Source organism: Paractinoplanes bogorensis (assembly GCF_018829635.1).
GTDB lineage: Bacteria > Actinomycetota > Actinomycetes > Mycobacteriales > Micromonosporaceae > Actinoplanes > Actinoplanes bogorensis.
In genome coordinates this window covers 227,386-337,493 of the sequence record NZ_JAHKKG010000013.1, presented here as the reverse complement: position 1 = coordinate 337,493, position 110,108 = coordinate 227,386, and the positions used below count along the sequence as shown (strand labels likewise).

Here is a 110,108-nt window from a genome sequence, read left to right as displayed (position 1 = left end):
ACCGGTCCGGTGGCAGCAAGCACCGCCCGCAACCCAGGACCGACAGATCACCGGCAAGACACCACGGTCAGTTGGATGGCGGGTCAAACCCCGAACCGCGGGCGGCACCCCACCATCCTCACAGTTGTATGTGGCCGTTCTGCGGCTGCCGTCAGGCGCCGCCTGGGCCTCGCCGCAGGCCCGCGTGCTCCGCCAGACGCACCCTGGGCCCATCCGTGCGCGTGGATGGACGTCACCGTCGGGCCGGGGGCGTGGAAGGCGTTGCGCGGCAAGGGTGGAGTCCGCTGCACGCCCCTCGACGACGGCGTGCTCCGCGTAGGCCCAGTGACCGCCTACTAACTGCCCTGTCGGATCGAGGGCAGCCGGGAATTCCGGGACGGCCCCGCGCGCATACTCGACGCGAAATGACGATTGTCGACAGGAGGGGCCATGTCGGCCGATTACTTCACAGTCGGTTCCTACGACCTGACGATCCAGCAGGACGAAGTGGGCACCGTGCCCGACGGGGTGACCTACAACGGCGCCTCCCGGGGTCTGGTGCTGCGCAGCGCCGGCGATGCACCGTCGCGGATGAGCGCGCACATCGCCTTCACGGCGAACCACGTTCCCGGACCGGGCGCTCTGGGCTTCGCGGTCGGGATCGGCACCGATCGGATCGACGTCTTCACCAGCGTTCCGATCGGCACCTACGACCAGTGGCTCGAGGTGCTCCGAGGCGAGCGGCGAGCCTCGTTCCTGTTCATCTACGACGACGGCGGCGAGGGGAGCTCGCGCGAACTGGCCGTCGTCAAGCTGACGACCGAGTCGAACCCGTTCGACATGTTCGGCACCTCGGAACTGCAGATGGACAAGCTGACCCCGCAGCAGAGCTTCCTGCTCAAGGGGCGGGTCGAGCCCGCTCAGTGATCCCTTCCGTGGTCAGCGCGCAGCCTCGTTGGGCGGCTCTAACAGGCGACTCTTGTGGGGGCTCCCGTGGGCGCTCTCGTGGGCGGCGATCACCCGCAGTGTCGGGTCTTCGCCGTCCGGGGTGCGCAGGCGGTCGGTCAGCAGGAACCCGGGCCGGCGGAAGCGGGCGGCGTGGTCCCGTTCAGACAGAACGAAGGTTCCGCCACGCTGATCCGGCCGCCAGCTGTGACCGAGGGCGTATTCGATGATCGCCCGCACATCATCCGACGTGGGATAGGCGCCGTCCGTCGCGCAGGCACCCCAGGGCGCCGGCCATGCGAGCGACAGCAGATCAGCTTGCAATGCCCGGCTCGTGCGGCCATCGCCCCAGATACGCACGCGGATGCAGCGGTGACAGTCGCCGCTGCCCCGCACATGACTGATCTCGGCCCGCCACGCGAAAACACGCGCGCCGATCCGCAGATGCCTCAGCCGTATCCGCACATCCTCACCCCCGGCCACCGATGATCCCGGATCACCCGACGGCCCGCGACGCCATTTCCCGGGCGGGGCCGGGGCGTGCCAGGCCGAGGCGTGCGGGCCGGACCAGGCCAGACCGGGCGTGCGAGCCAGGCCGAGACGTGCGAGCCAGACCAGGCCGGGCCGGGCGGGCCGGGCGGGCCGGGCGGGCCGGGCGGGCCGGGCGGGCCGGGCGGGCCGGGCGGGCCGGGCGGGCCGGGCGGGCCGGGCGGGCCGGGCGGGCCGGGCGGGCCGGGCGGGCCGGGCGGGCCGAGGCGTGCGAGCCGGACCGAGGCGTGCGAGCCAGGCCAGGCCAGGCCGGGCATGCGGGCCGGGCCGGGGCGTGCAGGCTGGGCCGAGGCGTGCGAGCCGGGCCGGGCCGGGCGAGCCGGGCCTGGGCGTGCGAGCCGGGGCGAGGCGGGCGGTCAGGGCAGTCGCAGGCGGGCCTGGACGGGCAGGTGGTCGCTCGGGAACTGGGTGTCGCGCCGGTAGGTGTTGATCAGCACGGCCGAGACGGTGATTGCCGGGGAGGTCAGGATCCAGTCGATGCGAGGGCCGTCGGGCTGGAGCGGCTGGTAGCCGTGGAACGTGCCGTAGGCCGGGCCACGCACGGGGGCCGTGGTCCAGGTGTCGCGGTAGCCGGCCTGCTCGACGAAGTCGCCGTAGACCTCACTGCTGGCCCCGGCCGGAGTGTTGAAATCGCCGGTCAGGATCGTGGGCAGGCGGGGCTCGAAGGCGGCCACGCGGGTGCGGATCAACTCGGCCGACCGGCGGCGGGCCAGCTCGCTCAGGTTGTCCAGGTGGGTGTTGACGGCGTAGAAGCGTTTGCCGGTGGCCCGGTCGAGGAAGCGCACCCAGGTGACCATGCGGACGGCGAAGCCGTTCCAGGTGTCGGAGCCGGGAACCTCGGGGGTGTCGGAGAGCCAGAAGTTCCCGTACGCCTGCGGGGTCAGCCTCTCCCGCCGGTAGAAGACGGCCATGAACTCGCTGCGGTCGCCGCCGAGACGGCCCTTGCCGAGGAAGTCGTAGCCCGGTCCGAGGTCCGTCTCCAGGTCGTGCAACTGGCCGGCCAGACCTTCCTGGGTGCCGATCAGGTCGGGCTTCTCGGTCGTCAGCAGGCTGCGCATCACCGGGCGGCGCTGGGCCCACGAGTTCGGCTCGGCCGGGCTGCCGAAGCGCAGGTTGAACGTCATCACGTGCAGATCGGCGGGTGCGGCCGGGCCGGCCAGCGCGTCCATCTCCGAGGTGGCGGCACCCCCGGGCGCGGCGGTGACGGAGAGCGCGCTCACAACAGCCAGCACCGCGGAGACCAGCGACCGCAGGGCCGACCGCCGATCAGTGCCGACCCGGCCGACACGCATCGCCATGCGTGAATGATAGTTCGCCGCCCTGTCCGGACGGCGACGTCAGCCGGCCAGCATCTCGGCGAACTCGGCCGGGTCGATGATCGGGATGCCCAGCTTGGCGGCCTTGGTGGCCTTGGCCGTGGTGGTCTCGGAGGTGATCAGGGCCGTGGTGGTGGCCGACACGCTGCCGCTGGCCCGGCCGCCCAGTTCTTCGATGCGCTCGCTGACCGTGGTGCGGGTGTAGCCGGGCACGCTGCCGCTGACCACGTAGGTGCGGCCCTCGAACGGCTTCTCGCCATCGGTCTCGGGGACGCTCATGGTGACGCCGGCCGCGGCCAGCCGGTCGATCACGCCGGACATGGCGACCAGGCCGTCGACCACGTGCTGGGCCTTGATCAGGCCCATCTTGTCGATCTCGGCGATCTCTTCGACCGTGGCCGCGCGCAACGCCTCCATGGTCTTGAACCGGGCGGCCAGCCAGCGGCCGACACTGCGGCCGGTCATCCGGATGCCGAGGCCGGTGATCACGCGGTTGAACGGCTGGCTCTTGCTGCCCTCGAGCGAGGCGACCACCTTGGCCGCGTTGAGCTTGCCGAGCAGCACCACGCCGCCGGCCTTGGTGTTGCCGACCGGCAGCTCGGCCAGCTGCTCCTCGGTGAGGGAGTAGAGGTCGGCCACGTCGTTGGCCAGGCCGGTGTTGACCAGCACGACGCAGAGCGCCTCGCCCGCGCCCTCGACGTCCATCGCCTCGCGGCTGCACCAGTATTCGAGCGCGTTGACGGCGCTGCACGACGCGGTGTGGCAGCGCCAGAGCAGGCTCGACTTGTCCCACGGTTCGCCGCACTGCGGGCACGTCTCGGGCGGGGCCCACGGGGTGAGCCCGTGCGGCTGCTCGCCGATCGGGGCGGTGACCCGCGGGATGACGTCGCCGGCCCGCCACACGGCGACGGTCTGGCCGATGGCGAGGCCCTGTTCCTCGACGAACTTCGGGTTGTGCAGGGTCGCGTAGGTGATCGTGGTGCCGTCGACGAACACCGGGTCGAGCACGGCGCGCAGCGAGATGCGGCCGGTGCGCCCGACCCGAACCTCGATGTCGCGCAGCACGGTCGAGCCGGTGTCGGCCGGATATTTGAAGGCGGCGGCCCAGTAGGGCGTGCGGCTGCCGGAACCGAGCCGGCGCCGGGTCGACTCGAGGTCGGCGGTGAGCACGGCGCCGTCGATCGGGAACTCGAGACTGCGGCGCAGCTCGCCGATGCGCGCGATGGCGGCCAGCGCCTCGTCGCCGTCGGCCGCGACCTGGAACTCGCCGGTCGCCAGCCGCCCGGCCACCGGGAAGCCCAGCTCGACGGCGTGGGTCATCCGGGCGCGGTGGGAGTCGAAGGAGCCGGAGACGTCGTACGCGGAGAAGGTCATCGGGGTTTCGTAGGTGCGGTCGATGCTGCGGATCGAGCCGGCGACCGCGCCGCGCGAGTTGATGAACGCCTTGGCCCCGGCGGCGACCCGGTTGGCGCTGGCCGTCTCGAAGTCGCCGACGGTCATGTAGACCTCGCCGCGGACCTCCCCCGTCCACGGCGTGGCCAGCCGCTCGGGCAGCCCGGCGATGCCCCGGAGCACCTGGGCGGTCACGTTCTCGCCGGTGCTGCCGTCACCGCGGAGCGCGGCCAGGGTCAGCCGGCCCGACTCGTATTCGACCCGGATCGCCAGCCCGTCGAGCTTCACCTCGACCAGGAGCGGTTCGCCGCCGAGTCCGGCCACGAAATCCCGTACGGAATCCTCGTCGTTGATCTTGTCGAGAGACATCATCGGCACCGGATGCCGGACGTCTCCCCCGCTGGACACGCCGGCCGCGACCCGGGTCGTGACGCCGCGGTCGTCCCACTCGGGGTGGGCGCGCTTGGCCTCGGCGATGCGGTCGAGCAGGGCGTCGTAGTCGGCGTCGGTCATCAGCACGTCGCCGGTGTCGTAATACGACTTGGCGGCGGCCTGGACCTGACCGACCGCGGCGGCGAAGTCGGACTCGGTGAGGGCGGTCTCCGTCATGCCGACAACCTAGTTCCCCGGTACGACATTTTCCGGGACCCCGGCTATCCGACGCGGGCGACGGCTCCGTAACCGGTGGCCTCGGCGTCGGTCGGGCGGGACTCGGACTCGGGGCGCCACTCCTGCACCGAGACCAGACCCGGGTCGAGCAGCTCGAGCCCGTCGAAGAACGGCAGCACCCCGGCCCGGGGGCGCGGGCTGAAGCGCGGCTTGATCTTCTCGTTGACCGCGTTCATGGCCGCGATCGTCTCGCCGTCGAGCGGGTCGAACGTGGCGTGCGACAGCACCAGATAGCTGCCCGCCGGCAGGGCGTCGACCAGCGTCTTCACGATGCCGCGGGGGTCCTCGTGGTCCTCGACGAAGTGCAGGATGGCCACCAGCAGCAACGCGATCGGCTGCGACCAGTCGAGCGTGCCGGTGACCGCCGGGTCGGCCAGGATCTTGCCCGGCTCGCGCACGTCGGCGTCGATGTAGGCCGTGGCGCCCTCGTCCGAGCTGGTCAGCAACGCGCGGGCGTGGCTGAGCACGAGCGGGTCGTTGTCGACGTAGACCACACGCGACTCCGGGGCGATGCCCTGCGCCACGTCGTGCACGTTGTTCGCTGTCGGCAGACCGGTGCCGATGTCGAGGAACTGGCGGATCCCGGCCTCACCGGCCAGGTGACGGACGGCGCGCTGCATGAACGCGCGGTTCTCCCTCGCGGCCGTCCGGATCGACGGGAACACGTTGGCGATCGCGTCACCGGCGTCACGGTCGGCCTGGAAGTTGTCCTTGCCACCGAGCCAGTAGTTGTACCGCCGCGCCGGATGCGGCCGCGTCGGGTCGAGTTGCGCGTCGATGCCCATCAGAAGTGCCCGCCATCCGTCGATCGGTTCCGGCCATGATAATGCCAAGACCGACCCTTCCCCCGTACGCGTCCAGCCACCGCCCCTACCCTGGGCGAATGGTCGACGCACCGCCGTGGGACGAGTACAGCCGGGACCGCCCGCGGCCCGGCATGTCCTACCCGATCGGCCGGGACCGGCTCGAGCGGGCGCTGCACGAGACGGGCGCCGCCGTCCGGAGCCTGAGCTACGTCAGCTCCGAACCCGTCCACCCGCTGCCGCCCGAGCACGACCTCATCCAGGTCTTCTGGTTCGGCCGGTCCCGGGGCCGCCGGTTGGCGAACGCGACCCTGCCCCCGGTCGACGCCCTGTGGATGCGGGTGTGGGCCGTCCCGTCCGAGCGGCGCCGCGAGATCGCCGAAGCCCTGCCGGACGTCCTGCCCACCGTGGGCGAGTGGATCGCCGCGGCCCTCAGGCGCGACCCCGGCACGGTCTGGTCCACCGCCGACCATCGGCTGACGGTGCGCCACGGCCCCGGCGGCCTCCGCGTCGACGAGGACTAGGGTTTGTCGTCCGCGGACGGCCGAGGGAGCAGCCAGGCTACGTCAGCCGCGCGTGCGACCGGCCCAGCAGTTCGGCGAGGTCATCGGTCGCGCCGGGCCGGGACGACCGGCCCGCCTCGTAGCGGGCGCGCAGATCGGGGTGGCGGGACAGGTAGCGGTCGACGTAGGCGTCGACCAGGTCCGGGCGGTCGCGGCTGGCCAGCCACTCGATCACCAGCGACGGGTCGGTGTAGTCGGCGGCCCGGGACGTGACGATCCGGTCGGGGTCACTCGCCTCGTCGAACCACGGCAGGACCGCCTCGCGCATCATGGCGGCGAATGCGTCCAGCTTCGCCTCGCGGGTCGCCGGGTCGGTGAGGTCGATCTGGCCGTCCTCGTACGAGCCGTAGAGGTAACCACCGGAACGACCGGAGGCGTAGCCCAGCGGGTGCCCGCAGACGGAGTCGCCGGCCTCGACCCGGGTGCGGCCGGGGTGGGCGCGGCGCCACCTTCGCAGGGCCGGCTCGCGAATGTTCAGCATCGTGCTCACCAGGATCGACTGCCCGGCCCGGTTGTACCGGCTCGACTGGAAATGCACCTGGTGAATGAGCGGGCCGACGCGGCGTTCCAGCCGGGCCGGCCGTAACGACCAGGCGAAGCCGGACGGCTCCAGCGCCGCCCCCAGCCAGGCGCCCGCGGCGGCCACGACATCCTTGGGCGCGGTGCTCTCGATCAGCGCGTCCACAACGATCAACCTACGCGCGCCCGGCCTCGGCCGGGGTCAGGCGGATGAAGTCATCGTCGCGGCGGCCGAACTGGACCTCGGACAGCAGGTGCGAGGGCGACCAGGTGCCGTCGGGGTTTCGGCGCTCGTCGCGCGGGTGGCCCTCCGGAGTGGCGGACCGGCGGATCACCGCCCACGGGCCGGGGCCGTGCAGCGAGTCCACGATCCCGTAGTAGTGGTAGTAGCGCGGCTCCCCCGGGTCCAGCAGCCGGCGCACCGAAATCACGTCGGCTGCGGCGAGCTCGCGCACCGTCTTCCACGGCAGCCGGACGGTGCCGGCCTCGATGGCGGGCCGCAGCGTCATCGCCGGATGCTCCATGAGCGTGTCGTAGACGAACGACTGCTCCGCGAACGCCGCGTCCGCCGACGTGAGGGCCAGCGGCAGAACCATCCGCATCCGGGGCAGGTTGTCCGCGGTCAGCGGCCCGCCGGCGCCCCGCGAAGCCGGCACCGGGTCGTTCCCGGCCAGCAGCGGGCCACCGGGGTCGACCGCCAGCATCGTCGTATCGGTCCAGGTCGCGGCCACCGCGGGATCACACGGCCACTCCGCGCACATCACGTCGCCCTCGAGGACCAGAACATAAAGGCCGGCCCGGGTCCGGTACGCCGCGCGCACGGGACCCGCCGGGGTGTGCCGGCGCAACACGTCGAGACGGTGCAACGGCGGCAGACCCGGCAGTGGGATCAGCGTCTCCAGCCACTGCGACACCACCGGGCCGGCCCAGCTCGCGACCGCGGGCACCAGGCGAGCGGCCTGGATCCGATCGTGATGCGGAGCCACCGGCCGCCCGGCGATGATGTCGGACGACACGTCCCGGCGGATCAGCTGGGACAATGCCGTGGCGGCCGCGGTCCAGGCCGGGACCCGCGGGTCGTCGCGCTCCATGTCGGCCGCCGCTGCACGGAGCGCGATCACCTCGTCGGCCGCCGCCACACCCCGCTCGGGCGGCGGGACCACACCGGTCAGGCGCAGCGACGACGGCGGTTGCGGCGGGCGGGGCCGGGCCACCAGATACCAGCCCGGGCCGCGGTCGGGCAGGCGCGCGTGCCCGGCCACGACCTGGTTGAGCACGATCGCGTGGTCGGCGGCCAGTGCGGCCCAGGCCAGCGGACAGTCCTCGGGCAGGCCCGCCCGCACCGCGGCCAGCAGCGTCGCCTCGCACCGCGGCCAGCCCGTGTCATCCGGCAGCGGGACGGGACCGTCGTGGGCCGACAGCAGTCGGGCCGTCGCCACGGTGTTGGTGCCACGGATCCAGACCGGCAGGTCGGCGCCGAGCGTCCGGCCGATCCGCTCGGCCAGGTGCCGGCCGGCCCGGCTTCCGTCCGGCCCGTAGATGATGATGTGCGGGCCGGCGTGGAGCTGCTCGGCCAGGGTGTCGAGCTGGACGAGCTCCGGTTCGAGCACCACCGCCGAGTCCCGCTGCGCCGGGGGCAGGAGCTCACGCACGAGCGCAGCGGCGTCCACGAACGACCGGCTCTCCAGCCGTACGGCATAGATCACCGGCCCGTGCGCGGTCTCCCAGACGATGACGTAGACCGCCTCGACGATCCCGCGCCGCACCTCACGCGGCGGCCCCGGCGAGCGGGTGAGGCGGATCAGCCACGACTTCGACACAGGCCAATGTTAGGCGGGTCGCCAAAAGACGAGCGCCTAAGTCAGGCGGGCCACCAAAGCGGTCAGCCCGTCCGCGACCGCGCCGAGACCCTCGTCGGGCGGTCCACCGGGCTCGGACATGTATGTGTCCCGGCGAATCTCGATCATCAATGCGCTCACCGCATCCTCGACGCCGTAGTAGTCGAGCGGCACATAGGCACCGGCGAACGGCGTATCAACGGCCGTCGAGTATGCGCCGAACGCATCAATTGCCGCGGCCGACACGGCGGGCGGCGTGTGGAACGCGTCCACGCCCAGGCAGATCTGCGGCCGTGGACCGTCGCCGTGCAGCTCGTACGGCAGCGGCACGGTCGAGTACGAGTGCACGTCGATGATCACGGCCCGGCCGGCCGCGGCCAGGCGGGCGGCGACCAGGTCGGTCATGCGTTGCGCGTACGGATCGAAGTACGTGCGGATCAGTTCGGCGTCGCGGGCCGGATCGTCGTCGCGCAGGCGCCGCCGCGCGTAGCCGTGGGTGTAGACCGCGCCCATCCCCACGGCGCGCATCTCCTCGCGCTCGTCGGGGAACCGCTCGGGGTCGACGACCAGGCGCGACAGCTCGTTGGCGAAGATCCACGGCCGTACGGGGGAAGCAACGGCCGCCCGCAGGGCGATCAGGTCGGTGTGCGCGTCGGTCAGGTGGTCCAGCTCGTCGGCCAGGGCGGCATCGTCCAGGCGCAGTGCGTCCCGGGCCCCCGGCGTGAGCTCCCGTGACGCGTGCGGCACGTGGAGGATCACCGGGGAGCCCGGGTCGCCGGGCAGGATGCTTACCCGGCCAGCGCTGAGCACACCGTGTTCACGATCAGGCGGGTGACCACGTACGGGTCGCAGTTGGCGTTGGGCCGGCGGTCCTCGATGTAGCCCTTGCCGTCCTTCTCGACCTGCCACGGGATGCGCACCGAGGCGCCGCGGTCGGAGACGCCGTAGCTGTACTTGCTCCACGGCGCGGTCTCGTGCATGCCGGTGAGGCGCTCGTCGATGCCGGCGCCGTACCCGGCGACGTGCTCCTCGAGCTTGCCCGGGGCGCCCATCGACTCGCAGGCCGTGATGATCGCCTTGTAGTCCTCGCGCATCGCGTTGGTCGAGAAGTTGGTGTGCGCGCCGGCGCCGTTCCAGTCGCCCTTGACCGGCTTGGGGTCGAGCGTGGCCGACACGTTGTAGTCCTCGGCGATGCGGTAGAGCAGCCAGCGGGCGATCCACAGCTCGTCGGCGACCTGGGGCGCGGCCACCGGGCCGACCTGGAACTCCCACTGGCCGGGCATGACCTCGGCGTTGATGCCGGACAGGTGCAGGCCGGCCTCGAGGCACAGGTCCATGTGGGCCTCGACGATCGCGCGGCCGAAGACCTCGTCGGAGCCGACGCCGCAGTAGTAGCCGCCCTGCGGGGCCGGGTAGCCGCCGCCGATCGGGAAGCCGAGCGGGCGGCCGTCCTTGAAGAAGGTGTACTCCTGCTCGATGCCGAAGATCGGCTCCTGGTCGGCGAACTTCGCCGCGACCTCGGCGCACGCGGCGCGGGTGTTGGTCGGGTGCGGGGTGCCGTCGATCAGCAGGACCTCGCACATGACCAGCACGTTCTTGCCGCCGCGGATCGGGTCGGGACAGACGAAGACCGGCTTGAGCACGCAGTCGGACTTGTCGCCGGGCGCCTGGTTGGTGCTGGAGCCGTCGAAGCCCCAGATGGGCAGCTCGGCGCCGTCCTCGACGATCTTGGTCTTGGACCGCAGCTTGGCGGTCGGCTGCGTGCCGTCGACCCAGATGTATTCAGCCTTGAACGGCAAAACGATCTCCCCACGAAAGCAGAAACGGATCCGGGGATGCTACCGACGGATGATCATGCGTCACTGCACCGTGCGGTGAGAGCATCGACACGCTCCGCGTTAACCGGGACGAAACAGAGGGCGTTTCGCGAATTTTCATCCAGATTGACCACCGAGCGCCTAGCGTCGGGAAGTGCGCTTCCTCAGCAACATCGGCATCGGCGCCCGCCTGGCGGGAGCGTTCACGGGTGTGTGTCTCTGCATGGTGATCGCGCTGGGTCTCGGCCTGTGGGGACAGCACCGGGCCTCGGCCGCCACCGACGACCTGGCCGCATCGGCCGCGCTGCGACGGCAGGCGCTGATGGCCAAGTACGACGCGGCCGACCTCAACGGCTGGCAGAACGGCTACGCCTTCGACATCCTGCGCGGGGTGGCCGGCGCCACCTCGGACTCGGTCGGGCAGCGCAAGAGTTTCCTCACCTCCAGCGCCGCCCTCGAGGAGACGCTGACCGGGTTGCGCAACGCTGACCTCACCGCGGCCGAGGACACCTCACTGGCCGCCGCCGAGGGCTACTACCAGCAGTACATGGCCTCGGACAGCGAGGTGATCCGGCTGTTCCGGGCCGGCACACCGAGGGCCACCGCCCAGGCGGCCGCCCTGGTCGCGGGCCGGACGACCGATCAGATGAAGGCGATCGTCGGCGCGATCGACCAGATCGTGGAGGCCACCACCGCCGAGGCGGCCCGGGCCCGGGTGAACGCCCAGTCGTCGGCGGACACCGCCCGCAACTTCATGATCGTGGCCGGGCTGCTGGCCCTGGCCCTGGCCGCACTGCTGGCCCTGCTGGTCACCCGCAGCATCACCGGGCCGCTGAACGCCACCGTGGACACCCTGCGCGCGGTGGCCGACAAGAACCTGACCGTGCGGGCGCCCGATCAGAGCCGCGACGAGCTGGGCGTGATGGGCCGGGCCCTGAACAGCACGATCGAGGTGCTGCTGCAGGCGTTCAACCGGATCAGCGACCACAGCCGGACCCTCTCCGGCGCGTCCAGCGAGCTGAGCACCGCCTCGAACCGGATCGCCGAGGCCGCGGCCGGCGCCTCCGGCCAGTCGGACCGGGTGGCGTCGTCGGCCGAGGAGGTCTCGCGCAGCGTGCAGACCGTCGCCGCGGGCACCGAGGAGATGAACGCGGCCATCCGCGAGATCTCGGGCAGCGCCAGCCAGGCGGCCGGGGTGGCGGCCAGCGGCGTGGACAGCGCCCGCGAGGCCGGCGAGACCATCAACCAGCTCGGCCGGTCCAGCGCCGAGATCGGCGAGGTGGTCAAGCTGATCACCGCGATCGCCGAGCAGACCAACCTGCTCGCCCTGAACGCGACCATCGAGGCGGCCCGGGCCGGCGAGTCGGGCAAGGGCTTCGCCGTGGTCGCCAGCGAGGTCAAGGATCTGGCCCAGGAGACGGCCAAGGCCACCGAGGACATCGCCGGCCGGGTGCAGGCGATCCAACAGGACACCACCGCCGCGATCGCCGCCATCGACCGCATCAGCCTGATCATCGGCCAGGTCAACGAGCACTCGACGACGATCGCCGCGGCCGTGGAGGAGCAGACCGCGACGACCGCCGAGATGAGCCGCAACATCGTCGAGGCGGCCACCGGCTCGGGCGAGATCGCCGAGAACGTCTCCGGGGTGGCCACGGCGGCCCAGGTGACCGCGGCCGGGGTGGCCGAGGCCCAGGAGACGGCGGAACGCCTCGAGGTGATGTCGCACGAGCTGCAGCAGATCGTCGACCAGTTCCAGCTCAGGCGCTGACCGGGCGGCTCGCCAGCACCAGCGCGACGATCAGCAGCCCGGCGCCGGTCCAGCCCACGACGCCCAGCCGCTCGCCCAGGACGACGACGGCCAGGGCGGTGCCGACCAGCGGTTCGAGCAGCGCCATCAGGGCCGCGGTGCCGGCCGCGGCGGTGCGCAGACCGCGGAAGTAGAACGCGTACGCGATCGCCGTCGGACCCGCCCCGAGCACGAGGAGCAGCCCGAACGCGGCCGGGGTGGCGGTGAAGGTGAGACCGCCGGCCAGCGCGAGCGGGGCCAAAAGCAGCGAGCCGAACGTGAAGCCGAGCCCGGTCGACGCCAGTTCGTCCAGGCCCTCGACCGGGCGGGCGCCGACCAGCGTCATGGTGGCGAACCCGGCCGCCGCGAGCAGCGCGAACGTGCCTCCGGGGACGACCCGATCAAGATCAAGCCCGTTTTCCGGTACGCCCACCAGCAGCGCGAGCCCGAGCAGAGCGAGCCCGGCCGTCGCCGCCACCCGCGGCCCGACCCGCCGCCGCCCGGTCACCGCTTCGAACAGCAGCACCAGCACCGGCGACGCACCGATGGTCAGCAGCGTGGCCAGGCTGACCGTGGTGTGCGCGACGGCCGCGAAGTAGCAGGCCTGGAACTCGGCCGCGAGCAGGCCGAGCACGGCGATCCGGGTCCACGCGGCCCGCCCGCGCGGCCAGGACTGCCGGGTGAACAGCAGGAACGCGACCAGCAGCAGGCCGCCGAGACCGAGCCGGGCCGCGGCCACGCCCAGCGCGGACAGGCCGGACTCACGGGCCAGCAGGGTGCCGATGAGGCCGCCGGTGCCCCACAGGACGCCGGCGATGACAAGCAGAGGAAGCCCGGTGCGGGCACGGGTGATCGAGGTGTCCGGGACAAGCATGGGAAATCGCTCCTGCGACGGGAGAAGGAATCAGGTCGCGGAAGCGGGACGCGCGCCGACGCACGCAGTCGTGAGGGGCGTCCCGCTCAGGCGCGGGGCGGCGAGAAAGCGATGAGGTGCCGGCGCATGAGCCCATGGTAGGCGAGCGCGCTCACGGCGTACGGGAAGGGGGTCTTGATCGGGGGAATCAGGCGGCCGACCTGATCAGTGGCGGACGGCTGCAGCTGGGCGTGAGCCGCGGATCGCCGGAGACGGTGCTGCGCGGGTCCGAGGTGCTCGGTTACCAGCCACCCGAGGGCGTCACCGCGGCCGACCTGGCCCGGTCCAAGACCGGGATCTTCCTGGACGCGATCTCGGGCCAGGTCGTGGCCCGCACCGACCCGGCCCGCACCGGGGTGAGCGGCGGGCTGGCGATCCAGCCCCAGTCCCCCGGCCTGCGCGACCGCGTCTGGTGGGGCGCGGGCACCCGGGCCACCGCGCAGTGGGCGGCCGGGATCGGCGTCAACCTGCAGAGCTCGACGCTGCTCAGCGAGGACACCGGGGTGCCGTTCGACCAGTTGCAGGCCGAGCAGATCGCGCTCTACCGCGAGGCGTGGCAGGCGGCCGGGCACACCCGCGAGCCCCGGGTGTCGGTGTCGCGCAGCGTCCTGCCGATCACCGAGGAGATCGATCGGATCTACTTCGGCGGTCAGGGTTCCGACGACCAGATCGGGTTGCTCGAGGGGGTCCGGTCACGCTTCGGTCGCACGTACGCCGGTGCGCCCGACACGATCGCCGAGGAGCTGGCGGCCGACGCGGCGGTGCAGGCGGCTGACACGGTGCTGTTCACCGTGCCGAATCAGCTGGGTGTCGCCTACAACGCCCGCATCCTGGAAACGATCACGAAGCACATCGCACCGGCCATCGGGTGGAGCGCGTAGCGTTGCCCGCATGACGGCGCCCGACGCCTTCCCGGTGGTGGCGTTCGTCGCCTCCGCGGGTGGGGTCGACGCGTTTCAGCGCGTGCTCGGCGCGCTCCCCCGCTCGTTGCCGGCGACCGTGCTGGTGGCCATGCACCAGGACCCGCACCGCGAGAGCTTCCTGACGCAGATCCTGAGCCGCAGCAGCCGGCTGCCGGTGCGCACGGCCGAGGACGGCGCCGCCCTCACCCCCGGTCAGGTGCTGGTCGTGCCGCCCGGCCGGCACCTGCTGGTCACCGCCGAGGCACGGACGGGCCTGATCGAGGCCGGGGCGCTGCCGCCGGCCCGGCCGTCGGCCGACCTGTTGCTGGCCACGCTCGCGGTCACCTGCGGGGCACGGGCGCTGGCGGTCGTCCTCACCGGGATGGGCCACGACGGGCAGGCCGGCGTGCGGGCGGTGGCGCACTGCGGGGGCACGATCATCGCCCAGGACGAGGCGTCGTCGGCGTTCCCGTCGATGCCGGCCGCGGCCGTGCTGACCGGCAGCGTCCACCAGGTGCTGCCGCTGGACGCGATCGCCGACGCCGTGATCAAACACGTCGAGGCACAGGGTCTGGCCTGATGGCTCTCCGCAGCCGGGTGATCACGTGGCACTATGCCAGGCATGGCGGTGTCGGCGCGGGGCTGGCGGGTCGGGATCAGCATCGGATCCTCCTCCACGGTGGCGATGCTGCGCGCGCCGGGAACCCGGCCGCGGCCGATCCTGCTGGGCGGTTCACCACGTCTGCCGTCGTCGGCGGATCCGGTCTATCCGGGGCACCGCGACCCCCTGCACGCGGGCTCGCTGCTGCCGCACAATCTGGCCCGGATCGCGGGCGAGGTGCACCGGGCGGCCGGCGACGACTACGTCGAGACGACCGTGGGCTGCCCGCCCGAGTGGGACGGTACCCGGCGGGCGGCGCTGGCCGAGGCGGTGACCCGGGCCGGGCTGGGCGGGGTCGAGGTGGTCGCCGAGCACGTGGCGGCCGCGGCCGGGCTTTCGTCGGCGCCGGAGGGTGGCTCGCTGCTGGTGGTGGACGCGGGGGCCAGTAGCTGCGATGTGGGGCTGCTCCGGCGTACGGGGAACGGGTTTGACTCTCTGTCCTTCGAGACCTTCGCCGACACGGGCGGGATGCGGCTCGAGTCCGACCTGGTCGAGCTGATCGGCGGGCGGATCGCGGAGTCGGACCGGGCGCTGTGGCACCGGCTCGACGACCCGCTGACCCCGGTCGACCGCGCGGCGCGGCTTCAGCTGTGGCGCGAGGTGCGCGAGCTCAAGGAACAGCTGTCGGCCGGGGAGTCGGCGACGATCATCGTGCCGATCGGCGGGTACGGACTGACGGTGACCCGAGACGAGTTCGAGGTGCTGGCCCGGCGGGTGTTCGAGCGGGTGGTCCGGGGGTTCCCGGCGGTCGACGAGGTGCTGCTGGTCGGCGGGTCGAGCCGGATCCCGCTGCTGGGCGAGCTGGTCAGCGAGGCGACCGGACGCGAACCGGTCACCGTCAAGGATCCCGGCCTGGTCGTGGCCGAGGGATGCGCGCTGCTGGAGCGGGCGCCGCTCGGTCCGGACGTGCAGTTCACCGTGAATCGGCCGCTGCGGCTGCCACCCAACCGGTGGGAGACGATGGTCGTGTCGTGTGCGCCGTTCCGGCCGGCGTCGGTGCGGATCGTGCCGGAACTGCCGGGCGTCGAGGTTTCCCCGGCCGAGATCGTGCTGGACGAGCCGGAGGCGGAGTTCCGGCTGAAGGTGTCGCCGACCGCGCCCGAGGTGGTTCGCGGATGTGTGCGCGTGTGGTGCGGGCCGGTGGTGATCGCCGAGGTGCCCCTCGTCCTGCCGGTGACGGTGAGCGACTCGGTCCAGGTCGAGCACGGGCCGACACCGATCCCCCGGTTCCGCCGGATCTTCCCGTCCTTCCCGGCGGAGGACCACACGCTGGCCGAGGAGATCGGGGCAGCGGGGCGGGCGCTCGGCGACGGTTTTCTGCAGGAGGTGCTGACCCTGCGCGCCGATCCGTCGGCCGGGGCGCGGTTGCTGACGCTCGTCGGTGAGGCGGACGTGTTCCAGCTGTTCTGGTCGCGGGCGGCCATGGGGTCCGAGCAGTGCCGCGCGGAGTGGGAGTGTGCGGCGGGGCTGGGGCGGCCGGCCTTCCTGCGTCCGTTGGCCTGGGAAGATCCGGCTCCCGTACGCCCCGAGGTGCTGAGTCGGCTGGCCCTGGTTCCGATGCCCGGGGTCGCATCGCCGCCGCCCGTCGTGTCAGCCCCGCCGGTTGCCCCGCGGTCGCCGGCGCCGAGCCCCGGGGTGGCGCCGGTCGCCTGTCTGGAGGTCGACGGCGGGCCGGCGATCCGGCTGGCCGAGCACCGGCCGACGGTGATCGGGACCGCGCCGCAATCGGATCTGCGCCTGGACGATGCCTTCGCGAGCCGCCGGCACGCCGAGATCAGTGCGGCCGGGGGCCGGTTCCTGATCGGCGATCTGGGCAGCACCAACGGCACGGCCGTGAACGGTCGCCGGATCGCCGGGCCGGAGCGGCTGACCCCGGGCGACGTGATCGTGATCGGCAAGACGCGGATGGAATTCGTCGAACGCGCGGTGCCGCCGCCTCCCCCGCCACCGCCTCCCCCTGTTCCGGGGGCTCGCACCTACACCGGCGCACCGTCGCCGTCGGGCTCGCCGGCTCAGTCCGCTGTTCCCGTGCAGCCGGGCGCGCCCATGCCTCCGGAGACCCCGTCGTCGCCACCCGCGCCGTCGGCCGGGAGTGTCTCGGTGGCCATGCTCACCTCGGGGGCCGGTTTGGCGGTGGGTGGGGTCGGATGGTGGCTGCTGTCCCCGTACGCGGAAACGGTTGTCGGTCTGAGTGCCCTGGTGGCCGGGCTCGGCGTCCTCGGGGTGGGACTGCTGCGCCGACGCTGAGGCAGGATGGGGACATGGATGTGCGCCCCGCTTCCGGCCCCGACGACGCCGCGCACGTCGGCGACCTGGTCGACCGCGCGTTCACCCTCTACATCCCGAGGATCGGCCGCAAGCCGATGCCGATGGAGTCGGACTGGACCGCCCTGGTCGGCTCGGGCCGGTGCTGGGTGGCCGTGGACGACCGCGAGATCGTCGGCGTGGTCCATCTGATCCCGGCCGGCGACCACCTCGAGGTCGAGACCCTGGCCGTCTCGCCGCAGGCGCAGGGGCGCGGCGTGGGTGGGCGGCTGCTCGCCTTCGCCGAGGAGCAGGCCCGCGGCCGGGGTCTGCCCGAGGTCAGGCTGTGCACGAACGCGGCCATGACCGAGAACATCGCCTACTACCCGAGGCGCGGCTACGCCGAGACGCACCGCGAGACGCAGCAGGGCTTCAGCCGCGTCTTCTTCACCAAGACCCTGTGACCGGCCGGCTGTTCTGAAAGGCGAGCCGCTCGTCGGCGCCGTCGGCCAGCATCGTCAGCTGATCGTCGAGACCGAGGAAGACCTCCCACGGCTCGCGGCCCGAGAAGGCGGCCAGCCGTTCGACGACCAGCGTCTCGAGGCTCTCCTCGCGCTTGGCCTTCCACACCTTGTCGGCCAGGCTGACCAGCAGATCCTCCAGTTCGACGCCGTCGGCCGTCCACGAACCGTGCGTTCCGGCGAACCGGGCCCGGCGCGGCTCGACCCCACGCTCGAGCAGCAGCCGGTGGCCGGCCGGCTCGTGCCGGGTGCCCGGTCCGGACAGTTCCTCGACGTGGATCGTCTTGCCGATGTCGTGCGTGGCCGCCCCGAACAGCACGGCCTCGCGATCCACGACCAGCCCTGGGTAGGCCAAGGCCAGCCAGTCCACGAGCGACACGGCCACGTCGTGCACCGCCGTCAGGTGGGCCACCAGGCGGGGCGGCGCCGCGAGCTCGGTCAGCAGGGCGGAGGCATCAGGCGGCAAAGGTCGCACCGGGCCAGACTATCGTCGGCTGTCATGGTGGATCTTGGCTCGGTGACCTGTCCGTCCGGTCAGCTGGTGATCATGGACGGCGGCTATCTGGAGATGTGGTCCGGCGATCAGGTGCCGGACGACGAGGAGCGCCCGGCCGTCGACTTCGAAGTGGTGGGGCTGGACGCCGAGGCCGCGGCCGGGTCGTTCGGCCGGCAGACCGGCACCCGGCTCTACGACATCCCGGCGCATGCGGTCGACGAGTTCACCGCCACGTTCGACGCGCACTGCCGGGAGCAGGGGCACAGCGCGCGGATGCGGGCGTTCGAGCAGCCGGTCCCGCACCGGGAACGGGTGCGGCACGCGATCGCCGACCGGGAGCCGGGGTTCATCGTGATGGGTGTGCCCGTTCTGGCCATCGAGGTGCCGAACGACCGGCCGCTGCCGGTCACCGCGGTGCCCGGCGAGAACGGCTGGTGGCAGTCGATGCGGATCGAGCTGACCGACCGGCCGGTCGCCGACTCGTGGACGTTCTTCGAGATCGGGGTCGACTGGGCCCGGTTCGTCTTCGCCGACGCCGACGCGCTGACCGCGTGGGAGCACCACAAGCCCCTGGACGGCCGGGCCGACCTGGTGTTCTGGGGCCGCGACGCGGAGTCGGTGGCGGCCGGGTTCGACGCGCCCCGGATCGACGACTCCACGTACGGCTGGGTCGATCTGCCGGTGCGGGACGCGTACGAGCGGGGGCTGGCCGTCGAGGAGCGGCACAACCAGCCGGGCGGGCCGAAGTTCGCCTACGACTTCCGGCCGCACTCGCACCACTGGGAGGTGATGGCCCTGGTGCGCGCGTCGGAACACGAGGCGGGCGTGATCACCGTGGCCGGGGCCGACGTGCTGATGGCGATGACCTCGGTCGGCGACGGCTTCTTCCCGGTTCAGCTCGACATCGACGCCGACGGGCGGCCGGTGTCACTCCGGATCGACATCAGCGGCGGCCCACTCCCCGAGAGCGACGATCAACGGCAACAGTGAGGCGTCGGCGGGATCCGGGCCGGGACGCTGCCGTCCGGCGCCGGTACGTGTTCACCACCCGCTCCTCGTCGACAGCGGCATGCACAGGCAACTTCAAGAGCCTTGGCGTACGCTCGTGGGCCGTGCCGCCGCACTGCTGGGCGAGACTCCCGGCACCGCGGCGGACCGCCTGGTCACGTTGCTCGACGGCCCGCTGCCGGCTGGGCTCAGCGCGTTCCGGCGGGGCCGGTGGACGGGCCCGGGTTCGACCCGAGTGACGCCGCCCGGCTCGCCGAGCGGTTAGATGGACTCGCACGACGGCAGGACAGACGACCCTAGGGGGCAGAAGCGTGCCGACGCCGTTCACCGTGGCCCGGGCCGAGGCCGGGAGCCTGGCGCATTTTCCCGACATCGTGCGGCTGCTCGACGGCCGTCTGCTGGCGACCTATCGCGAGGGGGCCGGCCACGTACGGTCGGACGGCCGGATCGCCCTGGTCGAGAGCGGCGACGGCGGCCGGACGTGGTCGGAGCCGTGGGTGGCGGTCGACGGCGAGTTCGACGACCGCGATCCGAAACTGTGCCGGCTGGCCGACGGCACCGTGCTGCTCAGCTACTTCGTGATCGACTGGAGCACGCCGGCGCTGCACACCACGCACGGCACCTACGTGCATCGCAGCACCGACGGCGGCCATACCTGGAGCGAGCCGATTCCGGTGGGCACCGCCATGATCGACGAGGGTGGCCGGTTGACGCCCGCGGTGCCGACGTGGGCCGCCTCGCACGGTGGCGCCGCCGAGCTGCCGGGCGGCGACATCCTTCTTCCCCTGTACGGTCGTCTGCCCGGCCGCACCTGGCAGCGCGCGACGGTGGTGCGCAGCACGGACGGCGGGCGCACCTGGCCCGCCGGGAGCGAGGTGCTGCTGGCCGAGGGCGACGGCGTCCACTTCCAGGAGCCGACGCTGACCGTGCTGGCCGGCGGCGAGGTCATCGCGCTGATCCGCACCACGGCCGACCAGGCCTGGCTGTGCCGCTCGACCGACGGCGGCCACACCTGGACCGACCCGCAGCCGACCGACATGCCCGCCTCGTCGCACCACGCGTTGCCGTTGAGCACCGGTGAGGTCCTGGTGACGTACGGGGACCTCTCGAAACGCTTCTCCGAGCACCGCGACACCGTCGGACGTCTGGTGCGCGACCCGGCCAAGACCTGGGACGGATACCCGGACGTGCCGCTCTACGACTCCGGGCATCCCGACCAGGCCAACCCGTCGAGCGTCGAGGTCGAGCCGGGGCGGTTCCTGACGCTGAGCTTCGACGTACGCGAGGCGACCGTCGTCGGGGTGTTCACCACACCCGCCGACTATCCGGAGGTCTAAACCGGGGCGGTGGCCGACCGATGGTGGCTGCCGTGACAGTGCTCTGGGTTCTGGCCGTCGTGGCGGCCGCCGTGGTCGCGTACGCGCTGGGAAGCCGCCGGCGTCCGCCCGTCGCGGTCGAGCCGGAGCCTGCGGGCGCCGACTGGCAGGCCGAGCTGGACGAGCTGCGGGCCGAGCGCGAGCACCACCTGGCCGACGCCCAGCAGACGCAGCGCAAGGTCAACCACCAGTTGCGCCGCCGGGCCCGCGAGGCCATCGACGACACCGGCACCCTGATCCGCGAGCGCCTGACCGAGGTGGTCGAGCAGGTCGGCGCGGCCCGCGAGGCGGCCACCGCCACCCGGGGCCGGGTCACCGTCACCAGTGCGGCCGCGGCCGAGATGGTGCGCCGGGCCCGCAGCGCCGACGAGGCCGCGACCACCCTGAACACCAGCCTGCACCAGGTGGCCGGGGTCGCCGGGGTGATCCGCGAGATCGCCGCCCAGACCCGGATGCTGGCCCTCAACGCCACCATCGAGGCGGCCCGGGCCGGGGCGGCCGGCAAGGGCTTCGCGGTCGTCGCCAACGAGGTGAAGAACCTGGCCAACACCACCGCCGAGTCGACCGAGCAGATCGCCGCGACGATCGCCGCGCTCGAGGCCGACGTCGCCGCGATGGGTGCCACGCTGAACGCCATCGCGGGCGGGGTCGGCGAGATCGAGCACGAGATGGACCTGCTCGGCGGCATCGCCGACGACCAGCACCGCACCGTCGAGCGGCTGAACACCACGGTCGACGCGACGATGGCCCGGATCCAGGACCTGTCCGAGGTGGCCGAACGCCTGGAACGCCGCCGCAACGAGCGGATGGCCGCGGCCGGGCCGGTCACCGTCCGCGTCGCGGGCCGCGCGGCGGCCGAGGGGCGCCTGGTCGACCTCAGCTCGGACGGGCTCGGCTGTCTGCTGCCGGCCGATGCGGCCGTCGGTGTCGGCGACCGGGCGACGGTCGAGGTCGTGATGGGCGGTGCGACGTTCGGGGTGAGCGGCGACGTGGTGCGCCGGGCCGACCGCGAGGACGGGCGCGAGCTGGGCCTGCGGCTGACCACGGTGGACGCGGCGGCGCGGCGGCAGATCGAGGCGTACGTGACCTCGGCCCTGGCCGCCTCCTAGCGTCCGGCCTTGTAGTCGAGGCTGAGGCTGCGCGCGTGGTCGTTCACCGTCTGCAGCTGGTCGCCGGTGAGCCGGCGCGCGTCCCAGATCAGCTCGGCCACCACGCGCGCCTCCCGGTGGACCTTGACCTGGGCCGCCGACACGTCGACGCCGGTGAGCGCCATCAGGTCGGCCGGGGTGAGGTCGAGCATGACGCCGAGGCCGGCCAGCAGATCGGGTTCGAGCGGCAGCCGGTCCGCGGCGATGGCCCGGACCGTCGCCGGCGACAGCATCGGGCCGTGGCCCACGCCGTACAGGAAGCGGACGATCCCGTTCCAGTCGAGATTACGGTTGTGCAGGAGGCGGATCACCAGGGCGGCGGCGGTGTCCGGATAGGACTCCCACGGCCGGGGCTCGACGGGCTCGCCCGGGTGCGGCTGCGTGGGCAGCGACCGGACGAGTTCGCGCAGCTCGGGAACGGCGCCCGGCACATAGGTGAGCGTCCACGGCAGACTCCCGATCCGGGCTGTCCTGGTCGTGTGGTGCGGCGCCAGGTCGTCGGGCACGGGCCGGCCCGCGATCACGAACAGGTCGCTGACGTGCAGCCCGAGGATCGGAGCCAGCGAGCGCAGCCGGGCGGAACCCGGCTCGGCGTCGGTCCGGGCCGGCAGATCGAGTCCGCGCACCTCGGCCAGGCGCGTCAGCAGTTCGGGGAACGGCGCGAGATCAGGCATGGCCGCAAGGTACAACGCCGGTCACTGCATGGCGTTGGCCGCCGGATGGTCGAAGGACGCAGATCTCAGGGCCCGCTTCCGCCCAGACAGACGAATCCGGTGCCCGCCGCGGCGCCCGCGAGCGCCGACGCCGGGTTGTGTCCCGATGCGAGTGCGCGGTGGAACCGGACCATCGTCTCCTGCGCCGCCTCGTCGGCGACCCGGGCCACACTGGCCACGACGGTCGCCGTCCCGGACGCGAGCAGCGCCGACGCCATCCCGAACGTCTCGTCCCCCGGCCGCACCTCACTCAGTCCCAGCTCACAACTCGACAGCACGACCAGCCGGGGCGGGCGGGCCAGGCGCTGCAGGTCGTAGCCGAGCACCGAGCCACCGGCCAGTTCCAGCTCGGAGAAAAGCGCGTTCTCGGCCACGTGCCGCCCGTGCGCCGCGACGTGCGCGATCCCGGCCCCGTCGAGCGCGGCCAGCGTCTCGGCCGGGGCGGCCCGCTCCCCCGTGAGCACGGTCGCCCCCGGATGCAGGGCAGCGATCCCGGTGATCTCCTCCGCCCCGCGCTGGTTTCCCGGCCCCGCCACGAGAACAACCCGCCCGTCGGCGGCCGACGTCAGCGGCGCAACCGAACGGCCGCGGTCCAATGAACGCGAGCGGCTGAGCCATGCGGTGGCGGACGGCGCGACAGTGACGGGCCGTCCCGCGCAGCAGGGCAGCAGTGCCCACGGGGCCGTCATGAGCAGGCCGGTCGGCACGACGACCAGGTCCCGATCGCCGATCAACGCGGCGATCGGGTCGAGTACGGCGCGCTGGAGGGCCTCGGCATCCGTCCGGGTGGCCTCGGCGATGGCGATCTCGAGGCGTTTCGGCAGCGCCCGCCCGGCCGCGGTGTCGAGGTCGGCCCGCAACCGCAGCACCGCCTCCTCGACCACCGCCCACTCCCCCAGCCGCACCACAGCCGAGCGCTTCCCCGTGATGACCAGAGCTTCCAGCCAGGACCGATTTCGCACGTACGCCACCAGCGCCGCCCCGCCGAGCCCCGCGCGCACCGCCCCGAGCGAGGCAATCGCACTCCCACCCCGCCCGGCCGCGCCCCGGTTCACGGCCGCTTCGCCGGCGCGCGGTCCGCGCTCGCCACACACCGCCGCCGCAGCTGTCTCGTGAGCCGCGAGCCGACCGGCTCCTCGCACGGACCAGGCGTTCTCGCGGATCCGCCGTTCCAACGCCTCGGCTCGTCCTCGCAGGGCAATCGGCGGCCGACCCGCCACTTCGGCTTCCCGCAGCGCGAACCGTGTCTGCCGCAGGTCCTCGAGATCGGCCGCGACGGCGGGATCGTCCGGCGGCCGCACCGGAGGTAGCAGCAACGCCTGTGCCCGGGCCCGCTCGGACCAGCGATGAACGGCCGCCGGCGAGCCGCTCTCCAGAGCCGCCGCCAGCCCGGCCGCCGCCAGGTCATGCCCGTGCGCCGAGGCACCCGTCTGCAGATCCAGGCACCCGAACCTGGCCCGGTGCCGGTGCAGCGCATTCATGCCCGCAACCAGATGCCGCTCGGCTTCGGCGGCACGCCCGGCCGCCCGCGCGATCTCGGCTCGCGTGAGCCACCGCAACAGCCGCGTGTCGAGCCGCTCATGCCGCCCGCCCCCGCCGTACCGCAAGAGCAGCCGCTCAGCATCCCGGCCGGCGACCGGCGCTCCCGCCGGGGCACCCGGCGACCCGCCCACGATCATCGCGCGAGCCGCGGTCAGCGCGGCCACCGCCGAGTCCTCGTGCAGGCCCAGCCGCCGCAGCTCGGCGGCCGAGCGCCGCGCCCGGGCCGCCACGGTCGCCGAGAGCGGCGCGGCCCGCAACGACAGCAGGGCGGCCAGCGCGGCCCGCCGCGGATTGCGGCGACGGAGAAAAGCAGCGCGTGCCTCGTCGGCCCACCCGGCGGCCGCTTCGAGCCGTCCGGATAGGAGCGCGGCCTCGGCCCGTACGTGCAAAGCCTCGGCCACCGTGTTGTCCTGCCCCTGCTCGCGGGCCCGGTCGACGGCGAAGGCCAGCTCCCGGTCGGCGGCCTGGAAGAGACCGGCCGCGACCAGCGCGCGGGCCTGCTCGACGGCCAGGGTCGGCAGGCGGCCGGGGACGACCGAGGCATAGGTGGTGCGCGAGGTGGTGAACGCGCCCAGCGCGGCCGGCAGGTCGCCGCGGACGACGTCCAGGCAGGCCAGGTTCACCTCGAGCAGCGCCGAGCCGAGGGCGAACTCGTGGCGGCGGCACAGGCGCAGGGCCCGGGTCATGTCGTCGCGGGCGGGACCGGCCCGGCCCGCCTCCAGGTGCAGCATGCTGCGGTTGTTCAGCACCTTGGCCAGGTCGAGCGGGTCGGTCAGGCCGGCCACCGCGCGGTCGAACTCTCCCGTCGCGCGGTCGGCCCGGCCGTTGCGGCTGAACAGCGCGGCCCGCTGGGCGTGCACCAGCGGACGGCCGCCGGGCGGGGTGAGCGGCTCGGCCTCGTCGAGCAGGCGCAGGCCCAGGTCGACCCGGCCGCGTTCGGCCTCGGCCCAGGCCAGGGTCACCAGCACCCGGGCCCGGGCCGGCTCGTCATCGGCGGGGACCAGGCGCAGTGCGGCCCGCAGCCGGCGCACGGCCAGGGCGGGCCGTCCGTCGTCGCTGGCCGCCAGCCCGGCGTCGAACAGTGCGGCGGCCCGCCCGGTCAGAGCACCAGCGATGGCGTCACCACCCGGCCGTCGGACGCGTGCACCAGCAGCTGGGCCAGGCCGTGCGGCACCTCGTCGAAGACGAACCGCCCGGCCCCGTCGGCGACGACGGTGCGGGAGGCCGCGGGCAGCCGCAGCTCGACCTCGAGCGGGGCTCCGGGGGCCAGCCACCCGTCGATCCGGACCAGGTCGTCGGCCCGGTCGACCACGGTGATCATCACCGTCCGCCGGGACGCCTCGAACGTGATCGTGCGGGTGCGTTCGGCCGCGCGAGCACCCGATCCGGCGTACGCGGGCCCGGCCAGACGGGCCACCTCGGCGTCGATGTGGTCGAGCTCGATCGCGAACAGCACCCGCTCGTCCAGGTCGGCCGGCGGCCGGTCCAACCGGGCGATCGCCGCCAGCAGTTCGTCATCAGAAGGGGAAGTCACGACGCACCACCCCACGACGAGTCGGCCAGAAGCATCTCGCGCAGCTTGGCCAGGCACCGCCCGCGCGTCGGCCCGATGCTGCCGTGCGGCATCCCGAGCGACGACGCGATGGCCGCGTAGTCGGGCCGGTGCACCTCGGCCACGATGCTCAGCAGTTCGCGGCAGCGGTCGGAGAGCCGCGCGAAGTGCCGCCACAGCACCTCGTCGCGCTCGTCGGTGAGCAGCCGCTGCTCAGGCGGCGGACCGGGGTCGACCGCCGCCTCCAGCACGCCGTCGGAGTCGGGCCGGTCCCGCCGCCCGCGCTGCTGGCGGTGCCACGACTCGCGCCGGGTCGCGGTGATCAGCCAGGCCGTCACCGCCCGCGGCGACCGGATCTCGTGCAGCCGCCGCAGCAGTTCGAGCCAGGTCGTCTGCACCACGTCGGCCGCGTCCTCGGCCGACAGCCCCTGTCCACGGGCGACCCGCCACAGCACCGGGTTCAGTTCGTGCACCAGTTCGCGCAGTGATTCCCGGTCGCCGTCGCGGGCCCGTTCCAGCAGATCGCCGAGGTGGACGTCAGCGGACATGCGGTCGCGCCAGGTCGCCGGCGAAGCTGGCCGCCGAGAACGAGGTTCCGCTCCACTTGGCCCACTTGCCGCCCGGCATCGGCCCGAGCACGTCCACCCCGTCGCGGTAGCGGTCGACCCAGGGCCCGTAGTTGCTGAACTCGGCGTGGTAGCGCCCGAACCCGGCGCCGACCGCGGTGACCACGTCGAACGCGGCCGGGTAGATCTCGGCGCTCTGGTGGTCGTTGCCGGCCGACGCGACCAGCGGGATGCCCTTCTCGGCCAGCGGCATGATCGCCTTCAGCAACGGATCGACCGGGTCGGTGTCGCTCGGCGCCCGGCCGAACGCCATGCAGACCACGTCGACCGGCCGTTCCCGCGGGTCGTGATAGCCGGCCAGCCACTCCAGGGCGCCGATCACGGTGGACTCGTTGACCTTGCCCTCGTCGTTCATCACGCGCAGCGACAGCACCTGGGCGCTCGGCGCGGCCAGCCGGATCAGTCCGGCCAGGAAGGTGCCGTGCCCGGCGGCGGCCACCTCGCCCGCGTGGATCTCGAGGACCTGCCCGCCGAACGGGGAGTCCAGCTGCTCGGCGTGGATCAGGAACGGGTCGTCCGGGGTGGACTCCAGCCACGAGTGTTCCTGCACGCCGGTGTCGAGCAGGGCCACGACCGGCCGGCGCAGTCCCTCGGGCGGGGCGGTCTCGGAGAACTTGGGCGGTTCGACCGGCGGCGCCGCGGTCAGCTCGGCCCAGCTGAACCCGTGCCCCCAGTAGCGCCCGGCCAGCTGGAACGTGCCGCCGAGATATTGCGGGTCGGCCCGCGCCTCGGCCCCGGCCGCCCGCAGCACGTCGACCGCCTGGACGGCGTCGTAGTCGCGGACGGCGATCACCTGCCGTCCGCCGGCCGTCCGTCCGGTGTGCACGAGCGGGCGGCCCGCGTCGTTCAGCAGGTCGTTGAGCCGATCGAGGGAGGCCGCGGGGTAGTCGCCGCCGAGGGTGAGGGTGTCCGGGCTGTACCGTTCCGAATCCATGTCTGACTCCGCCGTACGCAAGGTGATCGGTCACCGGTGAGGGGTCCGCGTGAAGCGCGCAGATACCCTCATCGTGGTCAGACCGGGGCCGGAGGACAGCCCCCCGAACGGACAGCAGCGACGCGCTAAGCGTCCGGGAAAACCTGCTCCACCATGGTCAGCAGCGAGGCGGAGAGCAGCTTGTGCACCTGGGCGCGGGTCAGCACCCCGCGCTCGAGCCACTCGCGGGCGGTGGCGACGGCCAGTCCCACGTACGCCCGGGCCATGGCCTGAAGCGCAGGTGGCGACGCCGGCCGCCACACGGCGGCGAGCACAGCCTCGGCCGCCGCGTCGATGGCCTGGGCGATCACCCGGTCGACGTCGGGGTCGCCGGACATGCCGCCGGCCGTGATCGCGGCCAGCCACGACCGGCTGTGCCGGGACACGACGTCGAGGAACCAGGTCGTGATGGCATCGACCCGGCTCGGCAGGTCGTCGCCGGGCAGCCCGGCCACGGCCATCCCGGGCACGGTCAGCATCACCCGGATGACCTCGAGATAGAGGTCCTTCTTGGTGCCGAAGTAGTGGTTGACCAGGCCGCGGGCCACTCCGGCCCCGCGCGCCACGTCGGTCGCCGACACCCCGGCGTAGCCGCGCTCGCCGAACAGCCGCACCGCCACCGACAGGATCTGCTCGCGGCGGGCGTCCGGTTCCAGCCGGCGCCGGGGTCCGGCCTGCACACTCATCGTCAGGACCCTACTACCCGGCTTGTTGACGGCTTGCCAACAAGGCCGGCGGCGGGTCTAGGGTATGACCATGACCACTCCTGGACTGGACGGCTACACGCCGGCGTGGTCCCACCCCGAGCACGACGATCTGGCCGAGCTGGCCCGCACCTTCTTCACCAAGGAGGTGGTGCCGCACACCGAACGCCTCGAACGGCAGGGACACCCCGACCGCGAGCACTACCGGCAGGCGGGCGCGCTCGGTCTGCTCGGGCTGAGCGTCCCCGAGGAGTACGGCGGCGGGGGCGGCGACTTCACCCACGAGGCCGTCCTGCTGCACGAGCAGACGGCCGCCGGGGAGGGCAGCCTGGGACTCGCGGTGCACAGCGGCATCGTGACCGGCTACCTGACCTCGTACGGGAATGAATCTCAGAAGAGGCGCTGGCTGCCCGGCCTGTGCTCGGGCGAGCTCGTCGGGGCCATCGGCATGACCGAGCCGGGCGGCGGCTCCGACCTGCAGGAGATCCGCACCCGCGCGGTCCGCGACGGCGACGACTACCTGATCTCGGGGTCGAAGACGTTCATCACCAACGGCGGCGTGGCCGACCTGCTCGTTCTCGCCGTCAAGACCGACCCGTCGCAGCGCGCGGCCGGCATCAGCCTGATCGTCTGCGAGATCAAGGACGGCGACCCCGGGTTCCGCCGCGGCCGGATGATCGAGAAGATCGGCCTGCACTCGAACGACACGGCGGAACTGTTCTTCGACGACTTCCGCGTCCCGGCCGCGAATCTCCTGCAGACGGAGGGTGCGGGGTTCGTGCAGATGATGCACCAGCTCCCCCAGGAACGGCTGGTCATCGGCGTCGGAGCGGTGGCCGCCATGCAGCGGGCCGTCGAGTTGGCCACCGCGTACGCGAAGGAACGCACCGCCTTCGGAAAGCCGCTCATCGGGCACCAGAACACCCGCATGGTGCTGGCCGAATGCGCCACCCGCACCCGCGTCGCCCGGATCTTCCTCGACGACTGCATCACCCGGCACGTCCGCGGCGAACTCGACGTGGCCACGGCCGCGATGGCGAAATCGTGGCTCACCGAGGGCCAGTGCGAGGTCGTCGACCGGTGCCTGCAGATCTTCGGCGGCTACGGCTACACGACCGAATACCCGATCGCGCGCATGTACGCCGACGCCCGCGTCCAGAAGATCTACGGCGGCACCAACGAGATCATGAAGGAGCTGATCGCGCGTGCCCTCTGAGGCTTACGTGTACGACGCCCTGCGCACCCCCCGCGGCCGCGGCAAACCGGACGGCGCGTTGCACGGGGTCAAGCCGATCTCCCTGGTCACCGGCCTGCTCGGTGCTCTTCGACGCCGTGTGGAGCCGCTCGACCCGGCCCGCATCGACGACCTCGTGCTCGGCATCGTCACCCCGATCGGTGAGCAGGGCGGCGACCTGTCCCGCGCCGCCGCCCTGCTCGCCGGCCTGCCCGACACGGTCGCGGGCGTGCAGCTAAACCGCTTCTGCGGCTCGGGTCTGGAGGCGGTCAACCAGGCGGCCGCCCGGATCCGCTCGGGCTGGGAACACCTGATCGTCGCGGGCGGCGTCGAATCGATGTCGCGCAACCCGATGGGCTCGGACGGCGGCGCGTGGTTCCTCGACCCCGAGACCTCCCTCGCGACCGACTTCGTGCCGCAGGGCATCAGCGCCGACCTGATCGCCACGCTCGAGGGCTTCTCCCGGGAGGACGTCGACCGGTTCGCGGCCGAGTCGCAGGAGAAGGCGGCCAAGGCGCAGGCCGGCGGGCACTTCAGCCGCTCGATCGTGCCGGTCCGGGACGCCAACGGGCTCGACATCCTCACCGCCGACGAGCACCCGCGCCCCGGCACCACGGTCGAGGGCCTGGGACGCCTCAAACCCTCCTTCGCCCGTACGGAATTCTTCGACGCCGTCGCCCTGCGTAAGTTCCACTGGCTGGAACGTCTCGAGCACGTCCACCATGCGGGCAACTCCTCCGGCATCGTGGACGGCGCCGGACTGGTGCTGATCGGCAGCGAACAGGCCGGACGCGACCTCGGGCTGACCCCGCGGGCCCGCATCGCCGGGGCCGCGGTCACCGGCGCCGACCCCACCCTGATGCTCACCGGCCCGGCCCCGGCCACCCGCAAAGCCCTGGCGGTGGCGGGCCTGCGGACCAGCGACATCGACCTGTACGAGATCAACGAGGCGTTCGCGGCCGTCGTCCTCAAGTACATCCGCGACCTCGGCCTCGACCCGGCGACGGTCAACGTCAACGGCGGGGCGATCGCGTTCGGGCACCCGCTCGGCGCGACCGGGGCCATGCTGCTCGGCACCGCCCTCGACGAACTCGAACGACGCGACCAGCGGCGGGCCGTGGTCACCCTGTGCATCGGCGGCGGCATGGGCGTCGCGACCGTCCTGGAAAGGCTCTGATGATCGACTACGCCCGGGACGACGACGGTGTCGTCACCCTGACCATGGACGACCCGACGCAGTCGGCCAACACCATGAACGCGGCCTACGTGACCGCGATGACGGCCGCGGTCGACCGCCTGTACGCGGAACGCGACCAGGTCACCGGGGTCATCGTGACCAGCGCCAAGAAGACGTTCTTCGCCGGCGGTGACCTGCCCACCATGGCGCGTGCCACCGCGGACGACGCGCCCGCGCTGTTCGAGCTGCTCAGCACGATCAAGCGGGACTTCCGTCGTCTGGAGACCTACGGGCGCCCGGTCGTCGCCGCGATCAACGGCGCCGCGCTCGGCGGGGGCCTCGAAGTAGCCCTCGCCTGCCATTACCGGATCGCGCTGGACACGCCGGGCACGCGGCTGGGCTTCCCCGAAGTCACGCTCGGGCTGTTGCCGGGGGCCGGTGGCGTCACCCGGACCGTCCGGATGCTCGGACTCACCCCCGCGCTCACCACCTGGCTGCTCACCGGCCGCCGCCTGCGCCCGTCCGACGCCGTGACGAACGGCCTGCTCGACGCGGTCGCCTCCACCCCCGCCGAACTGGTCGCCCTGGCCCGCGAGTGGATCGTCGCCAACCCGGAAGCGACCCAACCATGGGACCGTCCCGGCTATCGCATGCCGGGCGGCACCCCCGCGTCGCGATCGACGGCCGCCCAGCTTCCCGCCTTCCCCGCCACGCTCCGGCAGCAGCTCAAGGGCGCCGCCCTGCCCGCGCCCGAGAAGATCCTGGCCACCGCCGTCGAGGGCGCCCAGGTCGACTTCGAGACGGCCCAGATCATCGAGACCCGCAACCTGATCACGCTGCTCACCGGCCGGATCGCCAAGAACATGATCGGGGCCCTGTTCTTCGACCTGCGCGCGGTCAACGGCGGCCTGGCCCGCCCGAACGTCGAGGTCACCGAGCCCGCCCGCCGGGTCGCCGTGCTCGGCGCGGGCATGATGGGCGCCGGCATCGCCCAGGCCTGCGCCCGCGCCGGATTCGACGTCGTGGTCAAGGACGTCACGCCCGAGCTGGCCGCCCGCGCCGCCGGCCCCGGCATCACGACCACGGCCGACGTCACCGACCTGGCCGGATGCGACGTGGTGATCGAGGCCGTCTTCGAAGACCCGGCCGTCAAACGCGACGTCTTCGCCGAGGTGCTCCCGGTGGTGGCCCCGGACGCCCTGCTCGCCTCGAACACCTCGACCCTGCCGATCACCGGGCTGGCCGAAGGCACCGACCGGCCGGCCGACTTCCTGGGCATGCACTTCTTCTCGCCGGTGGCCAGGATGCCGCTGCTCGAACTGGTGGCCGGCGCGCGGACCTCGGACGCGACCGTGGCCCGCGCCTTCGACCTGGGCCGCCGCCTCGGCAAGACCCCGATCGTGGTCAACGACGGGCGCGGCTTCTTCACCAGCCGGGTGATCGGCAAGTTCCTCGACGAGGCGATCGGCATGCTGACCGAAGGGGTGCCGGCGCCCTCGATCGAGCACGCCGCGCTGCAGGCCGGCTATCCGACCGGTCCCCTCGCGCTGGCCGACGAGGTCAGCCTGACGCTGGTCCAGCGGATCCGGGTCCAGTTCGAGGCGGCCGACTCCGGGTTCGTCCGGCTGCCGGCGCATGCGCTCGTGGACGCGATGGTCGACGACCACGACCGTCCGGGCCGGGGTGCCGGGCGCGGCTTCTACGCGTACGGGGAAGGGAAACGCTCCGGCCTCTGGGAGGGTCTGGCCGCGATGTCGACGACGGCCGGGCGCGCGGTACCCCTCGACGACCTGAAGGACCGCTTCCTGTTCGCCGAGGCGCTCGACGCGCGTCGCTGCCTGGCCGAGGGGGTGCTGCGCACGGCCGAGGACGGCAACGTCGGCTCGATCCTGGGCATCGGCTACCCGGCCTGGACCGGGGGTGTGCTGCGCTTCGCCGACCAGCACGCGGATTTCGACGGCCGGGCGCGCGAGCTGGCCGACCGTTACGGCGCCCGGTTCGAGCCGGCATGACCACCCTTTCCGCCGTACGCGTCGTCGAGCTGGCCGGGCTCGGCGCGGCCCCGTTCGGCTGCATGATGCTGGCCGACCTTGGCGCCGACGTGGTGCGGGTCGACCGGCCCGGCGGTTCCGGAATGCCGCCCGGACCGCTCGACCGCAGCCGCCGCACGGTCACCCTCGACCTCAAGACGCCCGCGGGCCTCGACGACCTGCTGAGCCTCATCACCCACGCCGATGTGCTGGTCGAGGGCTACCGGCCGGGCGTGGCCGAGCGCCTCGGCTTCGGTCCCCTTCCCTGCCACAAGATCAACCCCGGTCTGGTGTACGCCCGCATGACCGGCTGGGGACAGGACGGTCCGCTCGCCGCACGGGCCGGGCACGACATCGACTACCTGGCCGTGGCCGGGGCGCTCGAGCCGCTGGGCCGGGCCGGCGAACGACCGCACGCACCCCTCAACCTGCTCGGCGACTTCGCCGGGGGCGGGATGCTGATGGTCGTCGGCGTGCTGGCCGCGCTGGTCGAACGCTCCCGCTCCGGGCTCGGGCAGGTCGTCGACGCCGCCATGGTCGACGGGTCGGCGCTGCTCACCACGTTCCTGCACGGCCTCATCGCCGACGGCACCTGGCGTGGCGGGCGCGGCGAGAACCTGCTCGACGGCGGGGCGCCTCAGTACGACACGTACGAGACGGCCGACGGCGGATACATGGCCGTGGGCAGTCTCGAACCGGCCTTCTACCAGGCCCTGCTCACCGGGCTCGGCCTGGACCCGTCCCGGTCCGTGTCGCGGTCGGTGCTGGCCGAGCGATTTCTTTCCCGTACGCGGGACGAGTGGACCACGATCTTCGAGGGGCTGGACGCCTGTGTGGCGCCCGTGCTCTCTCCCGTCGAGGCGCCCGCGCATCCGCACAACCGGGCGCGCGGGACGTTCGTCGCTGTGGACGGGGTCACGCAGCCCGGGCCGGCGCCGCGCTTCTCCCGTACGGGAAATCAGGAACCGCAACCACCCACAGCCGCAACGGTCGCACAGGTTCTCTCCGGCTGGACCCTCAAGTAGGCGTCCGGCCGGCCGACGTTACGTCGGATGAACACTATTCCCGACCCGTCGCAGCTGCGCCGGCGTCGCACGATCGAGGCCGGCTCGGTGGTCTCGCGCAGTGGCGGCGTGCTGTGCGTGGTGCTGTTCATGGCGGGCTGGATCGGCATGCCGCCCGCACTGCTGGACGCGCCCTGGGTGCGGCTGGCCGGCACGGGTGCGCTCGTCGAGATGGGGTTCTCCCTGCTCCTGGCCGTGGTCAATCTGCGCGATCCGGGCGGCCGCCACTACGAGCGCAACAGCACCCTCGGCGTCGTCCTCGACACCATCGCGATCGCCGGGCTCGTCGCGAGCATCCAGACGGCCGGGCAGACCGCCTGGCCGTTGCTCTCCCTGTCCATCCTCACCGCCGCCCTGCGCAAACAACTCGGCGGCGCCCTGCTCGCCTGGACCGTGACCAGCGGCATTCTCGCGGTCGCGGTGGTCGTGAACGGCCACCGGGCCATGCCGGCCGGCGACCTCAGCGTGGCCGTGCTCAGCCACCTGCTCGTCGCCATGCTCAGCGGCACCCAGGCCCGGGCCTACAGCCGCCAGGTGCAGGAACTCGGCGCGGCCCGGCGTCAGCTGGCCCACCAGGCCGCCCACGACCCGCTCACCGGCCTGCCCAACCGCGCCCGGCTGGCCGAGCACGCCCAGTCGCTGGAAGGCCGCGCGATCGCCGCGCTGGTGCTCGACCTGAACGGCTTCAAGGCGGTCAACGACACCCTCGGACACGCCGCCGGCGACGAGGTGCTGCGCATCGTCGGCGAGCGGCTGCGCACGGCGCTGCGCGACGACGACCTGGCCGGCCGGATCGGCGGCGACGAGTTCGTCATCGTGATGGCTGACGCCACCCTCGACACGGCCTCCAGCCTGGCCGCCCGGCTCCGCGACGACATCCGCCGCCCGATGTCCCTCGACGGCCGGCCGGTCTCGGTCGGAGTGAGCATCGGCGTGGCCGTGGGCACAGACACCTCACTCGAGGCGCTCTGTCTCGAGGCCGACGCCGCCATGTACCTGGACAAGGACTATTCCGGCCGATGACCGCCCTCCTGCGGCGCCGCCGCTCCGTCGAGGCCGGCGCCTTCCTCGTGCGCTCGGCCGGCATGGTCCTCATCCTGCTGCTCGCCGTCGGCCGCCTGCCCGGCTTCGGCCTGCCCGAGGGTGGCGCGCTGCCGTTGGACGCGCTCATCGGCGCGTTCGGCACCCTGGCCGTGATGGCCGTCTCCAACGTGCTGGCGCTGGCCGGCTTCCTGCGTCCCGGCGGCAAGCGCTACGACCTGGCCGGCGCCGGCCAGATGCTCGGCGACACCGTCGCCACAGTGCTCATCGTGATCGTCGTCCAGGTGAACTGGGGCCAGACGGTCTGGCCCGCGCTGTCGCTGGCCGTCGTCATCGGGGCCCTGCGCCGCCGCCTGCCCGGCGCCCTGCTGGTCTGGGCGGTCGCCGCCGCGTCCCTGGCCGTAGCCGCCGTCCACTACGGCTCAGCGCTGATGCCGCTGAGCGACCTCACCATGGCCGTCATGTTGAACCTGCTGCTGGCCGCCTTGTCCGGTGTCCAGGCCAGCGCCTCCGGCCGGCACGTGCGCGACCTCGACGAGGCCCGCCGCCAGCTGGCCCACCAGGCCGCCCACGACGGCCTGACCGGCCTGGCCAACCGGGCCGGGCTGGCCGCCCACGCAGCATCCCTGGACGGACGGGCCGTCGCCCTGCTGGTGCTCGACCTGAACGGCTTCAAGGCCGTCAACGACACGCTCGGCCACGCCGCGGGCGACGAGGTGCTGCAGGCGGTGGCCGACCGGCTGCGGGTCGCCCTGCGCGACGGCGACCTGCCCGGCCGCATCGGCGGCGACGAGTTCGTGGTCGTGCTGGCCGACGCGGACCTCGAGACCGCCACCGAACTGGCCGACCGGCTGCGCACCGAGATCAGCCGCCCCGTGCAGGCGGCCGGCCACCCGGTCACGGTCGGCGTGAGCATCGGCGTGGCGGCGCGGGAGGCCGGGTCACCGGCCGGGCTCGACGAGTTGTCCTCGGCGGCCGACGCCGCGATGTACCGCGAGAAGGCGGCCAGATCTATCCCTGGATGAGCGCCCACACGCGGTCGAACCGCCCGGCCGCCAGATCCTGTCGACGGATCCAGAAGTAGAGCTTCCCCATGTCGCCCCACATCCAGTCGTCGGTGCTGTCGATCTGCCAGAGCAGCCGCCAGTCCTCCGCGCCCTGCTCCAGTTCCAGCACGCGCGGGTCGGCCTCGTCGATCGGCTCGAACAGGTCGAACCCGCCGGTGACAAGCTGGCAATCCCGCTGCATCGGGCCCTGGCTCAGTTCCGGCCAGCCGAAAACGCGGTGGTGGGCCGGGTCGGTGTCCCACAGCTTGAAGTAGGCCGTTGCCGGAGCGCTGTCCTCGGCCCACCGTTGCCTGATGCACGGTTCCCACGGATGCGGAATGGTCAGCACCGGCTGTCCGTCGAGCGCTTGCGCCGGAAACACGGTCACCCCATCGGGCGCAACCATCGGCGCCGCCTGCGCCTTGTCGGCCGCCACGATCCGCCAGTAGTGCGCGTCCTGCGGGCTCATCCCCCAGGTTTCCTGCTCATCGGCGTCGAAGAAGAAGTTCAGGAGTAGTCCGGGCGGCAACGGCTCTCCGCCGAGCCAGCCATTGACCTGGTCACAGTCGAGCAGACCGACCAGGCACAGCGGACGCCCGTCGTCCGTCCGCGGCCACTCGGACCGGTCATCGGCCCACGGCAGTCCCCCGAACCGGCTGCCCGTCTCACCGGTCCCGGCCGTCACCCGCACCGAAGGCAAGGCCAGACTCCGGACCTCGGCCTGCTCCGGAAACGCTTCCCACGCGGCTGCTTCGATCTCCACGGTTCACGACCCTAGACGGCCATGCGTTATCCGCAGGTAGTAGCCGTCCGGATCGGCGAGCCGGAAGTCGTACAGGCCCCACGGTTGCATCCGGAGTTCGTCGCTGATCGTGGCCCGCAGCTGGCAGTGCTCGTAGAGCGCCCGAAGCTGATCCCGATCGTCGACTTCGAGCACGATCTCGACGCCGGTCCCCTTGTCGCCGCTGAGCCGCTGCCGGGTGACGGGCAGCTTCGCCATCGGACCGAGCCCGAGCACGACAGCACCCCGGCGCAGGCTCACGTAGTCCTCGGCGCGCCGGTCGACCTGAAATCCGAGCACATCGCAGTAGAACCTGACGCTGGCATCCGTGTCGTCGACGAACAGTTCCATCCGAAGCCGCATACACCGATGATTCCCGATCCGGCCCGGCATCCGCATCCGTGGTGTCCGCGCCTGCGTTCGCCGCGGGTCCGGATGACCCGGCCACCGGCCACCTGATCCTGGTGGCACGACGATGAGCTTGGCGGTTCTACTCTCGGCCGCATGACCGACTCGGCGCAGTTGCTGTCCATGGCCGCCCAGTTGCGGGACGCCGCTGCCCAGGCGAATCGCCCCGACGTGGTGGCCAAGGTCGACGACGTGATCCTGCTTCTCGCCGACGCTCAGCCTGCCACGGAGGAGTCCAAGGGCAACGTCGTCCTGCGCATCCTGGACGGCCTCGGCTTCTAGACCGCCCTCAGATTTGTGTGCGCCCTGCCGATGTTGGGACCGTGCCGCGTCGCAGTTGGTCCGGTTGGATCGCCGCGGCCAGTGTGGTCGCCGCGGCCGGGGCGTTTGCCGCCTGGGCCACCAAACGCAAGCAGGACGTCGAAACGGGCACTTCCGAGTTGCCATCCCCGGTTCCAGCAGCAGAAGCAGAAGAAACGGTCTCGCCGGCTCCGGTTGAGCATGCCCCGTGCTACCGGTGGACGGCCCTGATCGTGGTGGCGGTGGTGGCCTCCGTGGGCGGGGTGATCGTCGGCCGAGCCACCGGCTCCGGTCCGGGCACGAGCAGCACGGCGGCGCAGCCCGACACGGCCCGGCCCGGGAGCCCGGCCCCCGTACCGGCGGGCAGCATCGTGCCGCGCAATGGCTCCGTGGTGATGATCGGCGACAACGGTGAGCAGATGACGGTGTCCATCATCCGGGTGGAGGACCCCGAGCTGTCGAAGTTTCCCGAGCTCAGACCGGCGACCGGCGACCGGCTGGTCTCGGTCACCGTCAACGCGGCCAACACCGGCACCGTCCCGTTCATCGCCGGGCTGCAGCAGTACGCGTGGGTCGCCGACGACAAGGGCGAATGGCACCAGCGGAACACCGTCATGACCACGGCCCTCGGCGCATTCCCCGACGCCCTGGTCGAGCCCAGATGGGAGTTCCCCCGGACCATCGTGTTCGAGCTGCCGGAGAGCCGGAAACTCACCCGCCTTCGCCTCAGCCTGAAGCCTGGCGTCGCCGCGCAGACGGCCGAATGGACGCTCACCTGACGACGTGGAACGGCAACGCCGCGGCACCCATGCGAGGGCGCGCCCACCACCATGAAGCGCCGATGATGACGAACATTCATATTGCGTCATTCCTGATCAATGAATACCGATGCGGTCAATGAGCACCGGGGATCAGGAAGCGAGAAAGACCCCCTCAACCCATCACGGAATGGATTCGAATCGGCGACGAACCGGCCGATGTGGATCACATTTTCCCGGGCTGCGGCCGATTCGAGCAGCTCAGCGCGTTTTTCTGTCCGCCTGATCCCCGAGGAGATCGATTACGTGTGGCGCACCGGGTGTGATTTCGTCGGCGCCGTCCGGAGAGAAGGAACGTGGGGGCATGCTTCAAATCGGGGTGAAGATCGTGGTGGGCTACGAGCGGGAGGTCCACAGCGCCGGCGTCGGAGAATCGATCAGCATCGGGCGCAGTCACGCCTGTGACATCCAGCTGTTCGACCCGTACATCTCCCGCCGGGCCTGCCTGCTGCAGGTCGAGCCGGCCCACGTGACGGTGTTCAACCAGTCGACGCACAAGCCGCTGGTCCTCCGCCCGCCGACCGGCGAGGACCGGCGGGTCGGCCCGTTGTCGGCGTCGACCTCCCTGCCGTACGGGCTGTTCCAGGTGGTCTTCGCCGGCACCGACGACCGGCCGGTCGGTGTGCGGGTGGACGCGCGGGCGCTGTCCGCACCCGAGCCGCCGGGTGTGGATCCGGGCGAGGACCGGACCGGCGACGTGCACATCGCCGGGCGGGTGGCCCTGCTCACACCGGCTCAGCGCATCGCCCTGATCGCCCTGTGCGAGCCGCTGCTGACCCGCAACGGCGCCTACGCCCGTCCACGCTCGACGCCGGAACTGGCCCAGCGCCTCAACCTCAAGCCCAGCTACGCCCGCAACCTCATCAAGGACGTACGGCATCAGCTCGCCGGTCTCGTCTCGGACGACGGTGACCCGCGACTCGCTCTGGCGCGATGGGCCGTGGAGCGGGGCGCGGTGACCGTACGGGATCTGGCCGACCTGCCCGGAAGCATGAGCGGACCGGGCGAGACCACCCGCAGCCGGCCGGGTCCGCGACCCTAGCTGTCCTACGAGGATTCCGGGATCGTTTGTGCAGCTATATGCATCGATCGAGCGCGCCGATACGCTCACGGCGACGACGGAAACAGCGAAGGAATGTCGCCGTGTCGTCGTGTTCTCGTCGCCTGCCGTCAAGCAAGTTCTCTCATGATCACCCAGCGCGTACCGGCCCGGTGCGTGCAGAGGGAGGAACAACGGTGCGCTCATTCACCCGCACGATCGCCGTCACTGTGGCGGCCACCACTATAGCCGCGGTCGCGGCCTGCTCGCCGCCCGAGAAGGAGACGGAATCGTCCGGCTCCTCCGCGGCCAGCGCGACCAGCGCCGCTGACCTGGGCGGGATCGACAAGCTCGTCGAGGCGGCCAAGGCCGAGGGCCAGCTCAACGTCATCGCGCTGCCCCCGAACTGGGCCAACTACGGCGAGCTCATCAAGACCTTCGGCGACAAGTACGGCATCAAGGTCAACTCGGCCCAGCCGGACGGCTCGAGCCAGGACGAGATCAACGCCGCCACCCAGCTCAAGGGTCAGGACGGTGCCCCCGACGTGTTCGACCTGGGCGCCACGGTCGCCACGGCCAACGTCGCCATGTTCGCGCCGTACAAGGTCGCGACGTTCGCCGACGTCCCGGACAACCTGAAGGACGCCAACGGCGCCTGGGTCAACGACTACGGCGGCTACATGTCCATCGGCTACGACAGCGCCAAGGTGCCCGCCCCGACCAGCCTCGACGACCTGCTCAAGCCCGAGTACAAGGGCAAGGTCGCGCTGAACGGCGACCCGACCCAGGCCGGTGCCGCGTTCGGCGGAGTGCAGATGGCCGCGATCGCCAAGGGCGGCACGGTCGAGGACATCAAGCCCGGCGTCGACTTCTTCGGCCAGCTCAAGAAGGCCGGCAACCTGCTGCCGGTCGACCCCGACTCGGCCACCATCCAGAGCGGGCAGACCCCGGTCGTCTTCGACTGGGACTACCTGAACGCCTCCGAGGCGACCAAGCTCAAGACCTGGAAGACCTTCGTTCCCAGCGGCGCCGTGCTCGGCTCGTACTACGTGCAGGCGATCAACAAGGACGCCCCGCACCCGGCCGCCGCGCGCCTCTGGCAGGAGTTCCTCTACTCCGACGAGGGTCAGAACCTGTGGCTCAAGGGCGGCGCCCGCCCGGTCCGCCAGGACGCCATGGCGAAGGCCGGCACCATCGACAAGGCCCTGTTCGACGCCCTGCCCAAGGTCGAGGGCACGCCGGTCATCCCGACCGAGGCGCAGAACACCAAGGCCAAGGAGTACCTGTCGGCGAACTGGGCCAAGACCGTTGGCTGAGGCGGCCGCCACCGCCCCGCAGACCGTGGCCCGCCGGCCACGCCTGCGGGGCGTCACCTCCCTGCTCGGGACGGTGCCCTTCTTCGCGTACGTGACGATCTTCCTGATCATCCCGACGCTGGTCGTGGTGATCGGCGCCTTCGCCGGCAACGACGGCGGCGTGTCCCTGGACAGCATCAAGACCCTGGGCACCGATGTCATCCTCGACGCGTTCGGCCGCAGCATCGCGCTCTCGGCGATCAGCGCGCTGGTCGGCGCGGTGCTGGGCGCCCTGCTCGCGTACGCCCTGGTGACCGCGAAACCGGAGGGCGTGCTGCGCCGGACGGTGACCGCGGCGGCCGGCGTGCTGGCCCAGTTCGGCGGCGTCACCCTGGCGTTCGCCTTCCTGGCGACCATCGGCCTGTCCGGCTTCATCACGGTGTGGCTGCAGGACACGTTCAACATCAACCTGTACGAGAACGGCGTCTGGCTGTTCGAACTGCCGGGCCTGACGCTGATCTACACGTACTTCCAGATCCCGCTCATGGTCATCGTGTTCCTGCCCGCCCTCGACGGCATCCGTCCGCAGTGGCGCGAGGCGACCGAGAGCCTCGGCGGCACCACCTGGCAGTACTGGACCCGCGTGGCCGGGCCGCTGCTGGCACCCGCTTTCCTCGGCTCGACGCTGCTGCTTTTCGCCAACAGCTTTTCCGCGTACGCAACCGCAGCCGCTCTTGTCTCCCAGGGCAGCCCGCTCATCCCGTTGCAGATCCGCGGCGCCCTGACCAGCGAGGTGCTGCTCGGCCAGCAGAACGTCGGCAAGGCGATGGCGCTCGGCATGGTCGTCGTGGTGGCCGTCGTGATGTGGCTGTACGCCCTGCTCCAGAAAAGGACGTCGAAGTGGCTGGGGTGATCGCGCGGCGCGCCCGCAAGCAGCGGATCTTCCGCTGGACCGTGCTGATCGTGCTCGGTGTGTTCTTCGTGCTGCCGTTCGTGGCGATGGTCGAGTTCTCCACCCGCGACTCGCAGACGTGGCCGCTGCTGGTCGACTGGCCCGCGTTGAGCGAGCGCTACCCGGCGCTGGCCGAGGGCATCACCAACTCGCTGCTGCAGGCCGCGCTCACCGCCCTGCTCATGCTGGTGCTGCTCGTCCCGACGGCGGTCTGGGTGCGACTGCGGCTGCCCCGGTTGCGCCGGCTGGTCGAGTTCATCTGCCTGCTGCCGCTGACGATCCCGGCCATCGTGCTGGTCGTCGGGCTGGCTCCCGTGTACGCCTGGGTCACCTACTTCCTGGGCGGCTCGTCGCTGACCCTCGTGTTCGCGTACACCGTGCTGGTTCTCCCGTACGCGTACCGGGCCATCGACGCCGGCCTGTCCGCGATCGACGTGAAGACCCTGGCCGAGGCAGCGCGGTCACTCGGCGCGGGCTGGGGCACCGTGATGTGGCGGGTGGTGCTGCCCAACATCCGCTCGGCCGTGCTGTCGGCGGCGTTCCTGACCGTGGCGCTGGTGCTCGGCGAGTTCACCATCGCGTCGCTGCTCAACCGCACCAACCTGCAGGTCGCGATCAACTTCCTGGGCAAGAGCAGCGCCACCATGTCGGTCGCCGTCTCGCTCACCTCGTTGCTGCTCGCCTTCGTCCTGCTGCTGTTGCTGTCCCTGCTCGGCGGTCGCCGCCGTACCTCTAAGGAGTCCTCGTGACCGGCGTAGCCGTACACCTCAAAGGGCTGCGCCGCTCGTTCGGCCCGACGCACGCCCTCGACAACCTCGACCTGGCCATCGAGCCGGGCGAGTTCATCGCGCTGCTCGGCCCGTCCGGCTGCGGCAAGACGACGGCGCTGCGGGTGCTGGCCGGACTCGAGGACGCCGACAGCGGCGAGGTCCTCGTCGGCGGCAAGGACGTCAGCTCGCTGCCGGCCAACCGCCGTGACATGGGCATGGTGTTCCAGGCGTACAGCCTCTTCCCGCACCTGACCGCCCTGGCCAACGTGTCGTTCGGCCTGTCCCTGCGCGGCCGCACCAAGTCGCTCACCCGGGCCAGGGAGATGCTGGAGCTGGTCGGGATCGGACAGTTCGCCGACCGCTACCCCCACCAGCTCTCCGGCGGCCAGCAGCAGCGCGTCGCCCTGGCCCGTGCGCTGGCCATCGAGCCCAGCGTGCTGCTGCTCGATGAGCCGCTGTCGGCGCTCGACGCCAAGGTCCGTGTGCAGCTGCGCGACGAGATCAAGCGAATCCAGACCGAGGTCGGCACGACGACGCTGTTCGTCACCCACGACCAGGAGGAGGCCCTCGCGGTCGCCGACCGGGTCGGGGTCATGCGGGCCGGCAAGCTCGAGCAGCTGGCCGCGCCGGCCGACATCTATCTGACCCCGGCGACGCCGTTCGTGGCCGAGTTCGTCGGCCTGAGCAACCGTCTGCCCGGCACGGTCGTCGGCAACGAGGTCGAGGTGCTCGGTACGCGGCTGCCGATGTTGTCACCCGCCTCCTCGCCGTCGGTCACCGCACTCATCCGTCCCGAGTCGGTGCAGGTCACCGCCGATCCCGAGGGTTCCGGCCGGGTCCTGACGACCAGCTTCCTCGGGGCGATCAGCAAGGTCACCGTCTCGGTCGGGGACGAACTGGTGGTCGCGCAGGTGGCGACCGACCGTCTTGCGTCTCTGGCACCCGGCACGCCCGTACGGGTAACTCTGCAACCCAATCCGGTCGCGCTGGCCTGATTTTCGCGTTTCGCTGCGACTCGCCCGAGTTGGTTCGTACGGTCTGTACCCGTGCGAAAACCTCTCCTGTCCGCCCTGCTGTCCCTGCTGCTCGTGCCCGTGACCGGTCCCGCACCGGTCCGGGCGGACGGGACCGTGTGGCACGTGGTCCGGCCGGGCGAGTCGCTGGCCTACATCGCCGCGCTGACCAACGTGAGCGCCGGGGACCTGGCCGACTGGAACGGCCTCCCGCCCGGCTCCACGGCCCAGGTCGACTCGGTGATGCGGCTGAACCCGCCGGACGCCCCGCTGCCCGCGTTCCGGACGCGCGTCGAGCCGGTCACCCCCGGCATGGTCAACTGGAATCCGCTCAAGCGCTGCCCGGTCCTGCCGATCAACCTGCGCAAGGTGTGGGTGTCGTACATCGACTTCACCGGCGCCTACCACGACGGCAGCGTGATCGTCCGCAAGGACGTGACGGCCCGTACCCAGCAGATCTTCGGCATCCTCTATCGCACCCGGTTCCGCATCATGGGCATGGCCCCGATGGCGGTCAACAACCCCACTGAGAAGAACATGGCCACCGTGACGGCCGGCTACAACTGCCGCGCGGTGGGCGGCACCACGGCCTGGTCGGAGCACGCGCTCGGCATCGCCATCGACATCAACCCGTTCCAGAACCCGATGATCCGGGGCCGCTCGATCTCCCCGGCCGGGAGCGCGTTCTATCTGGACCGGTCGCGCTACCTGATCGGCATGGTCCATCCCGAGGGGGCGGCACGCGCGTTCCTGGGCAACGACTTCTTCTGGGGCGGCACGTGGTCCAGCCTGAAGGACTACATGCACTTCAGCCTGACCAACAAGTGAGCGCGGCGGTCAGTCGTACACCCAGGTGAAGTCGGCGATCGTCCCGCCGAACGCCGCCCAGAAGGCCGTCGCGCCGAAGTGCCCGACGTCGTGCCAGAAGCCGAGCGCACCCGGTTTGCGGAACACGATGGTGTCGGCGCCCGACCAGCACACGGCCTGGTCGAGGCGGATCTGGTTCGGCAGGGCGTTGGTGCCGCTCTGGAACACCGACGCCACCCGGCCGGAACAGAAGTTCTGCGCCCAGATCTCCTTGGCCCAGTCGGTCTGGTTGGCCAGCCCGAGGACCACCTGGTTCCGGGGCACCCCGGCGACGGCACCGTCGTTGAGGTTCAGCCGCGCCCAGTTCCAGCCGGGCGCGTCGAGCTTCACCGCGATCACCCACGACGGGTTGCCGCCCGCCGGCGGGACGAAGGCGCCGTTGGCGCCCCACCACGGGTAGGGCGGCGTCAACGGGATGCGATCGCCGTAGACGCCACCGGCGCAGACACAGCTCGCCGCCCGGGCCGACGACGCCTCGGGCAGCACCTCGCGTACCAGGTCCTCGAGCTCGGCGCGCCGCGCCGGGTCCGTCGACGGGCCGGTGATCCCGACCGTTTCCCGCACACGAGGGCGGCACTCGCTCCGGCCCGACGGCTCCCCGGGCCGGCCCACGATCTCCGCGACCCGGCGCCGCAGTCGCTGCTCGTCCCCGCCGAAGCCCTCGACCCGGACGTTGACTTCGCCGGGCGCGGGCCGCTCGGCCGCGTCGAGAACAAGGTCGAAGTGTTCGTCGCCTCTCCGGATCGCGTTCACCGGACGACGACATCTCCCACCGGCACCAGAAGGTTGCCGGGCGGGATGATGCCCACCCGCACGTTGAGCACCGAGCAGGGCGGCAGGAAGACACCGGATCCGACGAACGTCTCGATCGGCGAGCGCGCCTGGAAATCGGTCACGCCCGCAGGCAGCCACATCGCCCGGTTGCTGCGGTAGTCCTGGAAGACCGAGAAGATACGCTCGCCCGCGCCGCTCACTCCGGGCCGGAAGATGCGGAAGACCAGGGACTTCGAGGCCACCTCGTCGTAGGTGTCGCACCAGGGCAGCAGCCATTGCACCAGAGCCGCGCCCGCGCTCTGCACCACGACCATGGCCTGGGTCTCCTGGTTGAGAACGGTCAGCAGTCCCAGGGTGGGATTCATCAGGTGCTGCACGCCGGTGTTCCACCACCGGGCCGCCGCGCCCGGCTCCGCGACCTCGGCGGCATCGACTTCGACCGGCTCGATCCACGGCAGTTCGACACCACGGACGTCTTGCGACATCGACATCTCGAGAGCCCCTCCGTAGGCACCTGTACCAAGCGGAGCGTGTCATCGAAGGCCGCCCGCGGGGTCGCTGAGGTCCCTGATCCGACATCCCGCGCGAAGTAGATTTCCGGGATGGACCGGCTTGCGGAGCAACGTGAGTACTACCGGCAGCGCGCCCCCGAATACGACGAATGGTGGCAGTCGCAGGGCCGCTACGCGAAGTCGCCCGACGACGAACGACGCTGGTCGGCCGACATCGACCAGGTCGTGCGGGCGCTGGACGACTTCGCCCCCACCGGCGCCGTCCTCGAACTGGCGGCCGGCACCGGCTGGTGGACCGAACACCTGACCCGCCACGCCGGCCACGTGACCGCCGTCGACGCCAGCGCCGAGACGCTCGCCCTCAACCGGCAACGCACCTCAGGCCGCGGCGAGGTGTCCTATGTGGTCGCCGATCTCTTCGAATGGGCGCCACCGGTGGCCGCTTTCGACGTGGTGTTCTTCGCCTACTGGCTCTCCCACGTGCCCGACGACCGCCTCACCCAGTTCTGCGGCCGGGTCGCCGCAGCACTGCGCCCCGGCGGCCGGATCTTCGTCGTCGACAGCTACCACCACGAGCGCCTCGCCGACGACCGCCAGGTGCGAGTCCTCAACGATGGTCGCCGTTTCGAGGTGGTCAAACGGTTCTGGCAGCCGGCCGAACTAGAATCCATCCCCGGCTGGCCCCTGACCGCGACGGTGACAACCAACCGTCACATCATCTACGCGCAACAACGGCGACTACTCCGGCGGCCGGCCGATGACTGAGTGCAACCCGCCGAAGCGCTGCACGGACTTCCCCAGGAGAGAGGTCTCAGCCTAGTAGACCGCCCGCGACCACCGTCTCCTGGCTGGTGAACTCGCCGGTCAGCATCGGCATCGCCCGGCCGATCGCGGCCCGCGTCTCCGGCAGTTGCAGAGAGGCGTCGTGCGCCTCGCGCGACTCCCAGATCTCGCTCACCCAGATCGTGACGTCATCGTCGGCGGCCAGCCCGACCACGTACAGATGGCAGCCCGCCGCCCGCAGCCCGTCGGCGCCGCTCGTCAGGATCGAGGCGACCTCGTCGCGGTGGCCCGGCTTGGTCTTCATCGAACCCAGATATCCGTAGAGCACGCCCCTGATCCTGACACGCCGGGCGTACGGTGACGGCATGGAGCCCGTGGTTCTCGTGATCGGCCTCGACCCGTACCGGGTGCCGGGTCCGTGGGACCCGACCCCGGTCGCGGCCGGCATCAAGACCGGCATGGCCCGTTTCGAGCAGGCCGGAGTCGGCGCCACCACGTGCCTGATCGGCCTCGACGGCAGCGACGACATCCCCGAAGTCGTCACCGCGGCCGTGCGCGAGCGGCCCTGGCGCGTCGTGGTCGTCGGCGGCGGCGTCCGCCACGACCTCGCGCTCTTCGAGCAGGTCATCAACCTGGTGCACCGCCACGCGCCCGGCGCTGCGATCGCCTTCAACGAGACACCCGACGGCACGTACGAGGCCGCCGCCCGTCACATGGAGTGAAAGAACTCCCGGAGCGCCGCCGCGACAACGACCGGACTGCCGTCGTTCCACGAACCGGAATGGTCGAGCCCGTCGAACTCGATGTGCTGCGACTGAGGCAGCACCTGATGCAACGCCCGGATGCTCTCGCGCAGAAAGGCCGGACTCCTGGTCCCGCTGAGCAACAGCATCGGCTTGTCCAGGGCCGCGAACGACGGCATCCGCCCGTCCATCCCGGCGACGTCGTGGAAGTCGTAGCGCACGCCCGGCACCAGGTCGCGCAGCTTGGCGGCCGGGCCGGTCCGGCGGTCGTCGGCGGTCAGCACGGCTCCGGCCAGCCGCCGCGCCATCGGCCGGGGCATCAGCCGGATCGGCGCCGGGGCGGTGCGGCTGACCAGCAGCGCGGTGACCAGCGCGGCCGGCAGATCGCCCTCGCCGACCTCGGTGAACAGCCGCCGCACGCCGTCCCGGTCGATCCCGTCGGCATAGAACGGCGGCTCGTAGACCGCGGCCCGCGTGACCCGGGGCAGCGTCCGGGCCGCCTCCAGCGTGATCATCGCCCCCGAGCTGAGCCCGTAGACCCACTCGGCACCGGTCTCGGCCAGCAGAGCGTCGACGTCCTCGACGTCACGGGCGATGTCGTGGTTCTCCTCGTACGGCCTCGGGCTCATCCCCCGCCCGCGCCGGTCCGGGGTGATGACCGTGAAGGCCGGCGCCAGCGCCTCGGCCAGCTTCTCGTAGTTGCGGGCCGTCCCCATCGCGCCCTGCACGAGCACGATCCCCGGCCCGGAGCCCTGCCGCAGGAACCCGATCCGCGTCCCGTCCCGCGACGTCACGTGTTCCATCGTTCTGCCTCCCGAAGCCAAGATTGTTATGCCGCAAAGCTACTTTGCGACGTGATAGATTGCAACACGTGGCGGAGGCGCAGCGGGTCATCGAGGTCCTGGCCCTGCTGGCGGCCGCGCAGAGCGAGCTGGGCCGCCAGTTCGCCCGCAGCCGCCAGATGCACCCGACCGACGCCGCCGCGATCGTCCAGATCATCGCGGCCGAGGACCACGGCGAGCCGCTCACCCCGGCCCGCCTGGCCGAGCGTCTCGACCTGACCACCGGCGCGACGTCGATCCTGCTCAACCGCCTGGAGGCAGCCGGCCATGTCACCCGGACCCGGGAGCACACCGACCGCCGGATCGTCACGCTGCACTCCACCCCGGCCATCCACGCCGAGGCGGCCGGCTTCTACGAGCCCCTCAACCAGCAGCTGAAAGACGTCCTGGCCGACTATTCCCCGGCCGACCTGGACCTGGTCGCGACGATCGCCACCCGCCTGCGCACGACGATGACCGCCCACATGACCCAGCCCCGATGACGCACGTCCACATCGTCTTCGCCCATCCCGCCGACCGCGGGTTCACCCGCGAGGTGCTCGCCGCGCTGCAGACCACGCTCACCCGGCAGGGACACACCCACACCCTCTCCGACCTGTACGCGATGGGCTTCCGCACCGAACTGAGCGCCGCGGAGTATGCGCGCGAGTCCGCCTACCGCACCGATCTCCCGGTTGCCGATGACGTCGCCGCCGAACAGGCTCGCCTCGCCGCGGCCGACATGTGGGCGTTCGTCTATCCGGTCTGGTGGGCCGACTGCCCCGCGATCCTCAAGGGCTGGTTCGACCGGGTCTGGACGGCCGGGTTCGCCCATCACACCGGCAATCCGATTTCCGTACGCAAGGCAGTTGTCCTGTGCACGGCCGGCCATCCGCTTGCCCGACTCGAGGCGGACGGCCTCTACCAGGCGATGCGCGCCACCATGCTCATCGACCGGATCGGCACCCGGGCCGATGAGGCCGGCTTCATCCTGCTGACCCGCGACGACAACCCGGCCGAAGCCGTGGAGGGGCTGTTCCCATGACCGACCTGCGGGAGTTCCGCCGAGCCTGTCACAAGGCAGCCGGCCGCGTCCGGGCCACCGTCACCGGGTTCCGGGTGTCCGACGGGGTCACGCCCAACTTCCATCAGGGCATCCTGGCCTTCCGCGACCGTACGGAAATCGCGGTGGTCCTCGCCCGTGACACCGGGGTCGCCGCCCTCGCCGAGCCGCGGGTGATCAGCTTCGCCGAGGCGACCGCGCTGGAGTCGGGCCCGCTGACGTTCGTCGACCACCCGGAGCTGACCGTGGCCCTGGTCGAGACGCGCGCCTTCCGGGTGATGACTACGGCCGAGCTGGCCGACCCTTTCGACGCGCGGGAATGGCCGCAGCTCACCGAGTACGACGTCCGGTTCTGGAAGCCGGAGACGCTCGGTGATGCGCTCTTCAACTACTGGGACTGACGGCCCGGGCGCTGCGGAGCAGGCCGAGCGCGGCCAGCACCAGACCGGCGTTCGCGACCACCATGACGACCATCTCGTTCCCGTACGCCGCAGGAGTCATCACGATCGTCGTGATCATGTAGAACACCGAGTCGACCACGATGAAGACGGCCAGGTAACGGGCCGCCCGCACCGATCCGGGACGACCCAGTGCGACCATCCCGGCGACGACCACACCGGCGTTGACGACGGCCAGGGCAGCCATGATCTCGACCACGACGGCGATCGGCCCCAGAAAGAACCACAGCACGATCGAGATCGGCCCCAGCACCGGGCCGGCCACGAACATCGAGCTCACCGCGGCGACACCGCGGATGACCACGGCCAGCGCCAGCACCCCGAGCGTCCAGCCCAGGAGACCTCTTCCTTGAACGCGTTCAACCACAGATCCGAGTGTAGACAGTCATCGACCCAAATGGATGCGCGACTTGCGCACATAAGTGCCCCCAGACCGGACCACCGCACGTGTAGACGGTCAGCGCACCAGGCGCCCCGGACCGTATGTCGTCCCGGCCTGGTCGCGCTCGAGCCAGCCCGTCTCGACGAGCATGCGGCGCACTGCGGCCACGTCGTCGGTCACCGCGGCCAGCCGCCGGTTGATCTCGCCCTCGTCGTAGAGGCCGTCGAGCCGCAGGAAGCGCGCCAGCAACTCCCCCAGCTGCGCGTAGCGCTCGCTCAACGTCGGCGGCATCGTCGAGAGCCGCCCGTGCGTGAAGTTGGCCCGCAGCTGCGGATAGTCGCCCAGATAGGCCGCGATCGGCTGGGCCCGCCCGACGGCCTGGGCCGCCTCCCGCAGTTCGCCCGGCGAGGCGCGATAGATACCGTTGGCCGTCCCCGTCGCCAGCCCGGCCCCGACCAGCCGGGCCAGGGCCTCGCCGGCGTTCTGGACCGTCACGTCGAGCGTGTAGGCCAGCTCGGCGATCGAGGCGCCGGAAGCGCCCCGATGGACGAGCTCGGTGTACGCCCGCAGACGCAACGGGACGGCCAGCTGGCTCAGGATCTCGGCGGCGCGGGCGGCTTCGGCAGACACACAAGTCAACCTAGGCTCGCCCGCGCCGTTTCAAAAGCCGATTACAGGCCGGCCACGTACGCCGCGATCCACGCCAGCGGCGCATTCCAGTTGATCGTCAGCTCGTTCGTGGACCAGGACTGGATGTCGTCGATGTAGCAGAACTGGCCGACGCATCCGGTGAGCTTGCTCTGTGCGTACGGGTCCTGGATGGACGAGTTGGGTCCGCCCGAGAGCGTGCCCACCGGCGGGTTCGGCAGACTCGGGTCGAGCTGCTTGGCGTACCACCGGCTGTGCTGGTTGTGCGAGCTCACCTCGCCGTACCCGGTCACGTAGGACATGTTGAGCGCGTTGCGCCCGAAGATGTAGTCGAGCCCGGTCAGCACGCCGTCGCGGTAGCGGTCGCGTCCGGTCAGTTCGTGCGCGGCCGCGATGACCACCATGTTGTTGAGGATCGTGCTGTTCGAGCCCCAGTCCCACATGTTGTTCGCGGGCGCGTACGGAACGCCGTACGGGTGCTGCTTCTGAATGGCCAGATACTTGTCCGCACCCGCCACCACCGAGGCCTTGACCGCGGCCAGGCCGGGCAGGCGGTTCGGCACCAGCGCCAGGTCGAGGCGTCCGGCCGCGGCCGTGTTGCCCCAGTCGAACGCGCCCGCACCGAACACGTCCGCCTTGTGCTCGGGCGACGCCAGGATGTCGGCCGAGTACTGCTTCTCACCGGTGGTCAGGAACAGCTCGGCCGCGGCCCAGTAGAAGTCGTCGCTCACCTTGGCGTCGTTGTACGGTCCGCCGCCGATCCCGTCCGACTCCGGCGCGAACAGGGCCGGGTTGGCCTTCGCGGCCGTGTAGGCGGTGCGCGCCGCGGACAACGCACGCGCAGCAAACGCGCGGTCGTACCGCTTGTAGACGCGCGCGGCCTGCGCGGCGGTGGCGGCCAGGTTGAGCGTCGCGGCCGTCGACACCGGGTGCAGTTCGCGCGGTTGCGGGTCCAGGTTGGGCAGTAACGGCAGCCCGGTCCAGGCCTGGTCGTGGATCTTGTGGTGCGCCATGCCCGCATACGGCTTCCCGGCCGGCACCTGCATCCGGAGCAGGAAGTCGAGCTCCCAGCGCACCTCGTTCAGCACGTCCGGGGTGCCGTTGCCGCTCTCCGGGATGGCCAGGCCGACCTTGCGCAGACCCGGCGAGCGCTCGTACGCGTTCAGCAGCTCCCACACCGAGATGCCGCCGTTGACCACGTACTTGCCGTGGTCGCCCGCGTCGTACCAGCCGCCCCGCACGTCGAGCCGGTAGTCGCACACCCCGGCCTGGCACGGCACGTCCGTGTCGCCCTGGTTCGGGGCCACGCCGATGTGCCCGGCCGGTCGCCCGTAGCCCGGCCGCAGCGCGTCGTCGATCGCGATCCCGCTGCGCTGCGTGTAATAGAACTTGAGCGAATCCGCGCGAAGTCGCTCGTACGCGGCCGCGTCGATGGCGAACGGCCGGCTGGTCTCGCCGTCCGCCGTCAGCGTGAACCCGGTGCCCTTGCGCGAATACCGGCCGAAGTCGATCGTCTGCACATTCTGGCCCGACGAAACGTCCACTCCGCGCGGTACGGAACGGCCGGTCGCCACCGAACGGCCGTTCTTGTCCCGCAGCGTCCACGGCAACGGCGTGGTCGCCGAAGTCACCAGCGTCGCCGCCTTGGGCCCGTCCGGCAGGTAGGCCACCTGGTTGACCCGCACCCGCGGACCGGTGTCCGGCTCGTACGTCTCCGGCGGCACCCCGCCCACCAGCGACACGTTGTCCACGCAGAACCTCCACGGGTCGGGGCTGCCGCCCACCTGGAACGCCACCTGCCCCTGCGCGGTCGTCGTGCTCGCGGCGAACGTCCACTCGTAGTGCGCGGTATCGCCCAGCACCGGCGACTGTTCGAAGTAGGTGTCGTACGGGTCGACCGCCAGCCCGACCACCGCGCGCGCCGACTTCGCCGCGCTGCCGCTGGCGTCGAACGAGAACCGGTAGCTCTCCCCCGCCACGAGATCGATGTCGTTCTGCCCGACGATCGCGTCCCACTTGTTCGCGGTGCCGCCCGGCACGTCCACACAGCCGCGCCCGTCGTCGAGCGCCAGCGTCATGCCGCCGTTGGCCCAGAACGGTGCCGTGCCGTCGTCGAAGCCGCCGTTCACCACCTGTTCGACCTCGGCGGCGCTCGCGGGCACCGCCAGAGCCGTCGTTATCAATGCCGCCGTGCCGACCACGGCCAGAATGCGGGAGCGCTCCCAGAGAGACATGGAAACATATTGATCGAAGCCGTCACGCCATGTCAACGAACCCGTAACAGAATCGGCCCCTCGAAGCGTTTCGACAAAACCGCAGATCAACGGCTTCCTGTCCCGGCGGGGTGGTGGGTACGGACCGTCGCTCCCGCGGGGACCGCAGCGGGCTTCGCAGGCCGCTGGCGCGTCCAGAACGCAAAGCCCACTACGGCGACCTGAGTGAGTGGTCACGCCCAAGAGCGAATCAGGCGCTGTTCTCCAATGGGGACACCGAAAGCGACCCGATCCCGCCCACCGCCTCGATGGTCAGCCCGCCGGACTTGTCGTCGCGGCCGCGGGCTCGCACCGTCCGGCCGCCGTCGATGCTCTCGTCGCGGTCGCCGTTCAGGGTGATCTCGCCCGCGCCCTTGCGGACCCGCACCTTGACCCGGAACTCGCCCTCGGTGCCGATCCGCCACTCGTGCACGCCGCCGGCCATCCGGATCTCGATCTGCCGGTCCTGCCGGGGCAGGGTCAGGTCGAGCTCGTTGGCACCGCCCTCGAAGTAGAAGTCGCGGACCGAGCCCTTGGCCATGTCGAACGAGCCGCGGCGGACCCCGCCCTCCATCCGTACGGTCCAGACGATCCGCTCGTCGAGCACCACGTGGACGTCGCCGCTGCCCTTGTCGCCCTTACGCTCGGCGGTGAGGGTCAGGTCGGTGCCGTTGAGCTTCGCGTCCGGCACCACGCCGCTGCCCGAGGGCGAGCTCACCCGGGCGATGCCGTTGTTCTGCGGCCGGCCCAGCGTCACGTTGATCTCGGTGAGGCCGCTGGCCAGCACGAACGTGCCCGCCTCGAAGGCCGGCCCGGCGGGCGGGGCGGGCGAGGCGGGCGCCGTGGCCGGGGGCGCGGTGGTGGCCGCGGCCGAGGTCGGCGCGGGCGGCGGCGCGACCGAGACCGGCGGGTTGGGGCTGCCGCCGACGATGATGCCGGAGTCGCCGGCCGCGGTCGGGACCGGCGCCGGGTCGTCGCCCCCGGCGACCAGCCGGGTCAGCACCACCACGCTGACGCCGAGGAACAGCACCGCGCCGAGGGAAGCGGCCAGCAGACGCAGGCGGCGGCGCGGCGGTTCCGGCGGCGGAGCGATGATCGTCGTCGGAGCCTCCGGCGGGGGGACCGGCGCGGCGCCCGTCTTGTCCGGCCAGTAGTCGGAGATGCGGGGCATCGACGCGGCCACGGCGGGTGGCGCCGACCCCGCATAGGTCCCGGTGTCGTAGTCGGGCGGAACATCGGCGGCGTCGTCCATCACGCCTCCTTCGGTGGCGGCCGCGGCGGCCCGTCGATCCGGGCGCCGTCACCGGGAGGTACGGGCAGGACACGAGGACGGTTCGATTCCCGGCGGTCCTTCTCCGGCGAGTCCGGACTCTTGCCATTGACCGCATTCGCCGTAAGAATGCCTTTCCGACAGCTTAAGAAAGACTTTAGGGATTCACATGCCCGACGAGGAACGTCCCGATCGGCTGCGGATCGGCGGCTGGGTGCCGCCCTATCGCGACACGAAGGGTCCGCTCCGTCCTCCCGTTCCTCCTCGCAACCGGGTCTCCGCCATTTCCGCGGCATTGCTGAGCGGGCCCATCCGCCGGCACGCCGAGGGCGGTCTCGGCCGCCGGGCCGTGCTGGCCGCCGCGACCGGCACCCTGATCCTGGTCGCCGGTCTGACCGCGCTCGCGCTGCGCGGCGACAACGAAGGTCCCACCCTGTCGCAGCGGGTGGTGCTGCCACCGTTCGTGCCCTCCGCCCCCGTCACGATCCTGCCGTCACCCTCATCGTCACCCTCGGCCGCTGCCAGCAGCCCCGGGTCGGTCACCCGCTCACCCAGCCACAACCGGCCCACCGAGGCCACGACGACAAAGCGGCCCACCACCCGGACGCCCCCGTCCAAGCCGCCCGCCGTGCAGCTGACGGTCGGCCGGACGGTCGGGCTCGTACCGGTCGGCCGCGGCGACCTCCGGCTGCGGCACCGCGACTTCGTGGCCCGCTTCGACCCGATCAGCGACGGCAGTTCGCGGCTCGACCGGCACGATTCCCGATTCACCGGCCGCACCGGATTGGCCGATCGGGACTGCGTCTCTCTCGAATCAGAAAACTATCCGGGCTATTTCCTCCGGCACCGCAACTTCGTGCTGCGCCTCGAGCAGCGCGACCGTTCGTCATTGTTCGACCAGGACGCCACATTCTGTCCGCGCACGGTCAACGGGGGCACCGCACTGGTTCTGGAATCGGTCAATTATCCGGGCCGTTTCTGGGTCGCCCGCGACGGCGTCGTCCGCCTCGAGCAGGCCTCCCCCGAGAGCGCCACCGCCGTGGTGCCCGCCGACGCTGTTTAGGCGGGGGCGGGGCGGCCCAGGTGGTAGCCCTGCCCGTGGTCGCATCCGAGGTCGCGCAGGGTCGTCGCCTGCTCGGCGGTCTCGATGCCTTCGGCGGTGACGGTCATGCCGAGCGCGTGGCAGGCCTCGACCAGGTGGCGCAGCACCGCGTCGGGTGTGCTCAGCAGGAACTCGCCGGCCAGTTTGGCCTCGGTGAACGGCAGCGTGCTGAGCACGGCCAGGCTGGACCAGCCGGTGCCGAAGTCGTCCAGGGCCAGCCGCACCCCGAGCCCGCCCAGCCCGGCCAGCACCGACCGGTAGCGCAGCGACTCGGCCGACTCGGTGATCTCGAGCTGGAGGCGGCCCGCGGGCAGACCGGTCCGGTGCAGGATGTCGGCCACCGCCGCGACCAGGCCGGGCTCGCCCAGTTGCACCGGTGACAGGTTCACGCTGATCAGCCGGTCGGGCCAGGCCGCACCCTGGCGGCAGGCCTGTTCGAGCAGCGTGCGGCCCAGGCGGTGGATCAGGCCGGTGCGCTCGGCGACCCGGATGAACCGCAGCGGGCCGGGCGCCCCGGGCCGCTGCCAGCGGGCCAGCGCCTCCACGCCGATGGTCTCGCCGTCGGCCAGCCGGACCAGCGGCTGATAGTGCAGCGTGAACTCGCCGCGCTCGAGGGCGGCGGGCATCTCGGCGGCGAGCCGGTGCCGGCGGCGTTCGTCGGCCGCGCGGCCGGGGTCGTAGAGCTCGGGACCGCGCCGGTCGTGGTCCGCCCAGCGCAGGGCCAGGCGGGCGTCGTGCAGCCAGCCGTCCGGGTCGCCGCCCGCGACCGGCCGCTCGACCAGGCCGATCAGGACGGTCATGTGCAACTGGTGACCGTCGATCGGGAACGGCGCCGAGAGCACCCGGTGGGCCTGGTCGGCCACCTTGATCAGGTCGTCCGGGCCGGTCGTGCCCGGCACCAGTACGGCGAACTGGTCGTCGGCCAGGTGGGCCAGGATGCCGAGCGGGCGCAGCCGGCGCGCGATCGAGGACAGCAGCCGGGTGCCCTGCTGCGGGCCCAGCGTGTCGATCACCTCGTCGTAGCGGTCGAGGCCGACCAGCAGCAGGCCGAGCCGTCCCCCGGGGCTCATCGCGGCCAGCGTCTTGCGCAGGTGCTGCTCGTTGGGCAGGCCGGTGTCGGGACGGTGCAGGAGCGCCTGCTGCAACTGCCGCTGCAGGTCGAGCTGGACCGCGCGCCAGTGGATCTTTTCCGACCGGTTCATCTCTTCGGCGGCCCGTACGGCGGCATCACGCTGGGCGGCCACGAAACCGGTGACCAGGGTGTCGAGGAGCGCGAGCAGCCGCGTACGGGAAACCGGGTCTTCGCCGATGATGCCCGGCATCCGGCCGGCGAGCAGGTGGACCGTCACGCCGAGCACCGGAGGCGCGGACATGCGCAGGTCGACCAGTTCGGCGCCGATGCGGGTACCGGGCGCGGGGTCGAACGGTTCGGCGCGCACCGCCGCCACGAACTCCTCGAGCAGGTCGCGCAGGGCGGCGCGGGCCCGGGCCCGGACGCCGGGGACGAAGCCCGCGGCCGCCACGCCGCGCAGCCATTCGCCGGCGAGGTCGTCCAGGCTCATGATTTCCGGGCCACCGCCACCAGCGTCATCGGCTGCGGTGGATCGCCGGCCTCGTCGGGGTCGGGATGCCACCCGGTGGCCGCCACCACGCCCGGTTCGAGCAGCGTGAAGCCGTCGCCGATGAGGGCGGCGACCTGCTCGCGGGTGCGGATCACCAACGGGGTCGGCGTCTTCTCGTACAGCCGGCGGCCGCGTTCCTGCGCCTCCCGGCCCTCGGGCGTGTCATCGGGGCCGAGGTGCGAGATGACCAGGTGGCTGCCGGCGACCAGCGGCTCGCCGAGGCGGTGCAGCAGGCCCGCCGGGTCGGCCTCGTCGGGCACGAAGTGCAGCACGGCCAGGGTGAGCACGGCGACCGGCTCGCCGAAGTCGAACAGGTCGAGCGTGTCCGGATGGTAGAGGATGCCGTCGGGTTTGCGCAGGTCGCCCTCGATGACCCGGGCGTACGGGTTGCCGGTGAGCAGGCTGCGGCTCTGCTGCACGGCGATCGGGTCGATGTCGACGTAGAGGACCCGGGCCTCGGGGTCGGCGTCCTGCGCCACCTCGTGCACGTTGCCCAGCGTGGGGATGCCCGAGCCGACGTCGAGGAACTGGCGGATGCCCTGGGCGCTCAGCCGGCGCACCACCCGGCCGAGGAAGGCCCGGTTGGCCCGGGCGACGAGCCGCGCCTCGGGGAACATCTTTTCCGCCCGGTGCCAGAACTCGCGGTCGACGGCAAAGTTGTGCACGCCGCCCAGCGCGTAGTCGTAGACGCGCGACGCGTCCGGCACCGTGATGTCGACGCCTTCCGGCACCCATCCGTACGATTCGCTCATCTGTTCCCCCACGCCCAGCATCCTAGTGCCCACAGTGGAGGATCATCGAAGTCGATCTAGGCGACCTGCCGGACCCGGAAGCCGTGCACCGGCCGCCAGCGGTCGTGCAACGTGGTGATCAGCGAGATCATGGTGAGGAAGAACATCGTCTCGAAGCCGTCGATCTCGCGGCCCAGGAACCAGTTGGCGACCCACGCGTAGATCACGTTCAGCAGCAACCGCACGGCGAAGGACAACGCCATCGACGTCACGGTCCAGCTGCGCCGGGCCACCGCCAGCGTCACCGCGGCGTTCAGCACCACCGTGACGCCGACGCCGAGGAAGAGCGAGGCCGTCGAGCCGCTGTAGTCGGGCAGCATCTTTCCGAAGATGCAGCAGACCAGGCCGAGCAGCAGCACCTTCTCCAGCGTGTTCCACGACCACACCCGGTCGTTGCGGCTGCGCCAGGCGCTCTGCTCGTGCGCCTCGTCGATCTCCTCGGGCAGCGGTTCGGGCCGGATCCGCCACGTCCAGTCGTACGGGCCCAGCCGCGGCCACACCACCCGCCGCAGAAGCACGACGGCACCTGCCACGATCGCGACGATCAGCCCGACGATCCACTGGTGGGCGGCGATCTGGTCGGTCAGGTCGAGCCGGGCCACGTGCAGCCACCACTCCTGCGGCAGCTTCACCACCACCCAGATCACCGCGGCCACGCTCAGCCACCAGCCGACCAGCAGGTTGACCGGCGACCAGCGGGACCGGATCGCCTCGTACGCGATGAAGAAGTACTCGAACACGTTGGGGAACACCAGCAGCAGCCAGCGCGCCCCGGTCAGCTCGAACAGCAGAGCTCCGATCAGCCGGTAGAAGAACAGGAACCGGGAGATCTCGAACGCCGCCACGTTGGTCCAGTTCCGCAGCGTCGACAGATAGGCGACGGCCAGGTAGTAGACGTCCATGGCCTTGTCGTACGACTGGTAGCCGGGCGGGTCGTACCCGAAGGACTGGAAGATCGTCTGGTCCACGCCGTCGAGCACCAGGCAGGCCACCACGGCGGGCAGCGGGAAGTACGGGATCGCGAGGGGCAGCAGGAAGCGTGCCGCCACCACGGCGAGGAAGACGAGCGCGGCCCCGGTGCTCATCCGGGCATTGTGCCCGACCTCAGACGGCCGACGGTGTCCGGTGCAGTGCTTCGTGCACGGTGTGCAGCAGATCGTGGGCGGTGAAGGGCTTCTCGACGAACGGGGCGGCCGGGTCGAGCAGCCCGGTCACGTCGAGCATGCCGCTGCTGTAGCCGGACATGTAGACCACCGGCAGGCCCGGCGCGCGCTCGTGCAGCAGTTCGGCCAGCCGCGGCCCGGTCATGTCGGGCATCACGACGTCGGTGACCAGGGCGTCGGCCGTGCGGTCGCCCAGGACCACCAGCGCCTCGGGGCCGGTCGTCGCGGCCAGCACCTGATATCCGGCCACGGTCAGGATGCGGGTCGCCGCGCGCATCAGCGCCGGTTCGTGCTCGACGACCAGGATCGTCCGGCCGTCACCCGACGGCGGGGCGGCCCGCTCGGCCGGGGCGGTCGGCGCGACCAGCGGCAGATGGACGCGGAACGTGGTGCCGACGCCGGGCTCGGAGTAGACGGCGATCTCGCCGCCCGCCTCGGTCACCATGCCGTAGACCGCGGCCAGCCCCATCCCGGCGCCCTTGCCCGGTTTGGTGGTGAAGAACGGTTCGAAGACGCGCTCGACGATGTCCGGGGGCATGCCGGTGCCGGTGTCACTCACCAGGATGCGGGCCTGGTCGTCGTGGGCGTTCGCCTCGAGCACGAGGGTGCCGCCGTCCGGCATCGCGTCGCGGGCGTTGGTGGCCAGTTGCTCCAGCACCTGCTGCAGCTGCCCCGGGTCGGCCCGCACGGTGAGCGCCGCCGGGGCCGGGCGGCTGACGATCGTGATCCGCTCGCCGACCTGTGGTTCGAGGCGCTGCCGGGCCTCCTCCAGCGCGGCGGTCAGGTCGACCTCGCGGGGCTGCGAGCCGGCGCCGCGGGTGAAGGTCTGCAACTGCCGGGTCAGCGCCATGGCCCGGTCCGCCGCCGACCGGACGTGCTCCAGATCTTCCCGTACGGCGGGCTTGTCCCCGGTCTCGTCGATGGCGAACTCGGTGTAGTTGACGATGATGCCGAGGATGTTGTTGAAGTCGTGGGCCAGCCCACCGGCCAGTTTGCCCAGGCTCTCCATCCGCTGCACCTGGTGCGCGCGGTCGTCGGAGGCCCGCCGCTCGTCGGCGGCGGCCTTCTGCTCGCTGATCTCGCGGGCGGTCACCGACACGCCGGTGACCTCGCCCGCCGCGTTGCGGATCGGGGCCATGTTGATCGACAGCTCGAGCGGCGACCCGTTGCGGTGCACCCGGCGGGCCTCGTAGTGGATGTGCCGCTCACCGTGCCGGATGCGCGCGATGTAGGCCATCTGGTCGGCCGACGACGAGTCGCCCGAGAAGATCGACATGGGCTGGCCGATGGCCGCGCCCGCGTTGTAGCCGAACAGCCGCTCGGCTCCGCGGTTCCAGGCGGTCACCCGGCCCTCCAGGTTCACCCCGATGATCGCGTCGTCGGTGTGCTCGACCACGGCGGCCAGGGTCGCCCGGTGCTTCTCGGCCGCGTTGAGGGCGGCCTGCTCCCGGGCCCCGGCCTCCTCGAGGCGGTTCTGCTCCCCGGGCGAGGTGAAGATGGATCCGCCGCCGAGCAGCACCTTGTAGCTGCGACGCAGCGTCCAGTAGTAGACGCCGACCAGCGCGGTGAACATGTCCCAGAGCGCCGTCGGCCACTCCCACCCGGGCTGGAGATGACTGTGGCTGTCGCCGGTCTGCAGGGCGCGGATGGCCATGAAGGCGTGCAGTCCGTGCCCGACCGCACAGCTGAAGAAGATCATGCCGGTGGTCACGGCGAGCTTGTTGCTCCACAGCTGCCGCGCCCGGATCACCGGTCCCAGGATCGCCACCGTGATCGCCGCGTAGGCGCTCATGATGACCAGGTTGCCCAGGGTGTAGACCTGTTCCGCCACGATCGTCCTATCGGCATACCCGGTGTCGGACTGAGCGGCGCCGAAAATGTCGTACCTCCGGGGCAGACTGCCCGGCATGACCGAACAGACGCATCAGCACCACGCCATCGACTACATCGAGATCACGGTGGGCGACCTGGCCGAGGCCAAGCGGTTCTACGGCGAGGCGTTCGGCTGGCAGTTCAACGACTACGGCCCGGACTACTCCGGCATCCGCCGGCCGGGCGGCGACGGCGAGTCCGGTGGCCTGCGGCCGGGCGAGCCGGTCGGGGTCGGCGGCCCGCTCGTTCTGCTCTTCTCGTCCGACCTCGACGCCACCGCCGAGGCGGTCCGCGCCGCCGGGGGCCGGGTCGTCGAGGGGCCCTACGAGTTCCCCGGTGGCCGGCGTTTCCACTTCGCCGACCCGAGCGGCAACGAGCTGGGCGTCTGGGCCGAGAAGTAGGCCTCAGACCACAGCCGGGCCGACCACCAGGAGCCCGTTGGTCGCGTCGAGCCGGGCGGGCACTCCCAGGCCCACGGCGATCTGCTGGTCGCCGTGGCCGATCGGGAGCCCGCCCAGCACCGGCACGCCCAGCGCGCTCAACTGCTCGCGCAGCACCTCGGCGACCGGCGGGTAGTGCGGGTTCGTGTCGGCGCAGTTGGTGAACTGGCCCAGGGCGACCCCGCGCAGCCCGTCGAACCAGCCGGCCCGCCGCAGGTGCACGAGCATGCGGTCGATCCGGTAGGGCTGCTCGTCCACGTCCTCGAGCAGCAGGATCGCGCCGTCGAGGTCGAGCGCGTGCCGGGTGCCGATCGTGGTCGCCAGCAGGGCCAGGTTGCCGCCGAGCAGGGTGCCCTCGGCCACCCCGTCGACGCGTACGCCGTAGGTTCCCTCGGCCGGATCCGCGCTGACGGTGACCTGCCCGCCCACCGTGACCGCACGCCGGGCCGCCTGCACCGTCAGCGACGACGGGCCGCGCTCGAACTGCCCCGCGGTCGGCCCGTGCACGGTCACCAGCCCGGTCTCGCGCCACAGGGCCGCATGCAGCGCCGTGATGTCGCTGAATCCCATCACCACCTTGGGATCGCGGCGCACGGCCTCGAAGTCGACCCCGTCCACGATCCGCTGCATGCCGTAGCCGCCGCGCATGCAGAAGACCCCCCGCACGGCTGGGTCGCGCAGCGCCGCGTTGAGGTCGCTCAGCCGCTCGTCGTCCGTACCGGCGAAGAAGGTGTGCCGGCCACCGGCGTGCCCACCGAGCCGCACCCGCAGGCCCCACCCTTCGAGGGCCGCCACCGTCGCGGCGATGCGCCCGGGTTCGCTGGCCCCCGCGGGCGACACCAGCGCCACCAGGTCACCCTCGACCAGCCGCCGCGCAGTGATCACGCAGGCGAGCCTACCCGCGATAATTCGGCGGCGGACAACCCCGCGGCGGCGATACCGTCAGCCGGTCCGCGGGCGAGATGCGGACAACGGCGTGTAGCTCAGCAGCAGAGCACCGGGCTCGGGACCCGGAGGGCGCGGGGGCAGGGCCCGCCACGCCGGCATGGAGAACGACGACACCCGTACGGCCGATCCGGCCTACGCCGCGAGCGAGCTGGCCCGGGCCTACGCGACGGCGACCGGCCACGACGACGAGCCGACCCGCCGCCGTGCCGACGAGCGGGTGCGCCGCTGGTCGGAGGTGCTGAGCGGAATGCTGTCGGGCGTCCTGTCCATCGGTTCCCGCGCTCCGGTGGCCGGCCTGCCCGCCTGGGTCACGCCTGAGGTTGTCCGGGGCGGTTTCGCGACCGGCCGGGCCGCCGCCGCGATCGACGACGACGGCGGCGCCCGGTTCGACCACTACCTGTCCGAGGAAGGCCTGGCCGAGCTGTCCCACCTGCTCGACAGCGGCGCCTACCGGATCGAGCTGCCCGAGCACGCCGCCCTGCTGACGATCGCGTGGCTGCTGCGGGCGGGCGACCGCGACGCCGCGGTGGCCGTGCTCAAGGAGATCGCCCCCTACACCGACCGGCTCCGCTTCTCCCCCGAGCCGTCCCAGGCGCCGGTCACCGACCCCGACATCGTCTGGCGCGAAACCGCCGCCCAGGCCCGCGACCGCCTCGCCCGCCGCACGCCCGATCCCCGGGTCGAGGCCCAGCGGGAGGCCCTGACGGTCTGGAACCCGTTCGCCGACGAGCTGCTCACACTGTGGTGCGAGACCGTGGTCGACGGCCGGGTCGCCGTCACCCTCGACGACGAGTGGCGGGTCCGCGCCGGGGCCCTCCTCCGGCGCTACGAGCAGCTGGCCGCCGCGCACACCCGCTGCACCAAGCACCGTCGCCCCAAGGAGAACCTCGCCGTCCTGCGCCGTTCCCTGCAGGAATCGGTGTCCGGCGGCGAGCTCAGCACGCGCGGTCTGCTGCAGCACGCCGTCGACTCGATGCTGGCCCGGCGCGGGCGTCCCGGCTCGGCCCCGCATGCGGCCCTGCGCGCCCGCCAGGCGGCCCAGACCGCCCGCCCGTCCCATCACGAGCTGGCCCAGCTTCTCGTACGCCGTCTGGCCGCGCACCCGCCGTCGCTGGGTATCGCCGGCGTCGACGCCGTGCTGGCAGGCGCCGAATTCCCCGAGAGCCTGCGCAAGGCGGTCGAGCGGGCCCGCGCCGGCACCGTCGAGGAGCTCGTCGCGACCCGTGTCATCGGGTCGGCCGAGGTGCTGGCCGGCCTCGTTCCGCAACTGGCGGCGGCAACGGCGGCCGCCCCGTACCGGGAGAAGGCTCTGCGGACCCTGATGGCCGCCACCTATCGCGCCTTCCGCAACCGCCGCTCGCTGCTGCTGCTCAACCTCGAGCGTCAGGTCCGGCTCGGCGAGCTGCCGTGGGTGCGCGCGGTCGAGGCCCATCGCGTGTCCGGCGACGACACCCGTGATGCCGCGCGGGCCACGCTTCAGCGGCTCGGCCAGGTCGCGGTCGACGCCTTCCCGGGCACTCAGCTGCCCAACCCGCTGGTCCGCGAACTGTCCGCGCTCAGCCGCGAGGCCGGCGACGGCCTGCCATGGGTCAGCGAACTGGCCGCCGACATCTTCGAGGGCAGGTTCGCGGCAAGTTTCCCGGCCGCCGCCACGATCGCCGCCGACCTGCTCGAGGGCACCCTCTACGAGCGCTACTACGGCATCGACTACGCCCACGTCCCGTCGACCTCGCCGACTTTCGACGCCCTCTGCCGCGACCGGGCGGGCACGCGCTCCCGTTCGTCGGTCGCGGCCAACGGCACCGTCATCGAGCAGGCGCAGATCCTCACCACCCACAACCTCGCCACCCTGGTCGCCCGGGCCGGAGTCCGTCCCGCGCCCGACTGCGCCGACCGCGCCTTCGCCACCGCGAACAGCCTGGCCCGGCGGCTGCCCGGGAACCCGCGCCCGCTCTCCACGGTCAAGGACATCGCGTACGCCTGGCGGCAGCTGATCTTCTTCGTATCGCTGACCGGCGACGCCGAGGCCCGGCTGGCCCGGTGGACCCGCGACGCCGAACCCGTCCTCGCCCCGGCGCTGGCCGGTCTGGCCCACGCGGCGGCCGGCGGCACCGTGGGGACAGGCCGCCGTCTGCTCGGCTGGACGACCGGCCCGCACTGGTTGGTGACCCGCGAGTAGGCGTTGACATCTGTCGATACATAGTGGACGTTCGCAGTATGGGGACCCGGATACGCACGCTGCTCGCCTCGTTCGTCGCACTGGCCGCCCTCACCGGCGCCGCACCGCCGCCGAGCACCCCCGCGCCGCCGATCCCCTCGCCGACCGGGCAACCGCCGTCAGCACCGGCCGATTTCCGGGCCACCGCCGTCACCCCGACGTCGGTCACGCTGTCGTGGACCGCCTCGGTGCCCGGCTCGGCCCCGCTGGCCGAGTACGCCGTCAACTACACCCAGGCGTTCAACGACATCTACTGGTCGCAGCCGGTCGGCAACGTCACCACGGTCACCATCACCGGGAACATCCGGGCCGGCCAGCAGTACCGCTTCAGCGTCCTCGCCCGCGGCACCGACGGCCTGGTCGCCACCTCGCCCGAGGGCGTCACCGTCGTGACCCCGGTCGCCACCACCGGCGACACCACCCCGCCGTCCACCCCCACCGGCCTGCGGGCCACCGACGTCACCGCAACCGACGTCGCCCTCAGCTGGACCGCCGCGACCGACAACGTCGGCGTGGCCGGCTACAACGTCTACTTCTTCGACGGCTGGTACACCTCGACCCTGGTCGCGACGGCCACCGGCACCTCGGTCGTCGCCCCGCTGCGCAACGCCGCCCTCGGCCGCTACTACTACGTGCGGGCCAAGGACGCCGCCGGCAACGTGTCGATCGCGTCCAACCTGGTCAACGTGGCCGCCCCGCCGCCCCGAACCTGCAAGGTCACCTACCGGTCCACGTCGGAGTGGAAGGGCGGCTTCGTCGCCGACGTGACCGTCACCAACACCGGCACCACAGCGGTCGACGGCTGGACCCTGACCCTGGCCATGGGCGGCGACCAGCGCGTCTCGTCGGCCTGGAACGCCTCGTTCACCCAGGACGCCGCGACCGTCACCCTGACCGCGGCCCGCTGGAACACGAAGATCCCGGCCGGCGGCAGCGTCACCGCGGGCATCCTCGGCCGCTGGACGACCAGCAACGCCGCGCCGACGTCGTTCGCCCTCAACGGATCCCCCTGCGCCTAGGCCAGAAACGTCGCGGTGAGCACCCGCCGCAGCCAGTCCTCGTAACGGTCGGGCGTCCAACCACGCCCGGCCGTGGCGGCCTGGTAGACCTCGGGCGCGAGCAGCACCCAGGCTTCGTCGGCGACCACGTCCACGTCACGCGTCAGGTGGCCGCCCTCGGCGAGATGTCGGGCGAAGGCGGTCGCCCCGGCCAGCCGTTCCCGCCCGGTCTCGGCCACGATCGCGGCCGCTTCCGGGCCGCCCGACCCCAGGGCCGCCGTCACGGCGCCCAGCCGTTCGCCGATTCCGCGCGCGATCACGGCGTACCGGAAAATCTTCTCGCTCGGATCGGTCTCGGCGAGGAGGGCGAGGACCTCGGGACGGCGGGCCAGCGGCTCGGGCGCGTCGTCCCCGGCCAGCGTCACGTCGTACATGGCCTTGACCAGCCCGCGTTTGGTCCCGAAGGCCTTGTAGATCGTCTCGGGTGACACCTCGGCCGCGGCCGCCACCGCTTTGATCGTCAACCCGGCGTATCCGCTGCTCACCAGCAGCTCACGGCACGCGTCGAGGATCGCCGTGCGCCGCCGGGAGGCCTGCTCGCGACGGGCGACATTGTCATAGGTCCGAACCACGGCCTCATGCTACGGTCCTTTCATTACAGTCACACTGTATTGAAATTGAGGACACCGATCATGGAGTTCAGCCACGTCTACCTCACCGGCCTGACCGTCCTGACCATCTACCTCGCGGGCGTCTCGGCGATGACCACCGCGGTCAGCTATCCGCTCTACACCGCCGTACCCGCCGGCTCGTTCGTGGACTATCACCGCCGTTACAACCGGCGGATCCCGTTCGTGATCGTCGCGCCCGCTTTCCTCGGCTTCCTGGGCTGCGCCGCATTTCCTCTCGTACGCCCCGGCGAGGTCCCCGCCGCGGCCACTGCGCTGATCGCCGCCACCGGCCTTATCGCCCTGCTGGCCACGGTCACGGTGGCCATCCCGTCCCACCTGCGCCTGCAGCGCGACGGGTTCAGCCACGCCACCTACCGGCGCCTGCGTTCGGCCGACGCCGTCCGCACCGCCGCCTGCTTCACCGGCGCCGCCACCCTGATCTGGTCGGCCACCGTCATCTAGACAGGACCAGCTTGCGCAACAGGTCGGCCAGGGTGTCCCGCTCGGCCGGAGTGAGCGTGGCCAGGAGCGCCGTCTCCCCGCGGTTCTCCGTGGTCGCGTGCCGTTCGAAGGCCGCGTTCCCGGCCCCGGTCAGCCGCACCCGCACCCGCCGCCGGTCGCCGCCGTCCATCCCGGACCGCTCGATGAGCCCGGCCTCCTCGAGCGGCCCCAGCCGGGCCGACAGCGCGCCACGGGTCAGGCCCAGCCGGTCGGCCAGTTCGGACGGGCCCGCCTCGTACGGCGGCCGCCCGCGCCGCAGCATCAGCAGGATCTTGAACTGGCCGTGCTCGAGCCCGCCCGCGTCGAGGGCGGCCCGGCGCGCCTGCGTGAGGTGCCGGCCGAGCACGGCCAGGCGCACGATGATGGCCTCCTGCACCGGATCGAGCCACGGCAGTTCGTCACCCCAGGCCTCGACGTGCTCGTCCGCGGTGTCCCGCATGCCACCCACCCCTGCGCCAAAGTAGTTTTCTTGTGGATAGTTTTTCCGATAACTACCGTCCGGGCCATGGAACTCATCGACGAGATCACCGTCGCCGCCCTCGAGCTCGCGCGGGCCGGCCGCGGCGAGACCGCGCTGCGCCTGCTCGACGCGTCCGGCCCGGACGATCCACGGATCGCGCTGACCGCGGCCGAGGTCGCGGTGGAGCACGACATGCGTACGGGATCACGCGAAGCGCCCGCCCGGGTCGCCGCCGCCGAGAAGATCTGCGGCCGCACCTGGGACGTCGAGTTCGCCGCCCTCCGGCTCGACTACTTCGACCAGGTCTTCTCCCGCTCCACCAGCGGCGACGACCTGCGCCCGTGGGCGAGCCGCCTGATCGGCAGCGCTCCGGACCCGGTCCGGGCCGGCTGGGCGCACATGTGGCTCGGGCTCATCCTGGACAACCTGGCCGGCGACCGGCCCGCCGCCCCCGCGCACTACCGGGTCGCGCTGAGCGCGGGCGACGACCTGCTCACCTGGGAGGCGCTGCGCCACCTGGGCGACCACGACCGCGACGACGGCGACCTCGACCGGGCCCGGGAACGCTGGGAACGGGCCGCCGCCCTCGGTGCCGCCACCGGCCGGGTCGGGGGCACGCTCGCGCAGCAGATGCTGCTCGCCGTCCTCCACCGTGACACCGGCGACGAGGCGGGCGCGGTGGCACTGGCCCGGGAGATCTCACGCTGGGCGCACGCCATCGGCGCGGTCCGCCAGCACCGGCAGGCCGAGGCGTTCCTGGCCGGCGAGCGGATCGCCTGAGATTCGACACATTTCGATGTCTCGGTGGAGTGAACCGGGGCAGTCCGGGCGGCCTGTCGGCGCTAGGGTCGGCGCATGCCGATGCTTCCCACGGCCGACCCTGCCGCGCTCGACGACCTGCGCGCCCGTCTGCGCGCCACGCGGTGGCCCGACGCGCCCGACTCGCCCCCGGGCGCGGGCTGGGAAGCGGGCACCGACCTCGGCTACCTGCGTGAACTGGTCGCCTACTGGGCCGACGGCTTCGACTGGCGCAAACAGGAAGCGGCGCTCGACACCTTTCCCCACGTACGCCGCAACGGGATCCACGCCGTGCACGCCCGCGGCCAGGGCCCCGACCCGTTCCCGCTGATCCTGAGCCACGGCTGGCCCGACTCGTTCTGGCGCTACACCAAGGTGATCCCGCTGCTCACCGACCCGGGCGGCCACGGCGGCGACCCGGCCGACGCGTTCGACGTGGTGGTGCCCGACATGCCCGGCTACGGGTTCTCGGCCCGGCCGGCCCAGCCGCTCGACTCGATCGACGTGGCCAACCTGTGGGCCGCGCTGATGACCGACCTGGGCTACCGCCGGTTCGGCGCGGCGGGCGGCGACCTGGGCAGCCACGTGAGCCGCTATCTGGCCCTCGACCACCCGTCCCGGGTCACCGCCGTGCACCGTACGGACGCCGGAGTGCCCTTCTTCGCCGGCGATCCCGCCTCGTTGACCCCACCGGAACGCGAATACCTGGCCGCGGCGGCCGCTTGGGGTGCGCGCGAGGGGGCGTACGCGGGAATGCATCGCACCAAGCCGCAGACCGCGGCGTTCGCCTTGACCGATTCACCCGCCGGCCTGGCCGCGTGGATCGTCGAGAAGATGCGAGCGTGGAGCGACTGCGACGGCGACATCGAGCGGCGCTTCACCAAGGACGAGATCCTCACCAACCTGACCATCTACTGGCTGACCGGCACGATCGGCTCGTCGATGCGCATGTACCGGGCGAACGCCGCGATCCCTGCCACCCAGCTCGAACGCCGCGTCGAGGTGCCGTCCGGCTTCACCCTGTTCCCCGCCGACCTCCTCAAGCCGCCGCGCGAGTGGCTCGACCGCACGGCCAACACCGTCCACGTCACCGAGGCGGCGGCGGGGGGCCATTTCGCGCCGTTCGAAGAGCCGGAGATCTACGCCGAGGAGCTGCGCGAGTTCTTCCGCCCCTACCGGCGTTAGGTCCACACGAGCCACTGACCCGAGGAGGCCGGATGGCCACGTTCGCGCTGATCCACGGCGCCGGCGACGTCGGCTGGTACTGGCATCTGGTCGAGGCCGAACTCCGAGCCCGCGGCCACGACACCATCGCACCCGACCTGCCCTGCGACGACGACAAGGCCGGCCTGCTGGAGTACACGGACACCGTCGTCGAGGCGGTCGGCGACCGGCGCGGCCTGGTGGTGGTCGGGCAGTCGCTCGGCGCCTTCGTCGCGCCCCTGGTGTGCCAACGCATGCCGGCCGAACTGCTCGTCCTGGTCGCCCCGATGATCCCGGCCCCCGGCGAGTCACCCGTCGACTTCTGGTCGAACACCGCCTGGCCCGGCAGCTCCGGCGACGACGAGCTGTTCTACCAGGACGTCCCGCCCACCCTGGCCGACGAGGCCCGACGGCGCGGCAAGGACCAGTCCGAGACCCGCCTCGGCGAGCCGTCACCCCTGCGGGCCTGGCCCGACGTGCCGACCCGGGTCGTGCTGTGCCGCGACGATCGGCTGCTACCACCGGACTTCGTACGCCGGGTCGCACGCGAGCGCCTGGCCGCAGTCCCCGACGAAATCGACGGCGGCCACACGCCGGCCCTCAGCCACCCGCTGGACCTGGCAACTCTGCTCGACCGCTATACGAAAGGCTAACCGGGCCGGCCATCGCGGCATCATCTGCGGCCGCCTCGGCCTGCGCCCGGAACCACCAGTGCTTGCCGCTGACCACCAGTTCCCAGCCGTCGCCCGTATCCGGCTCGCCCCCGAACATCTCGAGCGGGGCGGAGGCCATTTCGGTGTAGTAGCCACGCCGGAACGAGACGTGACAGGGTTCGTCGCGGATCTTTTGGCATCGGGCGAGTGCACAGATCGCGGCATGAGAGCGCACGCCCGGATAGCTCCCTCACATCAGCGCAGGTCGGCAAGTATCTTGTTGCGGGGCGCCGGTCAAAGGCGGATGGGTAAAAGAGCAACCAGCACTCCTGTGCTGACGACCGCGAAGTATGAGCCGGTTCGAGTCCGGCAGCCCGGCGCGTGCCCCACATGCAGCAGAGAGTGAGCTTCGAACTCCGGCTGAACACGAGCCAAGAACCTGGCCGAATCAGGATCGATGAAACGCCGCGATCTTGGAGCGCACAGAATTAATTGATGGTGCCACCCCAAGATCTGAGCGACACCATCAATAATCTCCCGGATTAACCGCCAGGGGCAGCTCGCCGGTTCTTGGCTCCACTTCGAGATGCATCACGATGATCGATCCGTTGCTGCATCATTTGTGTGGCGCTACCACCAACTAGACCAACGACCGCACCGAAGCCTGTTTTAACGATAGTGAGACAGGCATCCATTAGGCTTCTGGCTTCATCGCTAGGCTGCTGGATGAGCAGAACCAGGAAGAGGTCAAGTACTAGCGACAACAGAGTAATTGCTAGCACGCTCGAGAAGACCAGCTTGAAGACCGGATGTAGACGGTCGACATAGCTGACACTTCCGGACGGCTGCTGTACGTCTTGCCCGCGCGCCGGCCGCGTCACTTGAGAACTCCAAGTGCCCAGCGGGTAGTCCCACGCTTTTGACAACGCGTAGCGAGCGAGATCCCGGCGCTAATCGCAATGCACGAGCAACCATACAGGCATACCCTTCTCCTTCCGGCACGCTTGCGAGGTTAGCTGTCGGGTTCGGGCGGGAAGGTTGCCCGGCCGCTGAGTATGGCGGCTTCACCCCAAGGCCTTCTCCGTAAACGCCACCAGAGCGGGTGGCGCGGAGAGGACCGGAAATGGGTCCCCCGTCCCTGCCCCCGTCTGCCTTGTGTTAGTTCGCACTGCGGGCGGTCGAGACGGATGGCCCGGGGCAGGGCTCGGCGTGAACCTATCCGTCTCGAGTCAGCAGGCGAGCGCTAGCCGACGCCAAAATCGTACCGGAAGATCAACTAGCCGCCGAAGCGACCTGAGTGGCTAAATAATTTGCTACAAAACACTATAAAGGGTATTAAAAACTATCCAAGTACGCAGCAACGGGAGCCCACCCAGTAAGGAGGCACTTATTTAGGCATGAGCGCGCGCTGACGCGCCGGCCTATCGCCTGCACCGTGTGACCGCGTCGGCGCTTTACCACGCTCGGACGGCGGCAGATCAGTAGGTCGGATTTCGTTTTTCTGCTCGAGCTGACGTAGGGGCGGGTTTGGAAACGAGAGCACATCGAGGCCTGGATTAAGCCCATCGACCGGCCGCTAACGACGCTTGATCGCCTTCGTATCAAACAACGATCATGATGCCTTGAGCTTGGTCCGCGGCACCGCTGAGTACGTACGTTCACCCGCGCGTCGCTGGCTACGCCTAAGCACCTTGACTGACGGCTGACCGATACGGTTTCATTGACCTAGAGTCGAAACACCTTGGGCTGTGCAACATTCAGCAAGGCTTACTCCACGATGCCCATGAACGCCAATACTTTAGGGAGTGACATTCATGGACCTCTACCGGGCGGATATCGGCGATGAAGGAATGGCATACGAATTTGCCGAAACGCTTTGCTCGCAAGGGTACGATGCGCGAGCTAACGGCGAATGGGTAGACTTGAGTCCTGAAACAGTGGAAAGCATGAGTGCCGAGATTGGCGAGGAATGCGATGGTCACCTTTCGGACGACCGCACTCGAATCAGATATCAATTTGGCACCTATCCCGTCCTAGCTCTTTATTAGAGACTTGCGAAGCGTCATTTGCGTTCTGCCCTCCAGGCTTAGTGTTGGGACTGAGACGCAAAGCCTCCTTGACGCAGTCGCCGCACGTGCGAGCCGGTGACGGATTCGGCGTATGCGCCCTATGCGCGCAAGCCTACGGCCCGCCGCTTGACTCCTGACCGCTCAGGGTCGTAGTAATGACGCCGTCCACAGCGGCCGGTCTATGACAGTCGCTTACGGCGCGAAGCGCCCTCGGTGGTGGAGAGGGAGCCAGACACCATGCGCGCCGCCTCGCCTGGAACTGGATGGCCGTGACTCGCCCTGAGGTCGTGCGCGGGCTGACGACCGACGTAACGCTGGGTCAAACCAACCAGAAGTCGGTCAAGCCGGCCTCGGCGACGGCGGGACCATGAGGTCCCGCCCCTCGTCCATAACCTGCAAGTCGTCACCGCGAACGAGGACCTTCCCGCTCGTCGCAAGCCGCAGATACGTGCGGGCGCCCGACGAGTGGTCGACTCGCCAGCCGCGAGTTCCGCTGGCCTCGTCGTCAAAGACGACGTCTGGTTGCCACGCGGCGGCACCATCCGGGCGGCGGACAAGCCGGCCGCGACTGGGAAAGGCAAAGCGTTGTAGTGAGATCGTGCCATGGAAATCGGGTGCACTCTCATCGGCAGATCCGCGCACGGGCGCCCAATCAGGCTCAATAGCTGCTTGCTCGCAATGTAAACGGGACCACGAGCGACCGTCGGCACCATCGGGTGACAAAGACCCGCGAGCGGTGCCGGTCTCGCGAACATCGCAGCGCGCGGTGCCGGCAACGCAATACCGAGGTTGTGCGAATCTGGCGCCCGGACTCCCGAGCGAAACCACGCGTTGCCGCGTCGGCGGCACCCAGCCCCGGGAGACCTGTGACGACCCCGTGCCGGCATCCGGACCAACGACCGGCGGAGCACGCTGTCAAGGTCGCCGTGGGACGCGAGCTGCTCGGGCGGCGGCGCCCGGAAGCGGGGCGGGCCGGTGAACGCTGCTCGACGTCGGCTACGGGTGACGCGAGCGGCCGGGTACGGGCCTCCGACAAGATCGAAGACGGCCGCACCCGGCGCCCGGCGAGACGGTTACGCGGGTAGCTGCGCCGGCGAGGGCACCGACCGGCCGCGCAGGGCGAACCACGCGCCCACGGCCAGGAGCAAGCCGGCCACCGACAGCTCGACCAGCATCCACGGCCAGCCGTACGACCAGTAGAGGTCCGGGCTCAAGGCACTGTGCACGGTGTAGATCGGATCGTCGGAAGTGCCGGCCACGCGCCACACATTGACCCAGAACGCGAACGCCGGCACCGCCAGCGCCACGACGGCCAGCGCGGTCAACGCGGACGCGAGCCGGGGGCGCGACGACGACCGCAGGCGATAGCCACCCGCGGCGACCAGCAGCCAGCCCCCGAGCAGGCCCAGCATCGCCCCGGCGATCACCAGCGGCAGCAGGGTGCCGTTGTCGAGCGGCGACGCCGTCAGCAGGATCTGCCCGTGCTCGCCCGAGACGTAAGCGGTGACGTCCATGGTCAGGCCGTCGCGGGTGGCTTCGAAGGAGCTGCCGCGCAGTTCCTGACTGATCTGGGCACCGGTCACCGGGTCCCAGGTCGAGGTCACCCCGCTGCGCGGCTGGATCGAGCCGAGTTCCCAGCCGTCGGCCGACAGGGTCCGGCGGGCGGCGTCGGGCGTCCAGGCGGCGCCGGCGTCGATCCCGGCGTCGGCGAACGTGACCGTCCACGGCGTGCTGATCCGGGACGTGTGGAAGTCGGAGCCGTCGCCCGCGATCTGGCGGGTCAGCGACTCGATGCCCGCCTGGGACGGCAGGTCGGCCATGGTCGAGGTGGCCGCCCACGAACCCGCGGCGGCCCCGAACCCGCCGCCGATCAGTGTGACGAGCACTGCCACGACGTAGAGCAGCGGCCGCCCGGACGGCAGCCGGAACCGCTGGCGCACGCCGCTGACCAGCAGGTCCCAAGCGTCGCCGCGGGTCGGCCGGGTCTGGCCGTCGTCGGCCATCTCGAGCAGCGTGGTGACCATCTCGGTGGCGTGGCCGCGCCGGTAGCCGGCCGGATAGGCGAACATCAGCCGGTGGTAGCGCCGTTCGAGGCCGGTCATGCGGCACCGCCGCCGAAGGACAGTCGCAGCCGGCTCTCGGCGGCCGACGCGTTGCGGCGCAGCCGGGCGATCTCGGTCTCGAGCGACCGCGCGCCGCTGGAGGTGATGCGGTAGTAGCGGCGCAGCCGGCCGTCGACCGCCTCTTCCCGGTCGACCTCGATCAGGCCCTGCTCGGCCAGCCGTTCGAGGGCGCCGTAGAGGGTGCCGGCCCGGAGTTTGACGTCGCCGCCGGACAGTTCGGCGACCGCGCGGACGATCGCGTAGCCGTGCAGCGGCTGATCGGCCACGGAGGCCAGGATCAGAAAGGTGGGTTCCTGCATGCCGGAACCGTACAGCCTCCGGTATATACCGTCAACCGTACTATGAAACCCACTGGCCCTTGCCGGCGTGCTTGGCCGCGTACATGCTCAGGTCGGCCCGGCGCATCAGGCCGCTCGCGTCGTCACCGGCCGAGGCGCAGGCCACCCCGATGCTGGCGTTGGCGCGAACCACCGTTTCCTCGTACGCGATGGGAAAGGTCATCGCCTCCAGGATCCGGTCGGCCGTGGCCGTCGCACTCGCGTCGCCGCAGTCGCGCAGCAGCACCGCGAACTCGTCCCCGCCGAGCCGGGCCACCAGGTCACCCGGGCGCACCGACGCGCGCAGCTTGTCGCCCACCCCGATCAGCAGCGCGTCACCGGCGGCGTGCCCCAGCGAGTCGTTGACCGCCTTGAACCCGTCCAGGTCGATCACCAGCACCGCTGTCCGGCCGGGCAGCGCGGCGGCGACCTCGTCGTAGAAGTGGGTGCGGTTGGCCAGCCCGGTCAACCCGTCGGTCTGGGCCTGCCGGCGCAGCCGGTTCTCCTGTTCGCGCAGCTCGGCCAGGGTCGCGTCGAGCCGGTCGATCAGCCGGGTGTTGTCGCGGAACGCCGCCAGCTGCCGGCACACCACGAGCGCGAAGATGATGCCGAGCCCGATCATCGCGCCCCACAGCCGGGCGTTCGGCCCCTCGGGCAGCACGACGAGCACGGCAGCAAAGGCAACCGCGATTCCGCCGTACGGGAGAAGGCTGTACGGCTTCCGCCGATGCGGGACGAGGCTGGTGGTCTCGGCGTGGCGCGCGACGACCTCCTGCACGCGCGGGCCGAGCAGGATGAGGAACGACGGCAGCAGCCGCACCGCGTAGACGTAGGCGGGCATCGGGCCGTCGGCGCCCGGTTCGAGGAAGAACCCGCAGCTGTTGACCGCGGCCGAGACGATCATCGGGAGGGCCGCGGTCCGGTGCATCGGCGCGTTGCCGCTGAGCACCAGCTTCACCGCGGCGAACCCGGAGGTGAGGATGACCGCGCCCGAGATGAGCGTGGTCACGACGTTGTCGGCGTCCTCCGGGCCGACGGCGAAACACCAGGCCACCACGGCGCCGGCCACCAGCACGGTGGTCGCGTCGAGCCAGAAGGCGACCCGTTCCCGGCGCGAGTGCCCGGGCATCGGGTGGATCAGCATCACCACGATGATGGCGAGCAGGCCGATGCCGAACAGCACGCCCTGCACGGTTCCGCCTGCCGTCGACCACTGGTCGTCGTGGGAGAACGCGTACGTGGCCTGGACGCAGTCCCCGACCACGAACGCGGCGCAGGCACCACCCATGGCGAGCCAGAACCGGCGCTGAGCCCCGGACGAGATGCGGACGACCCGCCAGGACGCGTACGCCACCATCGCGTCGAGCAGCGGCTGCGCGGCCCAGAAGACCTGGACCTGCCCGTTGGCGTGCCCGGACAGGACGAACATCAGGCCGACCGCGGCCAGGGTCCACGCCGTGGCCACGAGAAGGAGGGGATCGCGCCGGGCCGCGTCGAACGCGATCCGGGCAACCGACCTGTCGTGGCTCACCTCGTCGCTATCGGTCGCGCGGGCGCCCGGCTGAGGATTACGCCGGGCGGGGCAGCCGAATCGTCACCGTGGTCCCGTGCGGCTCCCGGGCCCCGGCGGTCGCGGTGCCGCCGTGCTGGGCGGCGGTCTGCGCGACGATCGCCAGCCCCAGACCCGAGCCGGGCAGCGCGCGGGCGGCGGGCGCCCGATAGAACCGGTCGAACACGTGCGGCCGGTCGGCGGCGGCGATCCCCGGACCCTCGTCGTCGACGGCCAGTTCCCACCAGAGCGGGCCGGCCGCCTCGACCCGGACCGTCACCGTCGCGCCGGGCGGGCTCCATTTGGCCGCGTTGTCGAGCACGTTGACGACCATCCGCTCGAGCTCTCCGGCGCGTCCGGACACCATCGCCCGTACGGGATGAAACTCGAACTTGACCGTCGCCGCCCGAATGCGCACGCGGGCCACGGCGGCGGCCACGACGTCGGCCAGGTCGACCGGTTCGGGGGTCTCGCGGGTCGCGTCCTCGCGGGAGAGCTCGACGAGTTCGGTGGTGAGCGTGGTGAGCTCGCGCACCTGCGAGTCGAGGTCGGCCAGCAGCTCGGCCCGGTCCGGCGCGGGCAACAGATGGGCCTGGGCCGGGCGTTGCTCGACCCGCAGCAGCAGCTCGACGTTGGTGCGGATGCTGGTCAGCGGCGTCCGCAGCTCGTGCCCGGCGTCCTCGACCAGGGTGCGCTGGGCCCGGCGGGAGGTGTCGATCGCGGCCAGCATCGTGTTCACCGACCGGCCCAGCCGGGCCACCTCGTCCGTCCCGGTCACCTCGATCGGGCACCCGAGATCCATCGTCACCGCCACCCGCTCGACCGCATCGGTGAGCCGCTCGACCGGCGCCAGACCGGCCCGCGCCACGACCCGCCCGAGCCAGGCCGCCCCCGCCACCCCGGCCACGCAGACCAGCGCGAGCAGCCCGGCCAGCATGGTCAGCGACTGCCGGGACCGCTCCTGGTTGAGCGCGACCTGCACAGCGCCGCCCCCGTCGAGCGGCACGGTCAGCATCTGGTGGACGCTGCCGTCGATCCGCACCTCCTCCTGCCGGGGCGGACTGGTGCCGGCGGCGACCGCGCTCGCCGCGGCGGTCACCGGCAGCAGCCCGGTCGGGCTCGCGGTCACTGTCCCGCTCACGTCGACGAACTGCCAGCGCGGACCGAAAGGCTTTCCCCCGTACGTCGGGGTGGCCTGCCACTGTCCCGGTTGCGCGGCGATCGCCTGGGCCTCGGTCGCCAGCGTGGCCTGCACCTGGTGGGCGTGCAGGGCGGCCACAGTCAGCAGGGCCGCCCCGGCCATCACGACCACGGCGGCGGCGACCGCGGCCGCGACCATCACCGCGAGGCGCCCGTGCAACGACTTCACAGCGGGTCCTCACGCAGCACGAATCCCACCCCGCGCACGGTGTGCAGCAGGCGCGGCTCCCCCAGCTTGCGCCGCAGATAGCCCAGGTAGACGTGGATGCTGTTCGACCCCTCGCCGAAGTCGTAGCCCCACACCTGCTCGAACAGCGCGGCCCGGCTCAGCACCTGCCGCGGGTGCCGCAGGAACACCTCCAGGATGGTGAACTCGGTCCGGGTCAGCCGCAGCGGCTGATCGTCCCGCCACACCTCGCGCGTCTCGGGATCAAGACGGATTCCCCCGTACGCAAGAACAGTCGACGCGCTGGCGGCCAGCGCCGAGCGCCGCAACATCGCGCGCACCCGGGCCAGCAGTTCCTCGAACGCGAACGGCTTCACCAGGTAGTCGTCGGCCCCCGCGTCCAGCCCCGCCACCCGGTCGCCGACGCTGTCCCGCGCGGTCAGCATCAGCACCGGCAGCGGCACCCCTTCCGAGCGCAGCAACCGGCACGTCTGCAGACCGTCGAGCACCGGCATGCTGACGTCCAGGATCATCGCGTCCGGCGCGGTGCTGCGGGCCAGCTCGAGCGCCTCGCGCCCGTCCGCCGCGGTGTCGGCCTGGTAGCCCTCGAACCGCAGCGTCCGCGCAAGCGAGGCGCGCACCGCCGCGTCGTCGTCGACCACCAGGATCCGCATGTCTCTCCCCTATCCGAGCTGAGCCGCGTCCAGCGCCGCCTGCAGCGACTCCTTGTACGCGGCACTGGTGAAGGTGGCCCCCGACACCGAGTCGATGTCGGCGCTCTGCTTGGCCAGCGCCTGCTCATGCAGCGACGGCAGCGCGCCCTTGGTGATCCCCGCGTCGGCCGGGTCGTCGGCCGGGGACACCGGCGCGTCCACCGCGGTGACCTTGCCGTCGGCCACGGTGATGCGGACCTGCACCGGCCCCCAGTTCGTCGGGACCGCGGAACCGTCGAACTGGCCCTCCCCCTTCGACGCGCCCGGCGCAGAGATCGCCTCGGGCGCCGCGGCGGGCGTACTGGTGCTGGTGCGATAGCTGAACAGCAGCACGAGTGCGGCCACGGTCGAGAACATCCACAGGGTGATACGTCGCATCGGTCGGCCTCCCGTTACCAGCTGAAGAGTTCGGTGTGCACCCGCGCGGCCGGCACTCCCGCCGCGCGGACCGCGGTCCGCGCCTGCGCCGCCCACTCCTCCGGGCCACAGATGAAAACCCGGGCAGCGCGCACATCCGGGGCGAGCGAGAACAGATCGTCCGAGCGGTCGGCGGGCAGCCACGAGCTGCCGCGCGACCCGGTCAGGTAGACCACGCGCACCCCACGCTCGGCCGCCAACCGGTCCAGTTCCGGGCGGAAGGCGGTCGCGGCGTCATCGCGTACGCGATAAAGCAGGGTGGCCTCCCCCGGCGCATAGGGGAGCTCGCCGAGCAGGGCCAGCAGCGGGGTGATCCCGATGCCGCAGGCCAGCAGCACCACCGGCCCGCCCGCGTAGGACTCGCCGGTCAGCTTGCCGAACGGACCTTCCACGAGAACCCGGGTGCCGCGCTTGAGGGTCGCGACCCGCCCACTGCCGTCGCCCGAATCCTTGACCGTGATCCGCAACTGATCGGACGGTGCCGCCGACAACGAGAACGGGTTGGAGCGCGTCCAGCCCGGCCCGTCAAGAAACCGCCAGTGGAAGAACTGCCCGGCCCGGGCCGGAAGTCTATGCAGGTCATGACCATCGAGGTAGACGGAGGTGATGCCGTGCGCCTCAGGCACGACCCGGTCGACAACCAGCCGGTGACGGCGGTTCCGCAGCAGAGGTAACACGACCCGGTACGTGAGAACGGCCGCGACGGCGATGCCCCACAGCCCCCACCAGTAGGCGGTGGCAAGAGGCGAACCGACGAAGTCACTGCCCGACCAGAGCTGGTGCGGAAGGGCGAGAAAGGCGCCCAGGTACGCGTACAGGTGAAGCAGATGCCACGACTCGTATCGCAGCCGGCGACGCGCGGCCCGGATGCTGGTGACCACGACCATGACGAGCGCGAGGGTGCCCGAGGCGGCCAGGAGCATGCCCGGGAAGTTCCAGATCATGCTCCACAGCTGGGCCAGAGGATTCGTACGGGCGGTGCTCGCATAGCCCAGCGTGATCAGCACGATGTGGGTGAGGAGCAGCCAGAACGAGGTGAAACCGGTGACCCGGTGCCAACGGGCCAGGCGGTCCTGACCGAAAGCGCGCTCGACCAGGGGGATGCGGGCCATCAGGAGCACCTGGATCAGCAGCAGGTCGGAGGCCCACAGGCCAAGGAGGCGACCGGTGGCGGAGAGCGCACCGCCACCGGTCAGATCCTGCGGTCCCCCGTTGGCCACCCAGATCGAGGTGACGACTGTCAGGGAGGCGCCTGCCGCCGTTGTGGCCGCGGCGCCCCACCATCCCGGGGTTCTTGCCCTGTTGATCGTCATGCGGTCAACTGTGGCTTCATTACATGAAGGCTCAAGTAAATGAGTCTAAGAGCACGTTAAGAGTTCTGCTCTTTTGGGGGCCCGTTTTGGTTGCGCTGGGACGGCTGGGGGCCAGGGTGACCACTGATGGCGGTGGGGCGTCTTATTGCCTTCAGTGGTCACCCTGGCCCCCAGCCTTGCGTGGGAATCACCTTTCGGCAGGACTCTGGTTGCGCGGCTGGTGGATGCGGCTTGGTCTTGGGCGGTCCGCCTGCGGTTGGGGGTCTGGCTTCCGCGTTGGGGTTGCTGCAGGCGTGATTGGCGGGCGAGCGGGCCTGAGTGGTGGGTCATGCGAGCGAACCGTGCCGGTTGCGCTCAGTACGTCGCGCTTGGGCGATGGGTTACGGCCAAGGCCCTTGTGGTTAAGGGGGTGAGGCGGTTGCGGTAGGGGTTGGCCTGTTGTGGTTGCGGTAGTCGGGCGGCCTCCGCCGGGCGGGTGGCCTGTTGTGGGTGCGGTGGGTGGGTCGCTTGCGCTGGCTGCCGTCAGCACGGTTTCGGGGTGTCGGTGAGATCGAGCTAGGGCTGTCGTCCGACCCTGCGGAACGCCTGCGTGGAGAAGCCGTGCGCGCCAACCGAACGCGGTCGCCACGGGCTTGACCCGCCTGATCGGGAGGCTCCAGCATGCGGCACCTCCGTCGCCATCGCGGAAAACCTGGACGCGTCTCGTACCCGTAAGCACGAGAACGGGTTTTCAGCAGCGCAAGTCGCCCGGTTCGGGGATCTCCTTGCGACGGCAGCCTCCGCTTATCGTGAGGGAGGGCTGGGCGCAACCGGGGTTTGGTTGCGCCCAGCCCTCCCTTGCGATTCGCTTTGGCCGCCGCCGCAAGGAGATCCCCGAACCACCCAACCGCACCCATCGCCAGGGAGATCTCCGCAGCGATGGCCGGGTCTGGGGCAGCGCCCCAGGGTCTTCCCAGCAAAGCCGAGCACACGCGACGGCCGGGCCCAGGACCTCCCACGCACAGTCGGGCGCACGCGAGAGCAGTGGGACGCGCTGGTCGCGCTGGCCAATGACTACGCGCGGTCGCCCGCCCTCGACCCGATCGGGCAGGCCGGCGCCGTGCGACGGCCGGGCCAGGCTCTCCGCACTCACAGCTGAGGGCACAACGCGAGCGCTGGGCCCAGGTTCTCCCCCGCACAGCCGTGAGCACGCGACGGCCGAGCCCCAGGCAACCCACGCACAGCCGGCCCTACGCACAGCCGGCCTAAGCACGCGACGAACGGACACCACGGTCACCCCGCCGGCAACCGGGACCACGTGCGAGGGCCGGGGTCTTCGCAGCTGAGCCCGGCGACGGTAATGGGAAGCAAGCCGGCACCGAGCGCGACGCTTCCCGCAGCGGCACCATCGAGCGCAGGACTCCCCCGCGCGGGAGGGGTCAGCGGGAGCGCGGGCGGGCGCCCAGCGGCCGCGCAGGAGCGTGCCGCACCCGGATGGGCGCGTCATCGCTGGGCCGGATGCGGCGGCAGGACGCGCCGGTCACCGTGACTCCGCGGCTGACCGGGAGCGAGGGCGCCGGCGCGGCGCAGTCGGCGCTGCACGGTCTGGGCTGCCAGAGCAAAGACCAGTTCAGAATCCGGGCCATGGTGCCTCCCTCTCGCCACGCATCGTCCCCCAGCGCCCCGCCAGTGTCGCGCCCACCTCGGGCGTGGGTGAAACGGCTCTCAGCCCGGGCTCAGCCACCCGATCGCGCAGGGCCTGGAGCAGCGCGGCGTCGCGTGTGCCCGGCGCCGCCCAGTTGAGGACGATGTGCAGGTCGGCGCACTCGATGGTCAGGATGTCGCAGTCGAGGGTGATCTCGCCCAGATCGGCGTGGACGACCGTCTTGCGGGAGCGGCCCTGCGGCACCGAGTAGTACCGCGACCACAGCTCCGCGAAGCGCGGATTCGCCGCCCGCAGGCCGCTGATCAACTCGGCCACGGCCCGGTCGTCGGGGTAGCGGGCCGCTGCTCGGCGCAGGTCGGCGACCAGGCGGCGTTCCAGGGCGTCGGTGTGGGCGGGCTCTCGGGAGACCCGGGACGCGCCGGGCGGGGCGGCACCCGCGAAATGGCCCCGGGCCAAGTTGTCGGTGGAGCCGTCGAACAGTGCGGCCCACAGCGGGTTCCACTGCACCGGGTCCCAGGCCGCGGTGAAGACGGCGAGCGGGGTGTCGCTCATCCGGTCGATCATCTGCTGGACGCCGGGTGGGATCGAGCGGGGTACCGAGCCGGAGGGCGGGGGCACCGAGCCGGCCAGGCGGTAGAGCAGGTCGCGGTCGACCGGGCCGAGGCGTAGCGCCCGGGCCAGGGCGCCGAGGACCTGCGCCGACGGGTGGGCCGAGCGGCCCTGTTCGAGCTGCACCAGGTAGTCGACGGAGATGCCGACGAGCAGGGCCAGCTCTTCGCGGCGCAGGCCGGGGACGCGGCGGTCGCTGCCCGGTGGCAGGCCGACGTCGGCCGGGGCGACGCGCTCACGCCACGAGCGGAGAGCCAGGCCGAGTTCCGTACGGGTACGTCCCATCGGCCAAGTATGCGCAGGATCCGGGGGCCCTGGGTGGTACCGGTAGTCCCAGGGAAAACGGGTGCCTGGCGGGAACCCGGCGCCGGGCCGAGCATCGACGCCATGACCAACACGCTCATCACCGGAGCCAACAAGGGACTGGGTTTCGCCGCCGCTCGACGGCTGATCGCCGCGGGGCACAACGTCTGGATCGGCGCGCGCGATCCGGAACGCGGGCAGGCGGCCGCCACCGCGCTCGGGGCCCGGTTCGTGCCGCTCGACGTGACCGACGACGCGTCGGTCGGGGGCGCGGCTGAACTCGTACGGGAAAAGGTGGGAAGGCTTGATGTTCTGATCAACAATGCCGGGATCAATGCGGGTGGCAGTGTGCCGGGCACCGACATGACGTTCGAGGACTTCCGGGCGGTGTTCGACGTCAACGTCTTCGGCGTGGTGCGGGTCACGCATGCGTTCCTGCCGCTGCTGCGCGCTTCGGAGGCGCCGTCGGTGATCAACGTGTCGAGCGGGCTCGGTTCGTTCCACCAGATGACCGAGACAGAGTGGGGCAAATGGGTGGTGCCCGCTTACAGCGCGTCGAAGTCGGCACTGACCATGCTGACGATCCAGTATGCGAACGCGCTGCCGGGGATCCGGTTCAACGCGGTCGACCCGGGGTGGACGCCGACCGACACCAACGGCAACACGGGACCGCAGACCGTCGAGGAGGGCACCGACGCGGTGGTGCGGCTGGCCGCCATGGGGGTGGGCGCTCCGACGGCGACCTTCACCGACCGTCGCGGGACCGTGCCGTGGTAGAGATCGACGATGGGATTCGAGATGCCGGCCAACCGGCACTGTGGACCGCGGTCGAGGCGCTCCGCGGCTGCGTCGGAGAGGGGACGCGTTCGCCGAGCCACTGGTCGGCGTCCCAGGCGTGGAACCGTTCCCGCTCGGTGAACCCGAGCCGGGCGGCCAGCCGCATCGAGCCGGTGTTCGCGGTCTGCGTGGCCAGCACCACCGGTTCGCCCGGCAACGCGCCGTCGAACCAGGTCAGGACCGCGCCGCACGCCTCGGTCGCGTAGCCCTGCCCCCACGCCCGGGGCAGGAACAGGTAGCCGAGGTCGACCTTGCCGACGGCGGCCGGGCGGTGCCGTTCCGGCCGGCGCAGCATGAGGTGGCCGATCAGGTCACCTTCAAGGTCGGCCACGAAGCTCCCGGGCCACTCGGCGGGGACGGCGGGCGTGTCGCGTTCCAGATCGGCCCGGGGCTGCGCGCCGCCGAGATATTTGTGCACCTCGGGCGACGCGTACAGCTCGATGAAGGCCGGGCGGTCGCGGGCCTCGGTCGCGCGGAGCACCAACCGCTCGGTGCGGATCGGCTCGGGCGGCCAGGCGACGGATCCTAAGGTCATCGGGCCAGTTTGGAGTGATGGCGGCCGTAAAAGAAGTACAGGGCCAGCCCCAGCACGAACCAGACCGCGAACCGCAGCCAGGTGACCGGCTCGAGGAAGGTGATCAGCCAGATCGAGAAGACGACGCCGATCACCGGGATGACCGGCATGCCGGGCAGGCGGAACGTCCGCGGGATCTCGGGCCGGCGGTAGCGCAGCACGATGACGGCCACGCAGACCACGACGAAGGCCAGCAGGATGCCGATGTTGGTGAGCTCGGCCGCCTCGCGGATGGGCAGGAAACCGGCGATGACCGCGGACGCGATGCCGGCGATCCAGGTGACCCGCGACGGCACCCGGCGGGTCGGATGCAGTTTGCCGAACCAGGCGGGCAGCAGACCGTCGCGGCTCATCGAGTACCAGACCCGGGTCACGCCCAGCATGAAGGTGAACATCACGGTCAGGATGCCGATGATGGCGCCGACCGCGATGACGTCGGCGATGCCCGACAGTCCGACCGCGGCGAACGCGGACGAGAAGCCGCTCTCCGGGTCGATCTCGGTGTACTTCTGCATGCCGGTCAGCACCAGCGTGGCCAGCACGTACAGGACCATTGAGATGATCAGCGAGTAGATGATGGCCTTGGGCAGGTGGCGCCGGGCGTCCTTGGACTCCTCGGCCGCGGTGCTCATCGCGTCGTACCCGAAGACGGCGAAGAACACGGTGGCCGCGCCCGTGATCGCGCCGCTCCAGCCGAACGGGAAGAACGGCTCGTAGTTCGACCGGGTGATGTGGAACGCGCCGACGATCACGACCAGCAGCACGATGGCCACCTTGAGCACCACGACGATCGTCTCGGCGCGGGCCGCGGCGCGGATCCCGCGGTTCAGCAGATAGGCGATGAGCAGGCACAACACCACGGCGAAGAGGTCGACCACGTGCCCGTCGCCGGTGCCGGGCGCGCCCAGCATCCAGGCCGGCAGGTTCAGCCCGAGATCGGCCATCAGGAACGAGAAGTAGCCGGAGATGCCGATCGCCACCACCGCCACGATCGCCGTGTACTCGAGCAGCAGGTCCCAGCCGATGAACCAGCCCACGACCTCGCCGAGCACGACATACCCGTACGTATAAGCGGACCCGGCCTTGGGGATCATGCCGGCGAACTCGGCGTAGGACAGCGCGGCGGCGGCACTGGCGATGCCCGCGATCAGGAACGAGAACAGCACGGCGGGCCCGGCGGTCTCGTTGGCGACCGCACCGGCCAGCGCGAAGATGCCCGCGCCGATGATGCCGCCGACCCCGATCGCGGTCAGTTGCCACAGTCCGAGCGAACGCGTGAGGTCGGTCTCGCGCTCGTCGGAGACATCGTCGATCGGCTTCCGGCGGAAGATCCCCGACCCCCGGCCGAACCGCTGCGGTGACACGGACATGGCGGCCTCCTCGCTGAGCGCTCCTACTCGGAGTACCACGCGAAGCCGCCGCGCGCATCTACAGGCATGGATTCTTCAGGGTGCCGGCCAGACCTCACCCGCGGGCCAGCGCGACCGCGATGAACAGCCCGTAGAACACGATGAACCCGGCGATCAGCGCAATCGTGGTGCCAGGCCCGATCGGATGCTCGTTCTCCTCGTCCTCCACACCCGCCCAACGAGCCACACAGTGACAAGCACAAGATTTCCCCCGTACGGGCGAGGGTCGCGCGCCGCATTAGTCAGTTCAAACCGCTATCTCGTACAGCAGTCGACCCAAGACCGCCTCCCCAGCGGGTCAGGACAGAGCCGAGCAGTCAGCACGTCAAGCACCACTCGACCACAACGTCGGGAGATGGGTCAGGTGCGGATCCGGGCGATCAGCAGGTCAGCCGACAATCACCCAGAGCCCCAGGTGACAGCTCAAGGACAGAGCCGGGCGATCAGCACGTCAGCGGTCGCCGGCCCGGAGCTCCCGGGAGACGAGCCAGGGGCAGAGCCGGGCGATCAGCACGTCAGCGACCGCCGGGCCGGAGCTCCCGGGAGACGAGCCAGGGGCAGAGCCGGGCGATCAGCACGTCAGCGACCGCCGGGCCGGAGCTCCCGGGAGACGAGCCAGGGGCAGAGCCGGGCGATCAGCACGTCAGCGATCGCCGGGCCGGAGCTCCCGGGAGACGGGTCAGGGGCAGAGGCGGGCGGTGAGCTCATCGGCGGCGGCCCGCCAGGCGCCCTCGGTGTCGTCGGTGATCTTTTCGAACAGGGCGGGCACCCCGTCGACCGGGCGGCGCTCGCCCGACCAGTGCAGCATGGTGTTGGCGGCGTGATAGCGGACCAGGTATTCGGGATCACTGACCGCCGTGGCCAGCGCCCGCACCAGGGCCGTGCTGGGCGGGAAGCCGGAGAGGGCGATCGCCGCGTCGAGCCGGACGAACTCGGACTGCGACCCCATCAGCACCCCGGCGATCGGCGTCGCCCAGCCCGGGTCGCGGGTCATCGCGTAGAGCGCCTCGGCCACCCGGACCCGGAACTCCTCGGTGGCCCGGCCGAGCGCGGTGCGCAGGATGCTGACGCCGTCGGGTGGGGCGAGCCCGGCCCCGGCAAGCGCCGTGAACGACTGCGCGGCGAGCGTGTCACCGGTGACCAGGCCGGCCCGCAACATGCGCTCGACCAGCCGGTGATCGCGCCGGGCCGCCTCGATCAAGGCCGTGAACTGCGGACCCTCATGCCACACCTGATAGGGGTCGCCGAAGATCTCCCGCCGCCACCGCTGCCACTCCGCATCCCCGTCCATCGACGGACATTATTAGCACGGCTAGCTGAGCGTGGTCGCATCGCCACCCGATCACTTCCCACCTGGCACAAATGTGAGGCGACCGTTAAGAAGTTTCACAAACGCGCGCGCGGCCGGCTCCGGTGAACAAACGCGCAATGCACTGACGCGCGGGGACCGATCGCTGCGGACGAAACACGTAATGAGTGAACATGCGCGGACCGACGGCTGCGGGACCGAACGTCCAACGAGCGAACACGCACGGACCGGCCGCCGCGAACGGAACACGCAGCGAGCGAACGCGCGCGGTTTGGCCGCTGCGGACTGAACACACAACGAGCGAACACGCGCGAACCGGCCGCCGCGGACCGAACACGCAACGAGCGAACACGCACAGACCGGCCGCCGCGCACCCAACACGCAACGAACGAACACGTGCGAAATGGCCGCAGCGGACGGAACGCGTAGTGAGCGGAAGCGCGCGGACTGAGCGCTGCGGGCAAACGGGACGGGTCCCGGCTGCGTGGTTGCGCGGCCGGGACCCGTACGGGAAAAGGAACCTAGTGGGCCATGGCTCGCGGGGCGTCCGGGTCGACGTCGAGCGGGCCGGTGCGGAACAGCAGGGCCGACACCACGGCGCAGGCCAGGAACAGGCCGCAGGACCACCAGAACACGGTGTGGTAGCTGGCCAGCGACGCCTCGGCCATCAGGGTGGCCGACTTCGGGTGCGAGGCGGCGTAGTTCGTGGCGGCGGTCGCCGCGAACGAGCTGAGCAGCGCCGTGCCGATCGAGCCGCCGATCTGCTGGACCGTGTTGATCATTGCCGAGGCCACGCCCGCGTCGCGGTGCTCGACGCCGCTGGTGGCGGCGTTCTGAGTGGGGGCGAAGACCAGGCCCAGGCCGAGGCCGATGATCAGCAGGCCGGGCAGGACGCCGGACACGTAGGTCGAGTCGAGGTCGAGGCGGGTCAGGAACAGCATGCCGCCGGCCGCGATGAGCGCGCCCACCGGGACGAGCGGGCGCGGGCCGATCTTCGGGGTGAGGATCGAGCCGGCCGTGGTGGCCGAGGTCATGATCGCGGCGAGCATCGGCAGGAACGCCAGGCCGGTCTGCACCGGCGTGAATCCGAGGTTGCCGACCATGTAGTAGGTCAGGAACAGGAAGATGCCGAACATGCCCATGCCGGAGATGCTGATCGCGGCGTAGGAGCCGCCCCGGTTGCGGTCGAGCACGACCCGCAGCGGCAGCAGCGGGTTGGTCACGCGCAGCTCGATCACCACGAAGGCGACCAGCAGGACGACACCGCCGATCATCGGGACCAGCGCGGTGGCCGAGGACCAGCCGTCGGTCTCCACCTTGCCGAGACCGAAGACGAGACCGACCAGACCGGCGACCGACGTGACGACGCCCGGGATGTCGATGCGAGCGCGCGACGTGACCGGCTCGTCGGTGAGCTTGAGCAGCGCGCCGGCGACGGCGACGGCCGCGATCACCAGGTTGACGAAGAGGCACCAGCGCCACGACGCGTACTCGGTGAGCACGCCGCCGAGCAGGAGGCCGACCGCGCCGCCGGCACCGGAGATGGCGCCGAAGATGCCGAACGCCTTACCGCGCTCGGACGGCTCGGTGAAGGTCGTGGAGAGCAGCGAGAGGGCGGCCGGGGCCAGGGCAGCGCCGAAGGCACCCTGCAGTGCGCGGGCGATGATCAGCATCTCGAGGCCGTTGGCGGCGCCGCCGAGGGCCGAGGCCAGGGCGAAGCCGACCAGGCCGATGAGGAACATGCGCTTGCGGCCGAAGAAGTCGGACAGACGGCCGCCGAGCAGCAGCAGCGAACCGAAGGCGAGCGCGTACGCGGTGACGACCCACTGGCGGGAGGCGTCCGAGAACGCCAGGTCGGCCTGGGCCGTGGGCAGGGCGATGTTCACGATGGTCGCGTCCAGCACCACCATGAGCTGGGCCATCGCGAGCACCACGAGCGCCCACCAGCGGCCCGAGGGCACCGGCGTCGCCGCGGGCGGCGGCGTGGCCGGGCGAGCCTGAGTATCGGTCGTCATCCGTAACCTTCCACGAGAAGCGGGGTCGAGTCCCCCATTGCTTCGGCAGAGAGTCCGGTTCGATAAGACCGTTATCGGCGGATACAACCGACCCGCAACCAACACCCGGCCCCGGTACGCGGCGACACGTACCGGGGCCGGGCGGAAACACCGCGTTTCAGGCGCTGAGGAGGCGGCCCACGTTCTCGGGTGCGAAGAACTCGACCGGCGACGTGACGCCCGAGTTGAGGCGGGCGAACGCGTCCATCGCGGGCTGCTTGCCGACGATCCCGGAGACCAGCTGGATCATCTGCTCGTCCGGCGGCTGCAGCGACGCGATGCCCAGCGTCATCTGATAGACCGGCATGGCCCGGGTGTCACGACGGGTCTGATATCCGGCCAGCGCCTCGTCCCACGCCGTGCCGCCGCCCAGCGTCTCGTCGAGCGCCTGCGCCAGGCTTTCGGCGTCGAGGAAGGCGTCGGTGATGCCCTGCGCCGTGATGAAGTCGCGGCTGTAGCCGGAGTCGCCGACCAGAGCCCACCCTTTCCCGTACGGGACCCGGAAGTAGTTCGGCACCGAAGCCCCGACGATCTTCTCCTCCCGCTTCGCGTCCTTGATCCTCTCGGCGAACGCGGGGGCCGACTCGAACATCGCCATCATCGTGTTCTCGACGTCGTTGCGGTGCTCGGCCAGCTCGGCGTGCGGCCACCCGCCGATGACCAGGGTGAGGTCGTCGTTGGTCGGGCACACGGCCCACCCGCGGCCCGGCCGGCTGTACGCCTCGAAGGTGTCGGTCGGCAGGTTGCTCCAGTACGAGTAGTAGCCCACGGTGAGCGCGGGGCGATCCTCGTACGCGGCCGGGCTGGTCGCCTTGGCCACGACGGAGTTGCGCCCGTCGGCCCCGACGACCACGCGCGCCCGCTCGACCGTCCCGTCGGCGCCCCGGATGCCGACGACCGCGCCGTCCTCGACGAGCACCTCTTCGACCGTGTAGCCCTCACGCACCTCGACCCCGGCCTTCGCCGCCGCGTCGAGCAGGATCTTGTCGAGCAACTGGCGGCGCGGCGCGTACGCGTACGGGGAATCGGCCGTGCCCGGCGCCCCGGCGAGCTGCAGCGGCCCGAAGTCGAACGAGTAGCGCCCGACCGGCGGCACCCCGGTCGCCACCACGTCGTCGAGCAGACCCCACCGCTGCAGCGCCGACGCGCCCGGCGGATGGATCACGTGGGTGGAGACGGTGTCGCTGGGAAAGGTGGCCCGATCGACCAGCAGCGTCCGGAATCCCTTGCGGGCGAGCAACATGGCCAGCGGCGACCCGGCAACGCGGGCCCCGACCACAATGACGTCGTACATGATCCCCCTAGTCAGCAGTCCCCCGCCATAGTGGACGACCAGGCCCGCAGATCGCTACCCGGACAGGACGATGCCGTCGTCGCGGACGATCAAGGCCCGGCCGTCGGGGGCCACGGCCAGCAGGGATTTCCGCGCGTCGCCGGAGTAGAAGTCGAGCGGCGTACGGGTGCATCGGTCGTCGCAGCGCCACAGGACCTGCAGCCAGTGCTGCGGTTCGGGGCCGAAGTTGAGGTGGAAGCCCGGGGTGGCGCGGGCCGGGAGCGCGCTGGTGACGTAGACGGTGGAACCGGCCGCGACAGCGGCGACTGCCTCGCCTGAGATCGGCACCGAGCTTTCGCCGCGGCGCAGCTCGCCGTTGGCTACCAGGTAGGAGTCGGGCGGGCCGACGACCTCGTCCGACTGTTTCGGGGCGGCACAAGTTACCGGGTCGCAGGTGAAGCGGACGATGCCGTGGCCGAGCCAGAACGACGCGGACGGGCGGCCGTCGGCGCCGATGGACAGGCGGGCACGGTCGCCATCGGAGTAACCGTCGGAAGGCGTCCGGTCGAGGACGCCGATGTCGTGGCGTTGCGGCGCGGTGCAGGGGACGTCGGCGCAGCGGATCAGCGAGTATTTGTACTTGCCGGGGATGGAGAGCGCCACGAACAGCCACAATGCTCCGTCGGGGGCGGAGGCTCCGGCCACCTCGGTGCGGGCGGTGAGGTCGATCTTCTCGCGGGCGGACGCGCGCACCGGGAGCCACGCCATCGAGCATCCTTCCCGTACGCATCTCCCGTACTGCACGAACGGGCCGCCCTGGTCGGGGCCACCGGTCACGGCTGTCTTGATCACCGCACCGTCCGGGCCGACGGTCGCCGTGCCGAACCCGGGCACCGCCGGCCCGCCGCCGCTGACGTCGGTGAACGTCTCGCACAGGTCGTCGTCGCAGAACCAGGCCCCGCCGACGGTCGCGATCACCGGGTGCCGGCCGGCCGGCCAGGCCACGGCCACCGCGGTCGACGGTCCGTGCGCGTTGAACCGGATCGGCGGCTCGTGGGTCAAGTTCAACTTCGTCATCCCGTACGGGATGAGGACCGCCACCACCAGCACCAGGACGGCGGGCCAAAGCCGGGGCGGGCGCGACTCCCCCGTTTCCCGCACGTGCGGGGCGGCGGCCAGCGACACCTGCGCGGCCAGCACGACGATCATGACCAGCGCCACTGCCGGGACGTCGAGCCGAAGGAGTCCGTACGTGAGGAAGGCCGGCAGCACGACGCCACCCAGCAGGAACAGGATGGCCTGACGCCACGACGGTCGCGGGCCGCCGACGACGCGGGCGATCCCCGCCAGCAGGATCCGCACGGCCACGAGAGCGCCCAGGAGCTGCACCGCGATGAGCAGGACGAGGGTCGCCGGGCCGATGACAGCGCCCGCGATCGCCCAGGTCGCGAGCGCCGTGCCACCGGCCGCGGCGATCAGGCCGAGCGCGAAGATCGGGAGCTGCTTGATCCCCTTCCACCAGGATGCGAACGGTCCGGCGCCGCGGACGACGGCCCACACGCCGCCGACCAGGCCGATCAGCCACAGCGCGACCAGGACGAGCAGCTTGGCCCAGGCCAGGACGATGTCGCCGGGCGGGTCGGCGCTGTTGTCGAGAATGATCTGCCGCTGGTCGCTGCCGGCCAGGTCGAGCAGGGCCGGCACCGCCACCATGGCGGCCACGACCGGCAGCACCACGGCGAAGAGGTGACGCGGTCGCAGGCCCGGCTTGTCCGGGGCGAGCAACGAGGACATCGGGCCAGGATAAAGATCGTCAGGCGCCCGCGCTGACCCGCCAGTTGTTCTTGCCGGCTGACTTGACCGCGTACATGGCGGCGTCGGCCCGGCGCAGCAGCTCGGCCGCCTCGGGGCCGGCGTCGCCGACGAACGTGATGCCGATGCTGGCGCCCACGCGCACCTCGCGACCGTCCAGCACGGCCGGCTCCGCGATCGCCGCGACCAGCCGGTCGGCCAGCCGCGCGATGTCGTCGGCCGGGCGCGCGGCGAGCACCACGAACTCGTCGCCGCCGAGCCGGAACACGGTGGCGTCGCCGGCCTCGCCGGTGATCCGGGACGCGACCTCGCACAACAGCCGGTCGCCCGCGTCGTGGCCGAGCGTGTCGTTGACGGCCTTGAACCCGTCGAGGTCGAGCAGCAGCACCGCGGTGTCGCCGCCGCTGCCGGCGATCCGGTGGATGAACTGGGCGCGGTTGCCGAGCCCGGTCAGCTCGTCGTGCCAGGCCTGGTGGCGCAGTTTCTCGGTGAGGACCCGGTTGGCCGCGAGGAGCTGGTCGTTCTCCCGCATGGCGGCCAGCTGACGCACCGTGACCAGCAGCATCACGGCTCCCACGGCGACCAGCACGCCCCAGCGGCGCCAGTCCAGGTCGGGCGCCACCACGATGATCAACAGACCGAACGCGGCGGCCGAGGCCCCGTACGGAAGAAGGCTGACCGTACGACGGGAACGTCGCTCGGCCCGCACCTCACCGCCCGTGGTCGCGCGCAGCTGGATCAGCGCCCCCACGATGGACACCAATTGGGCCAGGAGAAGCAGCACGGTCGAGGCCATCGGCACCCGGTCGCGGCTGCCCGGCACCGCGGTGGCGAAGCCGGACACGACGATGCAGACCAGGAAGCAGGCCAGCGTACGGCGTTCGAGCAGCTTGGCCCCGGCGAACGCGACCCGCAGCACCCCGAACCCGGCGACCAGCACCATCACCGGCAGCGCGAGGGCGTCGGACAGCCAGAGCAGGTTGTCGCCGGGGGTCCAGCGCGGGCTGACCGTGAAGTACCAGATGAACGAGGCCGCGCCGAGCAGCACGATGCCGACGTCGAGCCCGACCCGCAGCCGCTCGGAACGGCTCTGGGTGGTGGTCGGGTAGCGGAAGACGGCGTACAGGATCACCAGCCCGGCCAGGGGGTAGACGATCTGTGCGCCGTACATCGGGATCTCGCGGCCGGTGACGGCGGTGACCAGCAGTGCCGTGAAGTCGACGGCCATGCCGAGGCTGTACGCCCCGAGCGCGTAGGACAGCCCGGCCCAGAACCGGGCGGCCGGGCGGGCCAGCCCGGGCACCCGTCCGGTGCGGTGGAACAGGTAGGTCAGCGCGGCGATCAGGACCAGGTCGACCAGCACGATGATCGGGTTGGCGGTGTCGGCCGGCAGCAGCAGCGCGGCGAGGACGGCCGCCACCGCGGCGAGCGTGCCCGCCGGGAGCAGCGCGTCGAGTCCGCGCGGGATCCGCATGTGCTGTGTGCCCTTCGATTGCCCTCCTAGTGGTCATCGGCGGGTACGGCCGGGAGCTGAAGCGTTCAAACTTGTTTGTTTCTGTTGACATCACACATCTCAATGCTTAAATGTGGTCGCAACGCGTCGTTGATCGAAAGGAAACACTCGGTGCCGCGATTGCAAGTGCGACCATTCCTTCTCGCTCTCCTTCTGGTGGTGTCCGCCCTCGTCGTGCCCACGCCGGCCCAGGCCGCGGTCACGGTGCACGGCCTCAAGGGTGAGTACTTCCGCATGTCCGCCCCCGGAGCCCGCGACTTCGCGGAACTGGGCGGCGTGTCCCTGGACCCGAATATCGACCTGCCCGGGCTGGTCGGCACCTTCGAGTCGCTGACCGGGCGCACCGAGCACACGACGGCGCGCTGGACGGGCAAGCTCACCGCCCCGGCCACCGGCGACTACACGTTCTCGATGATCGGGGACAACGGCTTCCGCTTCTACCTGGACGACCAGCCGGTGATCGACCACTGGGTCGGCGACTGGGACGTCGAGCAGAACAGCCAGCCGGTGCATCTGGTGGCGGGCGAGGCTCACACCGTACGCATCGAGATGTTCCAGGACGTCGGCGGCGCGAACCTGTACCTGCGCTGGGCCGCGGCCGGACTGGCCAAGCAGATCGTGCCCGAGTCGGCCTTCACCCCGCCGGACGGTTTCCAGGTCTATCCGGTGGCGTTCGACGTGGACAAGGCCGGTACGACGCTGACGGCCTCGTTCGACGCCAAGGTCACGGAAATCGGACAATTCGTGCAGAAGTCGACGGTCGAGGTCGACACGACGCCCTTCCCGATCAAGTCGGCCCGTCGCGACGGCAAGAAGATCACGCTCAAGCTCGGGGCGACCGTGCAGAAGGGCCAGAAGGTCCGGGTCAGCTACGACGGCACGGGCGGCCTGATCGTCGGCGGCGAGACGGTTCCGCAGGTGATCCGGTCGGCGGTCAACAACTCGACGCACCGCCTGACCACACCGTGGGGCGACAAGGTCGACAAGAAGAACCCGCTGCCCGAGTACCCGCGCCCGCAGATGATCCGCAAGGACTGGGTCAACCTGAACGGCCCGTGGGAGTTCGCCGGGGCCGAGGCGGACGAGCAGCCGGTCTTCGGTAAGAAGCTGGCCGAGAAGATCACCGTGCCCTACCCGGTCGAGTCGCAGCTGTCCGGCATCGAGCGGCGCGAGGACCACATGTTCTACCGCAAGCTGGTCACCGTGCCCGGCGGCTGGAAGAACAAGCGGGTCAAGCTCAACTTCGGCGCGGTCGACTACCAGGCCAAGGTGTGGGTCAACGGCAAGCTGGTCACCGAGCACACCGGCGGGTACGACGCGTTCACGGCCGACATCACCGACGCGTTGAGGAAGAGCGGCCAGCAGGAGATCATCGTCGGGGTCACCGACGTGACCGGGCCCAACCAGCCCAAGGGCAAGCAGTCGCTCAACCCGGGCGGCATCGTCTACGAGCCGTCGTCGGGCATCTGGCAGACGGTCTGGATGGAGCCGGTCGCGGCGGCCGGGATCGACTCGGTCGAGACGACGCCGACGCTTTCCGACGTGACGGTCAAGGTCAACTCGGCCTCGTCCGGCCAGGTCACCGTGGTTGCGCGTGACAAAAAGGGCAAGGAGGTCGGTTCCGTACGGGGTGCCGCCAACTCGCCGCTCGTACTGAAGGTCAAGAACCCGCATCTATGGAGCCCGGACGACCCGTACCTCTACGACCTCGACGTGAAAACCAGTTCCGACGCCGTACGCAGCTACTTCGGTCTCCGTACGGTCGAAGTGAAGAAGGTCGGGGCCTACCCCAAGCTGGTCCTCAACGGCAAGCCGATCTTCTCCCTGGCCACGCTCGACCAGGGCTTCTGGCCCGACGGGCTGTACACCCAGCCCAGCGACGCGGCGCTCAAGTTCGACCTGGTCGAGACCAAGAAGCTCGGCTTCAACGCGGTCCGCAAGCACATCAAGGTCGAGTCGGCCCGCTGGTACCGGCACGCCGACGAGCTCGGCCTGCTGGTCTGGCAGGACTTCGTGTCGTCCGACATCAACTCGACGGCCGGCCAGGAGGCGTTCCTCAGCCAGGGCCGCGAGATGATGAAGCAGCTGCACAGCTACCCGTCGATCATCGGCTGGATCGTGTTCAACGAGGGCTGGGGCGAATGGGACCGCACCACCACCGGTCAGATCGCCGACGAGATGAAGGCGGCCGACCCGTCGCGCATCCTCAACGCGCACAGCGGCGTCAACTGCTGCGCGTCCAAGGGCGACTCGGGCAAGGGTGAGGTCATCGATCACCACGACTACAACAACACCGACCCGGCGTTCCCGGACGCGACCCGCATCGCGATGGACGGCGAGCACGGCGGCTTCACGCTGCGCACGCCGGGGCACATGTGGCCCGGCCCGCCGGCCGTCATCTACAGCGGGGTGGCCGACAAGGCGGCGCTGACCGCCAAGTACGTCGACAACACCGAGCGGTTCTATCTGGACGCGGCCCGGGCCGAACTGTCCGGCTCGGTCTACACCCAGATCACCGACCTGGAGACCGAGCTCAACGGGCTCTGGACCTACGACCGCCGGGAGATCAAGGTCGACCCCGCTCCCGTACGGGCGGTCAACCAGGCGGTCATCGCGGCCGGCGCCAACCCGGTGACCGAGGCGTCGTACCCGGGTAAGGGCGACTGGACCCTGGACGAAGGTACGGGCACAGTCGCCAAGGACTCCAGTGGCAGCGGCGCCGACCTGGCCCTTTCGGGGAACACGGCCTGGACCGACGGCGTACGGGGAAAGGGTCTGAAGTTCGATGGTGACGGCGACTCGGCCGACACCACGGGACCGGTGCTCGACACCTCGAAGGACTACACCGTCGCGGCCTGGGTGACGCTGGACAAGCTGCCGGGGAACTACGCCTCGGCGGTGAGCCAGGACGGCCGGGTCACCGAGAACCCGTTCTACCTGCAGTACGGGCAGGGCGCGTTCGCGTTCAGCACGCCGGGCGGCAACCGGGCCCGGTTCGTGGTCAACCCCGACCTCAACAAGTGGTACCACCTGGTCGGCGTGCGTGATCAGGCAAGCAACGAGGTGCGGCTCTACGTCGACGGTCAGCGCGCCGCCGCGGTGCCGGCCGGAGCCAACGTGGTCAGCACCGGGCCGCTGGCGATCGGCCGGGCCAAGTACGCGGGCAACCGCACCGACTACTGGTCAGGCTCGATCGACCAGGTGCATGCCTGGAACCGTTCCCTGACCGACGCGGAGGTGGCGGCCCTCTACACGGCCGAGGCCCCCTGATCTGCTCCTGGTGAAAGAGAGGCCCATCCCGTACGTACGGGGTGGGCCTCTTCGTACGTCCGATGCCGTAGGCACATCTCCACACCGGACGGACGCGTCGCCTCGGGCCGGCCCGGAGACTCGGGTCATGTCCACACGACTCCTGCACGCACTCGGCCTGGCGGTGGCCGGCCTCGGCATCCTGATCCAGTTCCTGGTCGGGGTGCCCGGCTTCCCGGCGATCCCGCCCGGGCCGATCATTCTCGGCGCCGCCGCGGTGCTCGTCCTCGTCGTGCCGCGGCGCTGGCCGCTGTTCGCCGGGCTGGCGGCGGCGCTCTTCGTGACCGGAGGTGGGCTGATCGAGGGGTCGGTCTGGGGCCGGTTGGGCCATCCGGGCGCGTTCGACGTGTTCAGCGGGGTGTTCCTGCAGTGGGCGGGGCTGGTGCTGGCGCTGATTTTCGGGGCGGCGGCTCTGCGGCGACCGGTTTCTGTCGGACCCCGCTGATAGCTTCCGGGGCATGGCTGAGATAGCGCTCCGGCCGCTCGAGGATGCCGACCTCGACGCGGTGTTCGAGCAGATGCGAGACCCGGTGTCGGTGCGGATGGCCGCCTTCACGGCGCCGGATCCGGACGACCGGGCCGCCTTCGACGCCCAGCGCGCCAAGATCAAGGTGTGGCCCGGGGTGGTCGACCGGGCGATCACGGTCGACGGGCAGTTCGCCGGCACGATCGCGAGTTTCCTGGTCGGCGACGACGCCGAGGTCACCTACTGGATCGACCGGGCGTATTGGGGCCGGGGCGTGGCCGGGCGGGCCCTCGAGCTGCTGCTCGAGCTGGTGCCGACACGGCCGGTGTTCGCGGGCGCGGCCAGCGACAACGTGGGGTCGCTGCGCGTGCTGCAGCGGGCCGGCTTCCACGTCATCGGCACCGAGCGGGGGTTCGCCAACGGGCGGAACGCCGAGATCGAGGAGACACGCCTGCGCCTGGACTAGCCGGCCGCCCTCGGACCGGCTGCCCGAAAGGGCCGTAAAACGCAGCACGTCGTGTTACAGGAATTAAACTTTATCAATGGGTCGGAATCCCCCGCCGGCCCGTCGATGGAGGTCCCCATGCTCCGAAAGCTCCTGGTCGCCCTCACCGCCGTCGTGCTCGCGGGTGTCGCGGCCGTGCCCGCGCACGCCGCCACGGGCACGTTCCGCAATCCGGTCGGCGTCAAGCCCGACCCGTTCATGACGTACTTCAACGGCAGCTACTACCTGACGATGACCGAGGGCGACTCGATCAAGATGCGGCGCGCCGCCAGCGTCGCCGGTCTGCTCAACGCCCCGGCCACCGAGGTGTGGCGCGACACCAACGCCTCCCGCAACAAGGAGGTGTGGGCGCCGGAGTTCTACCGGATCAACAACCTCTGGTACATGTACTACACCGCCGACGACGGCGTGGACGAGAACCACCGGCTCTACGTGCTCGAGTCCAGCGGCGACAACCCCCTGGGCCCGTACCACTTCAAGGCCCGCCTGGTGCCGCCCAACCGCGATGTGTTCGCCATCGATCCGGGAATCATGCAGCACAACGGCCGGCTCTACCTGTCCTGGGCGGGCACGAACGCCTACCAGCACAACGGCATCAACGTCGCGCCGATGTCGAACCCGTGGACGGTGTCCGGCAACGCGGTCGCCCTGAACGCGGGCGGCGGCTGCCCCGAGGTGCGCGAGGGCCCGGAGTTCCTCTACCGCAACGGCCGCACCTGGATGACCTACTCGACGTGTGACACCGGCAAACCCGACTACCAGGTCTGGCAGCTCAGCATCGCGAGCACGGCCGACCCGCTCAACCCGGCCAACTGGCAGCAGCGCTCCGGCGCCGTGTTCGCCCGCTCGGACGGGCGGGGCGTGTTCGGGCCCGGTCACCACGCCTTCTTCAAGAGCCCGGACGGCACCCAGGACTGGATCGTCTACCACGCCAAGACGACCAGCGTGTTCACCTACTCGAACCGGACGACGCGGGTGCAGCGCATCGGGTGGAACGCCGACGGCAGCCCCAACCTCGGCGTGCCGCTGGCCATCGGCGCGACGCAGGATCTGCCGGCCGGTGATCCGGGTCCGTCGACGGCCTGGATCAACGACGACGCCCGTACGAGCGGAAACGGTTCTCTGGTCTACACCGGCGCGTGGAGCTCGGGCACGGGGTGTGCGGCCCAGTGCTTCTGGGGCGACGACCACTGGAGCGGCGCGACCGGGGCGACGGCCACGTTCACCTTCACCGGCACCCAGCTCGGCCTGCTCTCGGTGCGCGACGTCGGCAACGGCATCGCCGCGATCAGCGTCGACGGGGGCGCCGAGCAGCGCGCCGACCTCTACAACGCGATCCGGGTCGGCGAGTCGCTCAACTACCTGTCCCCCAGGCTCGCCTACGGCACCCACACCGTGCGCGTGCGTGTCACCGGCGAGCGCAACCCCGCCTCGAACGGCACAGTCATCAGCATCGACCGGGCCGAAGTCTGGTCCTGAAGCCGGTTCGCGCGCGACGATGACCGTCGTGGCGATCCTGCGATCGGTCAACGTCGGCATGCCCCGGGACGTGCTCTGGCAGGGCCGGTCCGTGCACACCGGGATCTGGAAGACCCCGGTGGACGGGCCGGCCACGGTCCGGCGCCTCAACATCGACGGCGACGGGCAGGGCGACCTCGGCGGGCACGGCGGGGAGCAGCGGGCCGTGTTCGTCTACCAGCTCGACTCGTACACGTACTGGCAGCGGTTCCTGGGACGCGACGACTTCACGTACGGGCAGTTCGGCGAGAACTTCACCGTCGACGGCCTGTCCGACGACGATGTGTGCATCGGCGACCGCTACCGGATCGGCACCGCCCTGTTCGAGGTGACCCAGCCCCGGGTCACCTGCTATCGGGTCGGGATCCGCACCGACGAGCCCCGCATGCCCGCCCTGCTGGTCGAGCACCGGCGGCCGGGGTTCTACCTCCGGGTGCTCGAGGAGGGCGAGGTCCGGGCCGGCGACGAGATCGTCCAGGTCGCCGACGGTCCCGAGCGGATGACCGTGGCCGAGATCGACGGCCTGCTCTACCGGCCCGGGCACCCGCCCGACCGGATCGCCCGGGCGCTGCGCATCCCCGCGCTCAGCCCGGGCTGGCAGGGATCGTTCCGGGCGATGATCAGCTCTCCGGGCGGGGGCAACGCGGGCCTGACCGACGTCGCGCCCCCGCCGGCCTGGCCCGGTTTCCGGCCGCTGCGGGTGACCGCGGTCGAGTCCGAGAGCAGCACGATCGTGTCGTTCCGGCTGGCCGATCCGGACGGCGGAACGGTGCCGCCGCCGCAGCCGGGACAGTTCCTGACCGTACGGCTCGAGCCGGGCCTCATCCGCAGCTACTCGCTCTCCGGGCCACCGGACGGCCCGGGCTATCGGATCAGCGTCAAGCAGGAACCGCACGGCGCCGGCAGCACCTATCTGCACACGCGGGTCCACCCGGGTGACCTGATCGACGTGGCCGCCCCGCGGGGGACGTTCGTGCTGCGCCCGGCGCCGACACCGGTGCTCCTGATCAGTGGCGGGGTCGGGGCGACGCCGATGCTGGCCATGCTCCACGCGCTCGCCGTCCAGCGATCGGACCGTGAGGTGTGGTGGCTGCAGGCGGCCCACGACGCGGCCGAGCGTCCGTTCGCGACCGAGTCGGCAGCGCTTCTGGCCAGTCTCCCGGCCGCCCGTTCGCATGTGTACGTGAGCGGTACCCGTCTGTCGGCCGAGTCGCTGCGCATGCTGGAGATCCCGCTGGACGCCGACGCGTACCTGTGCGGTCCTCCGGGCTTTCTCACCGACGTGAGCGCGGCGCTGGTCGCGATCGGGCTGCCCGCCGACCGGGTGCACACCGAGATCTTCGGGGCGCACGCGGCCCTCACGCCGGGCATCACGGCCCCGGCCCAGGCACCGCACCCACCCGCCGGCGAGCCGGGTGACGGGCCGGAGGTGTCCTTCGCCCGCAGCGGGCTGACCGTGCCGTCGGCGAACGGCAGCCTGCTCGAGCTGGCCGAGGCGTGCGACGTGCCGGTGCGCTGGTCATGCCGGATCGGGGTCTGCCACACCTGCGAGACCGGGCTGCTGTCCGGCGAGGTCGCGTACAGCACCGAGCCGATCGACCCGCCCGCCGAGGGCAACGTGCTGATCTGCTCGTCCCGGCCGACCGGCCCGGTCGTGCTGGATCTCTAGAACCCGGGTGCGAACACCTCGTCGACGGTCAGGCGGCGCTCCGACAGGCCCTGCTCGTAGTGGTAGCGCAGGAAGGTGTCGACGGTGTGGCGGTTGGCCCCGAGCCCGTACGGCCACCAGTCGCCGGTGAAGTCCGCGGCGTTGCGGTCCATCAGCTGACTGGCCCACGGCATCATCAGCGTCGCCCCGAACAGTCGCCGGGCGTACGCGTACCGCTCCTCCGCCACCCGCTTGGCCGCCAGGAATCCGTCGTAGACCGCCCGGGCCTGGTCGAGCCGGTCCCGCCGGATCACGACCGGGTGCATCATCGGATAGATCCCCGTGCGGCGGTAATAGTCACGCTCGACCGTCTCGAAGTCGGGAAACAGCCGGACGATGTTCTTGGCCGACCCGTCCAGCACCGACTGCGGCACGTTGGCCGTGAACAGGGCGTCGATCTCGCCCGCTTCGAGCATTCCGGCCAGCGAGGCGCCGGCCGGAGCGTCGGTGATGTCGATGCCCTCCGGCCGGATCTGCGGGACGAAGCCGAACGGCTCGGCCGGCCGGTCCAGTCCGCCGATCACCCAGCGGTTGGCCTCGGGGCGGAAGCCGTGGTCGTCGGCCAGGACGCCCTTGGCCCACACGCCCGAGTCCTGGCCGTAGACGCCCCACTCCCCGATCGTCCGGCCCACCAGGTCTTCCGGGCCGGTGATCCCGCTGTCCCGGTTGATGAAGACGCAGGAGTGCCGGAAGACCCGGTTCGGAAAGATCGGCAGGGCCACGTACGGGCTGTCCGCGGAGAACCCGCGCAGATAGAACGTCCACCCCAGCTCGGCGACGTCGAACTCGTGATGCTTCTCGAAGATCTTGGACAGGTTGGTCTCGGTCCGCATCGTGATCTGCGCGCCCTCGACCCCGACGCGCCCGTCGAACAGCGCCTCCGTCGTGTCGTACCGGCCCGTGGCCATGCTCAAAGTCGTCATATTCCGAGCCAAGACCGTTTTCCCGTACGGGTCCAGGTCCGCTCCGGGCACGACGATACTCAGCCGGTATGACCGCCGGTCGTGACCGTCCGCACGAACGACCGGATCAGCGGACTGTGCCCGCCGGACCGCCAGGCCAGCAGCAACTCGTTGACCGGCCGGTCCGCCGCGGGCACCACGACCAGTCCCGGCGGCAGCACCTGGTCGACCGGGGCCAGCGCCGACATCCCGTTCCAGAGCACGGCCTGCAGACACTCCTGGATGGTCCGCACCGCCGCCCCGGCCACCGGTCCGCCACCGCTCCAGTAGTCGAGCCAGGCCCGGTCCGGCCCGTCGGGCAGCCGGACCCACGTCCGGCCGGCCAGGCCGTCCACCCGCACCGATTCCGCGCCGGCCAGCTCGTCGTCCGCTCGCACCACCAGGCCGACGGCCTGCCGGGCAAGGACGCGGGTGCTCATCCCGGCCGCGTGGAACGGCGACCGGACCAGGGCAACGTCGACCACACCCGACCGCAGCCCGGCCGTCGGGTCACTCAGGTCGAACTCGTGGACCGTCACCGCCACATGCGGGTGCCGCGCCCGGAACTTCGCCACGAGACGGCTGCCCACCAGGTCGGCCGCGTCGGCCAGCGAACCGACCGACAGCGCCGGAGCGCCGGCCTCGCGCCGGACCCGGGTCTGCATCACCTCGACCCGCTCGAGCACGGCCGCCGCTTCCTCGCGCAGTACCTCACCGGCCGCGGTCAGCGTGACCCCGGACCGGTTCCGCTCGAACAGGACGACGCCGAGCTCGTCCTCGAGCTGCCGGATGGCCCGGCTGAGCGGCGGCTGGGTCATGTGCAGCCGCCGGGCGGCCCGCCCGACGTGCCGTTCCTCCGCGACCACGCTGAAGTAGCTCAGCAGCCGAAGGTCCACTAGCCGTTGGCCGCCAGGAACTCGGAGTAGAACAGGCCCAGCCCGACCGCCACGCTGACGCCCGCGATGATCCAGAAGCGGACCACGATGTTGACCTCGCTCCACCCGGCCAGCTCGAAGTGGTGATGCAACGGCACCATCCGGAAGACCCGTCGCCCGGTCGTCCGGAACGAGACGATCTGGATCACCCAGGTCACCGTGATCAGCACGAACAGACCGCCGATGATGATCGACAGCAGCGTGGTGCGGGTGGCCACCGCGAGCCCGCCGATCAGGGCGCCGAGCGCGAGCGAACCCACGTCACCCATGAAGATCCGGGCCGGGGACGTGTTCCACCACAGGAAGCCCACGCAGGCGGCGGCCGCCGCGGCCGCGATCATCGAGATCTCCAGCGGATCGCGTACCTCGTAGCAGTACTCATTGGCCCGGGCGTACGCCGTGTCGGCGCACCAGTGCCGGTACTGCCAGAACCCGATCAGCGAGTACGCCCCGAAGACCAGCACCGACGCGCCGGTGGCCAGGCCGTCGAGGCCGTCGGTGAGGTTCACGCCGTTCGACATCGCCGTGATCACGAAGACGAACATCATGACCGAGCCGACCTTGCCGACGTCGAGCCAGCTGATGTCCCGGATGAAGGAGATGTGCTCGCTGGCCACGGTCTGGCCGTTGGTGCTGGCCACGTACAGCGCCGCGATGCCGAAACCGGTGCCGACGACCGCCTGACCGAGCAGCTTGCCCTTGGCCGACAGCCCGTCCGAGTTGCGTCGGCGCACCTTGAGCAGGTCGTCCAGGAACCCGACGGCACCGCAGCAGACGAACAGGCCGAGCAGGACGAAGGCCGTCATGGTCGGCCCCTCCTGCGCGATCTGCCGTTCGGGCAGGCTGATCAGGGCGATGTGCCCGGCGACGTAGGCCAGGACGGTCGCGATGATGAACGCGACCCCACCCATCGTCGGGGTGCCGGTCTTGGTCAGGTGGGTGGCCGGCCCGATCGACCGGATCGGCTGGCCCGCCTTGAGCGCGGTGAAGACGCGGATCGCCACCGGCGTGATGAACAGGGAGATGACGAACGCGACCGCGGCCGCCACGATGACCGCTCTCACCGGCAGCCCCGCTCTTCGTTCGCGACTTCATCGATCACGGGACACGATCTTGCCATCCGGCGCCCGGCGGGGCACTACCGGAGGAGCGTTTCCGTCAGTTCCGGAATCCGCCCGAACAAAACGGGCAGGCCCTGCACACCCCCGCGCACCGCCTCCTGCGACAGCGGGAGCTCGGGCCCGGTGCCCGCCTCGACCCCGTGGAGACAGCGCACGACATTCCACCGTACGTGTCCCAGCCAGCCCCCGATCATGAACGCGAACCAGCTGGGACCGGCCACCGGCAGCGTCCCCCCTCCAGCGGCGTAGCCGTCGAGCACCGCCCGGAAGACCGCCGGCCGGATGTCGTCGAAGCCCGGCCCCTTGGACAGGCTGAGCGCGGTCGAGCCGAGCTCCCCCGACAGGTCCAGCAACCCGGACAGCTCCCAGTCGAGCACCACCGGCCGCCCCGCGCTCGCCAGCAGGTTCCACGGCTGGATGTCCCGGTGGGTCAGCACGACGGGCCCCGGCCGCTCGCAGGTGCCGACAAACTCGGCGATCGCCAGAAAGGTCCCGACCTGCTCGGTCAGTTCCCCGGCCCAGGGTTGGCCGGTCGCGGTAGCCCGCTCGGCCAGGCCGGCCCAGTCCCGGGCCACCGGCTCCTCGTCCTCGCCGCTCCTCCACGGCACGTCAAGCCGATGCAGGCGAGCAAGAATCTCCCCGATCTCGTACGCATACCCCGCGGTCACCGGTTCTTCAGGCACCTTGTCACCGTCGACCCACCGGTGAACCAGAATGCCGTCGCCGGCCTCGATCGGCTCGGGCATGGGGATGCCCGCCGCGAAGGCCGCCCGCTCGAACCGGAACACGTCGCCGGCGCGATAGGGAATGCGCCGATCGTGGAGGTTGAGTTCCTTGACGGCGAACGCCCCGCGATCGGTGTCGAGCCGATACATCCGGTTCGCATACCCACCGTGGATCCGCGTCATCGGCCCGACGGGCGTGCCCAGGTGTGAGAGATCCATCCGCCGCAACGTAGGACCGCCCCGTTCACCGCCGCAACCAATTTCGCCGCAGTACACGCCCCCCATCCCCGCACCGCACAGCTGAGTGAGTCCTCACATCCGTTGGCTTCGGTGAGGACCGGTCTGGCCGGGGACTGCGCGCCCAGTCGAGTAAGTGAGCACTCACAAACGCTGACCCTCCCGTCGGAAGTGAGTGCTCACAAACATCAGCGCGGCCGTAGGGAGTGAGCACTCACAAACACCGGCATGAGTGAGGACTCACATCCGTGCCGGTCGCGGGGTCTCTCACCGGTGTGGGAGCAGGGACTCGATCGCGCCCAGCACCTCGGCGTCGCGGGCCAAGGCGGTGGCGACGACGCGCAGCCCGGCGGTGGCGGCCGGGGCGCAGTGGCGCATGAGCGATTCGCGCACCCCGTCGACCACGTGGCTGCCGGACAGGGTGTAGCGGCCGCCGACCACGACCACGGCCGGGTTGAGCACATTGCACAGCGGCGCGACCGAACGGCCGATCAGACGGCCGGCATCGAGCAATGCGCGTTGCGCGGGGCGGTGGCCCGCGTCGGACAGCTCGAGGAGGCGTACGTCCGGCGGAGTGACGTCGTCGTGCAGGCCGGGCGCGCCGGCCAGGATGGCCTGGAACGCTCCAGGCGCCAGGAACGTCGACAGGCATCCGCGGCTGCCGCAGATGCACAGCGGCCCGACCTCCCGCACGTTCAGATGCCCGACCTCGCCCGCGAAACCGTGCGCTCCCGGATACGGACGCCCCTCGGCCAGGATGCCGCCGCCCGTGTACTGGTCGGCCCGCAGATAGAGCACGTCGCGGGCCCCGGCCGCGGCGCCCCGGCGGGACTCGGCCAGCGCGGCCAGCGACGCGTTGTTGGCCGCGACGCACGGCACGCCGAGCAGTTCGGTCACCTCGTCGGCGGGCGCGAACCCGGTGAATGTCGGCAGCACCCCGGGCGTGCCGAACCGGCCGGTCACCGGGTCGACCGGTGCGGGAACGCTCAGCCCGACGGCGCGCAACTCGCTCACCGAACGGCCATGTTCGCTCAACAAGGCGCGCACCACCCCGGCCGCCTCGCGCACCGGCGGACGGGCGGCCAGGCTGAGCGGCAACGGCGCGAACGTCGAGTGCAGCACCCGCCCGTCCGCGTCGGCGATCACCGCGCGGACACCGTCGGCCGAGATGGCCGCCCCGGCGAGCAGTTCCGGCGGCGTCACCAGCCGATATGCCGGGGACGGGCGGCCCGACCGGGACGGCGGCTCGGCCGCGGCCACTACGCCGTCACTCTCCATCGCGGCCAGCAGGTCACCCGTCGCGGCGCGCGGCAGTCTGGTGAGTTTGACCAGGTCACTCCGGGTCATCGGACCGTGTGAGCGCAACGCCGACACGATCACCGAGCGGCGGTCCGGAGCAGGCCGGGCCGCGGGCAACCGGGACAGCCCGGCCGCGATCGCCCCGAGCACCCCGGCCCGCCCGGCGAGCGATCCCGCGTGCACCTCCGTGCGATCGGCGACCTCGGGCTGGGCATAACGGCGCAAAGCTTCCCGTACGCCGGCCACGACCGGCCCGCCCTCCGCGATGAGCGGACCGTCCAGCACCACGATCGACGGGTTGACCGTGTTGGCCAGGTCGGCGATCACCCGCCCGATCATCCGGCCCGCGTCGGCCAGCACGCGCTGCGCGATCGGGTCGTGCCCGGCCAGCTCCAGGGCCCGGGCCGCGTCCACCGACTCGCCGTACTGGGTCTCCAGCGCGGCCAGCAGCTCGCGTGGCGCGGCGATCGTCTCGAGGCAGCCGCGGTTGCCGCAGCGGCACAGCACGCCGGTCTCGTCGACCTGCACGTGTCCGATTTCGCCCGCCACCCCGGTGGCCCCTCGGTGCAGCCGGCCGCCCATCAGCAGCCCGCACCCGATGCCCGACTCGACCCGCAGGTAGCAGACGTCACGGTGCCCGGCCGCCACCCCGTGCGCGACCTCGCCCAGCACCCCGAGGTCGGCGTCGTTGGCCGCGATCACCCGGTGGCCGAGCCGGCGCCGCAGCTCGGTCGCGGGCGCCAGACCGGCCCACTTGGGAAGCACGCTGCTCGGTTGCACCACGCCGCCGGCCATCGGGGCCGGCAACCCGAGCGTGGTGATCCACACCCGCTGCTCCCCCACCGCTTCGCGCACCGCGGCGGCGACCGCGTTCAGCGCGTCGGCGGGCACGGTCAGGTCGAGCGGCACCGAGGCACTGGTCTCGACCTCACCGGCGAGCGAAGCCACCTCGACCCGGGCGCCGGTCGTGTCGACGATGACGCCGACCACCACTCCGGCCGCTGGGCCGAGCGAGAGCAGCCGGGCCGGGCGTCCCTGTCGCGCCGACGGGACGGGATCGCCCTCGGCCAGTGCCTCCTCGGCGAGCAGGCCGGTGAGCACGGCGTTGACCGTCTCGCGGGCCATCCCGGTGCGCCGGATGAGCTCGGCCCGGCTGATCGGCCCGGACTCGCGTACGGCGGCCAGCACGAGATCGTGGCCGGAGATTTGCGCGGAACGGGACGTCATCCTCGCATCGTACGCCCGAGTTTTGTCCACAGACTCGGTAAACAGGCGCGCTTGAGCCCGTCGTACGGGAAAATGATCGCGAGAAGTGGAGCGGAAAGCCGAATCAGAGCCACTGAACGGTCGATGAGGCTCTGGTTAACCGTTAACCCCCTCGATACCTTTCAACTATCAGACGGAAACAACCCCGGATGCCGGCCCGGGCGCCTGATCCCCCACCCGCGCGTGACAACGAGGAGTGCGCGATGACGACCATCGACCCGCACCTGGCCCAGGTGCCCCCGGCCGGTTCGACCCTGACCGATTCCGATACCCCGCCCAGCGCCTCGGGCAAGCTCATCACCGCGATGGCGCTGGCTCAGTTCGGCGCCTACCTGACGATCCTGACGCCCGTCGTGGTCACGATGTCGATCCGGGTCGCGCAGATCGCTCCGGACAACAAGACCTCCGCGCTCAGTGCCGTGCTGTCCGTCGGCGCGATCCTGGCCCTGATCGGCAACCCGTTCTTCGGCGCGATGAGCGACCGCACCACCTCGCGCTTCGGCAAGCGGCGGCCCTGGCTGATCGGCGGCATGCTCGGCGGCCTGGCCGGCCTGACCATCGTGGCGCTCGGCACGAACATCCCGACGCTGACCGCCGGCTGGGCCCTCGCGCAGTTGGGCGTGAACGCGACGCTGGCCACGCTGACCGCGCTGCTGCCCGACCAGATCCCGGCCCACCAGCGCGGACGCGTCGGCGGCATTCTCGGCCTGATGACCTCGGTGGCCATCCTCGGCGGCACCTCGCTGGCGGCGCTGCTCTCCGGTCACACGGCGGCGATGTTCCTGGTGCCCGCGGTCATCGGCGTCGCCACGGTCGCCCTGCTGATCGTCATCCTCAAAGACCGCCCGGCCCGCGCCGGTCATTTCGGGCCGTACCGGTTCCGCGAGTTCGTGCAGACCTTCTACGTGCACCCGCGCCGCCACCCCGACTTCTCGTGGAACCTGCTCAGCCGGTTCCTGATCTGGATGGGCATCGCCAGCGTCACCACCTACCAGGCGTACCTGCTGATCGACCGCTTCGGCTACACCACGGACAACGTGGCCGGTGGCGTTCTGATCGCCACGCTCGTCACCACGGCCGGTCTGGTCGGCGGATCGTCCATCGGCGGCTGGCTCTCCGACCGCAGCGGACGACGCAAGCCGTTCGTGCTCGGCGCCGGCGTCGTCATCGCCGTGGCGCTCGCGCTCATCGCGCTCAGCCACACGTTCGCGCTGTTCCTGATCGCCGCGCTCATCTTCGGCGTCGGCGAGGGCATCTACCTCGCGGTCGACCTGGCCCTGGCCACCGACGTGCTGCCCAACCCGGACGACGCCGCTAAGGACATGGGCGTGCTGAACATCGCCAACGCGCTGCCGCAGTCGCTCGTGCCGATCCTGGCCGCGCCGATCCTGGCCATCGGCGCCGGCGGCGAGAACTACGGCCTGCTGTTCCTGTGCGGCGCGGTCGTCGCGATCGTCGGCTCCACGCTCGTCCGCCTGATCCGCGGCGCCCGCTGACAAACGCGCAACATCGCTCACCCGCGGCGCCGGCTGACCAATCGCCCGCCAGAAACGAGGCACGCCATGCACCCGTACGAGAACGAAAGCCTCCCCGTCGAGGAGCGCGTCACCGACCTGATCGGGCGGATGACGCTCGAGGAGAAGGCCGGCCTCATGTTCCACACGATGGTCGCGGTCAACCCGGACGGCACCCTGTACGAGCCGGACTCCCCCAAGGGCATGTTCCCGTCGACCGACTGGCTGGTCCGCGACAAGCTCATCACCCACGTCAACATCCTCACCATGGCCCCGGTCGCACCGCAGCAGATCGCCGAGTGGCACAACCGCATCCAGGAACTCGCGGCCGGCAACCGGCTGTCCATCCCGGTGACCGTGTCGACCGACCCGCGGCACGGCTTCATCGACAACCCGGCCACCAGCGCCGCGGCGGGCGGCTACTCCGTCTGGCCCGAGCCCATCGGCCTCGGCGCCACCAGGGACGCGAAGCTGGTCCGCGAGTTCGCCGACATCGCCCGGCAGGAATACCTGGCCACCGGCATCCGGGTCGCCCTGCACCCGATGGCCGACCTGGCCACCGAACCGCGGTGGGCGCGCACCAGCGGAACGCTCGGCTCGGACGCCGACACGGTCGCCGAACTGCTCGCCGCGTACATCGAAGGCTTTCAAGGTGCCCAGCTCGGCCGGGACAGCGTGGCCGCCATGGTCAAGCATTTCCCCGGCGCCGGACCGCAACTGAACGGCGAGGATGCACATTTCCCGTACGGGCGTGAGCAGGTCTACCCCGGCGGCCGGTTCGCCGAGCACCTCAAGCCGTTCGAGGCGGCCTTCCGGGCGGGCGCCGCGCAGGTCATGCCGTACTACGCGATGCCGGTCGGAACCCCGTACGAGGAAGTGGGTTTCAGCTTCAGCAAGGGCATCGTGACCGACCTGCTGCGGGGCACGTACGGCTTCGAGGGTGTCGTGTGCACCGACTGGGGCCTGGTCACCGACGCCGACGACGTGATGGGGGCGCCGATGCCGGCCCGCGCGTGGGGTGTCGAGAGCCTGGACCGGCTCGCCCGGGTCGAGAAGATCCTGCACGCGGGGGCCGACCAGCTCGGCGGCGAGTACTGCCCCGAGCTGATCGTCCGGCTGGTCGGCGAGGGACGTGTCGCCGAGTCGCGGATCGACGAGTCGGCGCGGCGGATCCTGCGCGACAAGTTCCGGCTCGGCCTGTTCGACGGCCGGCGGTACGTCGACACCGAGGCGGCCGCACGCATCGTCGGCCAGTCGTCGTTCGTCGCCGCCGGCCTGGAGGCGCAGCGCCGCTCGATCGTCGTGCTGACCGACAAGGAGACGCTGCCCTTGGCCGAGGGCATTTCCGTGTACGTGGAAGGGGTCGACCCGGCCGTCGCCGCGCGCTACGCCAAGGTCGTCGACTCCCCGGCCGGGGCCGACATCGCGATCCTGCGCCGGGCGGCCGCGTTCGAACCCCGTACGGAAGGCTTCGAATCGTTCTTCCACGCCGGCCGTCTGGACTGGACCGACGGCGAGTTGCAGCCGTTCTTCGCGGTCGACGACATCGTGCCGACCGTGGTCGACGTGCTGCTCGACCGGCCCGGCGTGCTCACCCCGGTCGCCGCCCGGGCCGCCGCGCTGACCGCCAGTTTCGGGGCGAGCGACGAGGCGCTGCTCGACATCCTGTTCGGACGGGCCACCGCCACCGGCACGCTGCCGTTCGAGCTGCCGTCGTCGATGGCCGAGGTCGAGGCGTCCCGCGAGGACGTGCCCAACGACACCGCCAACCCCCTCTTCCCGTACGGGCACGGGTTGCACTGAACGCCGTCCCACTCTGCCCCGCTGCACCTTGCGTACGGGCGTCCGGTCCTTTGTGTCCGGATAGTTTCGGCTCAGAGAACAAGACTTTTCAATCATCGCGCCAAAGTTATGGACGTGTGAACAGAAGTCGGCCTAGCGTGCGTGTCACCCATCGATCCACGTCGAAGCCTGGACGGTCCGATGAAGACACGGCTCGCGCTCCTCGCCACCCTCACGCTCGCGGGCCTGTTGCCCGCCCTACCCGCCTCCGCCGCCGACGTTCCCGCCCAGGAGCCCGGCGTCACGTTGCGCACGTTCGACCTGCAGACCTCGAACAACGCGATCTGCACGCTCAAGCCCGGCCAGACGCCCAACATCGACAAGAAGATGTCGACGGTCAACTGGACGACCGCGGCCGACTTCGGGCTCGAGGACCGCTTCCAGTCCGAGGTGATCGGCAACGTCAACATCACCACCGCCGGTTCGTACGCGTTCCGCCTGACCAGCGACGACGGCTCCCGGCTGAAGATCGACAACGCGACCGTGATCGACCACGACGGGGCACACGGGGCGACCGCCAAGGAGGGCTCGGTCAGCCTGACGACCGGGTACCACGCGCTGCTCATCGAGTACTTCGAGCGCGACGGCGGTCAGCAGCTCACCCTCGAGTGGCGTCCGCCGGGCGCGTCGGCCTTCGTGGTGGTGCCGAACAGCGCGCTCAGCACCGACGCAGGCGTCGTCCGGGTCACCGCACCGGGTAAGAAGGAGTGCGAGGCGTCCGGCGACTCGCCCGGCGACGGGTTGCCGCTGACCGGCGTGCACCCCGGCTACACGCTCACCAACCTGCGCCCGTCCGGGTTCAATCCACAGGTCAGCGCCATGGACTGGTTCCCCGACGGCCGGCTGGCGATCAGCACCTGGGGCGGCAGTGACACGTCGACCGGCAAGGTCTACATCCTCAGCGGGGTCACCGGCAACACGTCGCCCAGTCAGGTCACGTACCGGGAAATCGCCTCTGGTCTTCGTGAGCCGATGGGC

At 71.2% G+C, this 110,108-nt stretch carries 102 protein-coding genes, 1 tRNA gene, 1 pseudogene and 1 riboswitch (1 of these 105 running past the window's edge); of the genes and pseudogenes, 50 read left to right on the top strand and 54 right to left on the bottom strand.

Translation table 11 applies throughout. The features are described from left to right. Positions 1-207 precede the first annotated feature (207 nt). Both KOI35_RS49160 and KOI35_RS37290 read left to right on the top strand, forming a co-directional pair. A pseudogene (locus tag KOI35_RS49160) lies at positions 208-339 on the top strand (molybdenum cofactor biosysynthesis protein); the annotation flags it as partial. A 90-nt stretch (positions 340-429) separates the two neighbouring features. Continuing rightward, positions 430-906 carry a hypothetical protein gene (locus KOI35_RS37290; RefSeq protein WP_215793440.1) on the top strand — a complete coding sequence of 159 codons (477 nt, stop codon included), beginning with the start codon at positions 430-432 and terminating at the stop codon, positions 904-906. 12 nt (positions 907-918) lie between these two features. Here the strand turns inward: KOI35_RS37290 and KOI35_RS37285 are convergent, their stop codons facing one another. The 4 genes from KOI35_RS37285 to KOI35_RS37270 form a co-directional block, all read right to left on the bottom strand. Then, entirely contained in the window at positions 919-1,389 is a 471-nt protein-coding gene (locus tag KOI35_RS37285; protein WP_215793438.1) for an integrase, read from the bottom strand. 440 nt (positions 1,390-1,829) lie between these two features. Continuing rightward, positions 1,830-2,771, bottom strand: a complete 942-nt coding sequence (locus KOI35_RS37280) for an endonuclease/exonuclease/phosphatase family protein (protein ID WP_215793436.1) — start codon at positions 2,769-2,771, stop codon at positions 1,830-1,832. Positions 2,772-2,810: 39 nt separating this feature from the next. Beyond that, positions 2,811-4,790 carry an NAD-dependent DNA ligase LigA gene (ligA, locus tag KOI35_RS37275; protein ID WP_215793434.1) on the bottom strand — a complete coding sequence of 660 codons (1,980 nt, stop codon included), beginning with the start codon at positions 4,788-4,790 and terminating at the stop codon, positions 2,811-2,813. Between the two features lie 44 nt (positions 4,791-4,834). Continuing rightward, complete coding sequence (locus KOI35_RS37270) at positions 4,835-5,635, bottom strand: SAM-dependent methyltransferase (protein ID WP_215793432.1); 801 nt, start codon at positions 5,633-5,635, stop codon at positions 4,835-4,837. A gap of 98 nt (positions 5,636-5,733) precedes the next feature. Here KOI35_RS37270 and KOI35_RS37265 point away from each other — a divergent pair, with 98 nt between their 5' ends. After that, complete coding sequence (locus KOI35_RS37265; protein ID WP_215793430.1) at positions 5,734-6,177, top strand: hypothetical protein; 444 nt, start codon at positions 5,734-5,736, stop codon at positions 6,175-6,177. A gap of 37 nt (positions 6,178-6,214) precedes the next feature. Here the strand turns inward: KOI35_RS37265 and KOI35_RS37260 are convergent, their stop codons facing one another. The 4 genes from KOI35_RS37260 to glnII are packed head-to-tail and all read right to left on the bottom strand — an operon-like array spanning position 6,215 to position 10,372. Continuing rightward, a complete protein-coding gene (locus KOI35_RS37260; protein ID WP_215793428.1) occupies positions 6,215-6,901 on the bottom strand; it encodes a hypothetical protein in 687 nt (228 codons plus the stop codon). A gap of 10 nt (positions 6,902-6,911) precedes the next feature. Continuing rightward, entirely contained in the window at positions 6,912-8,555 is a 1,644-nt protein-coding gene (locus KOI35_RS37255; RefSeq protein WP_215793426.1) for a hypothetical protein, read from the bottom strand. A 36-nt stretch (positions 8,556-8,591) separates the two neighbouring features. Beyond that, positions 8,592-9,383 carry an N-formylglutamate amidohydrolase gene (locus KOI35_RS37250; RefSeq protein WP_215793423.1) on the bottom strand — a complete coding sequence of 264 codons (792 nt, stop codon included), beginning with the start codon at positions 9,381-9,383 and terminating at the stop codon, positions 8,592-8,594. Then, a complete protein-coding gene (gene glnII, locus KOI35_RS37245) occupies positions 9,362-10,372 on the bottom strand; it encodes a glutamine synthetase (RefSeq protein WP_215793421.1) in 1,011 nt (336 codons plus the stop codon). Before glnII ends, KOI35_RS37250 begins: the two co-directional genes overlap by 22 nt. A gap of 172 nt (positions 10,373-10,544) precedes the next feature. Here glnII and KOI35_RS37240 point away from each other — a divergent pair, with 172 nt between their 5' ends. Next, positions 10,545-12,161 carry a methyl-accepting chemotaxis protein gene (locus KOI35_RS37240; protein ID WP_215793419.1) on the top strand — a complete coding sequence of 539 codons (1,617 nt, stop codon included), beginning with the start codon at positions 10,545-10,547 and terminating at the stop codon, positions 12,159-12,161. Here the strand turns inward: KOI35_RS37240 and KOI35_RS37235 are convergent. Further along, positions 12,151-13,053, bottom strand: a complete 903-nt coding sequence (locus tag KOI35_RS37235; RefSeq protein WP_215793417.1) for a DMT family transporter — start codon at positions 13,051-13,053, stop codon at positions 12,151-12,153. The genes KOI35_RS37240 and KOI35_RS37235 overlap by 11 nt on opposite strands. A 134-nt stretch (positions 13,054-13,187) precedes the next feature. Here KOI35_RS37235 and KOI35_RS37230 point away from each other — a divergent pair, with 134 nt between their 5' ends. From KOI35_RS37230 to KOI35_RS37215, 4 genes are read left to right on the top strand one after another with little or no spacing between them, the layout of a single operon-like run. Next, on the top strand, positions 13,188-13,973 hold the full coding sequence (locus KOI35_RS37230) for an LLM class flavin-dependent oxidoreductase (protein WP_246614345.1): 786 nt from the start codon (positions 13,188-13,190) through the stop codon (positions 13,971-13,973). A gap of 10 nt (positions 13,974-13,983) precedes the next feature. Continuing rightward, positions 13,984-14,574 (top strand): chemotaxis protein CheB, encoded by a 591-nt coding sequence (locus KOI35_RS37225; RefSeq protein WP_215793414.1) that lies wholly within the window; start codon positions 13,984-13,986, stop codon positions 14,572-14,574. Positions 14,575-14,616: 42 nt separating this feature from the next. After that, entirely contained in the window at positions 14,617-16,902 is a 2,286-nt protein-coding gene (locus tag KOI35_RS37220) for an Hsp70 family protein (protein WP_215793412.1), read from the top strand. Positions 16,903-16,916: 14 nt separating this feature from the next. Further along, entirely contained in the window at positions 16,917-17,363 is a 447-nt protein-coding gene (locus tag KOI35_RS37215; protein ID WP_215793409.1) for a GNAT family N-acetyltransferase, read from the top strand. On the opposite strand, the gene KOI35_RS37210 is transcribed toward KOI35_RS37215, so the two are convergent. Continuing rightward, positions 17,347-17,895, bottom strand: coding sequence for a phosphohydrolase (locus KOI35_RS37210; protein WP_215793407.1), 549 nt, complete (start codon positions 17,893-17,895; stop codon positions 17,347-17,349). The genes KOI35_RS37215 and KOI35_RS37210 overlap by 17 nt on opposite strands. A 24-nt stretch (positions 17,896-17,919) precedes the next feature. On the opposite strand from KOI35_RS37210, the gene KOI35_RS37205 reads away from it, so the two are divergent. The 4 genes from KOI35_RS37205 (at position 17,920) to KOI35_RS48615 (ending at position 21,409) form a co-directional block, all read left to right on the top strand. Continuing rightward, a complete protein-coding gene (locus KOI35_RS37205; RefSeq protein ID WP_215793404.1) occupies positions 17,920-18,906 on the top strand; it encodes a hypothetical protein in 987 nt (328 codons plus the stop codon). Positions 18,907-19,021: 115 nt separating this feature from the next. Then, positions 19,022-19,189 (top strand): hypothetical protein, encoded by a 168-nt coding sequence (locus tag KOI35_RS37200; protein WP_215793402.1) that lies wholly within the window; start codon positions 19,022-19,024, stop codon positions 19,187-19,189. A gap of 46 nt (positions 19,190-19,235) precedes the next feature. Then, positions 19,236-20,261 carry a sialidase family protein gene (locus KOI35_RS37195; RefSeq protein ID WP_215793400.1) on the top strand — a complete coding sequence of 342 codons (1,026 nt, stop codon included), beginning with the start codon at positions 19,236-19,238 and terminating at the stop codon, positions 20,259-20,261. Positions 20,262-20,293: 32 nt separating this feature from the next. Next, entirely contained in the window at positions 20,294-21,409 is a 1,116-nt protein-coding gene (locus tag KOI35_RS48615) for a methyl-accepting chemotaxis protein (protein WP_308121320.1), read from the top strand. Here the strand turns inward: KOI35_RS48615 and KOI35_RS37185 are convergent. The 6 genes from KOI35_RS37185 to KOI35_RS37160 all read right to left on the bottom strand — a co-directional run bounded on the left by KOI35_RS37185 (position 21,406) and on the right by KOI35_RS37160 (position 27,540). Beyond that, the gene (locus KOI35_RS37185; RefSeq protein WP_215793395.1) at positions 21,406-22,122 is read right to left on the bottom strand and encodes a hypothetical protein; all 717 of its coding nucleotides are present in this window, start codon (positions 22,120-22,122) and stop codon (positions 21,406-21,408) included. The genes KOI35_RS48615 and KOI35_RS37185 overlap by 4 nt on opposite strands. A gap of 65 nt (positions 22,123-22,187) precedes the next feature. Further along, positions 22,188-24,734 (bottom strand): CHAT domain-containing protein, encoded by a 2,547-nt coding sequence (locus tag KOI35_RS48610; RefSeq protein WP_215793393.1) that lies wholly within the window; start codon positions 24,732-24,734, stop codon positions 22,188-22,190. Positions 24,735-24,802: 68 nt separating this feature from the next. Beyond that, complete coding sequence (locus tag KOI35_RS37175; protein ID WP_215793391.1) at positions 24,803-25,237, bottom strand: hypothetical protein; 435 nt, start codon at positions 25,235-25,237, stop codon at positions 24,803-24,805. Further along, on the bottom strand, positions 25,234-25,803 hold the full coding sequence (locus KOI35_RS37170) for an RNA polymerase sigma factor (protein WP_215793389.1): 570 nt from the start codon (positions 25,801-25,803) through the stop codon (positions 25,234-25,236). The genes KOI35_RS37175 and KOI35_RS37170 overlap by 4 nt, the downstream gene beginning before the upstream one ends. Then, on the bottom strand, positions 25,793-26,815 hold the full coding sequence (locus KOI35_RS37165) for a S8 family peptidase (RefSeq protein WP_215793386.1): 1,023 nt from the start codon (positions 26,813-26,815) through the stop codon (positions 25,793-25,795). The genes KOI35_RS37170 and KOI35_RS37165 overlap by 11 nt, the downstream gene beginning before the upstream one ends. A 125-nt stretch (positions 26,816-26,940) precedes the next feature. Further along, a complete protein-coding gene (locus tag KOI35_RS37160) occupies positions 26,941-27,540 on the bottom strand; it encodes a TetR/AcrR family transcriptional regulator (RefSeq protein ID WP_215793384.1) in 600 nt (199 codons plus the stop codon). 70 nt (positions 27,541-27,610) lie between these two features. Between KOI35_RS37160 and KOI35_RS37155 the strand changes: the two genes are divergently transcribed. Genes KOI35_RS37155 through KOI35_RS37130 form a run of 6 tightly spaced genes read left to right on the top strand, consistent with a single transcriptional unit; the run spans position 27,611 to position 35,129 of the window. After that, positions 27,611-28,774, top strand: a complete 1,164-nt coding sequence (locus KOI35_RS37155) for an acyl-CoA dehydrogenase family protein (RefSeq protein ID WP_215793382.1) — start codon at positions 27,611-27,613, stop codon at positions 28,772-28,774. Then, complete coding sequence (locus KOI35_RS37150; protein ID WP_215793381.1) at positions 28,764-29,969, top strand: acetyl-CoA C-acetyltransferase; 1,206 nt, start codon at positions 28,764-28,766, stop codon at positions 29,967-29,969. The genes KOI35_RS37155 and KOI35_RS37150 overlap by 11 nt, the downstream gene beginning before the upstream one ends. After that, entirely contained in the window at positions 29,969-31,981 is a 2,013-nt protein-coding gene (locus KOI35_RS37145) for a 3-hydroxyacyl-CoA dehydrogenase NAD-binding domain-containing protein (RefSeq protein WP_215793380.1), read from the top strand. Before KOI35_RS37150 ends, KOI35_RS37145 begins: the two co-directional genes overlap by 1 nt. After that, the gene (locus tag KOI35_RS37140; protein ID WP_215793379.1) at positions 31,978-33,024 is read left to right on the top strand and encodes a CaiB/BaiF CoA transferase family protein; all 1,047 of its coding nucleotides are present in this window, start codon (positions 31,978-31,980) and stop codon (positions 33,022-33,024) included. The genes KOI35_RS37145 and KOI35_RS37140 overlap by 4 nt, the downstream gene beginning before the upstream one ends. A 27-nt stretch (positions 33,025-33,051) precedes the next feature. Further along, the gene (locus tag KOI35_RS37135; protein WP_215793378.1) at positions 33,052-34,086 is read left to right on the top strand and encodes a GGDEF domain-containing protein; all 1,035 of its coding nucleotides are present in this window, start codon (positions 33,052-33,054) and stop codon (positions 34,084-34,086) included. Then, positions 34,083-35,129, top strand: a complete 1,047-nt coding sequence (locus KOI35_RS37130) for a GGDEF domain-containing protein (protein ID WP_215793377.1) — start codon at positions 34,083-34,085, stop codon at positions 35,127-35,129. The genes KOI35_RS37135 and KOI35_RS37130 overlap by 4 nt, the downstream gene beginning before the upstream one ends. On the opposite strand, the gene KOI35_RS37125 is transcribed toward KOI35_RS37130, so the two are convergent. Next, the gene (locus tag KOI35_RS37125) at positions 35,116-35,913 is read right to left on the bottom strand and encodes a YwqG family protein (protein WP_215793376.1); all 798 of its coding nucleotides are present in this window, start codon (positions 35,911-35,913) and stop codon (positions 35,116-35,118) included. The two genes, KOI35_RS37130 and KOI35_RS37125, sit on opposite strands and share 14 nt — an antisense overlap. Before the next feature lie 3 nt (positions 35,914-35,916). Then, on the bottom strand, positions 35,917-36,294 hold the full coding sequence (locus tag KOI35_RS37120; protein ID WP_215793375.1) for a VOC family protein: 378 nt from the start codon (positions 36,292-36,294) through the stop codon (positions 35,917-35,919). A gap of 141 nt (positions 36,295-36,435) precedes the next feature. Between KOI35_RS37120 and KOI35_RS37115 the strand changes: the two genes are divergently transcribed. The 8 genes from KOI35_RS37115 to KOI35_RS37080 all read left to right on the top strand — a co-directional run bounded on the left by KOI35_RS37115 (position 36,436) and on the right by KOI35_RS37080 (position 43,354). Then, on the top strand, positions 36,436-36,621 hold the full coding sequence (locus KOI35_RS37115) for a hypothetical protein (protein WP_215793374.1): 186 nt from the start codon (positions 36,436-36,438) through the stop codon (positions 36,619-36,621). A 41-nt stretch (positions 36,622-36,662) separates the two neighbouring features. Further along, on the top strand, positions 36,663-37,418 hold the full coding sequence (locus KOI35_RS37110) for a hypothetical protein (RefSeq protein ID WP_215793373.1): 756 nt from the start codon (positions 36,663-36,665) through the stop codon (positions 37,416-37,418). Between the two features lie 343 nt (positions 37,419-37,761). Further along, on the top strand, positions 37,762-38,499 hold the full coding sequence (locus KOI35_RS37105) for an FHA domain-containing protein (RefSeq protein WP_215793372.1): 738 nt from the start codon (positions 37,762-37,764) through the stop codon (positions 38,497-38,499). A gap of 194 nt (positions 38,500-38,693) precedes the next feature. Next, positions 38,694-39,812 (top strand): ABC transporter substrate-binding protein, encoded by a 1,119-nt coding sequence (locus tag KOI35_RS37100; RefSeq protein ID WP_215793371.1) that lies wholly within the window; start codon positions 38,694-38,696, stop codon positions 39,810-39,812. Then, the gene (locus tag KOI35_RS37095; RefSeq protein ID WP_215793370.1) at positions 39,805-40,704 is read left to right on the top strand and encodes an ABC transporter permease; all 900 of its coding nucleotides are present in this window, start codon (positions 39,805-39,807) and stop codon (positions 40,702-40,704) included. The genes KOI35_RS37100 and KOI35_RS37095 overlap by 8 nt, the downstream gene beginning before the upstream one ends. After that, positions 40,692-41,492: an ABC transporter permease gene (locus KOI35_RS37090; protein ID WP_308121319.1), complete on the top strand. Its 801-nt coding sequence runs from the start codon at positions 40,692-40,694 to the stop codon at positions 41,490-41,492. The genes KOI35_RS37095 and KOI35_RS37090 overlap by 13 nt, the downstream gene beginning before the upstream one ends. Then, positions 41,489-42,508, top strand: coding sequence for an ABC transporter ATP-binding protein (locus KOI35_RS37085; protein ID WP_215793369.1), 1,020 nt, complete (start codon positions 41,489-41,491; stop codon positions 42,506-42,508). Before KOI35_RS37090 ends, KOI35_RS37085 begins: the two co-directional genes overlap by 4 nt. Before the next feature lie 51 nt (positions 42,509-42,559). Next, positions 42,560-43,354: a M15 family metallopeptidase gene (locus tag KOI35_RS37080; protein ID WP_215793368.1), complete on the top strand. Its 795-nt coding sequence runs from the start codon at positions 42,560-42,562 to the stop codon at positions 43,352-43,354. Between the two features lie 9 nt (positions 43,355-43,363). On the opposite strand, the gene KOI35_RS37075 is transcribed toward KOI35_RS37080, so the two are convergent. Beyond that, the gene (locus KOI35_RS37075) at positions 43,364-44,146 is read right to left on the bottom strand and encodes a hypothetical protein (protein ID WP_215793367.1); all 783 of its coding nucleotides are present in this window, start codon (positions 44,144-44,146) and stop codon (positions 43,364-43,366) included. Next, positions 44,143-44,658, bottom strand: coding sequence for a hypothetical protein (locus KOI35_RS37070; RefSeq protein ID WP_215793366.1), 516 nt, complete (start codon positions 44,656-44,658; stop codon positions 44,143-44,145). The genes KOI35_RS37075 and KOI35_RS37070 overlap by 4 nt, the downstream gene beginning before the upstream one ends. Positions 44,659-44,769: 111 nt before the next feature. On the opposite strand from KOI35_RS37070, the gene KOI35_RS37065 reads away from it, so the two are divergent. Continuing rightward, positions 44,770-45,444 (top strand): class I SAM-dependent methyltransferase, encoded by a 675-nt coding sequence (locus tag KOI35_RS37065; protein WP_215793365.1) that lies wholly within the window; start codon positions 44,770-44,772, stop codon positions 45,442-45,444. A gap of 46 nt (positions 45,445-45,490) precedes the next feature. Here the strand turns inward: KOI35_RS37065 and KOI35_RS37060 are convergent, their stop codons facing one another. Then, positions 45,491-45,790, bottom strand: coding sequence for a putative quinol monooxygenase (locus KOI35_RS37060; protein ID WP_215793364.1), 300 nt, complete (start codon positions 45,788-45,790; stop codon positions 45,491-45,493). Positions 45,791-45,827: 37 nt separating this feature from the next. Between KOI35_RS37060 and KOI35_RS37055 the strand changes: the two genes are divergently transcribed. Next, entirely contained in the window at positions 45,828-46,184 is a 357-nt protein-coding gene (locus tag KOI35_RS37055; protein ID WP_215793363.1) for a hypothetical protein, read from the top strand. Here KOI35_RS37055 and KOI35_RS37050 read toward each other — a convergent pair. Further along, the gene (locus KOI35_RS37050; RefSeq protein ID WP_215793362.1) at positions 46,172-46,999 is read right to left on the bottom strand and encodes an alpha/beta fold hydrolase; all 828 of its coding nucleotides are present in this window, start codon (positions 46,997-46,999) and stop codon (positions 46,172-46,174) included. The two genes, KOI35_RS37055 and KOI35_RS37050, sit on opposite strands and share 13 nt — an antisense overlap. Before the next feature lie 77 nt (positions 47,000-47,076). Here KOI35_RS37050 and KOI35_RS37045 point away from each other — a divergent pair, with 77 nt between their 5' ends. From KOI35_RS37045 to KOI35_RS37035, 3 genes are read left to right on the top strand one after another with little or no spacing between them, the layout of a single operon-like run. After that, entirely contained in the window at positions 47,077-47,529 is a 453-nt protein-coding gene (locus tag KOI35_RS37045; protein ID WP_215793361.1) for a MarR family winged helix-turn-helix transcriptional regulator, read from the top strand. Then, positions 47,526-48,071: an NAD(P)H-dependent oxidoreductase gene (locus tag KOI35_RS37040; protein WP_215793360.1), complete on the top strand. Its 546-nt coding sequence runs from the start codon at positions 47,526-47,528 to the stop codon at positions 48,069-48,071. The genes KOI35_RS37045 and KOI35_RS37040 overlap by 4 nt, the downstream gene beginning before the upstream one ends. Next, positions 48,068-48,490: a hypothetical protein gene (locus KOI35_RS37035; RefSeq protein ID WP_215793359.1), complete on the top strand. Its 423-nt coding sequence runs from the start codon at positions 48,068-48,070 to the stop codon at positions 48,488-48,490. The genes KOI35_RS37040 and KOI35_RS37035 overlap by 4 nt, the downstream gene beginning before the upstream one ends. On the opposite strand, the gene KOI35_RS37030 is transcribed toward KOI35_RS37035, so the two are convergent. The 4 genes from KOI35_RS37030 to KOI35_RS37015 form a co-directional block, all read right to left on the bottom strand. After that, positions 48,474-48,914, bottom strand: coding sequence for a hypothetical protein (locus tag KOI35_RS37030; protein WP_215793358.1), 441 nt, complete (start codon positions 48,912-48,914; stop codon positions 48,474-48,476). The two genes, KOI35_RS37035 and KOI35_RS37030, sit on opposite strands and share 17 nt — an antisense overlap. A gap of 90 nt (positions 48,915-49,004) precedes the next feature. After that, the gene (locus tag KOI35_RS37025; protein WP_215793357.1) at positions 49,005-49,559 is read right to left on the bottom strand and encodes a DUF2087 domain-containing protein; all 555 of its coding nucleotides are present in this window, start codon (positions 49,557-49,559) and stop codon (positions 49,005-49,007) included. 41 nt (positions 49,560-49,600) lie between these two features. Beyond that, positions 49,601-51,811, bottom strand: a complete 2,211-nt coding sequence (locus tag KOI35_RS37020; protein ID WP_215793356.1) for a glycoside hydrolase family 9 protein — start codon at positions 51,809-51,811, stop codon at positions 49,601-49,603. 229 nt (positions 51,812-52,040) lie between these two features. Continuing rightward, positions 52,041-53,081: a hypothetical protein gene (locus KOI35_RS37015; RefSeq protein WP_215793355.1), complete on the bottom strand. Its 1,041-nt coding sequence runs from the start codon at positions 53,079-53,081 to the stop codon at positions 52,041-52,043. 187 nt (positions 53,082-53,268) lie between these two features. Here KOI35_RS37015 and KOI35_RS37010 point away from each other — a divergent pair, with 187 nt between their 5' ends. Next, positions 53,269-54,162: an AbfB domain-containing protein gene (locus KOI35_RS37010; RefSeq protein ID WP_215793354.1), complete on the top strand. Its 894-nt coding sequence runs from the start codon at positions 53,269-53,271 to the stop codon at positions 54,160-54,162. Here KOI35_RS37010 and KOI35_RS37005 read toward each other — a convergent pair. Genes KOI35_RS37005 through KOI35_RS36990 form a run of 4 tightly spaced genes read right to left on the bottom strand, consistent with a single transcriptional unit; the run spans position 54,159 to position 59,686 of the window. Then, positions 54,159-55,763 carry a putative bifunctional diguanylate cyclase/phosphodiesterase gene (locus KOI35_RS37005; protein ID WP_215793353.1) on the bottom strand — a complete coding sequence of 535 codons (1,605 nt, stop codon included), beginning with the start codon at positions 55,761-55,763 and terminating at the stop codon, positions 54,159-54,161. The genes KOI35_RS37010 and KOI35_RS37005 overlap by 4 nt on opposite strands. Next, on the bottom strand, positions 55,760-56,575 hold the full coding sequence (locus KOI35_RS37000) for an SAM-dependent methyltransferase (RefSeq protein ID WP_215793496.1): 816 nt from the start codon (positions 56,573-56,575) through the stop codon (positions 55,760-55,762). Before KOI35_RS37000 ends, KOI35_RS37005 begins: the two co-directional genes overlap by 4 nt. 56 nt (positions 56,576-56,631) lie before the next feature. Continuing rightward, on the bottom strand, positions 56,632-57,699 hold the full coding sequence (locus tag KOI35_RS36995) for a hypothetical protein (RefSeq protein ID WP_215793352.1): 1,068 nt from the start codon (positions 57,697-57,699) through the stop codon (positions 56,632-56,634). 19 nt (positions 57,700-57,718) lie between these two features. After that, complete coding sequence (locus tag KOI35_RS36990; protein WP_215793351.1) at positions 57,719-59,686, bottom strand: hybrid sensor histidine kinase/response regulator; 1,968 nt, start codon at positions 59,684-59,686, stop codon at positions 57,719-57,721. Here KOI35_RS36990 and KOI35_RS36985 point away from each other — a divergent pair. Next, positions 59,685-60,050, top strand: a complete 366-nt coding sequence (locus KOI35_RS36985) for a VOC family protein (RefSeq protein WP_215793350.1) — start codon at positions 59,685-59,687, stop codon at positions 60,048-60,050. The two genes, KOI35_RS36990 and KOI35_RS36985, sit on opposite strands and share 2 nt — an antisense overlap. Positions 60,051-60,053: 3 nt before the next feature. Here KOI35_RS36985 and KOI35_RS36980 read toward each other — a convergent pair whose 3' ends face one another. Beyond that, on the bottom strand, positions 60,054-60,974 hold the full coding sequence (locus KOI35_RS36980) for a S66 peptidase family protein (RefSeq protein ID WP_215793349.1): 921 nt from the start codon (positions 60,972-60,974) through the stop codon (positions 60,054-60,056). 87 nt (positions 60,975-61,061) lie between these two features. Between KOI35_RS36980 and KOI35_RS36975 the strand changes: the two genes are divergently transcribed. The 3 genes from KOI35_RS36975 to KOI35_RS36965 all read left to right on the top strand — a co-directional run bounded on the left by KOI35_RS36975 (position 61,062) and on the right by KOI35_RS36965 (position 64,274). Continuing rightward, positions 61,062-61,133, top strand: a tRNA-Pro gene (locus KOI35_RS36975). 1 nt (position 61,134) lies between these two features. Further along, positions 61,135-63,216 (top strand): hypothetical protein, encoded by a 2,082-nt coding sequence (locus tag KOI35_RS36970; RefSeq protein ID WP_215793348.1) that lies wholly within the window; start codon positions 61,135-61,137, stop codon positions 63,214-63,216. A 38-nt stretch (positions 63,217-63,254) separates the two neighbouring features. Further along, positions 63,255-64,274, top strand: a complete 1,020-nt coding sequence (locus tag KOI35_RS36965; RefSeq protein ID WP_215793347.1) for a cellulose binding domain-containing protein — start codon at positions 63,255-63,257, stop codon at positions 64,272-64,274. Here the strand turns inward: KOI35_RS36965 and KOI35_RS36960 are convergent. Beyond that, entirely contained in the window at positions 64,271-64,885 is a 615-nt protein-coding gene (locus KOI35_RS36960) for a TetR/AcrR family transcriptional regulator (RefSeq protein WP_215793346.1), read from the bottom strand. The two genes, KOI35_RS36965 and KOI35_RS36960, sit on opposite strands and share 4 nt — an antisense overlap. A 45-nt stretch (positions 64,886-64,930) precedes the next feature. Between KOI35_RS36960 and KOI35_RS36955 the strand changes: the two genes are divergently transcribed. Next, positions 64,931-65,386, top strand: coding sequence for a hypothetical protein (locus tag KOI35_RS36955; RefSeq protein ID WP_215793345.1), 456 nt, complete (start codon positions 64,931-64,933; stop codon positions 65,384-65,386). Here KOI35_RS36955 and KOI35_RS36950 read toward each other — a convergent pair. Then, positions 65,379-65,864, bottom strand: a complete 486-nt coding sequence (locus KOI35_RS36950) for a MarR family winged helix-turn-helix transcriptional regulator (RefSeq protein ID WP_215793344.1) — start codon at positions 65,862-65,864, stop codon at positions 65,379-65,381. The two genes, KOI35_RS36955 and KOI35_RS36950, sit on opposite strands and share 8 nt — an antisense overlap. A gap of 66 nt (positions 65,865-65,930) precedes the next feature. Here KOI35_RS36950 and KOI35_RS36945 point away from each other — a divergent pair, with 66 nt between their 5' ends. From KOI35_RS36945 to KOI35_RS36930, 4 genes are all read left to right on the top strand, one after another. After that, positions 65,931-66,665, top strand: a complete 735-nt coding sequence (locus tag KOI35_RS36945) for a hypothetical protein (protein WP_215793343.1) — start codon at positions 65,931-65,933, stop codon at positions 66,663-66,665. Between the two features lie 75 nt (positions 66,666-66,740). After that, on the top strand, positions 66,741-67,868 hold the full coding sequence (locus KOI35_RS36940; RefSeq protein WP_215793342.1) for an epoxide hydrolase family protein: 1,128 nt from the start codon (positions 66,741-66,743) through the stop codon (positions 67,866-67,868). 32 nt (positions 67,869-67,900) lie between these two features. Next, a complete protein-coding gene (locus tag KOI35_RS36935) occupies positions 67,901-68,539 on the top strand; it encodes an alpha/beta fold hydrolase (protein WP_215793341.1) in 639 nt (212 codons plus the stop codon). A gap of 987 nt (positions 68,540-69,526) precedes the next feature. Then, positions 69,527-69,702: riboswitch (cyclic di-AMP (ydaO/yuaA leader) on the bottom strand. Positions 69,703-70,353: 651 nt separating this feature from the next. Continuing rightward, the gene (locus tag KOI35_RS36930; protein WP_215793340.1) at positions 70,354-70,587 is read left to right on the top strand and encodes a hypothetical protein; all 234 of its coding nucleotides are present in this window, start codon (positions 70,354-70,356) and stop codon (positions 70,585-70,587) included. Between the two features lie 1,094 nt (positions 70,588-71,681). On the opposite strand, the gene KOI35_RS36925 is transcribed toward KOI35_RS36930, so the two are convergent. From KOI35_RS36925 to KOI35_RS36890, 8 genes are all read right to left on the bottom strand, one after another. Further along, positions 71,682-72,710 carry a hypothetical protein gene (locus tag KOI35_RS36925; protein ID WP_215793339.1) on the bottom strand — a complete coding sequence of 343 codons (1,029 nt, stop codon included), beginning with the start codon at positions 72,708-72,710 and terminating at the stop codon, positions 71,682-71,684. Next, the gene (locus KOI35_RS36920) at positions 72,707-73,030 is read right to left on the bottom strand and encodes a PadR family transcriptional regulator (RefSeq protein ID WP_215793338.1); all 324 of its coding nucleotides are present in this window, start codon (positions 73,028-73,030) and stop codon (positions 72,707-72,709) included. The genes KOI35_RS36925 and KOI35_RS36920 overlap by 4 nt, the downstream gene beginning before the upstream one ends. Positions 73,031-73,070: 40 nt before the next feature. Next, positions 73,071-74,579, bottom strand: a complete 1,509-nt coding sequence (locus tag KOI35_RS48605; RefSeq protein ID WP_308121317.1) for a diguanylate cyclase domain-containing protein — start codon at positions 74,577-74,579, stop codon at positions 73,071-73,073. A 37-nt stretch (positions 74,580-74,616) separates the two neighbouring features. Beyond that, positions 74,617-75,966, bottom strand: a complete 1,350-nt coding sequence (locus KOI35_RS36910) for a HAMP domain-containing sensor histidine kinase (protein WP_308121316.1) — start codon at positions 75,964-75,966, stop codon at positions 74,617-74,619. Continuing rightward, positions 75,963-76,637, bottom strand: a complete 675-nt coding sequence (locus KOI35_RS36905; RefSeq protein ID WP_215793337.1) for a response regulator transcription factor — start codon at positions 76,635-76,637, stop codon at positions 75,963-75,965. The genes KOI35_RS36910 and KOI35_RS36905 overlap by 4 nt, the downstream gene beginning before the upstream one ends. Positions 76,638-76,646: 9 nt before the next feature. Further along, entirely contained in the window at positions 76,647-77,054 is a 408-nt protein-coding gene (locus tag KOI35_RS36900; protein WP_215793336.1) for an FMN-binding protein, read from the bottom strand. A 14-nt stretch (positions 77,055-77,068) separates the two neighbouring features. Next, entirely contained in the window at positions 77,069-78,406 is a 1,338-nt protein-coding gene (locus KOI35_RS36895; protein WP_215793335.1) for a ferredoxin reductase family protein, read from the bottom strand. Between the two features lie 1,609 nt (positions 78,407-80,015). Next, a complete protein-coding gene (locus tag KOI35_RS36890) occupies positions 80,016-80,945 on the bottom strand; it encodes a helix-turn-helix domain-containing protein (protein WP_215793334.1) in 930 nt (309 codons plus the stop codon). Positions 80,946-81,047: 102 nt separating this feature from the next. Here KOI35_RS36890 and KOI35_RS36885 point away from each other — a divergent pair, with 102 nt between their 5' ends. After that, positions 81,048-81,740, top strand: coding sequence for an SDR family NAD(P)-dependent oxidoreductase (locus tag KOI35_RS36885; RefSeq protein WP_215793333.1), 693 nt, complete (start codon positions 81,048-81,050; stop codon positions 81,738-81,740). Here the strand turns inward: KOI35_RS36885 and KOI35_RS36880 are convergent. The 8 genes from KOI35_RS36880 to KOI35_RS36850 form a co-directional block, all read right to left on the bottom strand. Continuing rightward, positions 81,709-82,335: a GNAT family N-acetyltransferase gene (locus tag KOI35_RS36880; RefSeq protein WP_215793332.1), complete on the bottom strand. Its 627-nt coding sequence runs from the start codon at positions 82,333-82,335 to the stop codon at positions 81,709-81,711. The two genes, KOI35_RS36885 and KOI35_RS36880, sit on opposite strands and share 32 nt — an antisense overlap. Then, positions 82,332-83,744: an amino acid permease gene (locus tag KOI35_RS36875; RefSeq protein WP_215793331.1), complete on the bottom strand. Its 1,413-nt coding sequence runs from the start codon at positions 83,742-83,744 to the stop codon at positions 82,332-82,334. Before KOI35_RS36875 ends, KOI35_RS36880 begins: the two co-directional genes overlap by 4 nt. Positions 83,745-83,838: 94 nt before the next feature. Continuing rightward, on the bottom strand, positions 83,839-83,970 hold the full coding sequence (locus KOI35_RS48600) for a hypothetical protein (protein WP_281420427.1): 132 nt from the start codon (positions 83,968-83,970) through the stop codon (positions 83,839-83,841). A 492-nt stretch (positions 83,971-84,462) separates the two neighbouring features. Beyond that, positions 84,463-85,074 (bottom strand): HEAT repeat domain-containing protein, encoded by a 612-nt coding sequence (locus KOI35_RS36870; protein WP_215793330.1) that lies wholly within the window; start codon positions 85,072-85,074, stop codon positions 84,463-84,465. 539 nt (positions 85,075-85,613) lie between these two features. Beyond that, complete coding sequence (locus KOI35_RS36865) at positions 85,614-87,107, bottom strand: DHA2 family efflux MFS transporter permease subunit (protein WP_215793329.1); 1,494 nt, start codon at positions 87,105-87,107, stop codon at positions 85,614-85,616. 157 nt (positions 87,108-87,264) lie between these two features. Beyond that, positions 87,265-88,440, bottom strand: a complete 1,176-nt coding sequence (locus KOI35_RS36860; protein ID WP_246614344.1) for an NAD(P)/FAD-dependent oxidoreductase — start codon at positions 88,438-88,440, stop codon at positions 87,265-87,267. 54 nt (positions 88,441-88,494) lie between these two features. Beyond that, positions 88,495-90,213, bottom strand: coding sequence for a hypothetical protein (locus KOI35_RS36855; protein ID WP_215793328.1), 1,719 nt, complete (start codon positions 90,211-90,213; stop codon positions 88,495-88,497). Positions 90,214-90,232: 19 nt separating this feature from the next. Next, complete coding sequence (locus tag KOI35_RS36850) at positions 90,233-91,705, bottom strand: GGDEF domain-containing protein (RefSeq protein WP_215793327.1); 1,473 nt, start codon at positions 91,703-91,705, stop codon at positions 90,233-90,235. 198 nt (positions 91,706-91,903) lie between these two features. Here KOI35_RS36850 and KOI35_RS36845 point away from each other — a divergent pair, with 198 nt between their 5' ends. The 5 genes from KOI35_RS36845 to KOI35_RS36825 all read left to right on the top strand — a co-directional run bounded on the left by KOI35_RS36845 (position 91,904) and on the right by KOI35_RS36825 (position 99,211). Further along, on the top strand, positions 91,904-95,014 hold the full coding sequence (locus tag KOI35_RS36845; RefSeq protein WP_308121315.1) for a LamG-like jellyroll fold domain-containing protein: 3,111 nt from the start codon (positions 91,904-91,906) through the stop codon (positions 95,012-95,014). A gap of 127 nt (positions 95,015-95,141) precedes the next feature. Continuing rightward, positions 95,142-95,498, top strand: coding sequence for a hypothetical protein (locus KOI35_RS36840; RefSeq protein ID WP_215793325.1), 357 nt, complete (start codon positions 95,142-95,144; stop codon positions 95,496-95,498). Between the two features lie 13 nt (positions 95,499-95,511). Beyond that, positions 95,512-95,985, top strand: a complete 474-nt coding sequence (locus KOI35_RS36835) for a GNAT family N-acetyltransferase (protein ID WP_215793324.1) — start codon at positions 95,512-95,514, stop codon at positions 95,983-95,985. 117 nt (positions 95,986-96,102) lie between these two features. Then, entirely contained in the window at positions 96,103-97,503 is a 1,401-nt protein-coding gene (locus KOI35_RS36830) for a glycoside hydrolase family 43 protein (RefSeq protein WP_215793323.1), read from the top strand. 28 nt (positions 97,504-97,531) lie between these two features. Further along, positions 97,532-99,211: an MOSC and FAD-binding oxidoreductase domain-containing protein gene (locus KOI35_RS36825; protein ID WP_215793322.1), complete on the top strand. Its 1,680-nt coding sequence runs from the start codon at positions 97,532-97,534 to the stop codon at positions 99,209-99,211. Here the strand turns inward: KOI35_RS36825 and KOI35_RS36820 are convergent. The 5 genes from KOI35_RS36820 to KOI35_RS36800 all read right to left on the bottom strand — a co-directional run bounded on the left by KOI35_RS36820 (position 99,208) and on the right by KOI35_RS36800 (position 105,735). Next, positions 99,208-100,173: a substrate-binding domain-containing protein gene (locus KOI35_RS36820; RefSeq protein WP_215793321.1), complete on the bottom strand. Its 966-nt coding sequence runs from the start codon at positions 100,171-100,173 to the stop codon at positions 99,208-99,210. The genes KOI35_RS36825 and KOI35_RS36820 overlap by 4 nt on opposite strands. 59 nt (positions 100,174-100,232) lie before the next feature. After that, positions 100,233-101,087, bottom strand: coding sequence for a LysR family transcriptional regulator (locus KOI35_RS36815; protein ID WP_215793320.1), 855 nt, complete (start codon positions 101,085-101,087; stop codon positions 100,233-100,235). Beyond that, positions 101,087-102,190 (bottom strand): phospho-N-acetylmuramoyl-pentapeptide-transferase, encoded by a 1,104-nt coding sequence (gene mraY / locus KOI35_RS36810; RefSeq protein ID WP_215793319.1) that lies wholly within the window; start codon positions 102,188-102,190, stop codon positions 101,087-101,089. Before mraY ends, KOI35_RS36815 begins: the two co-directional genes overlap by 1 nt. A 74-nt stretch (positions 102,191-102,264) precedes the next feature. Beyond that, positions 102,265-103,191 (bottom strand): phosphotransferase family protein, encoded by a 927-nt coding sequence (locus KOI35_RS36805; protein WP_215793318.1) that lies wholly within the window; start codon positions 103,189-103,191, stop codon positions 102,265-102,267. A gap of 285 nt (positions 103,192-103,476) precedes the next feature. Further along, positions 103,477-105,735 (bottom strand): ROK family protein, encoded by a 2,259-nt coding sequence (locus tag KOI35_RS36800; protein WP_215793317.1) that lies wholly within the window; start codon positions 105,733-105,735, stop codon positions 103,477-103,479. A gap of 242 nt (positions 105,736-105,977) precedes the next feature. Here KOI35_RS36800 and KOI35_RS36795 point away from each other — a divergent pair, with 242 nt between their 5' ends. The 3 genes from KOI35_RS36795 to KOI35_RS36785 form a co-directional block, all read left to right on the top strand. Continuing rightward, positions 105,978-107,270, top strand: a complete 1,293-nt coding sequence (locus KOI35_RS36795; protein ID WP_215793316.1) for an MFS transporter — start codon at positions 105,978-105,980, stop codon at positions 107,268-107,270. Between the two features lie 66 nt (positions 107,271-107,336). After that, positions 107,337-109,091: a glycoside hydrolase family 3 protein gene (locus KOI35_RS36790; protein ID WP_215793315.1), complete on the top strand. Its 1,755-nt coding sequence runs from the start codon at positions 107,337-107,339 to the stop codon at positions 109,089-109,091. Positions 109,092-109,271: 180 nt separating this feature from the next. After that, positions 109,272-110,108, top strand: partial view of a 3-keto-alpha-glucoside-1,2-lyase-like domain-containing protein gene (locus KOI35_RS36785; protein ID WP_215793314.1) — the start only. Its footprint extends 2,505 nt past the window's final position; only the first 837 of its 3,342 coding nucleotides appear in the window; it begins with the start codon at positions 109,272-109,274; its stop codon lies beyond the right edge, outside the window.

What these genes read in the sequence shown, in the direction of transcription:
- KOI35_RS37290 (WP_215793440.1), top strand. Translation starts at nt 430, where the DNA reads ATGTCGGCCGATTACTTCACAGTCGGTTCCTACGACCTGACGATCCAG.
- KOI35_RS37280 (WP_215793436.1), bottom strand. Translation starts at nt 2,771, where the DNA reads ATGGCGATGCGTGTCGGCCGGGTCGGCACTGATCGGCGGTCGGCCCTG.
- ligA (WP_215793434.1), bottom strand. Translation starts at nt 4,790, where the DNA reads ATGACGGAGACCGCCCTCACCGAGTCCGACTTCGCCGCCGCGGTCGGT.
- KOI35_RS37270 (WP_215793432.1), bottom strand. Translation starts at nt 5,635, where the DNA reads ATGGGCATCGACGCGCAACTCGACCCGACGCGGCCGCATCCGGCGCGG.
- KOI35_RS37265 (WP_215793430.1), top strand. Translation starts at nt 5,734, where the DNA reads ATGGTCGACGCACCGCCGTGGGACGAGTACAGCCGGGACCGCCCGCGG.
- KOI35_RS37235 (WP_215793417.1), bottom strand. Translation starts at nt 13,053, where the DNA reads ATGCTTGTCCCGGACACCTCGATCACCCGTGCCCGCACCGGGCTTCCT.
- KOI35_RS37230 (WP_246614345.1), top strand. Translation starts at nt 13,188, where the DNA reads ATGGTAGGCGAGCGCGCTCACGGCGTACGGGAAGGGGGTCTTGATCGG.
- KOI35_RS37225 (WP_215793414.1), top strand. Translation starts at nt 13,984, where the DNA reads ATGACGGCGCCCGACGCCTTCCCGGTGGTGGCGTTCGTCGCCTCCGCG.
- KOI35_RS37220 (WP_215793412.1), top strand. Translation starts at nt 14,617, where the DNA reads ATGGCGGTGTCGGCGCGGGGCTGGCGGGTCGGGATCAGCATCGGATCC.
- KOI35_RS37215 (WP_215793409.1), top strand. Translation starts at nt 16,917, where the DNA reads ATGGATGTGCGCCCCGCTTCCGGCCCCGACGACGCCGCGCACGTCGGC.
- KOI35_RS37205 (WP_215793404.1), top strand. Translation starts at nt 17,920, where the DNA reads ATGGTGGATCTTGGCTCGGTGACCTGTCCGTCCGGTCAGCTGGTGATC.
- KOI35_RS37185 (WP_215793395.1), bottom strand. Translation starts at nt 22,122, where the DNA reads ATGCCTGATCTCGCGCCGTTCCCCGAACTGCTGACGCGCCTGGCCGAG.
- KOI35_RS37170 (WP_215793389.1), bottom strand. Translation starts at nt 25,803, where the DNA reads ATGTCCGCTGACGTCCACCTCGGCGATCTGCTGGAACGGGCCCGCGAC.
- KOI35_RS37165 (WP_215793386.1), bottom strand. Translation starts at nt 26,815, where the DNA reads ATGGATTCGGAACGGTACAGCCCGGACACCCTCACCCTCGGCGGCGAC.
- KOI35_RS37160 (WP_215793384.1), bottom strand. Translation starts at nt 27,540, where the DNA reads ATGAGTGTGCAGGCCGGACCCCGGCGCCGGCTGGAACCGGACGCCCGC.
- KOI35_RS37155 (WP_215793382.1), top strand. Translation starts at nt 27,611, where the DNA reads ATGACCACTCCTGGACTGGACGGCTACACGCCGGCGTGGTCCCACCCC.
- KOI35_RS37145 (WP_215793380.1), top strand. Translation starts at nt 29,969, where the DNA reads ATGATCGACTACGCCCGGGACGACGACGGTGTCGTCACCCTGACCATG.
- KOI35_RS37140 (WP_215793379.1), top strand. Translation starts at nt 31,978, where the DNA reads ATGACCACCCTTTCCGCCGTACGCGTCGTCGAGCTGGCCGGGCTCGGC.
- KOI35_RS37135 (WP_215793378.1), top strand. Translation starts at nt 33,052, where the DNA reads ATGAACACTATTCCCGACCCGTCGCAGCTGCGCCGGCGTCGCACGATC.
- KOI35_RS37130 (WP_215793377.1), top strand. Translation starts at nt 34,083, where the DNA reads ATGACCGCCCTCCTGCGGCGCCGCCGCTCCGTCGAGGCCGGCGCCTTC.
- KOI35_RS37120 (WP_215793375.1), bottom strand. Translation starts at nt 36,294, where the DNA reads ATGCGGCTTCGGATGGAACTGTTCGTCGACGACACGGATGCCAGCGTC.
- KOI35_RS37115 (WP_215793374.1), top strand. Translation starts at nt 36,436, where the DNA reads ATGACCGACTCGGCGCAGTTGCTGTCCATGGCCGCCCAGTTGCGGGAC.
- KOI35_RS37105 (WP_215793372.1), top strand. Translation starts at nt 37,762, where the DNA reads ATGCTTCAAATCGGGGTGAAGATCGTGGTGGGCTACGAGCGGGAGGTC.
- KOI35_RS37070 (WP_215793366.1), bottom strand. Translation starts at nt 44,658, where the DNA reads ATGTCGATGTCGCAAGACGTCCGTGGTGTCGAACTGCCGTGGATCGAG.
- KOI35_RS37065 (WP_215793365.1), top strand. Translation starts at nt 44,770, where the DNA reads ATGGACCGGCTTGCGGAGCAACGTGAGTACTACCGGCAGCGCGCCCCC.
- KOI35_RS37055 (WP_215793363.1), top strand. Translation starts at nt 45,828, where the DNA reads ATGGAGCCCGTGGTTCTCGTGATCGGCCTCGACCCGTACCGGGTGCCG.
- KOI35_RS37040 (WP_215793360.1), top strand. Translation starts at nt 47,526, where the DNA reads ATGACGCACGTCCACATCGTCTTCGCCCATCCCGCCGACCGCGGGTTC.
- KOI35_RS37035 (WP_215793359.1), top strand. Translation starts at nt 48,068, where the DNA reads ATGACCGACCTGCGGGAGTTCCGCCGAGCCTGTCACAAGGCAGCCGGC.
- KOI35_RS37020 (WP_215793356.1), bottom strand. Translation starts at nt 51,811, where the DNA reads ATGTCTCTCTGGGAGCGCTCCCGCATTCTGGCCGTGGTCGGCACGGCG.
- KOI35_RS37015 (WP_215793355.1), bottom strand. Translation starts at nt 53,081, where the DNA reads ATGGACGACGCCGCCGATGTTCCGCCCGACTACGACACCGGGACCTAT.
- KOI35_RS37010 (WP_215793354.1), top strand. Translation starts at nt 53,269, where the DNA reads ATGCCCGACGAGGAACGTCCCGATCGGCTGCGGATCGGCGGCTGGGTG.
- KOI35_RS37005 (WP_215793353.1), bottom strand. Translation starts at nt 55,763, where the DNA reads ATGAGCCTGGACGACCTCGCCGGCGAATGGCTGCGCGGCGTGGCGGCC.
- KOI35_RS37000 (WP_215793496.1), bottom strand. Translation starts at nt 56,575, where the DNA reads ATGAGCGAATCGTACGGATGGGTGCCGGAAGGCGTCGACATCACGGTG.
- KOI35_RS36995 (WP_215793352.1), bottom strand. Translation starts at nt 57,699, where the DNA reads ATGAGCACCGGGGCCGCGCTCGTCTTCCTCGCCGTGGTGGCGGCACGC.
- KOI35_RS36985 (WP_215793350.1), top strand. Translation starts at nt 59,685, where the DNA reads ATGACCGAACAGACGCATCAGCACCACGCCATCGACTACATCGAGATC.
- KOI35_RS36990 (WP_215793351.1), bottom strand. Translation starts at nt 59,686, where the DNA reads ATGCCGGGCAGTCTGCCCCGGAGGTACGACATTTTCGGCGCCGCTCAG.
- KOI35_RS36970 (WP_215793348.1), top strand. Translation starts at nt 61,135, where the DNA reads ATGGAGAACGACGACACCCGTACGGCCGATCCGGCCTACGCCGCGAGC.
- KOI35_RS36965 (WP_215793347.1), top strand. Translation starts at nt 63,255, where the DNA reads ATGGGGACCCGGATACGCACGCTGCTCGCCTCGTTCGTCGCACTGGCC.
- KOI35_RS36950 (WP_215793344.1), bottom strand. Translation starts at nt 65,864, where the DNA reads ATGCGGGACACCGCGGACGAGCACGTCGAGGCCTGGGGTGACGAACTG.
- KOI35_RS36945 (WP_215793343.1), top strand. Translation starts at nt 65,931, where the DNA reads ATGGAACTCATCGACGAGATCACCGTCGCCGCCCTCGAGCTCGCGCGG.
- KOI35_RS36940 (WP_215793342.1), top strand. Translation starts at nt 66,741, where the DNA reads ATGCCGATGCTTCCCACGGCCGACCCTGCCGCGCTCGACGACCTGCGC.
- KOI35_RS36935 (WP_215793341.1), top strand. Translation starts at nt 67,901, where the DNA reads ATGGCCACGTTCGCGCTGATCCACGGCGCCGGCGACGTCGGCTGGTAC.
- KOI35_RS36930 (WP_215793340.1), top strand. Translation starts at nt 70,354, where the DNA reads ATGGACCTCTACCGGGCGGATATCGGCGATGAAGGAATGGCATACGAA.
- KOI35_RS36925 (WP_215793339.1), bottom strand. Translation starts at nt 72,710, where the DNA reads ATGACCGGCCTCGAACGGCGCTACCACCGGCTGATGTTCGCCTATCCG.
- KOI35_RS36920 (WP_215793338.1), bottom strand. Translation starts at nt 73,030, where the DNA reads ATGCAGGAACCCACCTTTCTGATCCTGGCCTCCGTGGCCGATCAGCCG.
- KOI35_RS36905 (WP_215793337.1), bottom strand. Translation starts at nt 76,637, where the DNA reads ATGCGGATCCTGGTGGTCGACGACGACGCGGCGGTGCGCGCCTCGCTT.
- KOI35_RS36900 (WP_215793336.1), bottom strand. Translation starts at nt 77,054, where the DNA reads ATGCGACGTATCACCCTGTGGATGTTCTCGACCGTGGCCGCACTCGTG.
- KOI35_RS36895 (WP_215793335.1), bottom strand. Translation starts at nt 78,406, where the DNA reads ATGACGATCAACAGGGCAAGAACCCCGGGATGGTGGGGCGCCGCGGCC.
- KOI35_RS36890 (WP_215793334.1), bottom strand. Translation starts at nt 80,945, where the DNA reads ATGGGACGTACCCGTACGGAACTCGGCCTGGCTCTCCGCTCGTGGCGT.
- KOI35_RS36885 (WP_215793333.1), top strand. Translation starts at nt 81,048, where the DNA reads ATGACCAACACGCTCATCACCGGAGCCAACAAGGGACTGGGTTTCGCC.
- KOI35_RS36880 (WP_215793332.1), bottom strand. Translation starts at nt 82,335, where the DNA reads ATGACCTTAGGATCCGTCGCCTGGCCGCCCGAGCCGATCCGCACCGAG.
- KOI35_RS36875 (WP_215793331.1), bottom strand. Translation starts at nt 83,744, where the DNA reads ATGTCCGTGTCACCGCAGCGGTTCGGCCGGGGGTCGGGGATCTTCCGC.
- KOI35_RS36870 (WP_215793330.1), bottom strand. Translation starts at nt 85,074, where the DNA reads ATGGACGGGGATGCGGAGTGGCAGCGGTGGCGGCGGGAGATCTTCGGC.
- KOI35_RS36865 (WP_215793329.1), bottom strand. Translation starts at nt 87,107, where the DNA reads ATGACGACCGATACTCAGGCTCGCCCGGCCACGCCGCCGCCCGCGGCG.
- KOI35_RS36860 (WP_246614344.1), bottom strand. Translation starts at nt 88,440, where the DNA reads ATGTACGACGTCATTGTGGTCGGGGCCCGCGTTGCCGGGTCGCCGCTG.
- KOI35_RS36855 (WP_215793328.1), bottom strand. Translation starts at nt 90,213, where the DNA reads ATGTCCTCGTTGCTCGCCCCGGACAAGCCGGGCCTGCGACCGCGTCAC.
- KOI35_RS36850 (WP_215793327.1), bottom strand. Translation starts at nt 91,705, where the DNA reads ATGCGGATCCCGCGCGGACTCGACGCGCTGCTCCCGGCGGGCACGCTC.
- KOI35_RS36840 (WP_215793325.1), top strand. Translation starts at nt 95,142, where the DNA reads ATGTCCACACGACTCCTGCACGCACTCGGCCTGGCGGTGGCCGGCCTC.
- KOI35_RS36835 (WP_215793324.1), top strand. Translation starts at nt 95,512, where the DNA reads ATGGCTGAGATAGCGCTCCGGCCGCTCGAGGATGCCGACCTCGACGCG.
- KOI35_RS36830 (WP_215793323.1), top strand. Translation starts at nt 96,103, where the DNA reads ATGCTCCGAAAGCTCCTGGTCGCCCTCACCGCCGTCGTGCTCGCGGGT.
- KOI35_RS36820 (WP_215793321.1), bottom strand. Translation starts at nt 100,173, where the DNA reads ATGACGACTTTGAGCATGGCCACGGGCCGGTACGACACGACGGAGGCG.
- KOI35_RS36805 (WP_215793318.1), bottom strand. Translation starts at nt 103,191, where the DNA reads ATGGATCTCTCACACCTGGGCACGCCCGTCGGGCCGATGACGCGGATC.
- KOI35_RS36800 (WP_215793317.1), bottom strand. Translation starts at nt 105,735, where the DNA reads ATGACGTCCCGTTCCGCGCAAATCTCCGGCCACGATCTCGTGCTGGCC.
- KOI35_RS36795 (WP_215793316.1), top strand. Translation starts at nt 105,978, where the DNA reads ATGACGACCATCGACCCGCACCTGGCCCAGGTGCCCCCGGCCGGTTCG.
- KOI35_RS36790 (WP_215793315.1), top strand. Translation starts at nt 107,337, where the DNA reads ATGCACCCGTACGAGAACGAAAGCCTCCCCGTCGAGGAGCGCGTCACC.